Origin of the sequence: Streptomyces sp. NPDC051963 (assembly GCF_044593495.1) — a bacterium.
Taxonomy (GTDB): Bacteria; Actinomycetota; Actinomycetes; order Streptomycetales; family Streptomycetaceae; genus Streptomyces.
Genome location: NZ_JBIUCC010000003.1, coordinates 929,923 through 1,011,708, shown reverse-complemented (window position 1 = coordinate 1,011,708; position 81,786 = coordinate 929,923). Strand labels below are relative to the sequence as shown.

General features: G+C 71.1%; 69 protein-coding genes, 1 tRNA gene and 5 pseudogenes (1 of these 75 only partly in view). 50 read left to right on the top strand and 25 right to left on the bottom strand.

Going from position 1 to position 81,786, the window contains the following annotated elements; all coding sequences use genetic code 11:
• From ACIHFB_RS16760 to ACIHFB_RS16750, 3 genes and pseudogenes are all read left to right on the top strand, one after another.
• Positions 1–165: pseudogene (locus ACIHFB_RS16760) on the top strand (formyl-CoA transferase); the annotation flags it as partial.
• 144 nt (positions 166–309) lie between these two features.
• A complete protein-coding gene (locus tag ACIHFB_RS16755; protein WP_400127138.1) occupies positions 310–2,628 on the top strand; it encodes an FdhF/YdeP family oxidoreductase in 2,319 nt (772 codons plus the stop codon).
• Positions 2,629–2,672: 44 nt separating this feature from the next.
• Positions 2,673–3,224, top strand: a complete 552-nt coding sequence (locus ACIHFB_RS16750; protein WP_365286493.1) for a carbonic anhydrase — start codon at positions 2,673–2,675, stop codon at positions 3,222–3,224.
• 32 nt (positions 3,225–3,256) lie between these two features.
• Here ACIHFB_RS16750 and ACIHFB_RS16745 read toward each other — a convergent pair whose 3' ends face one another.
• Positions 3,257–3,949 (bottom strand): GntR family transcriptional regulator, encoded by a 693-nt coding sequence (locus tag ACIHFB_RS16745; protein WP_400127136.1) that lies wholly within the window; start codon positions 3,947–3,949, stop codon positions 3,257–3,259.
• A gap of 232 nt (positions 3,950–4,181) precedes the next feature.
• Here ACIHFB_RS16745 and ACIHFB_RS16740 point away from each other — a divergent pair, with 232 nt between their 5' ends.
• On the top strand, positions 4,182–4,964 hold the full coding sequence (locus tag ACIHFB_RS16740; protein ID WP_365286497.1) for an acyl-CoA dehydrogenase family protein: 783 nt from the start codon (positions 4,182–4,184) through the stop codon (positions 4,962–4,964).
• Positions 4,965–4,991: 27 nt separating this feature from the next.
• Here the strand turns inward: ACIHFB_RS16740 and ACIHFB_RS16735 are convergent, their stop codons facing one another.
• Positions 4,992–5,681 carry a GntR family transcriptional regulator gene (locus ACIHFB_RS16735; protein ID WP_365286499.1) on the bottom strand — a complete coding sequence of 230 codons (690 nt, stop codon included), beginning with the start codon at positions 5,679–5,681 and terminating at the stop codon, positions 4,992–4,994.
• 283 nt (positions 5,682–5,964) lie between these two features.
• Here ACIHFB_RS16735 and ACIHFB_RS16730 point away from each other — a divergent pair, with 283 nt between their 5' ends.
• The 5 genes from ACIHFB_RS16730 to ACIHFB_RS16710 all read left to right on the top strand — a co-directional run bounded on the left by ACIHFB_RS16730 (position 5,965) and on the right by ACIHFB_RS16710 (position 12,087).
• The gene (locus ACIHFB_RS16730; RefSeq protein ID WP_365286501.1) at positions 5,965–6,441 is read left to right on the top strand and encodes a formate dehydrogenase subunit gamma; all 477 of its coding nucleotides are present in this window, start codon (positions 5,965–5,967) and stop codon (positions 6,439–6,441) included.
• The gene (locus tag ACIHFB_RS16725; protein WP_400127133.1) at positions 6,441–8,054 is read left to right on the top strand and encodes a formate dehydrogenase beta subunit; all 1,614 of its coding nucleotides are present in this window, start codon (positions 6,441–6,443) and stop codon (positions 8,052–8,054) included. The genes ACIHFB_RS16730 and ACIHFB_RS16725 overlap by 1 nt, the downstream gene beginning before the upstream one ends.
• Positions 8,051–10,867, top strand: coding sequence for a formate dehydrogenase subunit alpha (fdhF, locus tag ACIHFB_RS16720; RefSeq protein ID WP_400127132.1), 2,817 nt, complete (start codon positions 8,051–8,053; stop codon positions 10,865–10,867). Before ACIHFB_RS16725 ends, fdhF begins: the two co-directional genes overlap by 4 nt.
• Before the next feature lie 31 nt (positions 10,868–10,898).
• A complete protein-coding gene (locus ACIHFB_RS16715; protein ID WP_400127131.1) occupies positions 10,899–11,081 on the top strand; it encodes a formate dehydrogenase subunit delta in 183 nt (60 codons plus the stop codon).
• Positions 11,082–11,163: 82 nt separating this feature from the next.
• Positions 11,164–12,087 carry a LysR family transcriptional regulator gene (locus ACIHFB_RS16710; RefSeq protein WP_365286509.1) on the top strand — a complete coding sequence of 308 codons (924 nt, stop codon included), beginning with the start codon at positions 11,164–11,166 and terminating at the stop codon, positions 12,085–12,087.
• A gap of 95 nt (positions 12,088–12,182) precedes the next feature.
• Here ACIHFB_RS16710 and ACIHFB_RS16705 read toward each other — a convergent pair whose 3' ends face one another.
• Entirely contained in the window at positions 12,183–13,763 is a 1,581-nt protein-coding gene (locus tag ACIHFB_RS16705; protein ID WP_400127129.1) for a FadD7 family fatty acid--CoA ligase, read from the bottom strand.
• A 254-nt stretch (positions 13,764–14,017) separates the two neighbouring features.
• Between ACIHFB_RS16705 and oxc the strand changes: the two genes are divergently transcribed.
• Both oxc and frc read left to right on the top strand, forming a co-directional pair.
• On the top strand, positions 14,018–15,769 hold the full coding sequence (gene oxc, locus ACIHFB_RS16700) for an oxalyl-CoA decarboxylase (protein ID WP_400127128.1): 1,752 nt from the start codon (positions 14,018–14,020) through the stop codon (positions 15,767–15,769).
• A 58-nt stretch (positions 15,770–15,827) separates the two neighbouring features.
• On the top strand, positions 15,828–17,084 hold the full coding sequence (frc, locus tag ACIHFB_RS16695) for a formyl-CoA transferase (RefSeq protein WP_365286515.1): 1,257 nt from the start codon (positions 15,828–15,830) through the stop codon (positions 17,082–17,084).
• A gap of 71 nt (positions 17,085–17,155) precedes the next feature.
• Here frc and ACIHFB_RS16690 read toward each other — a convergent pair whose 3' ends face one another.
• Positions 17,156–17,581, bottom strand: coding sequence for a PAS domain S-box protein (locus ACIHFB_RS16690; protein WP_365286517.1), 426 nt, complete (start codon positions 17,579–17,581; stop codon positions 17,156–17,158).
• Between the two features lie 171 nt (positions 17,582–17,752).
• Between ACIHFB_RS16690 and ACIHFB_RS16685 the strand changes: the two genes are divergently transcribed.
• Positions 17,753–17,837 (top strand) — tRNA-Leu (locus ACIHFB_RS16685).
• Between the two features lie 103 nt (positions 17,838–17,940).
• Here the strand turns inward: ACIHFB_RS16685 and ACIHFB_RS16680 are convergent.
• Positions 17,941–18,942: a zinc-binding dehydrogenase gene (locus tag ACIHFB_RS16680; RefSeq protein WP_400127127.1), complete on the bottom strand. Its 1,002-nt coding sequence runs from the start codon at positions 18,940–18,942 to the stop codon at positions 17,941–17,943.
• A 358-nt stretch (positions 18,943–19,300) separates the two neighbouring features.
• Here ACIHFB_RS16680 and ACIHFB_RS16675 point away from each other — a divergent pair, with 358 nt between their 5' ends.
• The gene (locus ACIHFB_RS16675) at positions 19,301–19,441 is read left to right on the top strand and encodes a hypothetical protein (RefSeq protein ID WP_400127125.1); all 141 of its coding nucleotides are present in this window, start codon (positions 19,301–19,303) and stop codon (positions 19,439–19,441) included.
• 130 nt (positions 19,442–19,571) lie between these two features.
• Here the strand turns inward: ACIHFB_RS16675 and ACIHFB_RS16670 are convergent, their stop codons facing one another.
• Positions 19,572–20,273: a TetR/AcrR family transcriptional regulator gene (locus tag ACIHFB_RS16670; RefSeq protein ID WP_400127123.1), complete on the bottom strand. Its 702-nt coding sequence runs from the start codon at positions 20,271–20,273 to the stop codon at positions 19,572–19,574.
• A gap of 88 nt (positions 20,274–20,361) precedes the next feature.
• Between ACIHFB_RS16670 and ACIHFB_RS16665 the strand changes: the two genes are divergently transcribed.
• Positions 20,362–21,240 (top strand): aldo/keto reductase, encoded by an 879-nt coding sequence (locus ACIHFB_RS16665; protein ID WP_400127122.1) that lies wholly within the window; start codon positions 20,362–20,364, stop codon positions 21,238–21,240.
• A gap of 22 nt (positions 21,241–21,262) precedes the next feature.
• Here ACIHFB_RS16665 and ACIHFB_RS16660 read toward each other — a convergent pair.
• Positions 21,263–22,028 (bottom strand): annotated as a pseudogene (locus ACIHFB_RS16660) (Tn3 family transposase); the annotation flags it as partial.
• A gap of 292 nt (positions 22,029–22,320) precedes the next feature.
• Here ACIHFB_RS16660 and ACIHFB_RS16655 point away from each other — a divergent pair.
• Both ACIHFB_RS16655 and ACIHFB_RS16650 read left to right on the top strand, forming a co-directional pair.
• Positions 22,321–23,136: an ABC transporter ATP-binding protein gene (locus ACIHFB_RS16655; RefSeq protein WP_365286525.1), complete on the top strand. Its 816-nt coding sequence runs from the start codon at positions 22,321–22,323 to the stop codon at positions 23,134–23,136.
• Positions 23,133–25,619, top strand: a complete 2,487-nt coding sequence (locus ACIHFB_RS16650; protein WP_400127121.1) for an ABC transporter permease — start codon at positions 23,133–23,135, stop codon at positions 25,617–25,619. The genes ACIHFB_RS16655 and ACIHFB_RS16650 overlap by 4 nt, the downstream gene beginning before the upstream one ends.
• A 177-nt stretch (positions 25,620–25,796) precedes the next feature.
• On the opposite strand, the gene ACIHFB_RS16645 is transcribed toward ACIHFB_RS16650, so the two are convergent.
• Both ACIHFB_RS16645 and ACIHFB_RS16640 read right to left on the bottom strand, forming a co-directional pair.
• Entirely contained in the window at positions 25,797–26,963 is a 1,167-nt protein-coding gene (locus tag ACIHFB_RS16645) for an endonuclease/exonuclease/phosphatase family protein (protein ID WP_400127120.1), read from the bottom strand.
• Positions 26,912–27,505, bottom strand: a complete 594-nt coding sequence (locus ACIHFB_RS16640; RefSeq protein WP_400127178.1) for a M15 family metallopeptidase — start codon at positions 27,503–27,505, stop codon at positions 26,912–26,914. The genes ACIHFB_RS16645 and ACIHFB_RS16640 overlap by 52 nt, the downstream gene beginning before the upstream one ends.
• Before the next feature lie 180 nt (positions 27,506–27,685).
• On the opposite strand from ACIHFB_RS16640, the gene ACIHFB_RS16635 reads away from it, so the two are divergent.
• From ACIHFB_RS16635 to ACIHFB_RS16625, 3 genes are read left to right on the top strand one after another with little or no spacing between them, the layout of a single operon-like run.
• Entirely contained in the window at positions 27,686–28,351 is a 666-nt protein-coding gene (locus ACIHFB_RS16635; RefSeq protein WP_400127119.1) for a response regulator transcription factor, read from the top strand.
• Between the two features lie 41 nt (positions 28,352–28,392).
• Entirely contained in the window at positions 28,393–29,487 is a 1,095-nt protein-coding gene (locus tag ACIHFB_RS16630) for a sensor histidine kinase (RefSeq protein WP_400127177.1), read from the top strand.
• A gap of 46 nt (positions 29,488–29,533) precedes the next feature.
• On the top strand, positions 29,534–30,058 hold the full coding sequence (locus tag ACIHFB_RS16625; RefSeq protein WP_400127118.1) for an AAA family ATPase: 525 nt from the start codon (positions 29,534–29,536) through the stop codon (positions 30,056–30,058).
• A 222-nt stretch (positions 30,059–30,280) separates the two neighbouring features.
• Here ACIHFB_RS16625 and ACIHFB_RS16620 read toward each other — a convergent pair whose 3' ends face one another.
• Positions 30,281–30,874 (bottom strand): TetR/AcrR family transcriptional regulator, encoded by a 594-nt coding sequence (locus ACIHFB_RS16620; protein WP_400127117.1) that lies wholly within the window; start codon positions 30,872–30,874, stop codon positions 30,281–30,283.
• Positions 30,875–31,022: 148 nt separating this feature from the next.
• Between ACIHFB_RS16620 and ACIHFB_RS16615 the strand changes: the two genes are divergently transcribed.
• Together ACIHFB_RS16615 and ACIHFB_RS16610 are read left to right on the top strand one after the other, a co-directional pair.
• Positions 31,023–31,841, top strand: a complete 819-nt coding sequence (locus tag ACIHFB_RS16615) for a dienelactone hydrolase family protein (protein WP_400127116.1) — start codon at positions 31,023–31,025, stop codon at positions 31,839–31,841.
• Complete coding sequence (locus ACIHFB_RS16610) at positions 31,838–32,554, top strand: NADPH-dependent F420 reductase (RefSeq protein WP_400127115.1); 717 nt, start codon at positions 31,838–31,840, stop codon at positions 32,552–32,554. The genes ACIHFB_RS16615 and ACIHFB_RS16610 overlap by 4 nt, the downstream gene beginning before the upstream one ends.
• Positions 32,555–32,741: 187 nt before the next feature.
• Here ACIHFB_RS16610 and ACIHFB_RS16605 read toward each other — a convergent pair whose 3' ends face one another.
• Positions 32,742–33,161, bottom strand: coding sequence for an arsenate reductase ArsC (locus ACIHFB_RS16605; RefSeq protein WP_400127176.1), 420 nt, complete (start codon positions 33,159–33,161; stop codon positions 32,742–32,744).
• Between the two features lie 77 nt (positions 33,162–33,238).
• A complete protein-coding gene (locus ACIHFB_RS16600) occupies positions 33,239–33,610 on the bottom strand; it encodes a metalloregulator ArsR/SmtB family transcription factor (protein WP_365286543.1) in 372 nt (123 codons plus the stop codon).
• Between the two features lie 116 nt (positions 33,611–33,726).
• Between ACIHFB_RS16600 and ACIHFB_RS16595 the strand changes: the two are divergent.
• Positions 33,727–35,078: pseudogene (locus ACIHFB_RS16595) on the top strand (FAD-dependent oxidoreductase).
• Positions 35,079–35,095: 17 nt separating this feature from the next.
• Here ACIHFB_RS16595 and ACIHFB_RS16590 read toward each other — a convergent pair.
• On the bottom strand, positions 35,096–36,853 hold the full coding sequence (locus ACIHFB_RS16590) for a coagulation factor 5/8 type domain-containing protein (RefSeq protein WP_400127114.1): 1,758 nt from the start codon (positions 36,851–36,853) through the stop codon (positions 35,096–35,098).
• 227 nt (positions 36,854–37,080) lie between these two features.
• On the opposite strand from ACIHFB_RS16590, the gene ACIHFB_RS16585 reads away from it, so the two are divergent.
• The 10 genes from ACIHFB_RS16585 to ACIHFB_RS16540 all read left to right on the top strand — a co-directional run bounded on the left by ACIHFB_RS16585 (position 37,081) and on the right by ACIHFB_RS16540 (position 49,613).
• Positions 37,081–38,397: an ABC transporter substrate-binding protein gene (locus tag ACIHFB_RS16585; RefSeq protein ID WP_400127113.1), complete on the top strand. Its 1,317-nt coding sequence runs from the start codon at positions 37,081–37,083 to the stop codon at positions 38,395–38,397.
• Between the two features lie 14 nt (positions 38,398–38,411).
• Positions 38,412–39,410: a carbohydrate ABC transporter permease gene (locus ACIHFB_RS16580; protein WP_400127112.1), complete on the top strand. Its 999-nt coding sequence runs from the start codon at positions 38,412–38,414 to the stop codon at positions 39,408–39,410.
• A complete protein-coding gene (locus ACIHFB_RS16575) occupies positions 39,403–40,257 on the top strand; it encodes a carbohydrate ABC transporter permease (protein WP_365286551.1) in 855 nt (284 codons plus the stop codon). Before ACIHFB_RS16580 ends, ACIHFB_RS16575 begins: the two co-directional genes overlap by 8 nt.
• Positions 40,258–40,286: 29 nt before the next feature.
• Complete coding sequence (locus ACIHFB_RS16570; protein WP_365286553.1) at positions 40,287–41,645, top strand: GH1 family beta-glucosidase; 1,359 nt, start codon at positions 40,287–40,289, stop codon at positions 41,643–41,645.
• Positions 41,646–41,761: 116 nt separating this feature from the next.
• Positions 41,762–43,642: a discoidin domain-containing protein gene (locus ACIHFB_RS16565; protein WP_400127111.1), complete on the top strand. Its 1,881-nt coding sequence runs from the start codon at positions 41,762–41,764 to the stop codon at positions 43,640–43,642.
• An 81-nt stretch (positions 43,643–43,723) separates the two neighbouring features.
• A complete protein-coding gene (locus tag ACIHFB_RS16560) occupies positions 43,724–44,572 on the top strand; it encodes an alpha/beta fold hydrolase (protein WP_400127110.1) in 849 nt (282 codons plus the stop codon).
• A gap of 96 nt (positions 44,573–44,668) precedes the next feature.
• Positions 44,669–45,142 carry a GNAT family N-acetyltransferase gene (locus tag ACIHFB_RS16555; RefSeq protein ID WP_400127175.1) on the top strand — a complete coding sequence of 158 codons (474 nt, stop codon included), beginning with the start codon at positions 44,669–44,671 and terminating at the stop codon, positions 45,140–45,142.
• On the top strand, positions 45,139–46,629 hold the full coding sequence (locus tag ACIHFB_RS16550; protein ID WP_400127109.1) for an ABC transporter substrate-binding protein: 1,491 nt from the start codon (positions 45,139–45,141) through the stop codon (positions 46,627–46,629). Before ACIHFB_RS16555 ends, ACIHFB_RS16550 begins: the two co-directional genes overlap by 4 nt.
• Before the next feature lie 3 nt (positions 46,630–46,632).
• Positions 46,633–48,405, top strand: a complete 1,773-nt coding sequence (locus tag ACIHFB_RS16545; protein ID WP_400127108.1) for an ABC transporter permease subunit — start codon at positions 46,633–46,635, stop codon at positions 48,403–48,405.
• Positions 48,402–49,613 (top strand): MDR family MFS transporter, encoded by a 1,212-nt coding sequence (locus ACIHFB_RS16540; RefSeq protein ID WP_400127107.1) that lies wholly within the window; start codon positions 48,402–48,404, stop codon positions 49,611–49,613. Before ACIHFB_RS16545 ends, ACIHFB_RS16540 begins: the two co-directional genes overlap by 4 nt.
• A 4-nt stretch (positions 49,614–49,617) precedes the next feature.
• Here ACIHFB_RS16540 and ACIHFB_RS16535 read toward each other — a convergent pair whose 3' ends face one another.
• The gene (locus ACIHFB_RS16535; protein WP_365286565.1) at positions 49,618–50,403 is read right to left on the bottom strand and encodes a CDP-alcohol phosphatidyltransferase family protein; all 786 of its coding nucleotides are present in this window, start codon (positions 50,401–50,403) and stop codon (positions 49,618–49,620) included.
• A 109-nt stretch (positions 50,404–50,512) separates the two neighbouring features.
• On the opposite strand from ACIHFB_RS16535, the gene ACIHFB_RS16530 reads away from it, so the two are divergent.
• The 5 genes and pseudogenes from ACIHFB_RS16530 to ACIHFB_RS16510 all read left to right on the top strand — a co-directional run.
• Positions 50,513–51,496 (top strand): zinc-binding alcohol dehydrogenase, encoded by a 984-nt coding sequence (locus tag ACIHFB_RS16530; RefSeq protein WP_365286567.1) that lies wholly within the window; start codon positions 50,513–50,515, stop codon positions 51,494–51,496.
• A 150-nt stretch (positions 51,497–51,646) separates the two neighbouring features.
• The gene (locus ACIHFB_RS16525) at positions 51,647–52,045 is read left to right on the top strand and encodes a 6-carboxytetrahydropterin synthase (RefSeq protein ID WP_210587728.1); all 399 of its coding nucleotides are present in this window, start codon (positions 51,647–51,649) and stop codon (positions 52,043–52,045) included.
• 11 nt (positions 52,046–52,056) lie between these two features.
• Positions 52,057–53,247 carry a glycosyltransferase family 4 protein gene (locus ACIHFB_RS16520; RefSeq protein WP_365286705.1) on the top strand — a complete coding sequence of 397 codons (1,191 nt, stop codon included), beginning with the start codon at positions 52,057–52,059 and terminating at the stop codon, positions 53,245–53,247.
• On the top strand, positions 53,244–54,281 hold the full coding sequence (locus tag ACIHFB_RS16515) for a class I SAM-dependent methyltransferase (protein ID WP_365286570.1): 1,038 nt from the start codon (positions 53,244–53,246) through the stop codon (positions 54,279–54,281). The genes ACIHFB_RS16520 and ACIHFB_RS16515 overlap by 4 nt, the downstream gene beginning before the upstream one ends.
• Positions 54,278–55,327, top strand: a pseudogene (locus ACIHFB_RS16510) (YbhN family protein); the annotation flags it as partial. The gene ACIHFB_RS16515 and the pseudogene ACIHFB_RS16510, both read left to right, overlap by 4 nt.
• A gap of 74 nt (positions 55,328–55,401) precedes the next feature.
• On the opposite strand, the gene ACIHFB_RS16505 reads toward ACIHFB_RS16510, so the two are convergent.
• Complete coding sequence (locus ACIHFB_RS16505; RefSeq protein WP_365286572.1) at positions 55,402–56,172, bottom strand: creatininase family protein; 771 nt, start codon at positions 56,170–56,172, stop codon at positions 55,402–55,404.
• 38 nt (positions 56,173–56,210) lie between these two features.
• Between ACIHFB_RS16505 and ribA the strand changes: the two genes are divergently transcribed.
• From ribA to ACIHFB_RS16480, 5 genes are read left to right on the top strand one after another with little or no spacing between them, the layout of a single operon-like run.
• Complete coding sequence (gene ribA, locus ACIHFB_RS16500) at positions 56,211–56,870, top strand: GTP cyclohydrolase II (protein WP_365286574.1); 660 nt, start codon at positions 56,211–56,213, stop codon at positions 56,868–56,870.
• A gap of 33 nt (positions 56,871–56,903) precedes the next feature.
• On the top strand, positions 56,904–57,875 hold the full coding sequence (locus ACIHFB_RS16495) for an ornithine cyclodeaminase family protein (protein ID WP_365286577.1): 972 nt from the start codon (positions 56,904–56,906) through the stop codon (positions 57,873–57,875).
• Positions 57,872–59,017 (top strand): FAD-binding oxidoreductase, encoded by a 1,146-nt coding sequence (locus ACIHFB_RS16490; RefSeq protein WP_365286579.1) that lies wholly within the window; start codon positions 57,872–57,874, stop codon positions 59,015–59,017. The genes ACIHFB_RS16495 and ACIHFB_RS16490 overlap by 4 nt, the downstream gene beginning before the upstream one ends.
• Positions 59,014–60,069, top strand: a complete 1,056-nt coding sequence (locus ACIHFB_RS16485) for a saccharopine dehydrogenase (RefSeq protein WP_365286581.1) — start codon at positions 59,014–59,016, stop codon at positions 60,067–60,069. Before ACIHFB_RS16490 ends, ACIHFB_RS16485 begins: the two co-directional genes overlap by 4 nt.
• Positions 60,062–61,192, top strand: a complete 1,131-nt coding sequence (locus tag ACIHFB_RS16480; RefSeq protein ID WP_365286583.1) for a saccharopine dehydrogenase family protein — start codon at positions 60,062–60,064, stop codon at positions 61,190–61,192. The genes ACIHFB_RS16485 and ACIHFB_RS16480 overlap by 8 nt, the downstream gene beginning before the upstream one ends.
• Here ACIHFB_RS16480 and ACIHFB_RS16475 read toward each other — a convergent pair whose 3' ends face one another.
• On the bottom strand, positions 61,193–62,419 hold the full coding sequence (locus ACIHFB_RS16475; protein ID WP_365286585.1) for a serine hydrolase domain-containing protein: 1,227 nt from the start codon (positions 62,417–62,419) through the stop codon (positions 61,193–61,195). It abuts the gene before it with no gap.
• A gap of 496 nt (positions 62,420–62,915) precedes the next feature.
• On the opposite strand from ACIHFB_RS16475, the gene ACIHFB_RS16470 reads away from it, so the two are divergent.
• Both ACIHFB_RS16470 and ACIHFB_RS16465 read left to right on the top strand, forming a co-directional pair.
• Positions 62,916–63,356, top strand: coding sequence for a PPOX class F420-dependent oxidoreductase (locus ACIHFB_RS16470; RefSeq protein ID WP_400127106.1), 441 nt, complete (start codon positions 62,916–62,918; stop codon positions 63,354–63,356).
• Between the two features lie 105 nt (positions 63,357–63,461).
• Positions 63,462–63,524, top strand: a pseudogene (locus tag ACIHFB_RS16465) (extradiol dioxygenase); the annotation flags it as partial.
• On the opposite strand, the gene ACIHFB_RS16460 reads toward ACIHFB_RS16465, so the two are convergent.
• From ACIHFB_RS16460 to ACIHFB_RS16450, 3 genes are all read right to left on the bottom strand, one after another.
• Positions 63,523–64,737 (bottom strand): glycosyltransferase, encoded by a 1,215-nt coding sequence (locus tag ACIHFB_RS16460; RefSeq protein WP_400127104.1) that lies wholly within the window; start codon positions 64,735–64,737, stop codon positions 63,523–63,525. The pseudogene ACIHFB_RS16465 and the gene ACIHFB_RS16460 overlap by 2 nt on opposite strands.
• A gap of 63 nt (positions 64,738–64,800) precedes the next feature.
• A complete protein-coding gene (locus ACIHFB_RS16455) occupies positions 64,801–66,120 on the bottom strand; it encodes a nucleotide sugar dehydrogenase (RefSeq protein WP_400127103.1) in 1,320 nt (439 codons plus the stop codon).
• 34 nt (positions 66,121–66,154) lie between these two features.
• Positions 66,155–67,606, bottom strand: coding sequence for a glycosyltransferase (locus ACIHFB_RS16450; RefSeq protein WP_400127102.1), 1,452 nt, complete (start codon positions 67,604–67,606; stop codon positions 66,155–66,157).
• A gap of 38 nt (positions 67,607–67,644) precedes the next feature.
• On the opposite strand from ACIHFB_RS16450, the gene wecB reads away from it, so the two are divergent.
• The 4 genes from wecB (at position 67,645) to ACIHFB_RS16430 (ending at position 73,537) form a co-directional block, all read left to right on the top strand.
• Positions 67,645–68,733 (top strand): non-hydrolyzing UDP-N-acetylglucosamine 2-epimerase, encoded by a 1,089-nt coding sequence (gene wecB, locus ACIHFB_RS16445; protein ID WP_365286599.1) that lies wholly within the window; start codon positions 67,645–67,647, stop codon positions 68,731–68,733.
• On the top strand, positions 68,726–69,355 hold the full coding sequence (locus ACIHFB_RS16440) for a methyltransferase domain-containing protein (protein WP_365286601.1): 630 nt from the start codon (positions 68,726–68,728) through the stop codon (positions 69,353–69,355). Before wecB ends, ACIHFB_RS16440 begins: the two co-directional genes overlap by 8 nt.
• The gene (locus ACIHFB_RS16435; protein WP_365286603.1) at positions 69,355–71,163 is read left to right on the top strand and encodes a hypothetical protein; all 1,809 of its coding nucleotides are present in this window, start codon (positions 69,355–69,357) and stop codon (positions 71,161–71,163) included. The genes ACIHFB_RS16440 and ACIHFB_RS16435 overlap by 1 nt, the downstream gene beginning before the upstream one ends.
• Positions 71,164–71,350: 187 nt before the next feature.
• A complete protein-coding gene (locus ACIHFB_RS16430; protein ID WP_365286605.1) occupies positions 71,351–73,537 on the top strand; it encodes a glycosyltransferase in 2,187 nt (728 codons plus the stop codon).
• 60 nt (positions 73,538–73,597) lie between these two features.
• Here the strand turns inward: ACIHFB_RS16430 and ACIHFB_RS16425 are convergent, their stop codons facing one another.
• Both ACIHFB_RS16425 and ACIHFB_RS16420 read right to left on the bottom strand, forming a co-directional pair.
• Positions 73,598–74,944 carry an MFS transporter gene (locus ACIHFB_RS16425; RefSeq protein ID WP_365286607.1) on the bottom strand — a complete coding sequence of 449 codons (1,347 nt, stop codon included), beginning with the start codon at positions 74,942–74,944 and terminating at the stop codon, positions 73,598–73,600.
• Between the two features lie 156 nt (positions 74,945–75,100).
• Positions 75,101–75,766, bottom strand: coding sequence for a TetR/AcrR family transcriptional regulator (locus ACIHFB_RS16420; RefSeq protein WP_365286609.1), 666 nt, complete (start codon positions 75,764–75,766; stop codon positions 75,101–75,103).
• Positions 75,767–75,905: 139 nt separating this feature from the next.
• Between ACIHFB_RS16420 and ACIHFB_RS16415 the strand changes: the two genes are divergently transcribed.
• Positions 75,906–76,793: a shikimate dehydrogenase gene (locus ACIHFB_RS16415; protein WP_365286611.1), complete on the top strand. Its 888-nt coding sequence runs from the start codon at positions 75,906–75,908 to the stop codon at positions 76,791–76,793.
• An 87-nt stretch (positions 76,794–76,880) separates the two neighbouring features.
• On the top strand, positions 76,881–78,665 hold the full coding sequence (locus ACIHFB_RS16410; RefSeq protein WP_365286613.1) for a TIM barrel protein: 1,785 nt from the start codon (positions 76,881–76,883) through the stop codon (positions 78,663–78,665).
• A 1-nt stretch (position 78,666) separates the two neighbouring features.
• Here ACIHFB_RS16410 and ACIHFB_RS16405 read toward each other — a convergent pair whose 3' ends face one another.
• The 4 genes in view from ACIHFB_RS16405 to pgi are tightly spaced (at most 46 nt apart) and all read right to left on the bottom strand, a layout consistent with a single transcriptional unit that may run on beyond the window.
• The gene (locus ACIHFB_RS16405) at positions 78,667–80,127 is read right to left on the bottom strand and encodes a membrane-associated oxidoreductase (RefSeq protein WP_365286615.1); all 1,461 of its coding nucleotides are present in this window, start codon (positions 80,125–80,127) and stop codon (positions 78,667–78,669) included.
• 46 nt (positions 80,128–80,173) lie between these two features.
• Positions 80,174–80,761, bottom strand: a complete 588-nt coding sequence (locus ACIHFB_RS16400; RefSeq protein WP_365286617.1) for a histidine phosphatase family protein — start codon at positions 80,759–80,761, stop codon at positions 80,174–80,176.
• Positions 80,762–80,767: 6 nt separating this feature from the next.
• On the bottom strand, positions 80,768–81,646 hold the full coding sequence (gnd, locus tag ACIHFB_RS16395) for a phosphogluconate dehydrogenase (NAD(+)-dependent, decarboxylating) (protein WP_365286619.1): 879 nt from the start codon (positions 81,644–81,646) through the stop codon (positions 80,768–80,770).
• Positions 81,647–81,651: 5 nt separating this feature from the next.
• On the bottom strand, positions 81,652–81,786 hold the final stretch of the coding sequence (gene pgi, locus ACIHFB_RS16390) for a glucose-6-phosphate isomerase (RefSeq protein WP_365286621.1). It continues 1,512 nt past the right edge of the window; only the last 135 of its 1,647 coding nucleotides appear in the window; its start codon lies beyond the right edge, outside the window — the gene reads right to left on this strand; the stop codon is at positions 81,652–81,654.

Here is an 81,786-nt window from a genome sequence, read left to right as displayed (position 1 = left end):
CGCGGCCCCTTCACCACCGTCGGCAACCCCCTCAAACTCTCCGACTCCCCCGCCGACATCACCACCCCACCCCTCCTCGGCCAACACAACGAAGAAATCCTCATCGGTGAACTCGGCATCCCACAGGACGAATTGGCGCAGCTCAAAGCACAGGGCGTGATCTGACCGCTTGATAGGCACCGTTTATCAACTGGAAGTTGTTCTGTCTTTGACTACCGCTCACGGCCCGGCCGAAGCTGATCTCGAAGCGGTCACGGCGTCGGATCCGCCGTACGCGCGAGAGCGGCAGAAAGGCACAGAGGCCAGATCATGAGCACCATCGAAGACCCGGCGGAAGACGGCCTGGAGGTCACCCCGCCCAAGACCTGGGCGACCGGACTGCCCGCCGTGACGCACGCGATGCAGTACTCGCTCGGCCAGACATCGGTCCGGCGAACGGCGCTGACCCTGCTGAACATCAACCAGACCAAGGGGTTCGACTGCCCCGGCTGTGCCTGGCCGGAACCCGCGCCGGGCGAGCGGGCGAAGAACGAGTACTGCGAGAACGGCGCCAAGCACATCAACGACGAGGCGACCTCGCGCCGGGTCACCGCGGACTTCTTCCGCGAGCACTCCGTCCCGGAGCTCGCGGAGAAGTCCGACTACTGGCTCAACCAGCAGGGCCGGCTGACCGAACCCATGGTCAAGCGGCCCGGCGCCGACCACTACGAGCCGATCGGCTGGGACGAAGCGCTCGGTCTGCTCGCCGAGGAACTGCGCGGCCTCGACTCACCCGACGAGGCCCTCTTCTACACCTCGGGCCGCCTCAACAACGAGGCCGCCTTCCTCCTCCAGCTCCTCGCCCGCGCCTACGGCACGAACAACCTGCCCGACTGCAGCAACATGTGCCACGAGTCCAGCGGCTCCGCACTCCAGGAGACGCTGGGCATCGGCAAGGGCAGCGTGAGCCTGGACGACATCCACCACTGCGACCTCGTGTTCGTGGTGGGCCAGAACCCGGGGACCAACCATCCGCGGATGCTCTCCGCCCTGGAGGAGACCAAACTCAACGGCGGCCGCGTCGTCGCCGTGAACCCGCTGCCCGAGGCCGGGCTGATCCGGTTCAAGCATCCGCAGAAGGCCCGCGGAATCATCGGGCACGGCACCCCCATCGCCGACCGGTTCCTGCAGATCCGGCCCGGTGGCGACCTCGCACTCTTCCAGGCGCTGAACCTGCTGTTGCTGGAGGCGGAGGACGCCAGGCCGGGAGAGGTCCTGGACCACGGGTTCATCGCGGCGCACACGACGGGCTTCGACGACTTCGTCGCAGCGGCACGCAAGGCGTCCTGGGACGACATCCTCGACGCCACCGGGCTGACCCGCGAAGAGATCGAGGCCGTAGCGGAGTTGGTGCTGCGCAGCGAACGGGTCATCGTCTGCTGGGCGATGGGGCTGACGCAGCACAAGCACGCCGTCCCCACCATCCGTGAGGTCGTCAACTTCCTTCTGCTGCGCGGCAACATCGGCAGGCCCGGAGCGGGCGTCTGCCCGGTGCGCGGTCACAGCAACGTGCAGGGCGACCGGACCATGGGCATCTGGGAACGGATGCCGCAGGAGTTCCTGGACGCCCTGGAGCGCGAGTTCGCCTTCACCCCGCCCGCCGCGCACGGCCTGGACTCGGTGGACGCCATCCGGGCCATGCGCGACGGTGATGCCAAGGTCTTCCTCGGAGTCGCGGGAAACTTCGTCCGGGCCACACCCGACAGCGAGGTCACCGAACGGGCGATGCGGCGCTGCCGGCTCACCGCACACATCTCCACCAAGCTCAACCGCTCCCACACCGTCTGCGGCGACACCGCGCTGATCCTTCCGACCCTCGGCCGCAGCGACCGCGACATCCAGAAGGGCGGTGAGCAGTTCGTCACCGTCGAGGACTCCATGAGCGAGGTGCACGCCTCGCGCGGCCGACTGCATCCGGCCTCCCCGCACCTGCTCAGCGAAGTCGCGATCATCTCGCGACTGGCCCGGCGCACCCTGGGGAACCGGCCGGCCATCCCCTGGGAGAAGTTCGAGGCCGACTACGACACGATCCGGGACCGCATCTCCAGGGTCGTGCCGGGCTTCGAGGACTTCAACGCCCGCGTGGCCCGGCCGGGCGGCTTCCGGCTGCCCAATCCGGTGAACGAGGGGGTGTTCCCCACCCCGAGCGGCAGGGCCGTGTTCACCCGCAACGACTTCGAGATGCCGCACGTCCCCGCGGGCCATCTGCTGCTCCAGACCCTGCGCTCCCACGACCAGTGGAACACCGTCCCGTATGCGATGAACGACCGCTACCGGGGCATCCACAACGCCCGCCGGGTCGTCCTCGTCAACCCCGCCGACCTGGAGGCGCTCGGCCTCGCCGACCGCAGCGAGGTGGACCTGGTGAGCGTGTGGCGCGACGGGGCCGAACGCCGGGCGGAGAGCTTCCGGGTGGTCGCCTATCCGACCACTCCCGGTTCGGCCGCGGCCTACTACCCCGAGACCAACGTCCTCGTGCCGTTGGACAGCGTGGCCGACATCAGCAACACCCCTACGTCGAAGGGCGTCGTGGTCCGACTGGAAGCGGTCCGTCAGGACGCGGTCCGTCGGGAAGCGGCGCACACCTAACCCCTGGCACGTGTTTCCAACCGACCGGAGTGAGGTAGCCCAGCATGTCGACACCAGCACCCCGTTTCGTACAGCCCGACCGAACCGCTCCCCGCGTCGGTACGGTCACCGACCGGCTCGTGGAAGCCAACCGCGCCTACGCCGCCGGATTCGTCGACCCCGGAAAGGACGCCCGTCCGGTCCTGCGCGTGGCCGTCGTGGCCTGCATGGACGCCCGTATCGACCTGCACGCGGCGCTCGGCCTGGAGCTGGGCGACTGCCACACCGTCCGCAACGCCGGTGGTGTGGTGACCGACGACACGATCCGCTCCCTGACCATCAGCCAGCGTGCGCTGGGCACCCGTAGCGTCATACTCATCCACCACACCGGCTGCGGTCTGCAGACCCTGACGGAGGAGTTCCGGCACGAGTTGGAGATGGAGGTCGGCCAGCGGCCGGCCTGGGCGGTGGAAGCCTTCCGGGACGTCGACCAGGACGTACGGCAGTCGATGCAGCGCGTGCGGACCTCGCCGTTCCTGCCGCACACCGATGACGTCCGGGGCTTCGTCTTCGACGTGACCACCGGGCTGCTGCGGGAGATCGACCCGCGGCCCTGAGCCACCGCCCCGACCCGGGCCCCGTCCGCGCGTCAGACGCTCTGGCCGGTCACCGCGGCGATCTGCCGGCAGTAGAAGTCGGTGGTGTTCCGCGTGTGCCGGCGCATGAGCTCCTCCGCGCGGTCGGGGTCGCCGTCGGCGACCGCCTCGATGATCCGGGCGTGCTCGCTCCAGGCGTCCTGGCCGCGCGGCTTGGCGATCGGCATGTAGTACCAGCGCACGCGCCGGTCGACCTGGGGGATGAGTTCGGCGAGGACCGCGTTGCGGGAGAGGCGCGTGATGTGGGTGTGCAGGGCGGCGTTGGCCTCCACGATCGCCCGGGCGTCGCCGGCCGCCAGGGCGGTGAGGCCGGTCTGCTGGAGTTCCCACAGCCGGGCCACGTCGTCGGGAGTGGCGTGCTGGGCGGCGCCGCGCGCGGAGTGGGTCTCGAGGAGCCCCCGGACGCTGAGCAGCTGGGCGCATTCCTCCGTGGTGGGGGAGTGGACGAAGGCGCCCTGCGAGGGGCGCAGATCGACCCAGCCGGTCGTGTGCAGCCGTTGCAGCGCCTCACGTATCGGCTGGCGGCTGACTCCCAGCTGCTCGGCGAGTTCGGCCTCGACGAGGTGCTGGCCGGGTTTGAGCGAACCGTTGATGATCAGTTCCGTCAGGGCGTCGTAGACCGCCTGACGCAGTGGGGCGGGCCGACTGATCGGGCCGCGGGCTGCCACGGTGGGTGTGTCGGGCATGGGCCTTCCCTCCGTCGTTCGAGCGCTGACGCCAAGCCATCGTCGCCAATGATCGGCTACGGGATACTGAGTTTAGTATGCAATAGCCACTTCCGCTCGGCTCTCGCCGGGAAATCGCGCGCCTCGCGGAATTCGCTCAGTCCTGCCTCTGGCGCCTGACGCTGGATGCAGAATACTGTATGCAGCCATCGCCTGGCAGTGGACCAGAAGTCGTTCCCGAGGGGGTCACCCCGTGTCGTACCGCACCGCTCTCTCAGAAGTCCTGACCAGTGTCATCGAACCCACCGCCGCAGTGACCGGCGCCAAGGGCAGGTTCCCCCGCTCCGCAGTGACCGCCCTCGGCAGCGCCGGGCTGTTGGGGCTCACCCTTTCCAGCGAATTCGGCGGTGGTGGACGCGGGCTGCCCGAAGCCGTCGAGGTGGTGGCACGAACAGCGCGCGTCTGCCCGGCGACGGCGGCCGTGCTCCAGTCCCACTACACGGCGGTCGCCGTCATCGACTCGTACGGCAGCCCCTGGATGCGAGGTGAGATCGCCGCCGGACGCCACCTCAGCAGCCTTGCTCTCGCCGAGGCGGAGACGGACCAACTCCTGGTGCCGTGCTCCACCGCCGCCCGCTCCGGTGACGTGGCCGCACTGCGGGGACGCAAGCACCAGGTGGTCGCGGCGGGAGAGGCCGACAGTTATGTCTGGTCCTCCCAGCCGCTTGCCGCACCGGACGGCCTGACCCTGTGGGTGGTGCCGGCGCATGCTCCGGATCTGTTCGTCCCGGCCCGGCCCGGCGGCGTGGGGCCCGGCGGCAGTGCGACGTCCACGGTGTTCGCCGATCCGGTGCTGGTGCCTGCCGACGCGATGCTCGGCGAGGACGGCGGCGGGCTCGACACCGTACTGCGCACGGTGCTTCCGTGGCTGCTCGAACTGCGGGCCGCCGCCGGTTCCGGAGCTCTGAGGCGGCCCGCCGTCGACGCCTCCCCCGGAACCGCTCGCCGTCCCGCCGGCTCCCTCGCGTCGTCCTGAATCGCGCCCGGGGTGGTTTCGGCGGTGTCAGTCCTGGCTCGTTCTAGCGGCGATCTGCCTGCGGTAGAAGTCGGTCGTGCGCTCGGTGTGCCTGCGCATGATCTCGCCCGCGCGGTCCGCGTCGCCCTTGGCGATGGCCTTGATGAGCTGGGAGTGCTCGTTCCAGGCCTCCTTGCCGCGGGGCTTGGCGATGGGGGTGTAGTACCAGCGCACCTTCTGGCCGACCTGGCCGATCAGCTCGGCCAGTACGGCGTTGTCCGCCACGGAGATGATGAAGTCGTGCAGGGCGGTGTTGGCCGCGACCAGGCGTTCGGCGTCACCGTCGGCGAGAGCGGCGATGCCTTCCAACTGGAGTTCGTCAAGGCGCTCGACGTCCTCGGGCTTGGCGTTCTGCGCGGCGAGCTGGGCCGAGTAGGTTTCCAGTACCGAGCGGACACCGAGGAGCTGGGCGGCCTCCTCCTCGGTGGGGGAGTGCACGAAGGCTCCCTGGGCGGGGCGCAGGTCGACCCAGCCGGAGGTCTGCAGGCGCTGGAGGGCCTCGCGAACCGGCTGGCGGCTGACACCGAGGTGCTCGGCGAGTTCGGCCTCGACCAGGTGCTGGCCGGGCTTGAGCGAACCGTTGATGATCAGCTCGGTGAGGGCGTCGTACACGGCCTGACGCAGCGGTGCCGGGCGGGTGACGCGCCGGGACGCTGCGGCCGTGAGTGCCTCGCGCATGGTTGTCCCGTTCTGCCGCCGGGCCTCGGGGGCGGCGGCTTTGCCAAGTGGTGGCCGCCGAGGGGTTGCCGACGGGCGGCGCAAGCATACAGGTTTTGGTATGCAGGATGGCGTGTGCAGTCGCTGGCGAGACCCTGGTCGGTGGCCTTTCGGGGTGTACCTGCGCCGGGTGCCGCATCGCATCTTTCTCGATTGAGTTCTGTATACAGAAGCCTGTATGGGGTATTGTTTCAGTCTCCTGCAACCCTCGCCGGGGACCCGTGTGACGGAAGGCGAAGCGATCATGACGACCAGCGGGAGTGATGTGACGGTCGAGAGCGTGGTCCGGAGGGTGGTGGCCCGGCACCAGGGCCAACGCGGTGCGCTGCTGCCCGTACTGCACGCCGTTCAGGCCGAGTTGGGCCATGTGCCGCAGGAGGCGATCCCGGTACTCGCCGACGAGCTCAACCTCTCCCGCGCGGACGTCCACGGAGTGGTGACCTTCTACCACGACTTCCGCCGTGAGCCTGCGGGACGCAGCACGGTGCGCATCTGCCGCGCCGAGGCCTGCCAGGCCCTGGGAGCCGACCGGCTGGTGAGCTACGCGCGTGAGGCCGGACTGACGCTGGGGGAGACGACGGTGGACGGTTCCGTCACCGTCGAGCAGGTCTTCTGCCTCGGCAACTGCGCACTCGGGCCGTCGGTGGAGGCCAACGGCCGACTGTACGGACGCGTCGGCCCCGCCCGGCTGGGCTCGATCCTCAACGGGACGGTCTCCTGATGACCAACACTTCGCACTCCATGGCGACGGTCTACGTCCCCCGCGACTCGGCGGCGAAGTCCGTCGGAGCGGACGAGGTCGCGCAGGCGTTCCAAGACGCCTCCCGTCACGGGGACTTCGCCATCGACGTCGTACGCAACGGATCGCGCGGCCTGCTGTGGCTGGAGCCGATGGTCGAGGTCGTGACCCCGCAGGGCCGGGTCGGCTACGGCCCCGTGGCCCCGGAGGACGTGGCCGGACTCCTGGCCTCCGGCATGCTCGACGGGGCGGACCACCCCCTGCGGCTCGGCCTCGTGGACGAACTCCCCTGGCTGGCCCGCCAGAACCGTGTCACCTTCGCCAGAGTCGGAGTCACCGACCCGCTGTCCACGGAGGACTACGAGGCGCACGGCGGCCTCGCGGGACTGCGGACCGCACTCGGGATGGCGCCCGCGGACGTCGTCGCGGAGGTCACCGCATCCGGACTGCGCGGCCGGGGCGGCGCCGGATTCCCCGCCGGCATCAAGTGGAAGACCGTGCTGGAGTGCGCCGACGAGCTGAAGTTCGTCTGCTGCAACGCCGACGAGGGCGACAGCGGGACCTTCGCCGACCGCATGGTCATGGAGGGCGACCCGTTCATGCTCATCGAGGGCATGACGATCGCCGCGCACGCGGTCGGTGCGAGCGAGGGCTACTTCTACATCCGCTCCGAATACCCGGACGCGATCGCCACGATGCGCTCGGCGATCGCGATTGCACGCGAGCACGGCTGGCTCGGCAAGGGCATCCTCGGCTCCGCGCTCGACTTCGACCTGCACGTCCGCGTCGGCGCCGGCGCGTACATCTGCGGCGAGGAGACCTCCATGCTGGAGAGCCTGGAGGGCAAGCGCGGCATGGTCCGGGCGAAGCCGCCGATCCCCGCGATCGAGGGTCTGTTCGGGAAACCCACCGTGGTGAACAACGTCCTCACGCTGGCCACCGTGCCCGTCGTCCTCGCCGAGGGCGCGAAGGCGTACCAGGAACTCGGCGTCGAACGCTCCCGAGGCACCCAGGTGTTCCAGCTCGGCGGCAACATCGCGCGCGGAGGCATCGTGGAGACCGCCTTCGGGATCACTCTGCGCGAACTCATAGAGGAGTACGGCGGCGGCACCCACTCCGGACGTCCGGTACGGACCGTGCAGGTCGGCGGGCCGCTGGGGGCGTATCTGCCGGAGTCGATGTTCGACCTGCCGATGGACTACGAGGCGTTCGCGGCGGCCGGTGCGATGGTCGGCCACGGCGGCATCGTCGTCTTCGACGACACCGTCGACATGGCCGCCCAGGCGCGTTTCGCGATGGAGTTCTGCGCCGAGGAGTCCTGCGGCAAGTGCACGCCGTGCAGGGTCGGTTCCGTGCGCGGCGTCGAGGTCATCGACAAGATCGTGGCCGGAACGCACCGCGACGAGAACCTCGCCCTCCTCGAAGACCTGTGCGACCTGATGACCGAGGGTTCGCTGTGCGCGATGGGCGGGCTGACACCGATGCCCGTCCGCAGCGCCCTCGCCCACTTCCCCGACGACTTCCACGGCGGCCGTCGACTCCTGGAGATCCAACCCGTACGACCGAACGGCGTGACGACGGAGGGCACGGCATGACACTCCTCAAGGAACCCGACTTCGGAACCCCCGAGCGGCCCGGACCGGCGACCGTGTCGGTGGAGGTGGACGGTCTGCCGGTGACCGTCCCCGAGGGCACGTCGGTGATGCGCGCGGCCGCGCAGGCCGGCGTCGAGATACCCAAACTGTGCGCCACCGACAGCCTTGAGGCGTTCGGCTCGTGCCGGCTGTGCGTGGTGGAGATCGACGGCCGGCGCGGCACCCCGGCGTCCTGCACCACACCGTGCGCCGACGGGATGAAGGTGAGCACCCAGACACCGAAGGTGGAGAAGCTCCGCCAGGGCGTCATGGAGCTCTACATCTCCGACCACCCGCTGGACTGCCTCACCTGCCCCGCCAACGGCGACTGCGAACTCCAGGACATGGCAGGCGTGGTGGGCCTCAGGCAGGTCCGGTACGGCTACGAGGGCGCCAACCACCTCGACGCCGAGAAGGACACCTCCAACCCCTACTTCGACTTCGACCCCTCCAAGTGCATCGCCTGCTCCCGCTGTGTGCGGGCCTGCGGCGAGGTGCAGGGCACGTTCGCGCTGACCATCGAGGGGCGCGGGTTCGAGTCCAAGGTCGCGGCGGGCGCCGGCGAGACCTTCATGGACTCCGAATGCGTCTCCTGCGGGGCGTGCGTGCAGGCCTGTCCGACGTCGACGCTCCAGGAGAGGTCGGTCGTCGAACTAGGCATGCCCACCAGGTCAGTTGTGACGACTTGCGCGTACTGCGGAGTCGGCTGCTCCTTCAAGGCCGAGCTGCGCGGCGACGAACTCGTGCGCATGGTGCCGTACAAGGACGGCGGCGCGAACGAGGGCCACTCCTGTGTGAAGGGCCGCTTCGCCTTCGGCTACGCCACCCACCCCGACCGCGTCCTGAGGCCCATGGTCCGCGACCGCATCACCGACCCCTGGCGCGAGGTCGAGTGGGACGAGGCGATCGGCACCGTCGCCCGCCGCATGCGCGAGATCCAGGACAGCCACGGATCGAGCGCGGTCGGCGCCATCACCTCCTCGCGCTGCACCAACGAAGAGGTCTACGTCGTACAGAAGATGGTCCGCGCGGCCTTCGGCAACAACAACGTCGACACCTGCGCCCGCGTCTGCCACTCCCCGACGGGATACGGCCTCAAGCAGACCTTCGGCGAGTCCGCCGGCACCCAGGACTTCCGCTCGGTGGCCGAGGCCGACGTCATCATGGTGATCGGCGCCAACCCCACCGACGGGCACCCGGTGTTCGCCTCCCGGATGAAGCGCCGGCTGCGCGAGGGCGCCCAGCTCATCGTCGTCGACCCCCGCCGCATCGACCTCGTGCGCTCGCCCCACATCGAGGCCCAGCACCACCTCCAGCTCAGGCCGAGCACCAACGTCGCCGTCGTCAACGCCATGGCGCACGTCGTCGTCACCGAAGGCCTGGTCGACCGATCCTTCGTCGACGCCAGGTGCGAAGGCTTCGACGACTGGGCGGAGTTCATCGCACGCCCCGAAAACAGCCCCGAGGCGGTCGAACCGATCACCGGCGTCCCGGCCGAGGAACTCCGTGCCGCCGCGAGGCTGTACGCCGAAGCGCCCAACGGGGCCATCTACTACGGCCTCGGCGTCACCGAGCACAGCCAGGGCTCGACCATGGTCATGGGAATGGCGAACCTCGCGATGGCCTGCGGAAACATCGGCCGCGACGGCGTCGGCGTCAACCCGCTGCGCGGCCAGAACAACGTGCAGGGCTCCTGCGACATGGGCTCCTTCCCGCACGAACTCCCCGGCTACCGGCATGTCTCCGACGACGCCGTACGCACCGTGTTCGAGAACCTCTGGGGCGGAACCCTCCTCCCCGAGCCGGGACTTCGCATCCCGAACATGTTCGACGCGGCGATCGACGGCACCTTCCGCGGCCTGTTCGTCCACGGCGAGGACATCGCCCAGTCGGACCCGAACCTCAAGCACGTCACCGCGGCCCTCGAAGCGATGGAACTGGTCGTCGTACAGGACCTGTTCCTCAACGAGACGGCCAAGTTCGCGCACGTCTTCCTGCCCGGCGCGTCCTTCCTGGAGAAGGACGGCACGTTCACCAACGCCGAACGCCGCATCAACCGGGTGCGCGCGGTGATGAAGCCGAAGACGGGCAAGCACGAGTGGCAGATCGTCAGCGAGATCGCCACCGCCATGGGCTATGAGATGTCGTACGACCATCCGAGCCAGATCATGGACGAAATCGCCTCCGTCACACCGACGTTCACCGGCGTCTCCTTCGAGGTGCTGGACAAGCTCGGCAGCGTCCAGTGGCCGTGCAACGAGGAGGCCCCGGAAGGGACGCCCATCATGCACGTGGACGAATTCGTGCGCGGGAAGGGCAAGTTCGTGGTCACCTCCTACGTCCCGACGAACGAGCGCAGCACCCGCCGATTCCCGCTGGTGCTCACCACGGGACGCATCCTCAGCCAGTACAACGTCGGCGCGCAGACCCGCCGTACCGGCAATGTCGCCTGGCATCCCGAGGACATCCTGGAACTGCACCCCCACGACGCCGAGGACCGCGGCATCACCGACGGCGACATGGTCACCCTGGCCAGCCGTGTCGGGCAGACGACCCTGCGCGCGGAGATCTCCGACCGGATGCCGACCGGCGTCGTGTACACCACCTTCCACCACCCTGTCACCGGCGCCAACGTGGTGACCACCGAGAACTCCGACTGGGCCACCAACTGCCCGGAGTACAAGGTGACCGCCGTACAGGTGGCGCTCGCGCGCCCGGACCGGCACAGCGACACCGAAGTCACGGCGAACGACCTCGTCACGGTGGTGGACTGAGATGCCGGCGACCGTGCCGTCGGAGCTCAGGATGGCGAACGACATCGCCGCGAACCTCGGACATCTGCCCAGGGAGCGGGCCGCCGAGGAAGTCGCGGGGCACATCGGCAGGTTCTGGGACCCGCGCATGCGGACCAGGCTGTACGAGCTCGTCGACGCCGGAGCCGACGGCCTTGACCCCCTGGTGGTGGCGGCCGTGAAGCTCCTGCGCTGAAACGTGTGCCCACCTCGTCCCGCGCCGGAGTTCCGTATGCTCGCACGAAGATCGCGGGAGCCTCGCTCGAAGGGAGTCGTTCATGCTGTTCAGGCAGCTCGAATACTTCGTGGCGGTGGCGAGGGAGCGGCACTTCGCCCGGGCGGCGGAATCCTGCTACGTGTCCCAGCCTGCGCTCTCGGCGGCGATCGCCAAGCTGGAGCGGGAGCTGAACGTCACCCTGATCAACCGCGGGCACAACTACCAGGGCCTCACCCCGGAGGGCGAACGGCTCGTCGTGTGGGCCAAGCGGATCCTCGCCGAACAGGACGCGTTCAAGGCCGAGGTGGCCGCCGTGCAGTCGGGCATCACGGGGACGCTGCGGCTCGGCACGGACCCCACCGCGTCGACGACCCTGGCGCTGCCCGTGGCCGCGTTCTGTGCTGCGCACCCGCTGGCCAAGGTGCAGGTCCGTTCCCGGCTCTCGACGAAGGAACTCCACCGTCAGCTGCGGGACTTCGAGCTGGACGTGGCGATCGCCCACTTCGATCCCGGCGACCAGGAAGGGCTGCAGGTCGTTCCGCTGTACCAGGAGCGGTACATGCTGCTGGTGTCGGACGACCAGTTGACCTCGCAGGCAGCCACCATGACCTGGGCGGACGCGGCCCAGCTGCCGCTCGCGCTGCTGACGCCCGATATGCGGATCCGGCAGATTGTAGACACCGTGTTCGCGGACAAGGGGTACGTGGTGACGCCGCAGGTGGAGACGGACTCGATCGCCTCCCTCTACGCGCACGTCGGCGGTGGGGGGTGGGCGAGCATCGTGCCGAACACCTGGCTGCGGGCGATGCCGGTGATCGGGCGGACCAGGGCGCTGCCGCTGGTCGACCCGGAGGCCGGGGCGCAGGTTTCGGTGGCGATCCATGCCGGGACGCCCGGGTCGGTCGCCGCGCGGGCGTTCGTCAACGCGGCGACCGGGTTGTCGCTGGACGACTTCTTCGACGGTCCGTTGCCGACCGGGCGCTGAACGCTCCGCCGGAGGGTTGTTCGTTTACCGCGGGCCCGGTGGGGGCTGGTCGCGCAGTTCTCCGCGCCCCTGAAGGGGCGCGTCCCGCGCCACCTTCAAGGCGTGTACAGGGCCTGTACCGCCTTCCGGTCCAAGCCCCCCTTCGCCGTGTGCGGCAGCCCCCCGACCAGCTCGATCCGGTCCGGCACCTCGAACGCGGCCAGGTGGTCGCGGCAGTACTGCAGGATCTCCTCCGGCCCGACGCTCTCGCCCTCGCGCACCACCACGGCGGCGCCGACCCGCTGTCCGTACGTCGTGTCGGGCGCGGCGAACACGGCAGCCTCGGCGACGCCCGGGCAACCGGCGAGGATGTCCTCGACGTACTCGGGTGAGATCTTCTCGCCGCCCCGGTTGATGAGGTTCTTGATCCGCCCGGTCAGGGACAGGTATCCGTCCTCGTCCAGTGCGCCCAGGTCACCGGTGTGCAGCCACCCGTCGACGAAGGTGTACGACGACTCGTCGCGGTCGGCGAGGTAGCCGCGGGCGACGGTGGGACCGTGCACCCACACCTCGCCCTCGACGCCCGCCGGACACGGACGCCCGCTGCGGTCCACGACCCGGACCTCGACCCCGGTCGCCCGGCCGACCGACCCCTGTTTCAGTGCTCCCCGCTGCGGCAGCGGCTCGCTGGTCGCCTGGTGCGTGGACTCGGTCATACCGTAGGCGGACAACAGCGGTGCGCCGAACGTCCGCTCCAGCGCCCGCTGCGTGGCGCTGTTGAGGGGTGCGCTGCAACTGCGTACGAACTTCAGCGGTGGCGCCTGCGGCCCCGGGTACTCCGTCTCCGACCGGTCCAGGAGGATCTCGTGGATGGTCGGGACCGCGGTGAACCAGGTGGCCGCGGCGGCCCGCATGTCGTCCCAGAACGTGCCCGCCGAGAACCGCCCCCGCTCGGGCAGCAGGACACAGCCCCCGCTGGCCAGGGAAGCGAGCAGGGCCGCGAACAACCCGTGGCCGTGGAAGAACGGCATCACCGCGACCGTCGCGTCACCGGGGCCCAACTCGTAGGTGGCGCAGATGGTGCGGACGGACGCGGCCACGTTGGCGTGGGTCAGCGGGACCATCTTCGCCCGGTCGGTGGTGCCGGCCGTGAACAGGACGAGGGCGTCGACGCCCGACAACTCGCCTGCGGCACCTCGCACTCGGGGCACGACGAGAACGCCCGGCTCCAGGACGACCGCCGCCGTTCCCGCGCGGGAGGCGTCCACCCGCAGGGGCCACGCCGGCACGGGCAGTGGGGCGTCGGCCTCGACCGGGCCGAGCAGGACGGCCCGCGCGCCCAACGCCTCCAGCCGCGCCGAGAGTTGGGAGCCGGGCAGTGCGGGGTCCAGCGGAGCGACCACCAGACCGGCGCGCGCCGCGCCGAGCAACGCGACGACGAACTCGGCGGTGTTGGCACAGATCAGGCCGACCGCATCGCCGCGGTGCAGTCCCGTGCCGCCGAGCCGGGACGCCACCTCGTCCGCGAGCGTCGCGAGAGCCCGGTAGGACAGGTGCACCCGCTCTCCGCCGACGACGAGGGCGCGGGCGTACGGGCGTTCGCGCACCTGTCGGTCGAGGAGATCGACGAGTCCGGTGACCGCCGGCGGCCGATACCGGTTCGCGTCGCGCACGGATGCCGCGGCCGGAGCGGCCATGACCCCACCTCCTCGCGCCCAGTCGGACGAAACCGTCCTCTGCGAGCCTGCGGTGGCGCACGGTGGGCGTCCAATACGTACTGGCGAACGGCCGATAGCAACCATCTATCAAGGGAGCTGCGACGCCCCCACCAGCCATCGATAGATGCTGTTTATCGGCTGGTCGCCGATGGGTCTTGGACGCGGGCGGGCGCCCTGCGGATGGTGAGAGGAGTAGCCGCACGGCAGGACCTGCCCAAGGAGGACCTCGGACCATGACCGCCCCCTCGACACTGGAGACCGCGGCAGCAGCCGACGTTCCGACCGAGCTCACCGACGGGTACCACCTGGTCGTCGACGCGCTCAAGATGAACGACGTCGACACCATCTACGGGGTGGTCGGCATCCCGATCACGGACCTGGCCCGCCTCGCGCAGGCACAGGGCATCCGCTACATCGGCTTCCGTCACGAGAGCAACGCCGGACACGCGGCGGCTGCCGCCGGCTACCTCACGAAGAAGCCGGGCGTGGCGCTGACCGTGTCGGCACCGGGCTTCCTCAACGGCCTTGTCGCGCTGGCGAACGCCACCACGAACTGCTTCCCGATGGTCCAGATCTCCGGCTCCAGCGAGCGCCATCTCGTCGACCTCAAGCAGGGCGACTACGAGGAGATGGACCAGCTCGCCGCCGCCCAGCCTTTCGTCAAGGCGGCCTACCGGGTGAGCCGGGTCGAGGACATCGGGCGCGGTATCGCCCGCGCGCTGCGCACCGCGATCTCCGGGCGCCCCGGCGGGGTCTACCTCGACATCCCCGCCGCGGTGCTCGGCTCCATCCTGCCCGCCGCGGACGGCGCCAGGACGCTGAGCCGGCTCGTCGACCCGGCGCCGCGCCAACTGCCCGCACCCGAGGCGGTGGACCGGGCGATCGAGCTCCTGGCGAGTGCCGAACGGCCGCTGGTGGTCCTCGGCAAGGGCGCCGCGTACGCCCAGGCGGACGCCAGGATCCGCGAGTTCATCGAGTCGACCGGCATCCCGTACGTACCGATGTCGATGGCGAAGGGCCTGCTGCCCGACAACCACCCGCAGTCCGCGGCCACCGCCCGTTCGATGGCGCTGAAGAAGGCCGACGTGGTGATGCTCGTCGGCGCCCGCCTCAACTGGCTGCTGAATCACGGCGAGGGGCCGTCGTGGAACCCCGACGCCAAGTTCGTCCAGGTGGACATCGAGCCCAGGGAGATGGACAGCAACCAGCCCATCGCGGCCCCGCTCGTCGGCGACATCGAGTCCGTACTCGACGCGCTTGCCGAGCGCACCAAGCCCGGCCAGATCACGGCTCCCGCCGCCTGGCGCGAGGAGTTGGGGGCACGTTCGGCGCAGAACGTCGCGAAGATGGCGAAGCGTCTTGAGGCCGACCCGCACCCCATGCAGTTCATGGGCGCCCTGAAGGCCGTACGCGATGTCATCCACACCCGTCCCGAGACCTACCTCGTCAACGAGGGCGCCAACGCGCTGGACATCGCACGCAACGTCATCGACATGCACGTACCGCGCCACCGCCTCGACAGCGGCACCTGGGGCGTCATGGGCATCGGTATGGGATATGCGATCGCCGCCGCCGTCGAGAGCGGCGCACCGGTCGTCGCCGTGGAGGGCGACAGCGCCTTCGGGTTCAGCGGCATGGAGCTGGAGACTATCTGCCGCTACAAGCTGCCCGTCGTCACGATCATCATGAACAACGGCGGTGTCTACCGGGGCGACGACGTCAACCCGCAGGGCGACGCACCGTCCCCGACGACCCTGATGCTCGCCGCCCGCCACGACCTGATGATCGAGGCGTTCGGCGGCAAGGGCTACCGCGCGACCACGCCCGCCGAAGTCACCGCCGCCCTCACCGAGGCACTGGCCTCCGACGGCCCGGCGCTCATCGACTGCGTGATCGACCCCTCGGCCGGCACCGAGAGCGGCCACATCTCGCACCTCAACCCGAAGGGCATCACCGTCGGCAACATCACGGCGGCGAAGAAGTAAGCGCCTTCACCCCCCAACTCCCTCCCCGCACGCGTTCATTCACGAGAAGGAAGCCAACATGAGTGAAAAGCCGCTCGCCGGAATCAAGGTGATCGACTTCACCGGGGTGCAGGCCGGTCCCGCATGCACCCAGATGCTCGCCTGGTTCGGCGCCGACGTCATCAAGGTCGAGCGCATCAACGGCGGCGACGTGACCCGCCAGCAGCTGCGGGACATCCCCGACCTCGACGCCCTGTACTTCACCATGCTCAACAGCAACAAGCGCTCGCTGGCCATCAACACCAAGACCCCCGAGGGCAAGGAGGTCATGGAGAAGCTGATCCGCGAGTCCGACATCCTCGTCGAGAACTTCGCGCCGGGCGCCATGGACCGCATGGGTCTGGGCTGGGACTACATCCACGAGCTGAACCCGCGGCTGATCTTCGGCTCGGTCAAGGGCTTCAACGACGCCTCGAAGTGGAACGACCTCAAGGTCTACGAGAACGTCGCCCAGGCCGCCGGCGGCGCCGCGTCCACCACCGGGTTCTGGGACGGCCCGCCCACCATCAGCGGCTCGGCCCTCGGTGACAGCAACACCGGTATGCACCTGATGATCGGCCTCCTCACGGCCATCATCCAGCGCAACCAGACCGGTGAGGGCCAGAAGGTCTCGGTGTCCATGCAGGACGCCTGCCTCAACCTCACCCGGGTCAAGCTCCGTGACCAGCAGCGCCTGGAGAGGGTCGGCTACCTGGAGGAGTACCCGCAGTACCCGCACGGCGAGTTCGGCGACGCGGTGCCCCGCGGCGGCAACGCCGGTGGCGGCGGGCAGCCGGGCTGGATCCTGAAGTGCAAGGGCTGGGAGACCGACCCCAATGCCTACATCTACTTCACGGTCCAGGAGCAGAACTGGAAGCGTACCGCCGAGGCCATCGGTCACCCCGAGTGGGTCGACGACCCGGAGTACACCACCGCCCGGGCCCGTCAGCCGCACATCATGGAGATCTTCGGCGAGATCGAGAAGTGGCTCGCCGACAAGACCAAGTACGAGGCGGTCGACATCCTGCGCGAGTGGGAGGTGCCCTGCGCCCCCGTGCTCAGCATGAAGGAGCTCGCCGAGGACGCCGACATGCGCGAGAGCGGCACGATCGTCGAGGTGGAGCAGAAGGAGCGCGGCACCTATCTGACCGTGGGCAGCCCGATCAAGTTCTCCGGCTGGAAGCCCGACATCAAGGGTGCGCCGCTGCTCGGCGAGCACACCGACGAGGTGCTCGCGGACCTCGGCTACGACGCGGACGACATCCGCAAGCTGCACGACGGCCAGGTCGTCGCCTGACGACAACGGGAGCGGCCGTGGCCTTCGGGCCACGGCCGCTCCCGTGCTGTGCGGTGTCGGCCGGGTGGGGCTCAGACCGTCGCCTCGGCCCGTCGCCGCATCAGCTCCCGCTCACGCTCGCGTCGCGCGGTGACATCCCGGATGACCGCTCCGCAGTACGCGCTGCCGTCCGGCGCCGGCAACAGCACCACGCTGAACTCGATGGACAGCTTGCGGCCGTCCGCGCCCAGCGCCGGAACGTTCAGCAGGTCCGCCTCCCCGTACTTGCTGGACCCGCGGTCCATGGCCTCCTGGAAGCCGTCCCAGTGACGCTTCCGGTGCTTCTCGGGGATGATCACATCCAGACTGCGGCCGGCCACGTCGTCCGCCGAGAAGCCGAAGATGCGCTCCGCCCCCCGGTTCCAGTAACGGATCAGTCCCTCGCCGTCGATGATCACGATGCCGTCGGGTGCCTGGGCGGCCATTCCCATCACCACTGCGGGATCCAGCTCTTCCATGTCGCCTCCGAGTCGGGGCCATTCGGTGGCGACAGTATACAGAATACTGTTGCCATGGGCATCGATAGCCCCTTCCGGACGACGGATATGCAGGTGAAGGCCACTCCGAAATCTTGGTATTGTTGTCCACGTCGCCGCGGGGAGCACCCCCGTCAAGGCGGCAGACACCTGGTCCGGGTGGCGGAATGGCAGACGCGCTAGCTTGAGGTGCTAGTGCCCTTTATCGGGCGTGGGGGTTCAAGTCCCCCCTCGGACACAGCATCACCCCATGACGCCCGTTTCGCGGGCAGGGGGAGCGGGCACCCGCTCCGGCTCCTGGCCGCGCGGGTGTTTTTTCGTTTCACCGGTTCTCTCAGGCCCTAATGCCGGACGCGGACGACGAGTTTGCCGGTGGCGCGGTCGTGCTCCATGTCGTCGTGGGCCTGCGGCATCTGCTCCAGGCCGTCGTAGACGCGGTCCACGGGGAAGGCCAGCCGGCCGGCCGCGACCGCGTCGAGGATCTCCTGGAAGGCTTCCCGAGGCAGGTCGGCGGCGTCGCCGAAGTAGCCCGCCAGACGCACACCCTTCGGCAGGTACTCGTTCGGGGAGAAGTCCCGCACCGTCCACTGGTTGGAGAGGCTGCCGCCGAAGCAGGCCGTGCCGTGCACGCGCACCGCGCGCAAAGTGTCGGGCAGGGTCGGCGTGCCGACGAGATCAAGGGCGGCGTCCACGCCCTCCGGGTACAGCTCGCGCATGGCGGGCGCGACCTCGCCGCTGTCGAGCAGAGGGTGGTCGACACCGCGCTCCTTCAGCGAAGCGAGGCGGCCGGCCCGCCGGGTGGTGGACAGCACCGTGGCGCCGCGCCATGCGGCCAGGGCGGCGGCTGCCAGGCCCACCGAGGAAGTACCGCCGCGGATCAGCAGCGACTGACCGGGCCTCAGGTCCAGGCCGACGGTGAGCGAGCCGTAGGCGGTCTGCACCATCTCCGGCAGGGCGCCCAGTACCTCCCAGGGCAGGTCGGTGTCGACGGGGATGACCTGGGACAGCGGCACCGACGTGTACTCCGCGTAGCCGCCGTCGTAGGTGCGCCCCATGTCGCCCATCATCGCGACGACCTTCTGTCCGGGAGCCAGCCCGCTGCCGGCCGGGGCCGCATCCACCGTGCCGGCGGCTTCGATACCCGGCACCCGGGGAAAGCTGACGCCCACGCTGACACCCAGCCGAAGCTTCAACTCCGAGCGGTTGAGGCCGAACGCCTCGACGCGGATGCGCACCCAGCCGTCTCTCTCGGGCGGCAGCGGGAGCGTCGTCAGCCGCAGGTTGTCCACGGGGCCGGGGGCGGAGAGCCGGACGGCGCGCATCGTGGTCGGCGAGGACGTCATGGGCCCGCCTTCTTCCCGGGGGTTGGGAGAGTCGGTCAGCGGTCGTCAACGTGCGGCCGCTGCGGCTGCATTCCCGGGTGTGAGTAGTTGAGGTAAAGGAAGTAGCGCCGAGATTGATCATGGCCGTGCACTGGGGATCTCGGTGTCCGGGCGGGGCCGGGGGACATCGGCGTTCTGGAGCGCGGCGAACTCCGCGCGGACCGCGCTTGCCGGCGGGGGTGATCAGGTCGGGCTGGATCTCCTCGACGGACTCGCCGCCCGCGTGGCGCCGGAGCACGGTGTCGAGCATGTCGTCGGTGATGACCGGGGGCTGCCGCCGTGCTTGCCCTTGCGGGCTGCAGTGTCGAGGTACTCCAGCGTGGACTCACGGATGTTCTCCCGCTCGGTCTCCGCCATCGCTCACGAACTCAACCACCGTCCGCGCGAGACCCACGGCTACCGCATTCCGGCAGAGGTCTACGCTGACCTCCTGAACAGCAGTGATGCGCTGACCGCTTGAGCTCGCCATCGTTTGCGCGAGACGGCATCCCGGGCCCGGATCTCACGTTGCCGACCGAGGAAGCTGTGATCGAGTCGGTCGGTCGTCTTCGCGTGGGTGAGATCAGTGCGGCGCGTCCGCGAGGTGGCGGTCAACGCGCGAGTTGATGCAGCCAGTCGTGCAGGAGCGCCGTTTCGGTCGGGCGAAGCGGGAGAGCAGGCCGGTCCGCGCCGGCGAGAGCGGCGTCGAGAGCGAGGGCGCGCGAGGCGAGGGTGGAGTCCCTCGCCGGGGGCGGGTCGGTGGTGAGGGAGTCGATGAGGGTGTCACGCATCCTCGCGGAGACCTCCATGTCGCGGTCGTCCTCGGGGGTGCCGATCAGCGACAGGGTGACCCCGGTGATGGCTGCCAGGGTGAGGCGGGCGGCGAGGGCGGGCGGTACCCGGAGGCGGCTGTCGTCGGCGGCGCGGTTGAGGAACTTCATCAGAAGTGCGTTGGCTTCCGCTGCGGCGGGCGGGCGGCGGCCGGGTCGATCGGCGCCGTACATCAGCAGGTAGAAGGCGGGATGCCGCAGGCCGAAGTCGACGTGCATGTCCCACCCGCGGCGCATGTCGTCGACCGGGTCGCCACTCTGCGTCAAGGTGTGCTTCCCGGCCAGATAGAGGTCGAAAGCGTGGATGGCCAGCGCCGAGAGGAGGCCTTCCTTGTCGCCGAAGAGCTGGTAGAGGGAGGCGGCCCGAATGCCCGCTGCCGCGGCGACGGCGCGGGTGGAGACGCCCTCTGCGCCCTCCCGCTCCAGGATGTCGGCCGCTACTTCGAGGATCTGCCGGCGGGTGCGGCTCTTCGCGTCGTCCACGGTTGCAATGCTACGGCATTCGGCGTATCACTGGAACGGGCAGTGCTACGGATATGAGCGCGGCAGTGATACAGCGAAGGAAGAGCCAATGAACCGTGTCGGGTATGGCGCCATGCAGCTCGCGGGGCCGAACGTGTGGGGGCTGCCGGAAGACCCGGAGTCGTCGTGCCAGGTGCTGCGCCTGGCGGTGGAGCAGGGGGTCACGTTCTTCGACACCGCGAACGCGTACGGGCCGCGGACGGTGAACCAGCTGATCGGACGGGCCCTGCGACCGCTCCCGGAAGGCGTGATCATCGGCAACAAGGTCGGCGCCGAGCGCGGCTCGGACGGGTCCTGGATCGTCGACGGCCATCCGGACACGGTCCGGCGGCAGGTCCACGAAGCGCTGGCCGACTTGGGAACGGAGGCGAGCGAGCTGACGTACCTGCGGCTCGTCGGAGACACCCCGGGAGCACACTCGGACGTTCCCATGGAGGAGTCTCTCGGCGTGCTCGTCGAGCTGCGCGAGCAGGGGCTCATCCGGCGTATCGGTCTGTCCGGCGCGTCCCCGCAGATGCTGGCCCGCGCGCAGCAGATGACTCCCATCGCGGCCGTGCAGAACCGCTTCAACCTGCTCGACCGCAGCGGCGTCCAAGTGCTCGCAGACTGCGAAGCCCAAGGGATCTTGTTCGTTCCCTACTTCCCGCTGGCCTCGGGTCGGCTCAGCGGCCACCACGCGCTGACCGGCCCCGCAAAGCGCCTCGGCGCCACGTCGGCCCAGGTCGCGCTCGCCTGGCTGCTGCGCCGCTCTCCCTCCACCGTCGTCATCCCCGGCACGAACAATCCCGACCATCTGCGCTCCAATGTCGCTGCGTCCGGGGTCGCCGAAAATCTGACCGACGTCGAGGTCGCCCGCCTGACCGGACTCGTCGACGAATCGAAGGCATCCCTCGACCAGCCCACGCCCGCCGCTCAGAGCGACCGCTGAGCAAGGCGGCGGCCCGCAAACTGATCAGTGCACTGGCCGGCTCCTGACGGTCAGCCCTGCCCACCACCGTGGTCATCGTCCAGCCCATGACGTTGATGTGCCTGTCCTTCAGCGGAGACAGGCGGGCCACGTCCTCATCCTTGAGGTCGTGGCCCTCGGCGCGGGGCTGGGCGACAGCGGCGTCGGGATGCAGATGCATGGTCTTGTCGATGCGCCCGTACTCGGCGAACGCGGCACCGAGCGGGGTGGGGTGTCCCTCGCGGCCGAACATTCGCAGCAGGTCGTAGGCGCGGACCTGGTTGGTGATCAGCGACCCGGCCACGCGCAGCATGTCCGGCCAGTGCGTGGTGATCCGCTTCAGGTTCACGCGGTTGCGGGCGATGGCTTCCAGCGGCCCGTAAATCTCCTTCCGGTTCCTGGCCGTTCGGCACCGCCACGTCCGCGCGTCGGAACCGCTGGTCCGCGAGGTCGCGGAAGCGCGGGGCGAAGCGGAAACCGAGCATCTCGTACAGGCCGAAGGCCATGTCGGAGTACGAGGCGCTGTCGGTCGCCACCATCTCCGGCCGGACTCCCCCGTCGAGGTTCAGCAGCGTGTCCAGGGTGAACAGGCTGTCGCGCGGGGTGCCGCGCACGACCATCGCTCCGATTCCCGCCACCTGGTCATTGACGGCGTTGAGCCGGGTCAGGCCCCTCTTGTACGCGTAGTACTCAGGCGAGGGGCCGGTGTTGATGCTCTTGACCGGGACGACGAACCGCAGCCCGTCGACGGAGGCAAGCACCCCCCGCCCCACATCTGGTCCATGTGCGACAGGCGCGAACGGCTCAGCGCCTGTACCTCAACTACTCACACCCGATTCCCGGCTTGCCCCGGGTCCCCGCCCGTTGAGCTCCCCCTGATCGTGTCCTTGCCGACCGCACATCCCGCCCCAGGCGGCGTGTCGGGTTCTTCGCCGAGGCCGGCCACCCGCGGAGCCCTCGGGTTATCCCCACCCCGGATCGGCCAGCAGCCGCCATGGTCCGCGATGACCGTGATCCGTAGCTTCGAGTTGTCGGCTTGAGGAGATCGCGAGAGGACGGACCATGAGGCTGCGCAGCGGCAAGCGGCAGAAGACGGACGAGCGGCCGGAGGCTCAGGGCACGCCCGGTCTCGCCGTCGAACTGCGCGGCGTCCGGCGGCAGTACGGCCGCGGTGCCGGGGCCGTGCATGCGCTCGCGGGCATCGACCTGGCCCTGCCGCGCGGCACGTTCACGGCCGTCATGGGCCCGTCCGGCTCCGGCAAGTCCACCTTCCTTCAGTGCGCCGCCGGGCTCGACCGGCCATCGGCCGGCTCCGTACGGCTCGGTGGCACGGAGATCACGGGGATGCGCGAGAACCAGCTCACCGAGTTGCGCCGCAGTCGCCTCGGATTCGTCTTCCAGGCCTTCAACCTGCTGCCCTCCCTGACCGTCGAGCAGAACGTGCTGCTGCCGATGCGTCTCGCCGGGCGACGCCAGGACCGCCGACGGGCACAGGCGGTGCTCGCGCAGGTCGGCCTCGCCGACAAGGCCAAGCGCCGGCCCGGCGAGCTCTCCGGCGGCCAGCAGCAGCGGGTGGCCATCGCCCGCGCCCTGGTCACCAGCCCGGACGTGGTGTTCGCCGACGAACCCACCGGAGCCCTCGACACCGGCACCGCTGCCGAGGTCCTCGGCCTGCTCCGGCACGCGGTGGACGCCCTCGGGGCCACCGTCGTCATGGTCACCCACGACCCGGCCTCGGCCGCCTGGGCCGACCGCGTGCAGTTCCTCGCGGACGGCGTCTTCGCCGGCGGCCTCGACCGCGGCTCGGCGGAGCAGATCGCGGCGCACATGACCGCCCTCACCTCCCGTACGGGCGCGATGGTGGGGGCGGCGGCGTGAGGAGCTTCGCCCCCAACGGCCTCGCCCGCGCCGCCGTGCGCTTCAAGCCCGCGTCGTTCGCGGGCACGTTCGTCGCGCTGATGATGGCGGCGCTGATCGTCTCCGCCTGCGGCATCCTCCTGGAGACGGGCGCCCGCGCCTCGGTGCCGCCCGAGCGGTATGCGAAGGCGCCGGTCGTCGCGGCGGCGGACCAGTACGCCCGCTTCGTCACGGGCGGCGGGGACAGCCGGTCCGTGTCGGCGGACCTGCTGCCGGACACGGCGCGCGTGGACGCCGCGCTGGCGGACAGGGCGGCCCGCGCGCCCGGCGCGCAGGCGGCGGTGCCGGACTTCACGTTCCCCGTGCGCCAGGGCGACGGCGCGCTGACGGGCCACGGCTGGGGATCGCACGCCTTCACCGGTGCCGCGCTCACCTCCGGGGCCGCGCCCCGCACCGGCGAAGTCGTGCTCGACGCCGCCGCCGCGCGGTCCGCGAAGGCGGGCGTCGGCGACACCGTGACGCTCGAAACCGCCACCGGGCGCGCCGACTTCCGCGCCTCCGGGCTGGCGAAGGCCGGAGCCGGCGACACGGCCGAGGGCGCGACCGGCTGGTTCGCCGACGCCCAGTCCTCCACGCTCGCCGGGCATCCCGGGAAGGCCGACGCAATCGCCGTACTGGCGCGGGACGGGGTGGAAGCCGACGCCCTCGCCGCCGAGGTGAAGAAGGCGCTCGCCGGCTCGGACGCCAAGGTGCACACCGGCGACGACCGTGGCGCCGTCGAGGACAGCGGGCTCGGGTACGCCAAGGAGATGCTCACCGGGCTCGGCGGTTCCTTCGGCGGGGTCGCCGCCATGGTCGCCGTCTTCACGGCGTCCGGCACGGTCGCGCTGTCCGTCGCCCAGCGTGCCCGGGAGTTCGCGCTGCTGCGTGCCGTCGGCGCCACCCCACGGCAGATCCGTCGCGCGGTCGCCGCCGAGGCACTGCTCGTCGCGCCCGCCGCGGGGCTCGTCGGCTGTCTGCCCGGGATCGGGCTCGCGCACTGGTGGTTCGGGCAGTTGAAGGACCGCGGGGCCATACCGGAAGCCGTGGACCTGCACGTCTCCTGGATCCCGCTGGTCATCGCCGTCGGCACGGGGCTGCTGACCGCGCTCGCCGCCGGCTGGGCGGCCGGTCGCCGGCCCGCCAAGATCAAGCCGGGGCAGGCGCTCACCGAGGCGTCCGTGCAGCGGCTGCGGCCGGGCGTGATCCGTACCGTGCTGGGCCTGGGCGCCCTCGTCGGCGGCGGGTTCCTCACCGTCGTCGCCGCCCGCTCGGCCGGCGAGGACGCGGCCAACGTCGCCCTCGGCGTCGTCATGCTCTTCATGCTCGCCGTCGCGCTGCTCGGCCCGCTCGTGGCGTGGCTGTGCGCGGCGCTGTTCGGGCTCCCGATGAGCGGAGGCGGCGCCTCGGCCTCACTCGCGGCCGCCAACTCCCGTACGAACGCCCGTCGGCTGGCGTCCGCGATCACCCCGATCGTGCTGGCCATGGCCTTCGCCTCGACGCTCGTCTTCATGCACACGAGCGAGAGCCATGTCGCCGCGAAGCAACTGCGCGCCGGCGTCACCGCGGACCACGTGATCACGGATCCGGCCGGGCTGCCCGCCGACGCCGTCGCCCGGGCCGCCCGCGCGCCCGGCGTCGACGCGGCCGTGGGACTGCTCGACACCCAGGTGCTGGTGGCCGTCGGATCGGGCGGCGGCCGGTGGTTGCAGGCCTCGCCGACCCAGGGCATCTCCGGCTCCGGCGCGCAGCTCGCGAAGGTGCAGGATCTCGATGTGCGCAGCGGCAGCCTGGACCGGGTCGGCAAGGGCCGGGTCGCCATCGACAAGACGCTCGCCACGTCGGCGAAGGCCGAGGTCGGCGACAAGCTGACCGTGTACCTCCCGGACGGCACGAAGACCGGCCCCGAGGTGGTCGCCGTGTATGGCCGAGGGCTCGGCCTCGCCGCGGTGACCATGGACCGTGCGTCCCTGGCCGCCCACGTCACCTCGGGCTTCGACAGCACGCTGCTGGTACGGGGCGGAGACGCGACGGACCTCGCCGCGCTCGGCAAGGTCACCGACGCCTCCGGCTACGCGGTCGAACAGAGCACCGACCGCGAGCTCAACGCCTGGGCCAACTACACGATGGCAGGCGTCCTCGGTGGCTTCGCCGCCGTCGCCGCCGTCAACACGCTCGTGATGACCGTCCTCGACCGCCGCCGCGAGCTCGGCATGCTCCGTCTCGTCGGCTCCACCCGGCGCCAGGTGATGCGGATGCTGCGCTGGGAAGGCCTGTTGGTGGCCGTGGCGGGCATCGTCCTCGGTACCGCCATCGCCGCCGCGACGCTGATCCCGATGATGCGCGGCCTCACCGGCGAGGCTCCGTACGTACCTCCGCTGGTGTACGCGGCTTTCGTCGGCGGCGCGGTGGGACTGGGCCTGCTGGCGGTGACCCTTCCGGCGAGGGCGGCGCTGCGACGTTGAGGGGCGCGGCGCTGAGGGGCGGGGTGCTGAAGGGCGCGGGATTGCGGCGCTGAGGATCGGCGGCCGCCCACAGCCGGTCGGGCTCGCCCGGCGTGAGGCGGTCGGCTCTCTCCGGTGCCGTCGGCATGAAGCGACCCGACAGACGCGTCGCCGTCCAGTCGGCGATGAGCGTGGACGTCACCAGCTGATTCCGGCCGCCACCGGCAGATGGTCGCTGCCGGTGGCCGGCAGCACCCACGAGCTCTTCGGCTGCACGCCCCTGACCAGGATCTGGTCGATCCGCGCCATCGGGAAGGACGCCGGCCAGCTGAAGCCGAAGCCGTCCCCGGCCGCGTCCTGGGCCGAATGCAGCTGCGAGGTCAGGCCGTCGAGCGCGCGGTCGTCCGTGGTGCCGTTCATGTCGCCCAGCACCACCACCCGTTCGATCTGCTCGGCGGCGACGGCCTTGGCGAGTTTCTCCGCGCCGGCGTCCCGCGAGTCCGTCCAGAAGCCGCCCCGGGGCATCACCCGCACGGACCCCAAGTGCGCCACGTACACCGCCAGCGGCCCCTGGTCGGTGGCCACCGTGGTGCGCAGCGCCCGGGGTGGGTCCACCGGGATGTCCTCGGCCCGTCGGGTTCTCGCCAGCGGGCCGGCATCGTCCCGCAGGACGTCGACCTGCCGGGTGTCCGACAGCGGCAGCCTGCTCCACAGCCCGACCGTGCCCTGCACCGAGTGGTACGGGTACGTCTTCGCCAGCTCCTCCTCGTACACGCCCCGGGCGTGGTCGGTCAGTTCCTCCAGCGCCAGCAGGTCCGCCCCGGAGGCGGCCAGGTCGCGGGCGGTGCCGGCCGGGTCGGGGTTGTCGGCGTTGACGTTGTGGCTGACCACGGTGAGGTCGCCGCCCGGCTGGGACTTGTCGCTGAGCACCCCGCCGAACAGGCTCACCCACACCACGGCAGGCAGCAGCAGCGCGAGCACCGCGGAGGCGGAACGGCGCCACAACGCCCCGGCCAGCAGCACCGGGACGAACAGGCCGAACCATGGGAGGAAGGTCTCCACCAGGCTGCCGAGGCCTCCGATGTCCGTGATGTGCGCGTGCAGCAGCATGAGCAGGCCGAGCAGCAGCGCCAGCGCCGCAAGCACCGGGCCCCGCTTCCAGGGCCCCGGCCGGGAGCCGATCCGGATCGCACGGCTGAGGCCCGCGCGCCAGGTGCCGGAGCCGGTGTCCCGGCGGTCGGTGCCACCCTCTCCGGTCTCTGCTGCGTCCCGCGCGCCCGCGGTTTCCTGAGTGGCTTGCTGGGGAGTGCTCGTCACTGCTGCATCCTCGGGTCGTGCGTGGGGTCGGCATACATGCGCGGGCATTCGTGATCGACGGCTTCGGGGCGCAGTTCGTAGTGCCAGGGCTCGTTGCTGTAGATCTGGCACAGTCCGTACTCGGCGCCGTGCTCGGACAGCCACGCCATGGCATTGGCCTGTCCCATGTCGACCGCGTCCCCCGACACATGAGGAGACGTGTCCGCCGTGGCCACCCAACGGGCGGCTTCCTCCTCCGAGCCGTACTTCGAGACCGCCTCACGCAGGAGCTGGTTCTGGCGCTCCGGGGAACGCCAGCCGCTGTTGACGTAGAACGTGACGCCGAGATCGGCGGCGTCCGTCGCTGCTTCACGCACGGCGCGGAGCAGATCGGGGTCGAGCTCGGCCACGGCGGGATACCCGTCGTCGAACACCGTCACGCCGTCAGGTACGGCCCCGTCGGCCTCGCCGAACACGCCCTCGTGGTCCGCACGCCTGCGGTCGCCCTGAGGAGTGTCGACGGGTGGTTGTGCGGGCGAGGACGGTGACGCAGTCGAGGAAGGTGACGCGGCCGGCGAGGACGAGGACGCCAGCGACTGGTGGATGAGCATGCCGATGAGCGTCGCGCTGACGATCACCACGGCGGTGAGGATGACCGATCGGGTACGGCGGGCTCCTGTTCGTGCTGGTTCGCGGTAGGGCATGCGGCCAGTCAAGGCAGCGCGGTGTTGCCGGCACGTATGGGGTTTTCGATACGCCGACGATATGTTCCGGCTCGTAGCATCGAGAGCATGCGTGTGCTGATCGTCGAGGACGAGCCCTATCTGGCAGAAGCCATCCACGACGGCCTACGCCTGGAAGCGATCGCCGCCGACATCGCAGGTGACGGCCACACCGCGCTGGAACTGCTGAGCATCAACGCCTACGACATCGCCGTCCTCGACCGGGACATCCCCGGCCCCTCCGGTGACGAGGTCGCCAAACGCATCGTCGCCCGCGGCAGCGGCTTGCCGATCCTCATGCTCACCGCGGCCGACCGGCTCGACGACAAGGCCACCGGGTTCGAACTCGGCGCCGACGACTACCTCACCAAGCCGTTCGAACTCCAAGAACTCGTGCTCCGTCTTCGAGCACTCGACCGCAGGCGCGCCCACAACCGGCCACCCGTGCGGGAGATCGCGGGCCTGCGTCTGGATCCGTTCCGTCGCGAGGTCTACCGCGACGGACGCTATGTCGCCCTCACCCGGAAACAGTTCGCCGTGCTCGAAGTCCTCGTCGCCGCCGAGGGCGGTGTCGTCAGCGCCGAAGAACTACTGGAACGTGCGTGGGACGAGAACGCCGACCCGTTCACCAACGCCGTGCGCATCACCGTCTCGGCACTGCGCAAGCGCCTCGGCGAACCCTGGATCATCGGCACGGTCGCCGGCGTCGGCTATCGCATCGACACACAACGATGAGTGCGGACATGAGGGAGGCGAGCGTGGACAGGGCACCTGGTATGAGCGTCCGCCTCAAACTCACGCTCAGCTACGCCGGATTCCTCATGGTCGCAGGCGCGCTGCTGCTCGCCGCCGTCTGGGTCTTCCTCCTGCGTTACGTCCCCAACCGGGCGATGCTCATCAACCCCGACGACAGGCCGACGAACGGTGTCTTCCCCATCCGGTCCGTTCTCCTGGACGTCTTCGCTCCGAGGGCAGCCGCCGTCATGGCGTTCCTGCTGGTGTTCGGCCTCGTGGGAGGGTGGATCCTCGCCGGTCGGATGCTCGCCCCCCTGACCCGCATCACGGACGCCACGCGCAGGGCCACGGACGGATCGCTCTCCCACCGAATCCGGCTACCGGGCCGCAAGGACGAGTTCCGCGAACTCGCCGACGCCTTCGACGCGATGCTCGCCCGACTCGAAGCCCACGTCGCCGAGCAGCAGAGGTTCGCCGCCAACGCCTCGCACGAGTTGCGCACCCCGCTGGCGATCTCGAAGGCGCTGCTCGACGTGGCCCGCACCGATCCGAACCGCGACGCCGAGGAACTCATCGACCGCCTCCACGCCGTCAACACCCGGGCGATCGACCTCACCGAAGCATTGCTCCTGCTCACCCGCGCCAACCAGCGGTCCTTCACCCGAGAACACGTCGACCTGTCCCTCATGGCGGAACAAGCCGCCGAAACGCTCCTCCCGCTGGCGGAAAAGCATGGCGTCACCATCGAGACCTCCGGCGACATCACCCCCACGATCGGATCGCCGGCGCTGCTGCTTCAGCTGACCACGAACCTCGTGCACAACGCGATCGTCCACAACCTGCCGGAAAAGGGCACCGTCTCGGTCACCACCAGCGTCCGCCCCGACAGTGCGGTGCTCACCGTCGAGAACACCGGAGACCACGTCACCCCACAACTGGCCGCGACACTCACCGAACCGTTCCAGCGCGGCACGGAGCGCATTCACACCGACCACGCGGGCGTCGGGCTCGGTCTGGCGATCGTGAAGACCATCACCCAGGCACACGACGGAACACTCACCCTCACCCCGCGCCCGTCCGGCGGTATCCGCATCACGGTGGAACTACCCGCGACATCCCCGCACACCGACAGATGAAGCAGCCCCGGCCGGCGAACCCACTCCTGCGCTAGCGTCGCCTCCCGTGATCGTATGGCTCAACGGCACCCACGGCGCGGGCAAGACGACGACCAGCGCACTCGTACAGCAACTGATCCCGGATTCACGGGTGTTCAACGCCGAGAAGGTCGGCGAGACACTCATGGACATCACGCCGGGGCTGCCCGGGACGGACAACTTCCAGCACTGGCCACCCTGGCGACCGCTCGTCGTCGAGACCGCCCGCCGCGTCCTCGACTACACCGGCGGCACACTGGTGATGCCCATGACCGTCCTGGTCGAGGAGTACTGGCGCGAGATCAGCACGGGCCTCGCCCACCATGCCGTTCCGGTACGGCACTTCGTCCTCCACGCCGACCAGGACACCCTCCGCGGGCGCATCGCGGGCGACACCGTTCTCGGCCCCGACTCCCCGTTCCGGCTCCAATACCTGGAGCCCTACGCCGAGGCCGCCCGCACATGGCTGCACGCCGAGGCGGAGGTCGTCGACACCACGCACCTCACTCCCGCGGAGGCCGCCCGGCAGATCGCGGAGGCCGTCCAGAGCTGAACCGGATCGGCTTGCGGGTCTCGATGGCGTGGCATGAGACGCCTGAGTCCCTCCTGGGCCACCGGGATGTCGTCGAAGCCGACGACGCTCACGTCCTCCGGTACGTGCGCGGCTCCTGTCGTCATGGTGTCTTCTGTCCGGTGTCCGGTGTCCGGTGTCCGGTGTCCGGCGGCCCGATGCCCGGTCGCCCGCGTACGGACCCGGAGGCCCGCGCCGTAGGCCCTATCGCGGGCTGAGCGCGGCGAAGGCCTCGTCCAGCAGGTCGATGAGGTCGAGCCGGCCGTCGGACGCGGTCCAGTGGTCCAGGGCGATGTTCAGACAGTCCAGCGCGGCGGCGGCCTTCACGGTCAAACCCAGGGCGGGGGGACCGGAGGTGCCCGCGCGTTCGGCCAGCGCCTGGGCCAGGCCGGGACGCCAGCCCTGCTGTTTCTCCAGCTGCCGTGTGCACAGGGCGGGGGTGTTCCGTACGAGCCGGGTCGTCGCCAGTGCGCCGGCCGGGTCCCGGCGGTAGTGCTCGATCACGGTGTCCAGCGCCCGGCGCAGCGCCACCCAGTCGTCCTCGTCGGAGGGCCGCTCGCGCAGCGCGTCGGCCACCTGGGCGCCGTGGGCGTCGAAGGCGCTGAGGACCGCCTCCTCCTTGGTGCCGAAGTAGCGCAGGAACGTACTGCGCGACACCCCCGCCGCCGAGGCGAGGTCGTCCAGGGTGACCTGGTCGTATCCCTCCCGGAGGAACAACTCGAAGGCCACCTCGGCCAGTTCGGCCCGGACGGCGGCCCGGGCGATGTCCCGGGTCCTCGTACGTCCTGTTGCTTGCACCCCGCGATCCTACCTCTCACTCAGTCCTCGATTGCATACTTGGGCCTCGGTTACTACTGTGACACTCAGTTTCAGAAAAGGGTCTCCAGTCCGTCGGTGTCGCCTGATCCCGGGGGAAGGGTGCCGCTCCTTGCCCAGAGAGGTCTCCATGACCGCCGTGCACGGTTCGTCCGTCGACATCCCCACCCCTGACGGCTCCGCGGACGCCTACGTCGTCCATCCCGACGACGGAGCCCGCCATCCGGCCGTCCTGCTCTACATGGACGCCTTTGGACTGCGTCCGCACCTGAAGGCGATGGCGGACCGGCTCGCCTCGGCGGGTTACACCGTCCTGGTCCCCAACGTCTTCTACCGCCACGGCCGGGCGCCCCTGGTGGAACTGCCCGAGTTCATCGACCCCGCCGAGCGTCCGGAGATCATCCAGAGCCTGCGGCCGGCCGCGCAGACGCTGACGTCGGAAGCGGCCGTACGGGACGCGGGCGCCTATCTGGACTGGCTGGCCGCGTCCCCGCTGACCTCCGACGGGCCGGCGGGTGTCACCGGTTACTGCATGGGCGCCGCCCTGGCCCTGCGTACCGCCGGCAGTCACCCGGACCGGGTCGCCGCCGCGGCCGGTTTCCATGGCGCGTTCCTCGCCACCGACGCGCCGGACAGCCCGCACCTGCTCGCCGACCGCATCACGGCCGAGGTGTACTTCGGCCATGCGGACCAGGACTCCACCAATCCGCCCGAGCAGATCGACCGCCTCGACGCGGCGCTCACCGACGCGAGCGTCCGCCACCGTGCCGAGGTCTACGCCGGCGCCCACCACGGCTTCACCCAGGCCGACACCGCGATGCACCACCCCGAGGCGACGGAGCGGCACTGGACGGCGCTGCTCGACCTGTTCGGCCGCGCTCTTCCGGCCCGGCACAACGTGATCGGTCATCAGAACACGGGGACGGGGAACGGAGACGCGACGCAATGAGCATCAAGACCCTCGGACTCATCGGCAGCGGCATGATCGGCAGCGCTCTGGCCCGGCTGGCCGTCACCGCCGGCCTGGACGTCGTCCTGAGCAACTCCCGCGGCCCCGAGACCCTCGCCGACCTGGTCGGAGAACTCGGCGACCGCGCCCGTGCGGCCACACCGGAAGAGGCCGCGCGCGTCAGCGACCTCGTGGTGGCGACCGTCCCGCTGAAGGCCTACGGACAGCTTCCCGCCGCGGCCCTGGCCGGCCGGACCGTGATCGACACGATGAACTACTACCCGGACCGCGACGGCAGCATCGCGGCTCTGGATGCCGGCGAGGCGACCTCCAGCGAACTCGTGCAGCGCCAGCTCCCCGACTCCCATGTCGTCAAGGCGTTCAACAACATCGACTTCCGCCGCCTGTTCACCAGCGCCCGCCCGTCCGGCGCCCCCGACCGCAGCGCGCTGCCCGTCGCGGGTGACGACCCGGCCGCCAAGGCGGAAACGGCCCGACTGCTGGACACCCTCGGCTACGACACGGTCGACATCGGCACACTCGCCGAGAGCTGGCGCAGCCAGCCGGGCACGCCGGTCTACGTCCAGCCGTACATGGCGCGGCGCCCCGAGGGGCTGAGCCAGGAAGAGTCACAGCGCTGGTTCTTCCGGACGCCGGGCGTGCCGGTCCCGGCCGCCCGCGTGGAGGAACTGGTCCACTCCGCCACGCGCTGATCGGCACCGGCGGATGGACCCTGGCCCCGGGTGAAGGCGCCCAGCCCCGTCTCGTCGAACGCCTCGATGGTCACGCGCGTCGCCCTGCCGTCCGTGAAGCGGCCGATAACGACCCCGGACGTGCCGGTCGCGTCCTCCCCGACGGTCTCGAAGGGGCATGGGGAACCCCAGGGCGAGCGGGCGGCGGCTACACCCCGGCCGCGGCGTCGATCTCCGCGATCAGCCGCTCGACACGGCTCCTGATCTCGTCGCGGATCGGACGTACGGAGTCCACGCCCTTGCCCGCCGGGTCCTCCAGGTCCCAGTCGAGGTACTTCTTGCCGGGGAAGATCGGACAGGCGTCGCCGCAGCCCATGGTGATGACGTAGTCGGACGCCTGGACGGCCTCGGTGGTGAGCACCTTGGGCCGCTGCCCGGCAATGTCGACGCCGACCTCCTTCATGGCCTCGACGGCGGCCGGGTTGACCTGGTCGGCCGGGATCGAGCCGGCGGAACGGACCTCGATCCGGTCGCCGGCGAGATGGTCCAGGAAGCCGGCGGCCATCTGCGAACGGCCGGCGTTGTGGACGCAGACGAACAGCACGGAGGCGAGCGGGCTGGAGGACATCGGGTCTTCCTTCGCGAAGTGGATCAACCAGGTGGTACGGATCCGGGTACGGGGCTCGGTCATGGCTGAGCGGACGTCTAGCCGAACGTCCGCAGCATCTGCCCCATCGCGGCCACCACGCTCGGTTCGACCCGGTAGTACACCCAGGTCCCACGCCGCTCCGAGGTCAGCAGTCCGGCCGCCTTGAGCTTCTTCAGGTGGTGGGAGACGGTCGGCTGGGAGACGCCGACATCGGAGATGTCGCACACGCACGCTTCGCCGCCCTCGTGCGAGGCGACCAGGGAGAACAGCCGCAGCCGCACCGGGTCGCCGAGCGCCTTGAACATCGCGGCCGTCCGCTCGGCCTCCTCGGCGGTCAGCGGGCGCTCGGTCAGCGGTGGGCAGCACGGCGCCACGGCCTCGGGTCCGGGCCCGGGCTCGACGAGGGGGAGGACGTCCGTATTCGACATGCATCTATGTTGACATACGTCGAAGTAATTCACTCCCCCTCTGATTCGATGCGTGTCTATGTTGACGCTTGTCTAAGCAAGTGCCATGCTGGCCGCAAGGCATCGATAAACGTCGAATCAAAGGGGATCCAGTGAACACGCTGCCCGTCGTCGTCATCGGCGCAGGCCCGATCGGCCTGGCCGCAGCCGCCCACCTCGTCGAGCGCGGCATCGAACCCCTCGTGCTGGAGGCGGGCCCGTCCGCCGGCACCGCCGTCCGTGAGTGGTCGCATGTGCGGCTGTTCTCCCCCTGGTCCGAGGTCGTCGACCCGGCCGCCGAGAAGCTGCTCGCCCCGACCGGCTGGATCCGCCCCGACGGGGCGTCGTATCCCACCGGAGGGGACTGGGCCGAGCTGTACCTGAAGCCGCTCGCCGACGTCCTCGGTGACCGGGTCCGCCACGGCGCGCGGGTGACCGGCGTGGCGCGGGCGGGCCGGGACCGTATCGTCGACGCCGGCCGCGACGAGCAGCCCTTCACCGTGCACATCGAGCTGGCCGACGGCCGCGAGGAGCGGATCACCGCCCGTGCCGTGATCGACGCCTCCGGCACCTGGGCCGCACCCGGCCCGCTGGGCGCCGACGGACTGCCCGCGCTCGGGGAGCGGACGGCCGCCGAGCGCATCTCGTACCGGATCCCCGACCTCGGGATCCCTGCGGTGCGGGCCCGTTACGCGGGCCGGCGCACCGCCGTCGTCGGCTCCGGGGCCTCCGCCTTCACCGCCCTCGCCCAACTCGCCGACCTGGCCGAGGGGGAGGCCGGCACACACGCGGTGTGGGTCCTGCGGCGCGGGATCACCGGGTCCACGTACGGCGGCGGCGAGGCCGACCAGCTGCCTGCCCGCGGTGCCCTCGGGCTGCGCGCCAAGGCGGCCGTCGAGAGCGGCCGCGCGTCAGCGGCCACCGGCTTCCGCACCCGGGCCGTCGAGCGAGCCGACGGCGGACGACTCGTCCTGGTCGCCGAGGACGGCCGCCGCCTCGACCCGGTCGACGAGGTCATCGCCCTCACCGGTCTCCGCCCCGACCTCACCTTCCTCTCCGAGGTCCGCCTCGGCCTCGACGAACGCCTCCAGGCACCGACCGCCCTGGCCCCGCTCATCGACCCCAACGTCCACTCCTGCGGCACGGTTTACCCGCACGGCGTCAAGGAGTTGTCCCACCCCGAGCGGGGCATCCACCTGGTCGGCATGAAGTCCTACGGCCGTGCCCCCACGTTCCTCGCGATGACCGGTTACGAGCAGGTGCGCTCGTCGTCGCGTCGATCGCCGGGGACCAGGAGGCGGCCGAGCGCGTCGAGTTGACCCTGCCGGAGACGGGAGTGTGCGGCGGGTCGGGCCTGTTCGACGAGTCCGCCGCCCCCGGGGAGGGGGAGGGCGGCAGATGCTGCGCGGCGCCCGCCACCCTCCAGATCGGGGTGCCGGGCCGCGACTGACGGAGATCCCCGGTCTCTCAGGGGTACGACACCACCGTGGACGGCACCGTCGACGTCCCCGACGTGGGTGACCCGGTGTCGTTGATGACGCACTCGTACTGGCCCTGGCCGCCCAGCGAGACGACCAGCAGGTTGTGGAACTTCACGCCCGACCGGACCGGCGCGGCGAAGCCGTGGTGCTGCACGATCGTCGGGTCGACGTTGTAGTAGCAGTAACTGCCGAGTCCCCAGCCCTCGTGCACGCTCACGCCGTCGCCCACCTTGTAGGCCGCGTAGCCCTTCAACGCGCCGTTCTGTATGGCTGCCTGGTTCGGGGCGTCGTACGCCTTCTCGTTCTGGAAGAAGATCGTGCGGCCGCGCTCGCCGAACCACTGCACGTCGTACTTGTTGAAGTGCTCCACGAACAGGCCGGTGGCGAGGACGTCCGCGCCGTTGACGACGACGCCGTAGTCGGCGCGGTTGGTCTCCCAGCCGACGCCGGCGCCGTGGTCGGCGCGCCAGACCCAGGTGTGGTCGACGATGGTGTGGCGGCTGTTGATCACCATGCTGGTGGTCGCCTTGCCGGCGCCCGCGCCGCCGATGCGGATGAACACGTCCTGGACGGTGGTCGGGTTGGCGGAGTGGTCGGCGGAGGCGCCGGTCGGGCCGACTTCCAGCAGGGTCGCGGAGTTGACCGGTCCGGCGTCGACGAGGAACCCGGCCAGCCGCACTCCGTCGACGTCGGCGACCTTGAGCGCGGTGACGCCGTTGTCGGGGATGATCGTCGCGTAGCCGAGGCCCAGGACGACCGTCCCCGCCCGGTTCACCTGGATCGGCTGGTCCACGTGGTAGATCCCGGGCGTCAGCAGCAGGTGGAGCCCTTGTGTGAGCGCCTGGTTGAGGGTGGCCGCCGAGTCGCCGGGCTTTGCGACATAGAACTCGGTGAGCGGCAGCGAGGTGCCGCGGGGGGTGCCGTTGCCCCAGGTCACGCCCCGGGCGTTCACCCGCTTCTCCGGCAGGAAGACCCGGTATTCGCTGCCGTTGAGATAGAGGAACGGCTTCTCGCGGGAGACCGGCGTGGTGTCGAGCGTGGTGTACGGCGGGTTCGGGAAGCTCTGCCCGGGGGCGCCCTCGACGCCGGAGAACACCATGTTCCAGACGGCGTTGAGCCAGCTGCCGATCGCGCTGTCGCGGGTGTACCACTGCTGCTGCGAGTACGGTCCGATCTGGCCGTCGATACGGCTGTCCGCGATGTAGCCGCCGCTGGCCCAGCCGTAGCCGGTGGGGGAGAGGTTGAGGCCGCCGCGCACATGCATCCGCCGGAAGGGTGCCGCCTGGGCGACGGCCCAGCGGTTGGTGCCGTTGACCGGGACGAGCGCGAGGTTCTCCGCCGAACGCCAGAAGTTCTGCGTGGCGTTGCCGTTGAACCAGCCCGCGTCGACCGTGACGTCGCCGTTGATGGTCGTGTCGTCGGGGGAGAGGCCGAGGCCCATGATCGAGGTGTAGAAGCCGAGTTGGGCGTTGAGGCCGTTGTAGGTGCCGGGCTTGAACAGCAGCGCGTAGCGGCCGGTGCCGAACTGGGCCGACTCCTGCTGGGCGAACACCTGGTCCAGCCTGGCCTGGATACCGGGCGTGGACGGGTCGAAGACGATCACGTTCGGACCGAGGTCGCCGCCGCCCGGGAGGGCGCGCGGGCGCGGACGGGACACAGCGGCGGACGCGGATGCGGGAAGTCCCGCGAGGACGGGGGCGGCGACTGCCGCGCCGAGCAGGGATCTGCGGCCAAGGGTGGGCATGGGGCGGCTCCAGCTTCAGGAAGTATGCGGCTTCAGGAAGTGAATGTGGGGAGTTCTGGGAGCGCTCTCTCGCCGTTGAATGCTTCAACTACCTGAACGGGCGCGTCAAGGGGTGCGACCGTACTTCGGCAAGTGATGTGCAAACCCTTGACGTGAGTCCCTTCCGAGGTTTAACTCACGTCCTAAATTAAGCCATGATGGCATTCCCTGAAGGGATACCAGGAGCCATGCGCAGCAACCGAGCCGCGGCCGTAGGCGCCGTCACCATGTCTCTCGCCCTGGCCGTCTCGGCCTGCGGAGGCGGTTCGTCCACAGACGGCGGGTCCAACGACTCGCCCAAGACGCTCACGTACTGGGCCTCGAACCAGGGCGCGAGTGTCGAGGTCGACAAGCAGGTCCTTCAGCCCGAACTCGACAAGTTCGAGAAGCAGACGGGCATCAAGGTCAAGTTGGAGGTCGTGCCCTGGTCGGATCTGCTGAACCGGATCCTCACGGCCACCACCTCCGGCCAGGGTCCCGACGTCCTCAACATCGGCAACACCTGGTCGGCGTCGCTCCAGGCGACCGGCGCGCTGCTGCCGTGGGACGCGAAGAACTTCGACAAGATCGGCGGCAAGGACCGTTTCGTCGACTCCGCCATCGGCTCGACGGGAGCCGAGGGGCAGGACCCGGCGGCGGTGCCGCTGTACTCGATGTCGTACGCGCTCTACTACAACAAGAAGATGTTCGCCGACGCGGGCATATCCGCGCCGCCGACCACCTGGGCGGAGCTGATCGCCGACGGTGAGAAGCTCTCCAAGGACGGCAAGTGGGGCCTGAGCATCGAGGGCTCGAACCCCTCGGAGAACATCCACCACGCCGTTGTCTTCGCCAAGCAGCACGGGGCCGACTTCTTCACCGCCGACGGCAAGCCGGCCTTCACCTCCGACGGCGCCGTCGAGGGGGTCAAGCAGTTCGTCGACCTGATGGCCAAGGACAAGATCGTCGCGCCCGGCAACGCCGAGTACGCGCAGAACCAGTCCGTGAGCGACTTCGCCAAGGGCAAGACGGCGATGCTGCTGTGGCAGTCCGCGTCCTCCAACCTCAAGACGCAGGGAATGAGCGAGGACGACTTCGGCGTGGCCCCGGTGCCCGTGCAGTCCGGCGCTCCGGGAACCGGGGACAGCGTCAACTCGATGGTCATGGGCATCAACATGGCCGTCTTCAAGAACACCGACAACGTCGACGGCGCGACCGAGTTCGTGAAGTTCATGACCAGCGACGCCGAGCAGAAGATCCTCAACACGGCGTACAGCTCCATCCCGCCGGTCAAGACCGCCCAGGCGGACGCCGCCTTCAACACCACGGCGAACGCCGTCCTGAAGGACACCCTCGCCAAGAGTGCCGTCGCGGCTCCGCAGGTCGCCGACGAGTCCCAGTTCGAGACGGCCGTCGGTACGGCGATCAAGGAGCTGTTCGCCGACTCGGCCGCCGGACGCGCGGTGACCACCGAGTCGGTGAAGGCCGCGCTCGAGAAGGCCCAGCAGCAGATGCCGACGAAGTGAGCGCGAGCACAGAGATGACCACCACGACCGCCTCCCCGAAGGCCGGCGATCGGACGGTGCGCAAGAAAACCCCCGGGGCGGGGCGTGGACCGCGCCGCCCCGGGCGGATCAGGCGCATCGGACTGCCGTACCTGCTCCTGCTGCCCGCCCTGCTCCTGGAACTCCTGGTCCACCTGGTGCCGATGGTGATCGGCATCTGGGTGAGCTTCAAGCTGCTCACGCAGTTCTACATCCGCGACTGGGGCACCGCGCCCTGGTCCGGCCTCGACAACTACAAGATGTCGGTGGACTTCAACGCGCCCGTGGGCGAGGCGCTGCTCCACTCGTTCCTCGTGACCATCGCCTTCACCCTGCTGTCGGTCGGCCTGTGCTGGCTGATCGGCACGGCGGCCGCGGTCTACATGCAGGACACGTTCCGCGGCCGGGGTCTGCTGCGGGCGCTGTTCCTCGTCCCGTACGCGCTGCCGGTCTACGCGGCCGTCATCACCTGGGTCTTCATGTTCCAGCACGACAACGGCCTGGTGAACCACGTCCTGCACGACCAGCTCGGCCTCACCGACAAGCCCTCCTTCTGGCTCATCGGAAACAACAGCTTCATCGCGCTGCTGACGGTGTCGGTGTGGAAGGGCTGGCCGTTCGCCTTCCTCATCGTCATGGCCGGACTCCAGAACATCCCGAAGGACCTGTACGAGGCCGCGGCGCTGGACGGCGCGGGCATGTGGCAGCAGATCCGCCGCATCACCCTGCCGTCACTGCGCCCGGTCAACCAGGTCCTGATCCTGGTGCTGTTCCTGTGGACGTTCAACGACTTCAACACGCCCTACGTGCTGTTCGGCAAGAGCGCCCCGGAGGCCGCGGACCTCATCTCGGTCCACATCTACCAAGCCAGCTTCGTCACCTGGAACTTCGGCTCCGGATCCGCCATGTCGGTCCTGCTGCTGCTCTTCCTGCTGGTGGTGACGGGCGTGTATCTGGCGCTGACCTCCCGAGGAAGGAAGACGGCCGATGTCTAGCTCCCCGATGGCCCCGCCCCGCTCCTTCATCTGGTCCCGGCGGATCTTCCTCACCCTGCTCACCGGCTTCGTGCTGGTGCCGGTGTACGTCATGCTGTCCAGCTCGCTGAAGCCGTTGCAGGACGTCCAGGGGAAGTTCCGCTGGCTGCCGACCGAGCTCACCTTCCGCCCGTACATCGACATCTGGTCGACGATCCCGCTCGCGCGGTACTTCCTCAACTCGGTGATCGTGGCGGGCGCGGCGACGGTCTGCTCCGTGGTCATCGCGGTGTTCTCCGCGTACGCCGTCAGCCGCTACAACTTCCGCGGCAAGCGCGTCTTCACGGTCACCGTGCTGTCCACGCAGATGTTCCCCGGCATCCTCTTCCTGCTGCCGCTGTTCCTCATCTACGTCAACATCGGCAACGCCACCGGTATCGCCCTGTTCGGATCCCGCGGCGGACTGATCCTCACCTATCTCACCTTCTCGCTGCCGTTCTCCATCTGGATGCTGATCGGGTACTTCGACTCGGTGCCGCGCGATCTGGACGAGGCGGCACTGGTGGACGGCTGCGGACCGCTCGGTGCGCTGTTCCGGATCGTCGTGCCGGCGGCGATCCCGGGGATCGTGGCGGTCGCCGTGTACGCCTTCATGACCGCCTGGGGCGAAGTGCTGTTCGCGTCGGTGATGACCAACGAGACCACGCGCACACTCGCCGTCGGGCTCCAGGGCTACTCCACGCTCTACAACGTGTACTGGAACCAGATCATGGCCGCCTCGCTCGTGGTGAGCGTTCCCGTGGTGGCCGGTTTCCTCCTCCTCCAGCGCTATCTCGTCGCCGGGCTGACGGCCGGAGCCGTCAAGTGACCGACTCTCCCGATCCCGAAGGGACTTCCGTGACCATCGACCTCGCCGCACTCCCGCACGACTTCTTGTGGGGCACGGCCACCTCGGCGTACCAGATCGAGGGAGCCGTGGCGGAGGACGGCCGTTCTCCGTCGATCTGGGACACCTTCTCGCACACCCCCGGCAAGATCGCGGGCAATGACCATGGCGACGTCGCCTGCGACCACTACCACCGCTGGCGCGAGGACATCGAGCTGATGCGCCAACTGGGCACGAACGCCTACCGGTTGTCGATCGCCTGGCCGCGCGTGGTGCCGGGCGGCGACGGACCGGTGAACCCCAAGGGCCTCGCCTTCTACGACGAGTTGGTCGACGGACTGCTCCAGGCGGGCATCACCCCGTCCGTCACCCTCTACCACTGGGACCTTCCGCAGGCCCTCCAGGACCGCGGCGGCTGGACCGAGCGCGCGACCGCCGAGCACTTCGCCGCGTACGGCTCCGCCGTGGCCGAACGTCTCGGTGACCGGGTCGGCCACTGGGCCACGCTCAACGAGCCGCTGTGCTCGGCCTGGATCGGCCACCTCGAAGGCAAGATGGCCCCCGGCCTCACCGACCTGACGGCCGCGGTCCGCGCCTCGTACCACCTGCTGCTGGGCCACGGCCTCGCCGCACAGGCCATCCGGGCGGCCGCACCCGACGCCCAGGTCGGCATCGTCAACAACCTCTCCACCGTGCACGCCGCCACCGACCGCCCCGAGGACGTCGCCGCCGCCATGCGGATGGACGGCCACACCAACCGCTGGTGGCTGGACCCGGTGCACGGCCGCGGCTTCCCGGCGGACATGCGCGAGGTCTACGGCGTCGAACTCCCGGAGCGGAACGGGGACCTGGAGACCATCGCCGCGCCGCTGGACTGGCTGGGCCTGAACTACTACTTCCCGGCGACCGTCGCCGACGACCCCGCGGGCCCGGCGCCGCACGCCCGCTCCGTCCGCCGTATCGGCGTCCCGCGCACCGGCATGGACTGGGAGATCGACGCGAGCGGCATCGAGGCGCTGCTGCTCCGCCTGACCCAGGAGTACGGCCCGCGCAAGATCTACGTCACCGAGAACGGTTCCGCCTACCCGGACGTCGTACGCCCCGACGGCACCGTCGACGACCCGGAGCGGCAGGACTACCTGACCAAGCATCTGGCCGCCTGCGCCTCCGCCGCCCGCCAGGGTGCCCCGCTGGCCGGTTACTTCGCCTGGTCGCTGCTGGACAACTTCGAGTGGGCGTACGGCTACGACAAGCGCTTCGGTCTGGTGCACGTCGACTACCGGACCCAGGTCCGCACGATCAAGGGCACCGGTCATCACTACGCGGAGATCATCCGCAGCCACCGGGACCGGGCGGCGCGGGCCGCCTGAGACCGACCGCCATGGTGGGCTGTGGGAGCGGGCCCACCATGGCGGTCATTCCAGCCTCTTTGTATGTCATGAACGTGTCATGTCTGCGCACTATCCATCTTCTCAAGGAGACCCGCATGACCGTTCGCACCTCTCGCACCCTGCTCACCGCCCTTGCCGCACTCGCCCTGCTGGCCGCGGCACCGGCCGTCACGGCACCGGCCGCCGCAGCGCCCGCCGCAGTCGCGGCCGCCTGGGACAGCGACCGCGCGGCCGCCGCGTACACCGCCGACCCGGCCGCCGTCACCGCCTCCGGCAGCGAGAACGCCGGCACCGCACCCGGCCTCGCCTTCGACGGCAACGGCTCCACCCGCTGGGCCAGCAACTTCGCCGACGACGCCTGGCTCCGTGTCGACCTCGGCGCGACGATCCGCGTCGACCGGGTCGTCCTGGACTGGGAGGCCGCCTACGGCAAGCGGTATGTGCTGGAGGTGTCCAGGAACGGCACGGACTGGACGCCGTTCTACACGGAGACCGACGGAACCGGCGGCACGGTCACCGCGCACACCTACCCACAGGAGGTGACGGGCCGCTACCTCCGGCTGCGCGGCATCGAACGCGGCACACCGTACGGCTACTCGCTGTGGTCCTTCCGCGTCTACGGCGGTGAACCGGCCCCGGCGTCGACGACCCGCACCAACCTCGCCCTCAACCACCCGGCGTACTCCAACCTCTACCAGCACGCCGGGAATTCGCCCGCCTTCGTCACCGACGGCGGCCGGCCCGCGAACCTCAAGGACGACCAGACCCGTTGGTCGAGCGATTGGAACGCCGACCGCTGGGTCTCGGTCGACCTCGGCGCCACCTCGACGATCGACACCGTCGACCTGTACTGGGAGGCGGCCTACGCCGTCGACTACCAACTCCAGGTCTCCGACGACAACCGCACCTGGCGCACGGTGTACCAGCCCTCCGCGGCCGAGGTCGCCGCCCGCCGCGCGGACGTCAAGTCCCCCGCCGAGGCGGTCGGCCGCCACGACAGCGTGCGGCTGCCCGCCCCCGCGACCGGCCGCTACGTCCGGATGCTCGGCAAGGAGCGCCGCTCCTTCTACAACCCGGCGCCCGCCACGGCCCAATTCGGCTACTCCCTCTACGAGTTCGAGGTGTGGGGCACCGGCGGCAGCGGCTCGGCGGCCTACCCGGCCCTGCCCGGCGAGCAGTCGGGGACGTACCGGACGACGTTCTTCGACGACTTCACGGGGACGAGCCTCGACCGCTCCAAGTGGCGGGTCGTCAGAACCGGTCACGAGATGGGCCCGGTCAACGGGGAGTCCCAGGCGTACGTCGACTCCACCGACAACATCGCCACCCAGAACGGCAGCCTCCTGCTGAAGTCCAAGTACTGCAACGACTGCACCCAGACACCGGCCGGGACCTTCGACTTCACCTCCGGGCGCATCGACACCAACACCAAGTTCGACTTCATGTACGGAAAGGTCAGCGCCCGGCTGAGACTGCCGGTCGGCGACGGCTTCTGGCCGGCCTTCTGGCTGCTCGGCAGCAACGTCGACGACCCGTCGGTGTCCTGGCCCGCCTCCGGCGAGACCGACATCATGGAGAACGTCGGCTACGCGGACTGGACGAGCACCGCGCTGCACGGCCCCGGCTACTCCGCGGAGGGCAACGTCGGCGCCCGCCAGACATACCCCGGCGGCGGCCGCGCCGACGCATGGCACACCTACGCGGTGGAGTGGACGCCGACGGCCATGCGCTTCTACGTCGACGACCTCCTCGTCCAGGAGACGACCCGCAACAAGCTGGAGTCCACCCGCGGCCAATGGGTCTTCGACCACAACCAGTACGTGATCCTCAACCTCGCCCTCGGCGGCGCCTACCCGGCCGGCTGGAACCAGGTCACCACCCCGTACTGGGGTCTGCCGCAGTCCAGCGTCGACAAGGTCGCGGCCGGGGGAGTGCAGGCCGAGGTGGACTGGGTGCGGGTGGAACAGAAACGCTGACCCGTCACGGGAGAGCCGGAGGCCTGTCCGCCCGGGACAATTCGTTTGCCGTGCCCCCAACCCCCTGACAGGCTCGCGCCCATGCCGACGTTCTCCGCGCCCGACGGAACGACCCTCGCCTTCCATGTGTCCGGAGAGACCGGTCCTCCCGTGCTCTGCCTGCCCGGCGGCCCCGCCGCCTCCGCCTACCTCGGCGATCTGGGCGGTCTCTCCGCACACCGACAGCTGATCAGGCTGGACCTCCGCGGCACCGGCGACTCGGCGACCCCGCAGTCCATGGACACCTGCCGCTGTGACCGCATGGTCGACGATGTCGAGGCCCTCCGCACACACCTCGGCCTCGACCGCGTCGACCTGCTGGCCCACTGCGGAGGCGCCAACCTCGCGACCCAGTACGCCGCCCGCCACCCCGAGCGGATCAGCAGCCTCACGCTGATCACCCCGAGCACCCGGGCGGCCGGCCTCCCCGTCACCGGCGACGACCGCCGCGAGATCGCGCTGCTGCGCCGGGACGAACCATGGTTCCCGCAGGCGTACGCGGCGCTGGAGGAGATCGTCGCGGGCAGGCCCACCGCCGACGGTTGGCAGGCGATCGCCCCCTTCTCCTACGGCCGTTGGGACGACGTGGCCCGCGCCCACCAGGCCGCCTCCGACGCGGAGGACAACGGCGAGGTCATGGCCGCCTACGCCGCCGAGGGCGCCTTCACCCCGGACCCCACCCGCAAGGCCCTCGCCGACCTCGGCGCACACGTCCTCGTCCTCGCGGGCGAGGTCGACATGGCCGCCCCGCCCCGCGTGCCGGCGGAGTTGGCCGCTCTGTTCCCGGACGCGGAGACGGTCGTACAGCCGGGGGCGGGGCACTTTCCGTGGCTGGATGACGCGGAGTGGTTCACGGCGGTCGTAGCGGGGTTTCTCACACCCGCCCGGTGATCACCCCAAACGCTTACTGCATATGATGTGCAAGTGCACGACGACTACAACATCAGGCAGGCAGGCCCCGACGACCTGGACGGTGCGCGAGCCGTGATGCTCGACACCGTGTATCGAGACTTCGGTACCGGATATGTGCCCCGGTGGCACGCCGACATCATCGACCCGGGTGCCGCCTATCTGGCCCCGGCCCGCCACACGCTGCTGGTGGCGGTCGACGCGGAAGGCGCGGTCGTCGCCACCGCCGCGCTCGACTCCCGGGGCCCGGCCCATCCGCCGAACCCGCCGCAGGTCGCCGAGCGTTTTCCGTCCGGTGGGACCGCACAGGTGCGCCGGGTGTACGTCCGGCCCGAGCACCGCAGGCGGGGGCTCGCCGGGCGGCTCGTGGACGAACTGATGGTGCTTGCGCGGGCGGACGGCGGCTATCGGGCCGTGTATCTGCACACGGATCCCACGGTGCCGGGCGCCGAGGGCTTCTGGCGGTCGCTGGGCAAGGTGGTGCACGACGAGCGCGAGGATGCGGGCGGCGGTCAGGGCATCGTGCACTTCGAGATACCGATGGGGCGGTGAACCTGGTGCGCCGTTTCCTCAAGTCCCTGCTCCTCGTCCCGGTGCTCACCGGCTGCTTCGCCTCAGGTGGTGGCTCCGCCGGCGGCGACGCGGCCTCCGGTTCCCGGCTCCGGGTGGCCCTCGCCTTCCCGCCCGCCGAGAACCTCTCGCCGTACGGCGCGGACGCGACGATCCTCAGCCGGCTCGGCGTCACCGAGAGCCTGACCGCCCTGGACGCCAACGGCTCCGCGGCCCCGGCGCTCGCCGCGTCCTGGAAGCAGGAGAGCGACCGGACCTGGCTGTTCACCCTGCGGGAGGCCACCTTCCAGGACGGCACCGACGTCACCGCGTCCGCCGTGGCCGCAGCCCTCACCCATGCCACCGAGGCCAAGCCCGAGCCCGCCGCCCTCTCCGGCGTCACGCTCACCGCCGAGGCCGAGGGCAGCACCGGCGTCCGCATCACCACCGAGGACCCCGACCCCGTCCTCCCCCTGCGCCTGTCCAGCCCCGGCCTGGCCGTGCTCTCCGCCAAGGCGTACGACGGCAAGGACCGCATCGACCCGGTGGGCACCGCCACCGGCCCCTTCGAGCTCACCAAGGTGACCGGCAGCACCGCCGCCACCCTGGACCGCTTCGACGACTACTGGGGCGGCCGCGCCCAGGCCTCGGGCGTCGACGTGAGGTTCATCGCCGACGGCACCGCCCGCGCGAGCGCCCTGCGCACCGGCGAGATCGACCTCGCCGAGGCGATCCCGGTCGCCCAGGCCGCGACCCTCGACGAGGACACCCGCAAGGCGACGGCGACGACCCGGACCACCAGCCTGCTGCTCAACACCGCGTCCGGCACCTTCAAGGACGCCGGGCTGCGCGCCGCCGCCCGCGAGGCCATCGACACCTCCACCCTCGCCGACGGCGTCTACGAGGGGTACGCCGATGCCGGTACCGGCATCTACGGACCCGCCGTGACCTGGGCCGAGGGCAAGCGGACCGGGCCCGTCGGGCGGGCGAAGGCCGCGGCGCCCGACGGAGCGACGGTCACCATCGCCACGTACGACAACCGGCCCGAGCTCCCGGAAGTCGCCCAGGTGCTGAAGCAGCAGCTGGAGAAGGCCGGGTTCAAGGTCGAGCTGGAGGTGCGCGAGTACTCGCGGCTGGAGAGCGACGCGCTGGACGGGACGTTCGACGCCGTCGTGCTCGCTCGCAACACCCTCGTCGACACCGGCGACCCCCTGGCCGTCCTCGCCAGTGACTACACCTGCGCCGGCGGCTACAACCTCGCGCAACTCTGCGACAAGGGCGTCGACGCGGCGGTGGCGAAGGCCGAGGGCCGCGCCGACACCGACCGGCGGCAGGGCGCGGCGATGGCGGCCGAGGCGGCGATCCTCGGCACCGACGCCGTCGTTCCGCTGGTCCACCAGCAGATCATCACCGGCGTGGGCACCTCGGTCAGCGGCGCGCTCCTCGACCCGTACGAGCGCACCCTCGTCGGCACCGGCACCCGGCGCTGACGCATGCGGCAGCACACGGCCGCGCTTCTGTGGCGGGCCGCACTCGCGGCCACCCTGGTGTGCGCGATCGGTCTGCTGCCGTGGCTGGCGCGGACCGATCCGGCGCTCACCGTGCTCAAGGCCCGGTCCGCCGACCGTGACCCCACGCCCGAGGTGCTGGCGGACATCCGCGCCCGACTCGGCCTGGACGCCGGTCCGTTCCACCTGCTCGGCGAGTGGCTGAGCGGCCTGTGGCGCGGGGACGCAGGGCGGTCGTGGCTGTCCGGCAACGAGGTCACGCCCGATGTGCTCCAGGCCCTGGGCGTGTCCCTGCTGCTGATGGCGGTGGCGCTCGCGGTCGCCGTCCTCACGGCCGGGGCGATCTGTGCCCGCACCCTGGCGCGCGGCCGGCGTGCACGGCGCACGGCCGGGAGCGGTTCCGCCGTCCTCGCCGCGCTGCCCGAGTTCCTCACCGCGTCCGTGCTCGCGACCGTCGTCGGTGTCCAGTTGGGCTGGCTGCCCGCACTCGGCTGGTACGGACCCCAGTACACGCTGCTGCCCGCGCTCGCCCTCGGCCTGCCCGCCGGGGCCGTGCTCGGGCGGCTCCTCGACGACCTGCTGCCCGGCGCCTTCGCCGAACCCTGGGCGCTCGCCGCCGACGCCCGCGGAATACCCCACGGGAGGATCGCCCGGCACGCGCTGCGCCGCTGTCTGCCCGGACTGCTGCCCAACGCCGGTCTGTTCGTGGTCGGTATGACCGGCGGCTCCGTCGCGGTGGAGCAGATCTTCGACATCCCCGGCCTCGGCCGTACCACCCTCCAGGCCGCCCTCGCCCAGGATCTGCCCGTCCTCCAGGCCGGCACGCTCGTCCTCGTCCTGCTCGCCGCCGTGGCCGCGGGCGCCGCGGGCCTCCTCACCCGCCTGCTGATCGGCCCCGCCCTGCGCGAGGGCGCCCTGACCTCCCTGCACCGGCCGGCCCCGCCCGCCCGCGGCATCCTGCCCCTCGTCCACGGCGGGCTGCTCCTCGGTGTCGTGGCGCTCGGCCTGCCCCGCGACCCGCTCGCCCTCGACACCGGCGAACGACTCAAGGCGCCGTCCCCGGCCCACCCGTTCGGCACCGACGCGCTCGGCCGGGACATGCTCGCCCGCGTCGGCCACGGCGCCCTCGACACCCTGCTGCTCGCCCTCGCCATCGGCGCCGCCGCGCTGCTGACCGGCGTACTGCTCGGACTGGTGCCCCGGATCTCCGGACCGCTCGTCGACACCGTCAACGCCGTACCGCCGGTCCTGCTCGCGCTGCTCGTCACCGCCGTCGCGGGCAGCGGCACCCTCACGCCCGCGCTCGCCGTGGGGTCCGTCGCCTGGGCGCCGCTGGCCGCCCACACCTCCGCGCTGCTGCGGCAGGAACGCGCCGCCCTCCACATCACCGCCACCCGCGGCCTCGGCGCCGACCGCTGGTACGTGCTCCGCCGCGATCTGCTCCCCGCCGTCCTCCCGCCCGTCACCCGCCACGCCCTGCTGCGGCTGCCGGGCACCGCCCTGGCCCTCGCCTCGCTCGCCTTCCTCGGCCTCGGAGCGCAGCCGCCCGACCCGGAGTGGGGCCTGCTGCTCGCCGAGAACCAGCCCTACGCCGAACGCGCTCCGTGGGCGGTCCTCGCCCCCGCCGCCGTACTCGCCCTGCTCGGCGCACTCGCGGTGAGCGCGGCCGGCGGAGTCTCCGGCACCCGGAATTCCGGCGACCGGAAATCCCTCACCCGGAAAAGGGAGTTGGCCGTCTCCGGAGCGGAGACCCGATGACCACGCGGACACTCGACCCGGGTGCCCGGCTGTCTCCGCTGCTGCACCTGCTGATCCTCACCCAACTCGCCTTCAACATCGGCTTCTTCGCCGTCCTGCCCTTCCTGGCCGAGCACCTGGGGCAGTCGATCGGCCTGGCGGGCTGGCTGGTCGGCTTCGTGCTGGGCCTGCGGACCTTCAGTCAGCAGGGGCTGTTCGTGGTGGGCGGGGCGCTGGCCGACCGGTACGGCGTCCGGCCCGTGGTGCTCGCGGGCTGTGCGCTGCGTATCGCCGGGTTCGCCTGGCTCGGGTACGCGCAGGAGACCTGGTCCGTCATCGGCGCCGTGCTGCTCATCGGGTTCGCCGCCGCGCTGTTCTCGCCCGCCGTGGAGTCCGAGGTCGCCCGGCAGGCCGTGGTGTGGGAGGAGTCGGGCGGCGGCTCGCGCACCCGCGTGCTGGCGCTGTTCACCGTGGCCGGACAGGCCGGGGCGTTCGTGGGGCCGCTGCTCGGCGGACTGCTGCTGTCGGTGGACTTCCCGGCGGTCTGCCTGGCCGGAGCGGGCATCTTCGTCCTCGTCCTCGCCGGGCACGCGTGGCTGCTGCCGCAGCACATCCCGGGACGGTCCCGTGTCGCGTTCCGCGGCGGCATGAAACCGCTGCTCCGCAACCGCCGCTTCCTGGCGCTGTGCTGCGGATACGGCGCCTATCTGCTCGCCTACAACCAGCTCTACCTGGCCCTGCCCGCCGAGGTGGAGCGCGCGGCGGGTTCGCAGGCGCCGCTGGCCTGGCTGTTCGCGCTGTCGTCGCTGCTGGTGGTGACCGCCCAGCTGCCGGTCACCCGCTGGGTGGGGGAGCGGCTCGCGATGCGCCGGTCGATGGTGGCCGGACTGCTGCTGATCGCCGCCGGGTTCGTGGTCGTCGCCGCCGCCCGCCCGGCAGGCCGGACCGGCACCGCGGGGCTGCTGCCCGCGGCGGGCTTCGTGGTGCTGCTCACCCTCGGCCAGATGCTCGTCGCCCCCGTCGCCCGGGCCTGGGTCCCCGACCTCGCGGAGGAAGGGCGGCTCGGCCTGTACACCGGGGCGCTCTCGTCGGTCTCCGGTCTGATCGTGCTGGCCGGCAGCTCGGCGACGGGTGCCCTGCTCGACACCGGACTGCACCCGGCCGTGCCCTGGCTGGTGCTGGCCGCCGTACCGCTCACGGCGATCGGACTGCTGCCGCGCCGCACCTGACCGGTCAGCTCGCGACGAGTTCGGGCCGCGAGAGCACTTCCTGCTCCGGTGCGTCCTTCTGCTCCGGCACGTCCTCGATCCGCGACGTCCGCCACAGCCACAGCACGTCCCGCCCGAACGACCACACCAGAAGCCCCAGCGCCAGCGCGACGACCCCGAAGGTCGCCGCGTACGGCAGCAGGCCCGAGGCGCCCGTCAGCAGGAACACGCCCTGGAGCGCGGCCACCGTCTTGCGGGCGGTGCTCGGCGGCAGCTCGGCGTTGAGCCACGGCCAGACACGGGCCGCGGCGACGAAGGCGTAGCGCATACCGCCGATCACCAGCACCCACGGGCCCAGGGACATCGACACGTACACGCTGAGCACCAGGATCAGAAACGCGTCGACCTCCATGTCGAAGCGGGCGCCGAGCGGTGTCGAGGTGCCGGTGCGGCGGGCGACCTTGCCGTCGACGCCGTCCAGGATCAGGGCCACCGCGGTCAGACCGACGAACAGCGTGACCGGCGGGGAACTCTCGAAGGAGTCCGCGACCAGGGCCGTGATCCCGCCGACGAGGATGGAGCGGCCGAGGGTGACGCGGTTGGCGGGTCCGAAGGACTGCAATCGGGACCTGTGCAGGGCCCGGGAGAGTACCGCCCAGGTGGCGATGGCGAACGCGAGTCCGGTCAGCCAGCCCGCAGGCCCCATACCGATCGCCGTGCCGAGCAGGGTCAGCAAAAGAATTTGCACACCCGCTCCCACAGCGGTCTCCTGCTGGACGAGCCTCGCGTCGTAAGTGTGGTTCAGGGCCACCGAACATTCCTCCGGCCGTGTGACAGAGTCGATCAACGCCGCTACGTTGTGCGCGGCCTGTGCACCTCTCCGTACGTGAGCAGCTTCCCGATCGTTCAGGAGGATTCCGATGAACCGCACCGCACGAGCCTTCTGGATCGACTCGCCTGGGCGCGGTGGGATACGCGAGGTGGACCTGCCCGGATGTGCCGCGGACGAAGTACTGGTACGCACGCTCTTCTCCGGGGTGAGCCGTGGCACCGAGACGCTCGTCTTCCGCGGCGGCGTGCCCGAGAGCCAGCACGCCGCGATGCGGGCACCCTTCCAGGAGGGCGAGTTCCCCGGCCCGGTGAAGTACGGCTACCTGAGCGTCGGCGTCGTGGAGGAGGGACCGGCGGCACTGCTCGGCCGTACGGTCTTCTGCCTCTACCCGCACCAGACGCGGTACGTCGTCCCGGCCGCCGCCGTCACCGTGGTGCCCGAGTCGGTGCCCGCCTCCCGCGCCGTGCTGGCCGGCACCGTGGAGACCGCCGTGAACGCCCTGTGGGACGCGGCGCCCCTGGTCGGCGACCGGATCGCCGTGGTCGGCGGCGGCATGGTCGGCTCCTCCGTGGCCGCGCTGCTGGCCCGCTTCCCCGGCGTACGCGTCCAACTGGTCGACGCCGACCCGGGGCGCGCCAAGGTCGCCGAAGCGCTCGGCGTCGACTTCGCGCTCCCCGCGGACGCCCTCGGCGAACGCGATCTGGTCGTCCACGCCAGCGCCACCGAGCAGGGCCTCGCCCGCTCCCTCGAACTCCTCGCCGCCGAGGCCACGGTCCTCGAACTGAGCTGGTACGGCGACCGGCAGGTCAGCCTCCCGCTCGGCGAGGCCTTCCACTCCCGGCGCCTGGTCATCCGCAGCAGCCAGGTCGGCACCGTCTCCCCGGCCGGCCGTGCCGGGCGTACGTACGCCGACCGGCTCGCTCTCGCCCTTGACCTGCTCGCCGACCCCGCCCTCGACGCCCTCGTCACCGGGGAGTGCGGCTTCGAAGAACTCCCCGATGTGCTGCCGCGGCTGGCCTCCGGCGAGATCCCGGCGCTCTGTCACCTGGTCCGGTATGGCGACTCGGCTTGACGAACCGTTCAATCCGGATCGGCGGGAGCGCCTGACCTCCCAAAAAGGGGAACAGGTGGCTGAACATGGAATGGCAGGGAGCCGTACTACACGACATCCTCGACAGCGATCTGCCGAGGACCAGACGCGCCGCACATGGAGGGTCGTCCGTTGTTCAGCATCACCGTCCGCGATCACATCATGATCGCCCACAGCTTCCGCGGCGAGGTCTTCGGACCCGCGCAGCGCCTGCACGGAGCGACGTTCCTGGTGGACGCCACGTTCCGGCGCGAGCAGCTGGACGACGACAACATCGTCGTCGACATCGGACTGGCGACCCAGGAGCTCGGTGCGGTCGTCAGCGAGCTGAACTACAGAAACCTCGACAACGAACCCGACTTCGCCGGGATCAACACCTCGACGGAGTTTCTGGCCAAGGTCATCGCCGACCGGCTCGCCGAGCGGATCCACAAGGGCGCGCTCGGCGAGGGCGCCAAGGGCCTCGCGGGCCTCACCGTCGCGCTGCACGAGTCGCATGTCGCCTGGGCGAGTTACGAGCGTGCCCTGTGACCGACACGACCATGGAGCCCGCCACCGGCAGGGCCCTGGAGCCCACGCGGCTGGACTACGTACCCGTGCAGCACTCCGCTCTCCAGACCGCGGAGATCATCCCGATGTCCCTGCGCACCGTGCACTTCGTCATGCCGGGCGGCGTCGACGACCCGGCCCAGCCGAGCGGCGGCAACGCCTACGACCGGCGGGTGAGCCTGGATCTGTCGGCCTTCGGCTGGCAGGTCGAGAAGCACACCGTGGACGGCAGCTGGCCCCGGCCGGGGGCGGGCGCGCGCGAGGAACTCGCCCACACACTGCGGCAGTTGCCCGACGACACCGTCGTACTCCTCGACGGGCTGGTCGCCTGCGGCGTCCCCGAGATCATCGTCCCGGAGGCCGAACGCCTGCGCCTCGCCGTCCTCGTCCACCTCCCGCTCGGCGACGAGCGGGGTCTCGCGCCCGCCGTGGCCGCGGAGCTGGACGCCAAGGAGCGCACGGTGCTGCGGGCGGTCCCGGCGGTGATCGCCACGTCCGACTGGGCGGTCCGCCGGCTGGTCTCGCACCACGGGCTCGCCCCCGAGCGGGTCCATGTCGCCGCCCCCGGTGCCGACATCGCCCCCCTCGCCTCCGGCACGGACGGTGTCTCCCGGCTGCTGTGCGTCGCCGCGGTGACGCCGCGCAAGGGGCAGCACCGGCTGGTGGAGGCGCTGGCCGCGGTGACCGACCTGCGGTGGAGCTGCGTGTGCGTGGGCGGTCTCGGCCACGATCCGGAGTACGTTTCCGAACTGAGGTCCCTCATCGCCCGGTACGGCCTGGAGGACCGGCTGGTACTGGCGGGACCGCAGGCCGGCGCAGAGCTCGACGCGAGCTATGCCGCCGCCGACCTGATGGTCCTCACCTCCTACGCCGAGACCTACGGCATGGCGGTGACGGAGGCGCTGGCGCGCGGCATCCCGGTGCTGGCCACGGACGTCGGCGGCCTCCCGGAAGCGGTCGGCCGCGCCCCCGACGGCGGTGTGCCCGGCATCCTCGTCCCACCGGAAGACCCCCTGGCCCTCGCCGCCGAGCTGCGCGGCTGGTTCGGGGAGGCCGATGTACGACGCCGCCTGAAGGCGGCCGCCCGAGGACGGCGCGCCGCCCTCGACGGCTGGGCCACCACGGCCCGCAGCCTGGCCGCTGTGCTGGGCCGACTGCCGAACGAACCCAGGAGGGCGGCATGAGGAAGACAGCGACGACCCAGCGCAGCGGGATTCCGCCACAGCCGGGGCCACGAGAACTGCGGGACGCGATGCCGGGCCAGGAGAGCGCGACACCGGCGACGGACGCCGTCCCGTCGGCGGACTCCGTCATCCCCGGTGCCGGTCCCGCCGTCCGGCCCGGCGAGCGGCCCACCGTACGGCTGCGGGAGGACGGGCCCGAGGAGCCGCCGCGCTACGCCCCCGAGTGGCTGCAACTGCGGGAAGGGGCGGACGCCGTCGCGCGGGCGGGGGAACTGCTCGATCCGCTGCGGATCCGGCTGGCGAATCTGCCGGGGCGGGCCGGTGGGCTCGTCGTGCACGACCTGGGGTGCGGCACCGGATCGATGGGGCGCTGGCTGGCCCCCCGGCTGGACGGCGCCCAGCACTGGGTCCTGCACGACCGCGACCCCTACCTCCTCCACTTCGCCGCCGTGGCCTCCCCGCGCTCCGCCGCCGACGGCAGCCGCGTCAGCGTCGAGTCGCGCCGCGGTGACGTCGCCCGGCTCACCCCGGACGCCCTCGCCGGCGCCTCGCTGGTCACCGCGTCCGCACTGCTCGATGTCCTCACCCGCGAGGAGATCGACACCCTCGCCGCCGCCTGCACCGGCGCCGGCTGCCCGGCGCTGCTCACGCTCTCCGTGGCCGGACGCGTCGAACTCACCCCGTCCCACCCGCTGGACACGGAGATCGCCGAGGCGTTCAACACCCACCAGCGACGCTCCGGCCTGCTCGGCCCGGACGCGATCACGGCCGCCTGCGAGGCCTTCTCCGAACGCGGCGCGACGGTCCACATGCACCCCAGCCCCTGGCGGCTCGGCCCCGACGAGGCCGATCTCACCGCCCAGTGGCTGCGCGGCTGGGTCGGCGCGGCCGTCGAGGAACGCCCCGAACTGCGCGAACGCGCCGACGCCTACCTGCGCGAGCGCCTGGCGGCCTGCGCCGCGGGCGAGTTGAGCGTGGTGGTCCACCACACCGACCTGCTGGCGCTGTCCCGGCCGACGGGCGGGGCGTCATGAGCGCACAGACGGTGAGTGCCGAGGTGACGGCGCGGGCGGTCAGGGTGCGTGCGGCAGTCGGGGTCCGCGCGCTGGTGCGCGTCGGCACGGGCGGCCGCGGCACGCCGCCCGCCACCGCGACACCGACGGCTCCGGCCCACGCGAACGCACGGGAGGACGTCACGCCCGCCGTCGATCGCCGCCCCACCCTCCTGCGCCGTTTGCGCCCCCACCTCGGCACCATCGCGGGCGTCACCATCCTCGCCGTCCTGCTGTGGCGCATGGGCACCGGCGTCTTCCTGGACGGGCTGCGGCGCATCGATGCGACGACGCTGGTCGTGGCCGTCGGGATCGGCGTCGTCACCACCGTGCTGAGTGCCTGGCGTTGGGCGCTGGTGGCGCGTGGGCTCAGGATCCGGCTGCCGTTCTGGCCGGCCGTGGCCGACTACTACCGCGCGCTGTTCCTGAACGCGGCCCTGCCCGGCGGCGTCCTCGGGGATGTGCACCGGGCGGTGCGGCACGGGAAGAGCGAGGGTGACGTCGGTCGCGGAGTGCGGGCGGTGGTGATCGAACGGGCCGCCGGGCAGGCCGTGCTGGCCGTCGTCGGTGCCGCGGTACTGCTGACCATGCCGTCACCGGTGCTGGACCGGGCCCGGCAGTTCGCGCCGCTGCTCCTGTTCGCGGCGCTGGGCGCGTGCGCGGTCCTCATCGCGCTGCGCATGAACCGGACGTCCTCCCGCCGCGGACGCGCCCTGCGCTCGACGCTCGGCGAGGCCCGCCAGGGACTGCTGTCCCGCAGCAACTGGCCCGGCATCGTCGTGTCGTCCGTCCTCGTGCTGGCCGGACACCTCGCGATGTTCGTGCTCGCGGCCCGCGTCGCGGGCTCCGCCGCCTCCGTCGCCGTACTGCTGCCGATCGCCGTGCTCGCCCTGCTCGCCATGGGCCTGCCGCTGAACGTCGGCGGCTGGGGACCCCGGGAGGGCGTCACCGCCTGGGCGTTCGGCGCCGCCGGGCTCGGCGCGAGCAGCGGACTCGCCGTCGCCGTCGTGTACGGCGTGCTCAGCTTCGCGGCGAGCCTGCCCGGCCTGCTCGTCCTGGTCGTCCGCTGGTACACGGGACTGCGCGCACCGGCGGACGGGCACTACCCGCGTTCGTCACCCGTGAACCTCGTGAGCAAGGACACATACGCGCCGAAGGAATCCGCGAGGCTCTCCAGCAACGCCTTCCCTTTTTCCGGCGAACCCAGCGAAGGACGCCCGATGACACCCGAATCGGTATAGGCGGACATTCCGCGGGTCAGCAGATGACGCCGGTCGTCCGCGACGAAATCCCCGGTCTCATAACCGGCCCCTACCAATTCGGGATGAGCGTGCAGAAGGATGGAGGTCTCTATTTCCCCCGCATGCATGTCCGTCAGCAGCGAGGTCCGCACCCCCGCCCGCTCCCGCGCCGTCTCCCAGTCCTCCGCGGCCGGGAACAGCGCCATCGACTCACCCTGCGCGGAGGATTCCTGAACGACGTTTCCCAGTACATAGTTTCCGCCGTGCCCGTTGACCAGCACCAGGGCGTCGACGCCCGACCGGCGGAGCGAAGCCGCTATGTCCCGTATCACCGCGTGAAGGGTGACGGAGGAGATGCTGACGGTCCCCGGCCAGGCCGCATGTTCGTGCGAGCAGGAGATCGTCACCGGAGGAAGGAGGTGCACCGGGTGAGCGGCGGCGATCTCGCGTGCGACGGCACAGGCGACGAGCGTGTCAGTGGCGAGCGGAAGGAAGGGGCCGTGCTGTTCGAAGCTCCCGACGGGGAGGACGGCGATCTGCCGTGAGACGCCTGCCCCGCGTGTGCGTACGTCTTCCGTGGTGTCCGCCGGCAACAGCCCGTATGCCGCCGAACGCGTTCCCGAACCACTCATTTCCTCACGGCCTTTCGTCTCTGCTTAGGAACCAGATCATGACAGAAAACATTGGCGTACTCGGCAAGAAGTCTCCACAGCGGACCGGCGTCGAACGCGTCGTGAATGCGCCCTTGCCCACGGTGTACGGGGAATTCCGCGCGGTCGGCTATCTCGACCACGATCGCGGAGATGAGCAAGTGGCCCTGGTCCACGGTGACATCGGCACGGACGACGTCCTCACCCGGCTGCATTCCGAATGCCTCACCGGCGACGCCTTCGGCTCCCAGCACTGCGAGTGCGGCGATCAGCTCGCCTCCGCGCTGCGCGCCGTCGTCGCCGAGGGGCGCGGTGTCGTCGTCTACCTGCGCGGGCACGAGGGCCGCGGCATAGGTCTGCTCGGCAAGCTGCGGGCGATGGCCTTGCAGGCGGAGGGCCTGGACACGGTCGAGGCGAACCTCGCCCTCGGGCTGCCGGTGGACGCCCGCGACTACGGCGTCGCCGCCCGGATCCTCGACGACCTGGGCGTGCGCTCGGTCCGCCTGCTGTCGAACAACCCGCGCAAGCGGGAGGCGTTGCTGGAGCACGGCATCAAGGTCGCCGAGCAGGTCCCGCTGCTCATCCCGCCGTGTGAGAACAACATCACCTATCTGCGGACAAAGCGGGAGCGTCTCGACCATCACCTGCCCCATCTGGACGCTGTGGCGCACTGGTCCTGATTCCCGTGGCTCCGGTCCGGACAGGAAGAGGGAATGACCGAAGACGTCCTCTTCCTCTCCGGGGACCAGGTGCGGCGCCTGCTCGGCGTCGACACGGCGATCGCGTCGCAGCGCGCGGCCTTCGCCGCCCTCGGCGCGCACCGCGCCGACCTGCCCGGGAAGATCATGCATCCGAGCCGCTTCGACGACAGTGTCGTCTTCTCGTACGTCTCCCGGCTGTCCGCCGACACCGGTGCCGTCGCGAAGTTCGGCAGCGTCAACCCGGGCAACGCGGCGGCGGGCCTCCCCACCGTGCATGCCGTGATCACCGCGCTCGACCCGGACACGGGCCGCCTCGCCGCCGTCCTGGACGGCACCGCGGTGACGACCCTGCGCACGGCCGCGGGCAGCGCCGTCGCCGTCGACGCCCTGGCCGTTCCCGGCGCCGCGGACCTCGCCCTGCTCGGCTCCGGCACCCAGGCCCTCGCCCACGCACGGGCCATCTCCCGGGTGCGGGACCTGAAGTCCGTACGAGTGTGGAGTCCGACCCCGGAGAACCGCGCCCGCGCCGCCGCGGCCCTGGGCGCCGAACTGGGCGTCGCCACCGAGCCGGTCGGCACCGCCGAGGAGGCCGTGACCGGAGCGTCGCTGGTCGCCGCCTGCACGCTCAGCGCCACTCCGGTCGTCCGCGGACAGTGGCTCGCGCCCGGCTGCACGGTGGTGAGCGTCGGGTCGTTCGAGCCGACCCGTCGGGAGGTCGACGCCGACGTCCTACGGCGGTCGGCGGCCGTCGTCGTCGACGACGTGGCGACCGCGGCGGAACATGCGGGACCGGTCGTGGACGCCCTGCGGGAAGGTCTGCTCACCACGGACGACCTGGTCCCGCTCGGCGCCGTCGTCACCGGCCGGCGCACCGCACGGACCGCACCCGGCGACATCGTCCACTACAACAGCGTCGGACTCGGCATCCAGGACGCCGCGGCGGCCTGGGCCGTGATCCACGCCGCCAAGGAGGCACCAGCGTGAAGCTTCAGGCTCGGGTCGTCGTCATCGGCGGCGGGGTGATGGGCACGAGCATCGCCTACCACCTCGCCCGCGCCGGCGTACGGGACGTCGTCCTGGTCGAACGGGACGAACTCGCCGCCGGATCCACCTCGAAGGCCGCGGGCGGAGTCCGGGCGCAGTTCTCCGACGAGCTCAACATCCAGCTCGGCGCGCGCAGCCTGGAGGCCTTCGGCCGCTTCCAGGACGAGATCGGCCACGACATCGGGCTGCACCGGGTCGGCTATCTCTTCCTGCTGTCCACGCCCGAGGAGGTCGCGGGCTTCGAGGCGGGCGTCCGGCTGCAGAACTCCCTCGGCGTGCCCAGCCGCATGATCGACCCGGCTCAGGCGCAGAGGCTGTCCCCGCTCATCAGCACGGACGGATTGCTGGCGGCCGCGTTCTCGCCGGACGACGGCCACTGCACCCCGGAAGCCGTGGTGCACGGCTACGCGGCCGCCGCCCGCGAGTACGGCGCGCGCGTCCTGCGGCACACCGACGTCACCGGCATCGAACGGGACGGCGACACCATCACCGCCGTGCTGACGACCCTGGGCCGGATCACCACCGACACCGTGATCTGCGCGGCCGGCGCCTGGTCACGGGCCGTCGGCGCCATGGCGGGCGTGGATCTGCCGGTCGAGCCGTTACGCCGCCAGATCGCCGTCACCGAACCGGTCCGGGGGCTCCCGCCCGACCTGCCGATGACCATCGACTTCACCACCAGCCTCTACTTCCACACCGAGGGCCCCGGCCTCCTCCTCGGCATGTCCGACCCCGAAGAGCGCCCCGGCTTCGCCTCCGACCCCCACGACCGCTGGATCCCCCGGCTGTACGAGGCCATGCAGCGCCGCGCCCCAGCCCTGACCGACCTGCGCCGCACCGGCGGCTGGGCGGGCCTGTACGAGAACACCCCCGACCACAACGCCCTGATCGGCGAGGCGACTTCACCCTCCCGTTTCCTCTATGCGACCGGCTTCTCCGGCCATGGCTTCCTCCAGGGGCCCGCCGTCGGCGAGGTCGTCCGCGACCTGTACCTCGGCCGCGTACCCTTCGTGGACGTCAGCCCGCTCAGCGCCGGCCGGTTCGCGGCCGATGCCCCGCGTCCGGAGGCCAATCTCGTATGACCGAGCTCCACCTGTGGCTGCGCCACGAGGTCCGCTCCACCGAGCGCCGTACACCGGTCGTGCCGTCCGACGCACGGCGCCTCGTCGACAGCGGAGCGGTGCTGACCGTCGAGGAGTCGCCGCAGCGGATCTTCCCGATCGAGGAGTACGAGGCGGTCGGCTGCCGGGTCGCGGCGGCGGGCTCATGGGTGTCGGCGCCCGGGGACGCCGTCGTCCTCGGGCTGAAGGAACTCCCCGACGAGCCGGGCACGTTGACGCACCGGCACATCTTCTTCGGTCACGCCTACAAGCGGCAGCCCGGCGCGGCGGACCTGCTGCGGAGGTTCGCCGCCGGCTCGGGGGCGCTCCTCGACCTGGAGTACCTGGTGGACGACGACGGCCGCCGGCTCGCCGCCTTCGGATTCTGGGCGGGCTATCTGGGCGCGGCCCTGGCGGTGCTCCGGCACCGGGGCCGGCTCCGGGCGCCGCTGCGGCCCACGTCGAAGGAGGAGCTGGACGACGCGCTCCAGGCGTCCGGGGAGGAGTTCACCGCGCTGGTGATCGGAGCCCTCGGCCGCAGCGGGCGCGGCGCGCGGGTGGCCCTGCACGTGGCCGGGGTGGATCCGACCTGCTGGGACCTCGCCGAGACCCGCGACCTGGACCGCCGGGCCCTCCTCGACCACGACGTGCTGGTCAACGCCGTACTCGCCACCACCCCCATCCCGCCCTTCGTCAGGGAGGAGGACCTCGACGACCCGGCCCGCCGTCTGCGCACCCTGTGCGACGTCACCTGCGACGTCGGCTCGCCCCTGAACGTGCTGCCGGTCTACGACCGGGTCACCGACTGGACGGACCCGGTCCGCCGTCTGCGCAAGGAACCCCCGCTGGACCTCATCGCCATCGACAACCTGCCGTCCCTGCTGCCCCGGGAGTCCAGCACCGACTTCTCGGCGTCCCTGCTGCCCCAGCTGCTGGGGTTCGAGACCGGCGGGCCGTGGGGGCGCTGTCTGGACAGGTTCCACCAGGCCTGCCGTGAACTCGGCATCTCAGAAGGGGAGTTCCGCCATGCGTGATGTCGTGCGGGCGAGCGGCACCGTCCACTGGATCGGCGCCGGTCTGTCCACGGGCGGCGGCCTGGCCGTGCTGTGCGACACCGCCGAGCGGGTACGGCTGTGGCACCGCACCGAGAAGCGCGCCGCCCGGGCCCTCGACGAGCGGGGTCTCACCGGTCGCGCCGAGCCCCGTGCGTACACGCTCGACGCGCTCACCGCCGAGCTGGCGCCCGGTGATGTCGTCGTATCGATGCTGCCCGCGCCCGAACACGCCGGGATCCTGGCGGCCTGTGTGCGGGGGAGAGCGCATTTCGCCTGCTCCAGCTATGTGTCGGACGCGGTCCTGGAGCTGGTGCCCGCGGCCGGGTCGGCCGGGACCGTCGTTCTCACCGAGGCCGGTCTCGACCCCGGCATCGACCATCTCTTCGCGCACAGCCTGGTCGCCCGGGCCCGGGAGGAGATCGGCGACGAGACGGCGGCGTCGTACAGCCTCACCTCGTACTGCGGCGGTGTCCCCGCGGTCCCGAACGATTTCAAGTACCGCTTCAGCTGGGCCCCTGCGGGTGTGCTGGGCGCCCTGCGCTCGCCCGCCCGTTACATCGAGGACGGTGCGGAGACGGTCGCCGACCGTCCCTGGGAGGCGACCCGGGAGCATGTCGTCGACGGCGAGACCTTCGAGGTCTACCCCAACCGCGACAGCATGCCCTTCGTCGAGCAGTATGGACTGCCGCCCGCCTGGAAAGCGCGGACCTTCGTTCGCGGCACGCTGCGTCTGGAGGGCTGGCTGCGGGCCTGGGACGGCGTCTTCGAGGAGTTGAAGGCGGGTGACGACGCGCGGATCGCGGCGCTGGCACAGGAGTTGGCGGCCGCCTACCCGACCACGGAGGCCGACCGGGACCGGGTGGTTCTGGCGGTGTCGCTCACGGTGAACCAGTGGTCGGGCGGCTACCTCCTCGACCTGACCGGCGACGCTGCGGAGAGCGCGATGGCCCGCTGTGTCTCCCGCACCCTCGCGCTCGGCGTCCGGCACATCCTGGACGGCTCGCTGCCGCCGGGCCTGAACCGCGCCGCCGAGACCGCGGCCCGGTCGCAGGAGTGGCTGGGCGAACTCGGCCGCGAGGGTGTCGAGTTCACGCTGCGCTGATCAGTCCGTGACGGCTTCGTGCACGTGCCTCTTGAGGTCGGGGAACATCGTGTGCGAGGTACGGGGCCGTACCTGCGTCATGAACTGCACGGTCAGATCGCGGCTCGGGTCGACCCAGAACGTCGTCGTCGCGGCCCCGGTCCAGCCGTACGTGCCCAGCCCGGAGGGCGCCAGGGTGCGGGCCGGGTCGATCACCACGGAGACACTGAAGCCGAAGCCGACGCCCGTGTTGCCCGGCTCGTCGTGCGGGCGGCTGCCGAAGGAGCGCAGATCGGCGCCGCCGGGGAGCTGGTTGGCGGTCATCAGGTCCACGGTCTCGGGGGCGAGCAGGCGGACGCCGTCGAGTTCGCCGCGGCGCCGCAGCAACTCCATGAAGCGGTGCATGTCGTACGAGCCGGCCACCATGCCGCCGCTGCCGGACAGGAACCTCGGTCTGCCGTGCAGCGGCAGCCCGGGGATCCGCTCGATGGTGCCGCCCTCGGTCTCGCCGTACAACTCGGACAGCCTGCCCGCCTGTTCGGCGGAGACCTGGAATCCGGCGTCGGTCATCCCGAGCGGTCCGAAGATGCGCTCCCTGTAGAACTCGTCGAGCGACTGCCCGGACGCGACCTCGATGACCCGGCCCAGGACGTTCGACCCCACCGAGTAGTTCCACTGCGTGCCCGGCTCGAACTGGAGCGGCAGACTCGCGTACACGTCGATCGTCTCGGCCAGGTTGGCGCCCGGCGGCACCGACGACTCCAGGTTGGCCTCGCGGTAGAGGGCGTCGACGGGGTGGGAGTGGTAGAAGGCGAAGGTGAGGCCGGAGGTGTGGGTGAGCAGATGCCGGATCAGCATCGGGCCGGCGGCCGGGCGGGTCCTCAGATCGGCGCCGGAGCCGCTGTCGTACACCCGGGCGTCGGCGAAGGCCGGCAGGTGCGCGGCGACCGGGTCGTCGAGCGACAGCTTGCCCTCCTCCATCAGCAGCAGCACGGCGACCGCGGTGACCGGCTTGGTCATCGAGTAGATCCGCCACAGCGTGTCCGCCTCGACGGGCAGTCCGGCCGCGACGTCGCGCCGGCCGTGCGTCGTCAGATGGGCGACACGTCCGCCGCGCGCGACGGCCACCAGGTAGCCGGGAAGTCGTCCCTCGTCGACGTAGTGGGCGAAGTACTGGTCGAGCCGGTCCAGCGCCTTCCCGTCCAGTCCCACCTCGTCCGGTTCGACCTCTTGTCGCAGCAGTGCCATTCCGTGCCCTCCGTAGCGTCTCTCGAGGTGCGGTCCGACATACCCCGCCGGAACGCCCTCAGACCTCATGGTCGCGTAGGAATGCGTATCCGGCCGCCCCGTCGGGCACGATTCACACCCGACGTGGCGCAACGCACAGACAACGCGAGCCCCACCACCGCCCCGGCCCGGCCCGACGTTCATCGCAGCACGCGAGGGTCGGGCCGAGGAACTATGCGGGTGCGGGTCCCCTGTGGCTGGTCGCGCAGTTCCCCGCGCCCCTTGGGTAGGACACGGCCCGCTTCGTACAACGAACCGGCGGGGGCTGTGCGACGGTCAGGACGGTGCCATCCGGCGGTTCACCTGGCGTTGCCGAGATGGGCGTCCGGGGCCGCTCGGAGCAGCGGCTCGAAGTTCTCGGTGTTCGTGGCGGAACATCAGCTCGTACATGCCGCAGGCCCGCCTCGGAATCGTCCATGGAGGAATGCGGCGGGCCCTCGCTCCGGTTGTCCCCGACATGACTCACGACTCGTCTCAGGACGCACTGCTGGCGCTGCTCTCCGAGACCAAGGCCGGGGTGCTGGTCACCATCAAGGGCGATGGGCGGCCCCAGTTGTCCAACGTCAACCACGCCTACTACCCGGACGAGCGGATCATCCGGGTCTCGGTCACGGACGACCGCGCCAAGACCCGCAATCTGCGCCGGGACCCCCGCGCCTCGTACCACGTGACCACGTCCGACGGCTGGGCCTACACCGTCGCCGAGGGCACGGCCGACCTCGCGCCCGTCGCGAAGGACCCGTACGACGGGACGGTCGAGGAGCTGATCCGCCTCTACCGTGACGTCAGGGGCGAGCATCCGGACTGGGACGACTACCGGGCCGCGATGGTCCGCGACGGTCGCCTGGTGCTGCGCCTTCGGGTGGAGCGGGCCTACGGCATTCCCCGGCGGTCCTAGCGGGCGGCCCCTTCCGGGGCTGGCCTGCGCGGCGTGATCAATGGGGCACATGTGGTGATTTATTCGCGCGACGCCGTGACGGAGGGCGAGGCGGTGCACGAACTCATGCTGATGTGCGACGACCTCGACGCCACGACCGCCGATCTGACCGAGCGGGGCGTGGAGTTCAGCCGACCCGTCCAGGACGCGCCCTGGGGCCGGGTGACGGGCTTCCGGCTGCCGGGCGGGGGCGAGATCTCCCTGTACGAGCCGCGCCACCCGCGCGCCCAGCACCGGCCGCCTCCTGCGCCCACGTCTCCAGCCACCCGGCGAACTCGGCTGCTTTGTCGGGCCAGTTGAAGTCGGCGAGGGCCGCCGCGTGGCCGCGCCTGGCCGAGGCCACGCGCAGTTCCGCGTCCGCGCCGAGCCGCCGTATGGCCTGCGCGGCCGCGAGCGGATGTCCGTACGGGACGACGAGACCGCAGCCGTGCCGCTCGACCAGTTCGGCGGCCAGCGGCGTGGGCGTGGTGACCACGGGGACGCCGTGCGCCATGTACTCGACGACCTTGGTGGGGCGCGAATGGCGGTAGTTGGGCTGGTCGTGGAGGAGGGAGAGGCCGGCCAGGGCCCCGGGGAGCAGGGCGAGTGCGCGGTCGTTGGGCAGGAAGCCGTGCCAGTGCAGGAAGCCGTCCCGGTGGGCCGCGTCGAGAGCGTCCCGTACGTCGGCGTCCGCCGCCCCCACCACGTCGAGGTGCAGGTCGGCCGGGAGGAGCCGCGCCGTCTCTATGAGGTCGAGCGCGCCGCGGGCCCGGGACAGATGGCCGACGTAGACGACGCGTTCGGTACCGGGTGGTTCGGGCGGGTGCGGCGGTGCGGCCGGGTGGTTCGGCACCACCGGGTGCGTGCGGCGAAAGCGTTCCTGGTAGGCGTCCTCGGCGAGCAGGAGGCGCAGATGACGTTCCGCCAGCCGCTCCGCCGCCCGTACGCCCAGCCGCAGCGGCGGTCGCAGCGCCCGCGGCAGCCAGCGTTTCATGGTCAGCGCCGCCACGGTGTCCTCGTGTACGTCCCACACCACCACCGGCGCGGTCCCGGACCGCCGCCAGCGGCGCAGGGTGCCGGGCAGGGCCAGCAGCAGTTCCGGGTCGTGCAGCAGTATCACGTCCGCCTCGTGCCCCCGCTCCACCAGCAGGGCGCGGGCCGCCGACACGGCCGCACGGCGCCTGCGGCCGGCGGCGCGGGGCAGGTCCACGCCTTCGAGGTCCGGGCGCGGCGGCACCTCGCGTGCCGTGAACGGTGCCGCGTACACGATCCGGTGGCCCCGGTCCCGCAGCGCGGCGATCTCCCGGTGCAGGATGCGCGCGTCCTCGGGGTGGTGGACGACGGTGACGACGAGTATCCGCATCTGAGCACCTTTCGACTCCGCGCCCAGGAGCCTTCGAACCGCGCGCGGGAGAAGGGGAGTTGCCTACAGCACCTCGACGCCGGGCCGGAAGATCCGCCCCCGGGTGTCGAACAGCAGCCGGGCCTCGTCGGCGAGGGCCGGGAGGTCGTACGCGGAGTGGTCCTGGAGCAGGATCGTCAGGTCGTGCGCGCGCACCCCGGCCATCAGGTCGACGACACGCGGCACGGCCACCCCGTCCACGGACCACGCGGGCACGAACGGGTCGTGGAAGGCGATCTCGGCCTCCCGTTCCCGCAGCAGCCGGGCCACCGGCACCGCCGGCGCCTCGCGCTGGTCGGCGACGTCCGGCTTGTAGGTGACACCCAGCAGCAGGACGCGGGTGCCGTGCAGTGCGCGGCCCTCGTGGTTGAGCAGATCCTGGGCGCGCCGGACGACGTACTCCGGCATATGTGCGTTGATCTCCCGGGCGAGTTCCACGAACCGGAACTCGTAGCCGATCGAACGCACCTTGTACGACAGGTAGTTGGGGTCGATGGGGATGCAGTGTCCGCCCACCCCGGCGCTCGGCCGGAAGGCCTGGAAGCCGAACGGTTTGGTGCCCGCGCAGCGGATCGCGTCCCAGACGTCGACGTGCAACTCGCGGCAGAGGATGGTGAGTTCGTTGACGAGGGCGATGTTGACGTGCCGGTAGGTGTTCTCCAGCAGCTTGGCCATCTCGGCCTCGCGGGTGCCCTTCGCCTGGACGACCGTGTCGACGATCTTGCCGTAGAAGGCGGCCGCGCGCGCCGCACATGCGGGGGTGCAGCCGCCGACCACCTTCGGTATCTCGCGCAGTCCGTGCGTGGTGTTGCCGGGGTCGATGCGCTCGGGTGAGAACGCCAGCGCGAAGTCCTGGCCCGCGCGCAGCCCCGACTCCTCCAGCAGCGGCCGTACGACCTCTTCGGTGGTGCCCGGATAGGTGGTCGACTCCAGGACGACCAGTTGTCCGCGGCGCAGCCGGTCCGCCACCGCCCGCACCGCGGAGGTCACCGCGCTCAGATCCGGGCCGCCGTCCGCGCTGAGCGGGGTGGGTACGCAGATGACGATCGTCTGCGCACGGGCCAGACAGGCGTCGTCGGTGTACGCCGTGAATCCGGCGGCCCGCATGCTGCGGACGTCGTCGTCGGACACGTCGTCGACATGGGAGTGCCCGGCGTTCAGGCCCTCGACGACCCGTGGGTCGAGGTCGAGCCCCGCGACTCTGAGGCCGACCGCCGACGCCTCCCGCGCTAGCGGCAGTCCGACGTAGCCGAGTCCGATGACGGCCAGTTCGAGGCCGTCGGCCTGTTCTTCCCCGAGCGATTCGCTCAATTCCCCGAGCGGTTCGGCCTGTTCGTCCTGCATAGGGATTCTCCGCCCTCGATGCGGACACCGTGTCTCAGACGCATCCAAGAGCGCGATACGCCTCGCGGGTCGTGGCAGCGACCCTCTTCCATGTGCGGTCACGCGCTACCAGCGCGCGAGCGGATGCCCCCCACTCATGCCGCCGTTTTTGACTGTAAAGCAATAGTTCGAGAGCTTCCGCCCAGGAATGTGGCGATTCAGCTGGGATCAATTCTCCGTTCACCTGGGGTTTCACCAGTTCCCGCAGCGCGGCGAGATCGCTGGCGGCCACCGGGACACCGCTCGCCATCGCCTCGACCGGCTTGAGCGGCGTGACCAGCCGGCAGACCCGGTCGTCGGTGCGCGGCACCGCGAACACGTCCAACACCGCGTGATAGGCCCGCACTTGGTCGTGCGGCACCCGGCCGGTGAACAGGGCGACGCCGTCCCCCAGGCCCAGTCGGCGGGCCATCGCCTCGAGCGTCCGCCGCTCGGGTCCCTCGCCCACGATCAGCAGCCGCAGCGGGACGCCGCGCCGCCTCAGCTCGGCCCCCGCGAGGAGCAGTGTGTCGATTCCCTCGTATGGAGTAATGCTGCTGACGGTGCCGACCACAAACTCGTCCGCGCCGATGCCGAGTCGGGCCCGCAGCTCCGTTCCGCCCGGCGGCGGGGCCAGGAACGCCTCGTCCACCGCGTTGGGCACGATCAGAACCCGCTCCTCGGGCACCCCGCGGGCCACGATCTCGGCCTTCATCGCCACGCCCAGCGTCAGCACCAGATCGGCCTCGCGCATGCAGTGCGTCTCCAGGGCGCGCCGCGCGCGATACGTCTCGTCGTCCGGACTCCGGCCCGGCGCCCGGGCCAGCCAGGTCTCCTCCAGGAAGCCCCGCACCTCGTACACCACCGGCAGCCCGTAGGTCTCGCGCAGGGCCAGGGCCACCCGGCCGTTGCCGTGGTCGCTCGCCGCGTGCAGCACGGCCGGCCGCAGCCGCTCCACCAGTCGCCCGGCCAACTCGGCGTTGCGCGCCAGCACCGCGCCCTGGCCGTACGGCAGCCGCAGCGGCAGCAGCCGGTGCTGCGGCACCCCGCCCACGATCTGGAGCGGGCGCGCGTCCAGGACGCCCTGCGCCACCGGAAAACCGATGCGCGTCACCACATGCGCATCGAGCCCGCCCGCCCGCTGGGCCACGGCCAGCGCCTGCGTGCGCACCGTGTAGCCGGCGTGCTTGAACGGCACCCCGTTGGTGACCAGGTGCAGCACCCGGCCGGGAACGGGCCGGATCACCCGCCCGGCCGGTGCCCGTACCCGTGCGGCGGACGGGGTCGCGGTCGGCCCGGCCGTACGGGCGCGCGCGGCGAGCCGCCCCTCGACCGGCCCGAGCCCGCGCCGCACCCGTCCCGGCAGCAGGCGCACGCCGAGCAGCGCGGCCCGGACGGGATCATGCCGCAACTCGCCCCAGGCCACGGATGCGGCCAAGCTGAGTGCACGGGGGACATATCGATACATGTCGCCAAGGTAGGACGGCAGAGCGGAGAACGTACGGCATGAACGGCCGCATACTCCATGTCGTAGGGACCAGGCCGAACTTCGTGAAGGCCGCACCGGTCGTCTCCGCACTGCGTGCGGCCGGACACGACCAGGTCCTGGTGCACACGGGTCAGCATTACGACGAACGGATGTCGCACATCTTCTTCCGGGAGCTCGGCCTGCCCGCCCCGGACACCGATCTCGGCGTCGGCTCCGGCAGCCACGCCCGGCAGACCGCCGACCTCCTGGTCGCGCTGGAGGGCGAGCTGATCGCCCGCGAACCGGCCCTCGTCACCGTGTACGGCGACGTGAACTCCACGCTGGCCGCCGCCCTCGTCGCGGCCAAGCTGGGGATCCCGGTGGCCCACGTCGAGGCGGGCCTGCGCAGCTTCGACATGTCGATGCCGGAGGAGGTCAACCGGCGCCTGGTCGACCAGTTGGCCGAGCTGCTGTTCGCGACCAGTCCCGAAGCCGTCGGCCATCTCGCCCGGGAGGGCGTCGACCCCGGCCGTGTGCACTTCGTCGGCAACCCGATGATCGACACTCTGCTCACCCATCTGGACCACTTCGACCCGTCCGCCGCCCGCTCCGCCCACGGACTGCCCGAGCGCTACGGCGTGGTCACCCTGCACCGGCCGGCCAACGTCGACGACCCCGAGGCGGCCGCGGCCGCCGCCCGCGCGCTCACCGAGGCGGCGGCCCATCTGGACCTCGCGGTGCCCCTGCATCCGCGCGGACGGGCCGCGCTGCGGGCGGCGGGCCTCGCGGACGCGCCGGGCATCCACCTGCTCGAACCCCTCGGCTACGTCGAGTTCATGGGCCTGGTCCGCGGAGCCGCCGCCGTGATCACCGACTCGGGCGGCGTCCAGGAGGAGACCACCGTGCTGGGCGTCCCGTGTCTGACCCTGCGGACCACCACCGAACGCCCCGTCACCGTCACCCACGGCACCAACCGCCTGGTCCGGCACGGCGAACTGGTGCCCGCCCTGCGCAAGGTCCTGGACGGAACCGCGCCGCCGTCCGCCGAAGGGCCGCCGCTGTGGGACGGGAAGGCGGGCTCGCGCATCGCCCGGGTGCTCACCGAGTGGCTGGAGCGCCATGGCTGACGCCACCCGGACCTACTGGGACACCCGGCACCGCGAACGCGACGACCTCGCCTCCGGCGGCCACATCGGCCTCGACCGGCCCGGCAACGAGATCTTCTACGCGCAGCGGCTTGGCGAGCTGCTCACCCTGATCGGCGACCTGTCCAGCCCGGCGGCCCCCCTGGCCGTGCTCGACGCGGGCTGCGGCAAAGGGCACTTCGCCCGCGCCCTCGTGCGCTGCGGTCATCGCGTGGACGCCTTCGACACCAGCGCCGAGGCCATCACCCAAGCGGAGGCCGAGGGCGGCGGCCCCCGCTACGCCCTCGCGGCGCTCGACGAATGGCGCAGCCCCTGGCTCTACGACGTGGTGCTCTGCGTGGACGTCCTCTTCCACGTCCTGGACGACGCGGAGTGGGCGGCCGGTCTGCGCAACCTCGCCTCCCTCGTGCGGATCACCGGCCGGCTGATCGTCACCGACGAGGACACCCACGAGCCGAGCCCGCGCGGCGACTACATCCTGCACCGCCCGACGGCCGCCTACCGCCGGGAGCTCGAACCCCTCGGCCTGAGCCACACCCTCTTCCGGCCCTACGGCTTCCGCGAGAACCGGGTCGGCTTCCATGTCTTCACGAGGATCCGCTGATGCGCCTGACCGATCTGCTCCACCCGCATCTGGACGGCATCACCTCCGTCGTCGACGCGACGGGCGGCGGACTGCGGCTGGAGCCCTATCTGCACCTTCCGCCGGGTGTCGCCCTACGCCGTCACGAACAGCCCGTAGGCGAGGGGGAGTTGGTGCTCCTCTCCTACGGCCCCGATCCCACGCTGCACGGAGACGAGGCGAACTGTCTCGCCGTACTGGAACGGATGCGGCCCGGCGGACGCGGTCTGATCGTCTTCGGCCACCCCGGGCCCGAACTTCCCCACCACCGCCTCCTCGACGCTCTGGTGGCCCACCGCTGCCAGGTGCTGCGCGCCACCCCGCTCGAATACGCGCACCTGCACGCGGGCGCGGTGTTCGCGTGCACCGAGGAACTCCTGCCGCCCCACGACTGGTTCGGCCGGCCCGTACCCGCCGACGGCTTCGCCACGGCCCTGCGCATCGCCGACGAGTACGTCCTCGCCGACTTCGTCTCCCGCTCCCAGCGCGCCCGACTGCTCGACCTGGAGCGCACGGCCGAGGAGACCGCACGCGTCCTGGAGACCGCCCGCGGGGACGGACTCGCCGAGCGACTGGCCGCCGCCGTACGGGAGAAGGACCAGCTGGCGTCCGCCCTGCGCGGTGCCCGGGACCGGGTCGGCGTGCTGGAGGCACGCGTGGCCATGCTGGAGGGCTCCACCTCCCTGCGGGTGGGCAAGGCCCTCGTATCGGCGGCCCGTTCACCGAAGAAGGGGGCGGCGCGACTGCCGGGGGAGCTGTACGGGCTGTGGCGGCATCGGAAGACCAAGGGACGGGCGCCGCAGGGCGCGAACCTTGCCCCGGCACCGGAGGAGCAGGTCGACGACCGTCACTACCTCTCCTACCGCGCCCTGTCCGTGGCGCCCCGCGACCGGCTGGTGATCACCGGCGTGCTGACCGACCGCACCGCCGAGGACTTCGCGGCGGACGCCGTGGTGAGCCGGGTACTGCCGCACGACGGGCGCCTGCTGGTCGAACGCACCGACCCGGACGTCTTCGTCGTCCAGCTGAGCGCGTGCACGGCGCAGGACGGACCCTGGTCGCTCACGGGCACCGGACTCGCCCCCGACCTGGACCGCCGGCTGTCCGAACTGGTCGGCCAGGCAAGGGCGTTCGGTCGTACGGCGGTCCTGTGGCGGGACGGTCCTGCGGCGGCCGCCCCCGGTCTGGGTCACCTCCCCTGGGACGCCGTCCTCGACGCGGACACCGGCGTACGGCTCTCCCGCCTGGACCCGGTCACCGACGGCCGCGACCGGCTCCGGGACGCCTTCCAGCAGGACAGCACCCGGGTACGACTGGCCCGGCTCGCCCGGTCGGCGGGCGCCCCCGACCCACTGGACGCACGCCGGGTCGCCGTGCTGGCCGCCCCCCGGGACGCCACGGACGTCGCCCGGCTCGTCGCCCAGACGCTCGGTCAGCTCCATCGGCCGGCCGAGGTGGTCGTCGCCGACCCCGCGGGACTCGCCCTCGACGAACTCGCCGCCGCCTCGGTCGCCGTGCACGCCGGCCCGCCCACCGCGCCCTGGGTCGCCGACTGGACGGATCTGACCGAGGACCGCCCGGACACCCTGCTGCTCGACCTGCTCTGCGCCCAGGAGTACTCGGGCGCCGACGCGGTGGGCCACACACCCGCCGCCGACGACTACGTCTTCGTACCGACCCTGCGTCCGCTGCTCGTACGGCGGTCGCTGCTGACGGCCGGCACCCCGCCGGACTCCTGGTCGCGTGCGGGGCACCGACTGTTCGCCGTGCGTGGGAAGGAGCCGTCATGACCCGCACCCTCCGGGCGCTCGTCCATGGCGATGACGTGGGCCTCGACTCACCTGCCGCTGACTGCGTTTTTGTGTCGACTTTGCGGCGGCTGTCGGTACGGCGGTCGGTGTTGTCGGCCGGCACCCCGCCAGACTCCTGGTCGCGTGCGGGGCACCGACTGTTCGCCGTGCGTGGGAAGGAGCCGTCATGACCCGCACCCTCCGGGCGCTCGTCTACGGCGACGTGGACCTCAACCTCATCGACGGCTCCGCCGTTTGGGCCCAGTCGACGGTGCAGGCGCTGTCCCGAGCGGGCTGCCGGACCCGCCTCGTCCTCAAGGCACCCGTGAGCACCGGCCGGTTGACCGATCCGCTGGCCGGGCTGCCCGGGGTGACGCTGGTGCGTCCGTACGAGGAGCGGCTCGTGCCCGGACAGGGCGGGCACCCCCTTTCGCCCTTCCAGGCCTCGCAGTTGCTCGCCCGGCTCGACGAGGAGGAGCCCTGCGATCTGCTGGTGCTGCGCGGCCGCCGGCTGGTCACGCGGGTCGTCGCCGACGGCGCCTTCGACGGGCGGATCTGGGCCTACCTCACCGACATTCCGCAGTCGCCCGCCGAGATGACCGAGGAGGCCCGCGCCGAACTCGCCCGGATCGCCGCCGCCTCGCAGCAACTCCTGTGCCAGACCGAGGAGTTGCGCTGCTTCCTGGAGACCTGGGTGCCCGAGGCCTGCGGACGGTCCGTGCTCAGCCCGCCCGCGGTGCCCGAGCCGGGGTTCGAAGTCCCGGCGCGGGACGGGCTGCACGATCCCGTACGCCTCGTCTACACCGGCAAGTTCGCGCCCCGGTGGAACACCCTGCCGATGACCCGGCTGCCTGCGCTGCTCGCCGAACGCGGCATCCGGGCCGAACTCCACACCGTCGGCGACAAGATCCACAAAGATCCCGCCCACCCCGACTTCCAGTCCGCCATGGCCGAAGCACTGCGCATCACCCCCGACGTCCACCACCACGGCGGCCGGCCGCGCGAGGAGGCCATGCGCATCGCCGCCGACTGCGACCTGGGCCTCGGCTGGCGCGACCCCGTCCTCGACGCCAGCCTCGAACTGTCCACCAAGGTCCTGGAGTTCGGCTCGCTGGGCCTGCCCGTCGTCCTCAACCGCACACCGGCGCACGAAGCCCTGCTCGGCGGCGACTATCCGCTGTTCGTGCCCGGGAGCGCGGCACTCGCCGACGCCGCGGACACCGTCGCCCGCGCGGTACGCGAGCCCGAGGCCAGGCGGCTGGCGGCCGAACGGTGCGGGGCCGCCGCCCGGCGCCACACCCTGGACGCGGCGGCGACCCGCTGGCGTGGCCACCTCGACCGCGCCTTCCCGCCCGCGCCGTCCGCCGTCGCCACCCGCCCGCGTCCGCTGCGGGTCGGCGTCGCAGGCCACGACCTGAAGTTCCTCACCCGGCTGCTCGACCACTTCCGCGCGCTGCCCGGCCTCGAGGTACGGGTCGACGCCTGGCCCGCGCTCGCCCGCCACGACGCGGCCGCGAGCCGTGAACTCGCCGACTGGGCCGATGTGGTGGTCGTCGAGTGGTGCGGTCCTGCGGCCGTCTGGTACAGCCGCCACAAGCGGCCCGGCAGCAGGCTCGTCGTGCGGCTGCACCGCTTCGAACTCGACGCCGGATATCCGCGGCAGGTCGACATCGACGCGGTCGACCGGGTGGTCTGCGTCAGCCCGTACTACGCCCGCAGCACCCTGGAACGCACCGGCTGGCCCGAGTCGAAGATCACCACCATCCCGAACTGGGTCGACGTCGATCAGCTCGACCGGCCCAAGGCGCCCGGCGCCCGCCACCGTCTCGGCATGATCGGCATCGCGCCCAGCCGCAAACGGCTCGACCTCGGCCTCGACGTCCTCGAAGAACTGCGCGCCCGCGACCGGCGCTGGCACCTCTCGGTCAAGTCCAAGCCGCCGTGGGAGTACTGGTGGATCTGGAACAAGCCGGAGGAGCGTTCGCACTACGACGCGATCCTGCGCCGGATGCAGACCTCGCCGCTGCTCGAAGGGGCCGTCGTCTTCGACGAGTTCGGGCCGGACGTGGCGAACTGGCTGCGCAGGATCGGACATGTCCTGTCCACCAGCGACGACGAGAGCTTCCACCTCTCCCCGGCCGAGGGCATGGCCTCCGGCGCCGTACCCGCACTGCTGCCGTGGCCGGGAGCGGACCAGATCTACGACGGGCGGTGGATCCACGACAGCCCTCAGGCGATGGCGGACGCGATCGCCGGGCTCGGGGAGCAGGAGGACTGGCTGTCCGCCGGGGAGGTGGCCCGGGGGCAGGTGCGGGAGGCGTTCGCGCTGGACCGGGTGGCACGGACGTGGACGGAACTGCTGGTGTCCGGTTGATGCCCGAGCCCCGGAGCCGGTGCGGCATCCGGGGACTCGGGGGCATTCGGTGGTGCGCGATCAGGCCGTCACCGTCTCCCGCCGGTCCGCCCCGGCGGGCGCCCGCTCGCCGAGCTGCTCCGTCGGCACCCGGTGGGTCTCGCGGGCCGAGAGGACGGCGATGACCGGCGGCACGCACAGGGCCGCGGTGAAGAGCGCCACCGACGACCAGTCGCTGCCGTCGGGGCCCGCGATCTGAGCGGCGAAGGTGACCGCGAACCCGGCCACGGCGAAGCCGATCTGCGTGCCGATCGCCATCCCGGAGAGCCGGACCCGGGTCGTGAACATCTCGCCGTAGAAGGACGGCCACACGCCGTTCGCGGCGCTGTAGACGACACCGAAGGTGACGATGCCCAGCAGCAGGGTCAGCGGGTAGGAGCCCGTCGAGATCGACCACAAGTACAGGAACATCATCACCGCGCTGCCGGCGGCACCGATCAGATACACCGGGCGGCGGCCGATGCGGTCCGACAGCATGGCCCACAGCGGGATCGCGGCGAGCGCGACGAGGTTCGCGAGCGCGCCCACCCACAGCATCGACGACCGGGACATGCCGACCGTGTCGCTGGTCGCGTACGCCAGCGCCCAGACCGTGAAGATCGTGCTGACCGAGGCGATCAGCGCACCCGCGATCACCCGCAGCACATCCGCCCAGTGCTCGCGCACCAGCACCACCAGGGGCAGCTTCACGACGCCCTCGGTGGCCGCCTGCTGAGCGAAGGCCGGCGTCTCCTCCAGCTTGCGGCGGATGACGTAGCCGACGACGGCGACCGCGATGCTCATCCAGAACGGGACCCGCCAGCCCCACGACAGCAACTGGTCCTCGGGGAGCGCGGCGATCGGGATGAAGACCAGCGTGGCCAGCAGCTGACCGCCCTGGGTGCCGCCGAGGGTGAAGCTGGTGAAGAAGCCGCGCCGGTTCGCCGGCGCGTGTTCCAGCGTCATGGAGTTGGCGCTGGCCTGCTCGCCCGCCGCCGAGATGCCCTGGAGCACCCGGCACAGCACCAGCAGCACCGGAGCGAGCGTGCCGACCTGGGCGCGGGTGGGCAGACAGCCGATCAGGAACGTCGACAGACCCATCAGGATCAGCGTGAAGACCATGATCTTCTTGCGGCCGACCCGGTCGCCGAAGTGCCCGAGGAACAGCGCGCCGACCGGCCGGGCCGCGTACGCCACACCGAACGTGGCCAGCGACAGCAGGGTCGCGGTCGCCGGATCCGACTCGTCGAAGAAGACCTTGGGGAAGATCAGCGCGGCCGCGCTGCCGTAGATGAAGAAGTCGTAGTACTCGAGGGCACTGCCTATCCAGGCCGCCGTCGCGGCTTTCTTCGGCTGCCCGGGCGGGGCGGAGGGGGCGGGGACGGACACGGCGGCTCCTTTGGGGAAACTCCAACGTACGGGGGAGTGAGCGGCGGGGAGAAGGGCCGGATCTTCGGCTAATTAACCCACTGGATAGTTAGTCCCGGTGGGTAGGGATGTTGCGCGCGCGTTTCCCCGCTGTCAAGGGGCCGGGTCGTACGGTCCTCAGCCCGCCGCGCGGTCCGCCGTCAGGTAGGCGATCACCATGTCGCCGAGCATCGCCCGGTAGTGCTCACGCCGGTCCCGGTCCACCAGGTCGCGGCCGAACAGGGCGCCGAAGGTATGCCGGTTGGCCACCCGGAAGAAGCAGAAGGAGCTGATCATGGCGTGCAGGTCGACGGCGTCCACGTCCGCTGTGAACAGGCCGGACTTCTGACCGGACTCCAGGATCCGGCCGATCACGTCCAGGGCCGGTGAGCCCATCCTGCCGAGCTTCTCGGAGGCCGCGATGTGCTCCGCCCCGTGGATGTTCTCGATGCTCACCAGCCGGATGAAGTCCGGGTGTGCCTCGTGGTGGTCGAAGGTGAGCTCCGCCAGCCGGCGGATGGCCGCGACCGGATCCAGGTGCTCGACGTCCAGCGTCTGCTCGGCCTCGCGGATCACGCCGTACGCCCGCTCCAGGACGGCCGTGAACAGCTGCTCCTTGCCGCCGAAGTAGTAGTAGATCATCCGCTTCGTGGTGCGGGTGCGGGCGGCGATCTCGTCGACGCGCGCCCCCGCGAAGCCGGCCCGGGCGAACTCCTGCGTCGCCACGTCGAGGATCTCGGCCTGGGTGCGGGCGGCGTCACGCATCCGCCCGTTGGGTCGTGCCGGTTCGTCGACGCTGGTCATCGGGTTCCTTCGGGGCAGGGGCAGGTGCCGCGATTCTAAGAGCTCGTCGTGGGAGTCTTCCCCTCCCTTCGGGTAGCTGCTATGACTAACGTACTAGTTCGTACATTAGGTGCCCGGTAAGCAGCTCAGGAGGTCCTCCGTGGCCAAGGACTCATATCTCGTGGGACTGATCGGTTCCGGCATCGGACCCTCGCTCAGTCCTGCCCTGCACGAGAGAGAGGCCGACCGCCAGGGCCTGCGCTATCTGTACCGGCTCATCGACATCGACCCGCTCGGTGTCGGACCCCAGGCCGTGGGCGACCTGGTACGGGCCGCCCGTGACCTGGGTTTCGACGGGCTCAACATCACGCACCCGTGCAAGCAACTGGTCGTCGAGCACCTGGACGCGCTCGCCCCGCAGGCCGAGGCGCTGGGCGCGGTCAACACCGTCGTCTTCGAGGACGGCCGCGCGACCGGCCACAACACCGACGTCACCGGCTTCGCCGCGTCCTTCGCACGCGGCCTGCCGGACGCGCCGCTGGAGCGGATCGTGCAGCTCGGTGCGGGCGGGGCGGGGGCGGCCGTCGCACATGCCACGCTCACGCTCGGCGCGGAGCGGGTCACCGTCGTCGACCCGCTGCCGGATCGCTCCGCGGGTCTCGCCGGTGCGCTGAACCGGCACTTCGGTGCGGGGCGGGCGGCTGCCGCCACGCCGGACCGGCTGGCCTCGTTGCTCGGTTCCGCCGACGGTGTCGTGCACGCCACGCCCACCGGCATGGCGGCGCATCCGGGCCTGCCGTTCCCTGCGGAGCTGCTCCGGCCCGAGCTGTGGATCGCCGAGGTCGTCTACCGGCCTCTGGAGACCGAGCTGTTGCGCACCGCCCGTGAGGTGGGCTGCGCCACCTTGGATGGGGGTGGGATGGCTGTGTTCCAGGCCGTGGATGCGTTTCGGCTGTTCACCGGGCGGGAGGCGGACAGCGTGCGCATGCTGGCTGACATTGCGGAGTTGGCCGATGGTGCGCAGAGCTCGGTGGGCAGGGCGGCATGACGGCTGCGGGTCGTCTGTGGTTGCGCGCGCAGTTCCCCGCGCCCCTTGCGGGGCGCTGTCGTACGGCTTCTTGAAGGAGTACCGACCATGCGTACATCCATCGCCACCGTCTCCCTCAGTGGGTCGCTCACCGAGAAGCTCACGGCTGCTTCCCGGGCCGGGTTCGACGGTGTGGAGATCTTTGAGAACGATCTGCTGGCCGGCCCCCGCACCCCTGAGGAGATCCGCAGCCGCTGCGCCGACCTCGGCCTCACCGTCGACCTCTACCAGCCGATGCGGGACATCGAGGCCGTGCCGCAGGAGGAGTTCGCGCGCAATCTGCGGCGTGCCCGGCACAAGTTCGAGGTGATGCGCAGGCTCGGCGCCGACACCGTCCTCGTCTGCTCCAGCGTCTCCCCGCTCGCCGAGGACGACGACGCGCTGGCCGCCTTTCATCTGCGCCAACTGGCCGATCTGGCCGATGAGTTCGGCATCCGTGTGGCGTACGAGGCGCTCGCGTGGGGGCGGCACGTCAGTACGTACGACCACGCCTGGCGCATCGTCGAGGCCGCCGACCACCCCGCGCTCGGCACCTGCCTGGACAGCTTCCACATCCTCTCCCGGGGCTCGGACCCCAAGGGCATCGAGGCCATCCCCGGCGAGAAGATCTTCTTCCTTCAGCTGGCCGACGCCCCGCTGCTCGCGATGGACGTCCTCCAGTGGAGCCGCCACTACCGCTGCTTCCCGGGCCAGGGCGGCTTCGACGTCGCCGGACTCCTCCAGCACGTGATCCGCGCCGGATACGAGGGCCCGCTCTCGCTGGAAGTCTTCAACGACGTCTTCCGCCAGGCCGAGGCGGGACCCACCGCCGTGGACGCCCACCGCTCCCTCCTGGTCCTTCAGGAGACCTTGGGCCTGGCGACACCTCCCGCCCCCGTCGTCCCCACGGGCGTCGCCTTCGCCGAACTGGTCACGCCCGACGCCGAACCGGTCTCGGCGGTGCTCGGCGCCCTGGGTTTCGCCCGCACCGCACGCCACCGCAGCAAACCCGTCGACCTCTGGCAGCAGGGCGAGGCACGTGTCCTGGTCAACACCGGCCCGGCCGCCCGCCGCGACGGCACCGGACTCGCCGCGATCGGCCTGGAGTCACCGGACCCGGTGGGCGCCGCCCGTCGCGCCGAGGCCCTGCTGGCGCCCGTGCTGCCGCGCCGCCGCGCCCCGCAGGACGCCCCGCTCGACGCCGTGGCCGCCCCCGACGGCACGGAACTCTTCTTCTGCGCGTCCGGCATCGGGCCCGAACTCCCTGACTGGCGGGGCGACTTCGAGGACCTCGCGCACACTCCGGAGGCCGCCGGTGTCCACCGCATCGACCATCTCGCCCTGACCCAGCCCTGGCACCACTTCGACGAGGCGGCCCTCTTCCACCGCAGCGTGCTCGGCCTGCACGCGCAGGAGAGCGTCGACGTGGCCGACCCGTACGGCCTGCTGCGCAGCCGCGCGGTGACCAACGCGGACGGCAGCGTGCGGATCGCGCTCACCGTCGGTGCGGCGCCCACCGACGACACCGCCCGGGCCCAGCACATCGCGCTCGCCACCGACGACGTGGTGGCCGCGGCCCGACGCTTCCGCGAGGCGGGCGGCCGGCTGCTGCCGATCCCCGGGAACTACTACGACGACCTGGCGGCGCGGTACGAGTTCGCGGACGGGGAGCTGGAGACGTACCGCGAACTCGGCATCCTCTACGACCGGGACACGGGCGGCGAGTTCCGCCACTGCTACACGCACACCGTGGGGCGCGTCTTCTTCGAACTGGTCCAGCGGGACGGCGGCTATCGGGGCTACGGCGCCCAGAACGCGCCGGTGCGGCTGGCGGCGCAGCATGCGGTGACGTGACTCATTGGCGGCTGACGGTCCTGGTCACGCCGGTGACGACGGTCGTGGCGAGGATCCAGCCGGTGATGATGAGGACGTAGGACAGCCATTGGTACCCGCTCTTCGGGGCGAAGGCGCTCTCCTGGCCGAAGGAGATGACCGGCAGGAGCAGGTCGAGTGTGTAGAACACCGGGTTGAAGGGCGGGGCCTCGGAGGGCTTCAGCGGGGGCGGGTGGTGCAGGGCGTACGCGATCGAGCCGACGGCCAGCAGGGACAGCAGCCAGACCGCTGCGCGCAGGGGGCGGAAGCCGTAGCCGACGGTGACTTCCTGGAGCAGGCCCCAGACACGCCCGTACCAGGGGAGGGTGGTGCGGTGGCGGAGCTGTTTGGCCAACTGGACCTGCCGGGCCGCCCGGTCGTCGCCAATACGACGGTAGGCGGCGGTCAACTGCTCGTAGGCGTGCGGGACATAGCCGGCGGGGTCCCGCTCCAGCATCGGCAGCCGACGCTCGGCGGGCTCGTGCGGAGTGAGTGTGGTGTAGACGAGGTTGTTGAGGAGCACCTCGTCCGGCACCATCTCCGGTTCCAGGAAAAGGACTTCCACCTGGGTGCGGCGCAGATTCAGGGTGCCGTCCACGGAGCCCCGGCGCAGCCACAGTTCCCCGATGGTGCAGCTGCTTGCCCGCAGGGCCGCGTCGTCGGGGTTCTCCAGATGGGCGTACGACAGGTCGAGGCGCCCCGAGATACGGGCGCCCCGCAGGCCGATCCATCCCTGCACCCGCGACTCACGCATGCGGAAGTCGCCCTCCACGGTGAGGGTCTCTGCGTCGAGGGCATGCGCACCGGGGAGGCTGAGCCGCGCCTCGTTCATGTTGACCGATCCGGCGATGGTGGCGCCATTGAGCCGCATCTCGCCGTCGACGCGCAGCCCCGGGGCCCACAGGTCGTCGCCGGTGGTCATCTGGTTCAGCTGGAGCACCGGCTCCGGGGCGTCCACAGCCGTGAGGTGGGCGCGCTCCATGAACAGCGCGTTCCCGATCTGGGCGCCGCCGAGCCGCACCACTCCGCGCACCTGGCAGTCGGACAACCGCAACACGCCCTCCACCCGTATCGCACCGGCGGTAAGCCCGGGCAGGACGGAATTGCTGAGGTTCAGCTGACGCAGCCGGGAGCCGTACAACTGGGGCACGCCCGCGAAGTAGCAGTGGCTCAGCCGTACGGCTTGGTCGCAGCTTCCGTACCGCAGGTCCAGAGTGCCGCTGATCCGGGCGCCCGCGAGTTTCAGTGCGGGTATCTCCCCCTCCTCCTGAGGGCCGTCGAGCAGCAGATGCCGCAACACGGTTGCCCGGATGGTCCGTTCGGAGCCCCAGTCGGCCCCGTCCGTGGTGTCCTCGTCGTCCGCCGCACGGAAGTTCACGGACTCACCGCGGGGAAAGGCGCGCCACACCCGCAGTTCGGCCGCCGTCAGATTGTTGATCTCCATCGTCTCAGACTCTGACGCGGCCGAACCGCAGGTGTCAACACGCCCCCTACGGCCGGGTGTTCCACTCCGCGATCACGGGGCGTCCGTGTTCCAGCGACAGCCGGCTCACCGTCCCGGTCGCCAGCTGGAACAGCCGTCCCTCCGCCGGGGACAGCCCCAGCCGCCGTGCCGTCAGCACGCGCAGGAAGTGGGAGTGGGCGACGAGGACGACATCACCGTCCGCGAGGGCGCTGTCCACGCGGGACAGCACGCGGTCGGCGCGTCGTCCCACCTCGGCCGGTGACTCGCCGGGATGCCCCTCGGCCCCCGGCGGTACGCCGTCCGTCCACAGGTACCAGTCGGGACGGGTGCGGTGGATCTCGACGGTGGTGATGCCCTCGTAGGCGCCGTAGTCCCACTCGTGGAGGTCGGGGTCCGTCACGACCCCGGACAGGCCCGCCAGTTCGGCGGTGCGGATCGCGCGGCCCAGCGGGCTGGACAGCGCGAGGGAGAAGGTCCGGTGCGTCAGGAGCGGAGCGAGGGACTTGGCCTGTTCCTCGCCGTGCTGGGTCAGGGGCAGGTCGGTCCAGCTGGTGTGCTGGCCCGACACGCTCCACTCCGTCTCACCGTGGCGGACCAGCAGTAGATCCCCCACGGCCGGCTACTCCTTGGACTCGACGGCGTGACCGCCGAACTGGTTGCGCAGCGCCGCGATCATCTTCATCTGCGGCGAGTCGTCCTGACGGGACGCGAACCGGGTGAAGAGGGAGGCGGTGATGGCGGGCAGCGGCACCGAGTTGTCGATGGCCGCCTCGACGGTCCAGCGGCCCTCGCCGGAGTCCTCCGCGAAGCCGCGCAGCTTCTCCAGGTGCTCGTCCTGGTCGAGGGCGTTGACCGCGAGGTCGAGCAGCCAGGAGCGGATGACGGTGCCGTCCTGCCAGGAGCGGAAGACCTCGCGGACGCTGTCCACCGAGTCGACCTTCTCCAGCAGCTCCCAGCCCTCGGCGTAGGCCTGCATCATGGCGTACTCGATGCCGTTGTGGACCATCTTCGAGAAGTGGCCCGCGCCGACCTTGCCGGCGTGGACATAGCCGTACGGGCCTTCCGGCTTGAGCGCCTCGAAGATGGGCTGGAGGCGGTCCACATGCTCCTTGTCGCCGCCGACCATCAGCGCGTAGCCGTTCTCCAGACCCCACACACCGCCGGAGACACCGGCGTCGACGAAGCCGATGCCCTTGGCGCCGAGTTCCGCGGCGTGCTTCTCGTCGTCGGTCCAGCGGGAGTTGCCGCCGTCGACGACGGTGTCGCCGGGCTGAAGGAGGCCGCCGAGTTCGTCGACGACGGACTGGGTGGCGGCGCCGGCCGGGACCATCACCCAGATGGTGCGCGGCGCTTCGAGCCGCTCGACCATTTCGGTCAGGCTGCTGACGTCGGTGACCTCGGGGTTGCGGTCGTAGCCGACGACGGTGTGGCCCGCGCGGCGGATCCGCTCGCGCATGTTGCCGCCCATCTTGCCGAGGCCGATGAGTCCGAGCTGCATGTTCTTCACTTCCTGAGTTCGCGGTAAGCGGCCACGAGGGCGGCGGTGGACGGATCGAGACCGGGCACGTCCGTGCCGTCGGTCAGTGCGGGTTCGACCCGCTTGGCGAGGACCTTGCCCAGCTCGACGCCCCACTGGTC

Coding starts and splice junctions, on each gene's coding strand:
- ACIHFB_RS16755 (WP_400127138.1), top strand. CDS start 310: ATGAGCACCATCGAAGACCCGGCGGAAGACGGCCTGGAGGTCACCCCG.
- ACIHFB_RS16750 (WP_365286493.1), top strand. CDS start 2,673: ATGTCGACACCAGCACCCCGTTTCGTACAGCCCGACCGAACCGCTCCC.
- ACIHFB_RS16745 (WP_400127136.1), bottom strand. CDS start 3,949: ATGCCCGACACACCCACCGTGGCAGCCCGCGGCCCGATCAGTCGGCCC.
- ACIHFB_RS16735 (WP_365286499.1), bottom strand. CDS start 5,681: ATGCGCGAGGCACTCACGGCCGCAGCGTCCCGGCGCGTCACCCGCCCG.
- ACIHFB_RS16730 (WP_365286501.1), top strand. CDS start 5,965: ATGACGACCAGCGGGAGTGATGTGACGGTCGAGAGCGTGGTCCGGAGG.
- ACIHFB_RS16725 (WP_400127133.1), top strand. CDS start 6,441: ATGACCAACACTTCGCACTCCATGGCGACGGTCTACGTCCCCCGCGAC.
- fdhF (WP_400127132.1), top strand. CDS start 8,051: ATGACACTCCTCAAGGAACCCGACTTCGGAACCCCCGAGCGGCCCGGA.
- ACIHFB_RS16715 (WP_400127131.1), top strand. CDS start 10,899: ATGGCGAACGACATCGCCGCGAACCTCGGACATCTGCCCAGGGAGCGG.
- ACIHFB_RS16710 (WP_365286509.1), top strand. CDS start 11,164: ATGCTGTTCAGGCAGCTCGAATACTTCGTGGCGGTGGCGAGGGAGCGG.
- ACIHFB_RS16705 (WP_400127129.1), bottom strand. CDS start 13,763: ATGGCCGCTCCGGCCGCGGCATCCGTGCGCGACGCGAACCGGTATCGG.
- oxc (WP_400127128.1), top strand. CDS start 14,018: ATGACCGCCCCCTCGACACTGGAGACCGCGGCAGCAGCCGACGTTCCG.
- frc (WP_365286515.1), top strand. CDS start 15,828: ATGAGTGAAAAGCCGCTCGCCGGAATCAAGGTGATCGACTTCACCGGG.
- ACIHFB_RS16690 (WP_365286517.1), bottom strand. CDS start 17,581: ATGGAAGAGCTGGATCCCGCAGTGGTGATGGGAATGGCCGCCCAGGCA.
- ACIHFB_RS16680 (WP_400127127.1), bottom strand. CDS start 18,942: ATGACGTCCTCGCCGACCACGATGCGCGCCGTCCGGCTCTCCGCCCCC.
- ACIHFB_RS16665 (WP_400127122.1), top strand. CDS start 20,362: ATGAACCGTGTCGGGTATGGCGCCATGCAGCTCGCGGGGCCGAACGTG.
- ACIHFB_RS16655 (WP_365286525.1), top strand. CDS start 22,321: ATGAGGCTGCGCAGCGGCAAGCGGCAGAAGACGGACGAGCGGCCGGAG.
- ACIHFB_RS16645 (WP_400127120.1), bottom strand. CDS start 26,963: ATGCCCGCGCATGTATGCCGACCCCACGCACGACCCGAGGATGCAGCA.
- ACIHFB_RS16640 (WP_400127178.1), bottom strand. CDS start 27,505: ATGCTCATCCACCAGTCGCTGGCGTCCTCGTCCTCGCCGGCCGCGTCA.
- ACIHFB_RS16635 (WP_400127119.1), top strand. CDS start 27,686: ATGCGTGTGCTGATCGTCGAGGACGAGCCCTATCTGGCAGAAGCCATC.
- ACIHFB_RS16630 (WP_400127177.1), top strand. CDS start 28,393: ATGAGCGTCCGCCTCAAACTCACGCTCAGCTACGCCGGATTCCTCATG.
- ACIHFB_RS16615 (WP_400127116.1), top strand. CDS start 31,023: ATGACCGCCGTGCACGGTTCGTCCGTCGACATCCCCACCCCTGACGGC.
- ACIHFB_RS16610 (WP_400127115.1), top strand. CDS start 31,838: ATGAGCATCAAGACCCTCGGACTCATCGGCAGCGGCATGATCGGCAGC.
- ACIHFB_RS16605 (WP_400127176.1), bottom strand. CDS start 33,161: ATGTCCTCCAGCCCGCTCGCCTCCGTGCTGTTCGTCTGCGTCCACAAC.
- ACIHFB_RS16600 (WP_365286543.1), bottom strand. CDS start 33,610: ATGTCGAATACGGACGTCCTCCCCCTCGTCGAGCCCGGGCCCGGACCC.
- ACIHFB_RS16590 (WP_400127114.1), bottom strand. CDS start 36,853: ATGCCCACCCTTGGCCGCAGATCCCTGCTCGGCGCGGCAGTCGCCGCC.
- ACIHFB_RS16585 (WP_400127113.1), top strand. CDS start 37,081: ATGCGCAGCAACCGAGCCGCGGCCGTAGGCGCCGTCACCATGTCTCTC.
- ACIHFB_RS16580 (WP_400127112.1), top strand. CDS start 38,412: ATGACCACCACGACCGCCTCCCCGAAGGCCGGCGATCGGACGGTGCGC.
- ACIHFB_RS16575 (WP_365286551.1), top strand. CDS start 39,403: ATGTCTAGCTCCCCGATGGCCCCGCCCCGCTCCTTCATCTGGTCCCGG.
- ACIHFB_RS16565 (WP_400127111.1), top strand. CDS start 41,762: ATGACCGTTCGCACCTCTCGCACCCTGCTCACCGCCCTTGCCGCACTC.
- ACIHFB_RS16560 (WP_400127110.1), top strand. CDS start 43,724: ATGCCGACGTTCTCCGCGCCCGACGGAACGACCCTCGCCTTCCATGTG.
- ACIHFB_RS16555 (WP_400127175.1), top strand. CDS start 44,669: ATGCTCGACACCGTGTATCGAGACTTCGGTACCGGATATGTGCCCCGG.
- ACIHFB_RS16545 (WP_400127108.1), top strand. CDS start 46,633: ATGCGGCAGCACACGGCCGCGCTTCTGTGGCGGGCCGCACTCGCGGCC.
- ACIHFB_RS16540 (WP_400127107.1), top strand. CDS start 48,402: ATGACCACGCGGACACTCGACCCGGGTGCCCGGCTGTCTCCGCTGCTG.
- ACIHFB_RS16530 (WP_365286567.1), top strand. CDS start 50,513: ATGAACCGCACCGCACGAGCCTTCTGGATCGACTCGCCTGGGCGCGGT.
- ACIHFB_RS16520 (WP_365286705.1), top strand. CDS start 52,057: ATGGAGCCCGCCACCGGCAGGGCCCTGGAGCCCACGCGGCTGGACTAC.
- ACIHFB_RS16515 (WP_365286570.1), top strand. CDS start 53,244: ATGAGGAAGACAGCGACGACCCAGCGCAGCGGGATTCCGCCACAGCCG.
- ACIHFB_RS16505 (WP_365286572.1), bottom strand. CDS start 56,172: ATGAGTGGTTCGGGAACGCGTTCGGCGGCATACGGGCTGTTGCCGGCG.
- ribA (WP_365286574.1), top strand. CDS start 56,211: ATGACAGAAAACATTGGCGTACTCGGCAAGAAGTCTCCACAGCGGACC.
- ACIHFB_RS16495 (WP_365286577.1), top strand. CDS start 56,904: ATGACCGAAGACGTCCTCTTCCTCTCCGGGGACCAGGTGCGGCGCCTG.
- ACIHFB_RS16485 (WP_365286581.1), top strand. CDS start 59,014: ATGACCGAGCTCCACCTGTGGCTGCGCCACGAGGTCCGCTCCACCGAG.
- ACIHFB_RS16480 (WP_365286583.1), top strand. CDS start 60,062: ATGCGTGATGTCGTGCGGGCGAGCGGCACCGTCCACTGGATCGGCGCC.
- ACIHFB_RS16475 (WP_365286585.1), bottom strand. CDS start 62,419: ATGGCACTGCTGCGACAAGAGGTCGAACCGGACGAGGTGGGACTGGAC.
- ACIHFB_RS16470 (WP_400127106.1), top strand. CDS start 62,916: ATGACTCACGACTCGTCTCAGGACGCACTGCTGGCGCTGCTCTCCGAG.
- ACIHFB_RS16460 (WP_400127104.1), bottom strand. CDS start 64,737: ATGCGGATACTCGTCGTCACCGTCGTCCACCACCCCGAGGACGCGCGC.
- ACIHFB_RS16455 (WP_400127103.1), bottom strand. CDS start 66,120: ATGCAGGACGAACAGGCCGAACCGCTCGGGGAATTGAGCGAATCGCTC.
- ACIHFB_RS16450 (WP_400127102.1), bottom strand. CDS start 67,606: ATGTATCGATATGTCCCCCGTGCACTCAGCTTGGCCGCATCCGTGGCC.
- wecB (WP_365286599.1), top strand. CDS start 67,645: ATGAACGGCCGCATACTCCATGTCGTAGGGACCAGGCCGAACTTCGTG.
- ACIHFB_RS16440 (WP_365286601.1), top strand. CDS start 68,726: ATGGCTGACGCCACCCGGACCTACTGGGACACCCGGCACCGCGAACGC.
- ACIHFB_RS16435 (WP_365286603.1), top strand. CDS start 69,355: ATGCGCCTGACCGATCTGCTCCACCCGCATCTGGACGGCATCACCTCC.
- ACIHFB_RS16430 (WP_365286605.1), top strand. CDS start 71,351: ATGACCCGCACCCTCCGGGCGCTCGTCTACGGCGACGTGGACCTCAAC.
- ACIHFB_RS16420 (WP_365286609.1), bottom strand. CDS start 75,766: ATGACCAGCGTCGACGAACCGGCACGACCCAACGGGCGGATGCGTGAC.
- ACIHFB_RS16410 (WP_365286613.1), top strand. CDS start 76,881: ATGCGTACATCCATCGCCACCGTCTCCCTCAGTGGGTCGCTCACCGAG.
- ACIHFB_RS16405 (WP_365286615.1), bottom strand. CDS start 80,127: ATGGAGATCAACAATCTGACGGCGGCCGAACTGCGGGTGTGGCGCGCC.
- gnd (WP_365286619.1), bottom strand. CDS start 81,646: ATGCAGCTCGGACTCATCGGCCTCGGCAAGATGGGCGGCAACATGCGC.